This window comes from Nocardia testacea NBRC 100365 (assembly GCF_000308775.1).
Taxonomy (GTDB): Bacteria; Actinomycetota; Actinomycetes; order Mycobacteriales; family Mycobacteriaceae; genus Nocardia; species Nocardia testacea.
The window spans coordinates 1-115,343 of the sequence record NZ_BAGJ01000274.1; the positions used below are offsets into that span (position 1 = coordinate 1).

Annotated in this window: 105 protein-coding genes and 5 pseudogenes (1 of these 110 running past the window's edge); 50 read left to right on the forward strand and 60 right to left on the reverse strand. The window is 66.7% G+C overall.

All coding sequences use genetic code 11. The features are described 5' to 3' along the window. Positions 1-40: 40 nt before the first annotated feature. From ON38_RS33005 to ON38_RS35755, 3 genes and pseudogenes are all read left to right on the forward strand, one after another. Positions 41-510 (forward strand): annotated as a pseudogene (locus ON38_RS33005) (transposase); the annotation flags it as partial. Positions 511-1,343: 833 nt separating this feature from the next. Next, positions 1,344-1,538 carry a hypothetical protein gene (locus ON38_RS38335; protein ID WP_085995545.1) on the forward strand — a complete coding sequence of 65 codons (195 nt, stop codon included), beginning with the start codon at positions 1,344-1,346 and terminating at the stop codon, positions 1,536-1,538. Then, positions 1,465-2,013, forward strand: a complete 549-nt coding sequence (locus ON38_RS35755) for an MmyB family transcriptional regulator (RefSeq protein WP_039829276.1) — start codon at positions 1,465-1,467, stop codon at positions 2,011-2,013. The genes ON38_RS38335 and ON38_RS35755 overlap by 74 nt, the downstream gene beginning before the upstream one ends. 230 nt (positions 2,014-2,243) lie before the next feature. Here the strand turns inward: ON38_RS35755 and ON38_RS33020 are convergent. After that, positions 2,244-3,409, reverse strand: a protein-coding gene (locus ON38_RS33020; RefSeq protein ID WP_373281267.1) for an IS3 family transposase whose coding sequence is annotated in 2 segments (ribosomal slippage) — positions 2,244-3,122 and positions 3,125-3,409 — 1,164 coding nt in all. Because the reading frame shifts where the segments join, the coding sequence is not laid out codon by codon here. Positions 3,410-3,550: 141 nt separating this feature from the next. Here ON38_RS33020 and ON38_RS38410 point away from each other — a divergent pair. The 5 genes and pseudogenes from ON38_RS38410 to ON38_RS33045 form a co-directional block, all read left to right on the forward strand. Continuing rightward, positions 3,551-3,819, forward strand: a pseudogene (locus ON38_RS38410) (helix-turn-helix domain-containing protein); the annotation flags it as partial. Between the two features lie 221 nt (positions 3,820-4,040). Then, complete coding sequence (locus ON38_RS34540) at positions 4,041-4,403, forward strand: peptidase inhibitor family I36 protein (protein WP_218000889.1); 363 nt, start codon at positions 4,041-4,043, stop codon at positions 4,401-4,403. Between the two features lie 642 nt (positions 4,404-5,045). Beyond that, positions 5,046-5,705 (forward strand): hypothetical protein, encoded by a 660-nt coding sequence (locus ON38_RS33035; protein ID WP_157182042.1) that lies wholly within the window; start codon positions 5,046-5,048, stop codon positions 5,703-5,705. A 101-nt stretch (positions 5,706-5,806) separates the two neighbouring features. Next, positions 5,807-6,109: an alpha/beta fold hydrolase gene (locus tag ON38_RS34545; RefSeq protein WP_051165594.1), complete on the forward strand. Its 303-nt coding sequence runs from the start codon at positions 5,807-5,809 to the stop codon at positions 6,107-6,109. A gap of 644 nt (positions 6,110-6,753) precedes the next feature. Next, positions 6,754-7,065: a hypothetical protein gene (locus tag ON38_RS33045; RefSeq protein ID WP_039829279.1), complete on the forward strand. Its 312-nt coding sequence runs from the start codon at positions 6,754-6,756 to the stop codon at positions 7,063-7,065. Between the two features lie 88 nt (positions 7,066-7,153). Here ON38_RS33045 and ON38_RS35480 read toward each other — a convergent pair whose 3' ends face one another. The 3 genes and pseudogenes from ON38_RS35480 to ON38_RS37275 all read right to left on the reverse strand — a co-directional run. Further along, positions 7,154-7,858 carry a hypothetical protein gene (locus tag ON38_RS35480; RefSeq protein WP_157182043.1) on the reverse strand — a complete coding sequence of 235 codons (705 nt, stop codon included), beginning with the start codon at positions 7,856-7,858 and terminating at the stop codon, positions 7,154-7,156. Beyond that, positions 7,855-8,283 (reverse strand): hypothetical protein, encoded by a 429-nt coding sequence (locus ON38_RS36755; protein ID WP_169333321.1) that lies wholly within the window; start codon positions 8,281-8,283, stop codon positions 7,855-7,857. The genes ON38_RS35480 and ON38_RS36755 overlap by 4 nt, the downstream gene beginning before the upstream one ends. A gap of 263 nt (positions 8,284-8,546) precedes the next feature. After that, positions 8,547-9,278, reverse strand: a pseudogene (locus tag ON38_RS37275) (IS5 family transposase); the annotation flags it as partial. A 618-nt stretch (positions 9,279-9,896) separates the two neighbouring features. Between ON38_RS37275 and ON38_RS33060 the strand changes: the two are divergent. The 3 genes and pseudogenes from ON38_RS33060 to ON38_RS33070 all read left to right on the forward strand — a co-directional run bounded on the left by ON38_RS33060 (position 9,897) and on the right by ON38_RS33070 (position 14,391). Then, complete coding sequence (locus ON38_RS33060; RefSeq protein WP_039829280.1) at positions 9,897-10,232, forward strand: hypothetical protein; 336 nt, start codon at positions 9,897-9,899, stop codon at positions 10,230-10,232. Positions 10,233-10,357: 125 nt separating this feature from the next. Next, positions 10,358-10,682 (forward strand): annotated as a pseudogene (locus tag ON38_RS36760) (leucine zipper domain-containing protein); the annotation flags it as partial. Between the two features lie 901 nt (positions 10,683-11,583). Then, positions 11,584-14,391, forward strand: coding sequence for an AfsR/SARP family transcriptional regulator (locus ON38_RS33070; protein ID WP_157182044.1), 2,808 nt, complete (start codon positions 11,584-11,586; stop codon positions 14,389-14,391). On the opposite strand, the gene ON38_RS33075 is transcribed toward ON38_RS33070, so the two are convergent. The 12 genes from ON38_RS33075 to ON38_RS33125 all read right to left on the reverse strand — a co-directional run bounded on the left by ON38_RS33075 (position 14,317) and on the right by ON38_RS33125 (position 25,440). Continuing rightward, positions 14,317-14,871 (reverse strand): phage tail protein, encoded by a 555-nt coding sequence (locus tag ON38_RS33075; RefSeq protein ID WP_039829282.1) that lies wholly within the window; start codon positions 14,869-14,871, stop codon positions 14,317-14,319. The genes ON38_RS33070 and ON38_RS33075 overlap by 75 nt on opposite strands. Beyond that, the gene (locus tag ON38_RS33080) at positions 14,868-16,805 is read right to left on the reverse strand and encodes a putative baseplate assembly protein (protein WP_083873315.1); all 1,938 of its coding nucleotides are present in this window, start codon (positions 16,803-16,805) and stop codon (positions 14,868-14,870) included. The genes ON38_RS33075 and ON38_RS33080 overlap by 4 nt, the downstream gene beginning before the upstream one ends. A gap of 5 nt (positions 16,806-16,810) precedes the next feature. Beyond that, positions 16,811-17,248: a GPW/gp25 family protein gene (locus ON38_RS33085; protein ID WP_039829286.1), complete on the reverse strand. Its 438-nt coding sequence runs from the start codon at positions 17,246-17,248 to the stop codon at positions 16,811-16,813. Positions 17,249-17,252: 4 nt separating this feature from the next. Next, positions 17,253-17,546, reverse strand: coding sequence for a PAAR domain-containing protein (locus tag ON38_RS33090; RefSeq protein ID WP_306306712.1), 294 nt, complete (start codon positions 17,544-17,546; stop codon positions 17,253-17,255). After that, positions 17,546-19,357, reverse strand: coding sequence for a VgrG-related protein (locus ON38_RS33095; protein ID WP_039829291.1), 1,812 nt, complete (start codon positions 19,355-19,357; stop codon positions 17,546-17,548). The genes ON38_RS33090 and ON38_RS33095 overlap by 1 nt, the downstream gene beginning before the upstream one ends. Positions 19,358-19,362: 5 nt before the next feature. Beyond that, positions 19,363-20,139 carry a CIS tube protein gene (locus tag ON38_RS33100; protein WP_039829293.1) on the reverse strand — a complete coding sequence of 259 codons (777 nt, stop codon included), beginning with the start codon at positions 20,137-20,139 and terminating at the stop codon, positions 19,363-19,365. Positions 20,140-20,141: 2 nt separating this feature from the next. Then, on the reverse strand, positions 20,142-20,606 hold the full coding sequence (locus tag ON38_RS33105; protein WP_245564511.1) for a phage tail protein: 465 nt from the start codon (positions 20,604-20,606) through the stop codon (positions 20,142-20,144). Then, positions 20,603-21,148, reverse strand: coding sequence for a hypothetical protein (locus ON38_RS33110; protein ID WP_039829294.1), 546 nt, complete (start codon positions 21,146-21,148; stop codon positions 20,603-20,605). The genes ON38_RS33105 and ON38_RS33110 overlap by 4 nt, the downstream gene beginning before the upstream one ends. A 1,677-nt stretch (positions 21,149-22,825) precedes the next feature. After that, positions 22,826-22,981: a DUF6760 family protein gene (locus tag ON38_RS36765; RefSeq protein ID WP_169333323.1), complete on the reverse strand. Its 156-nt coding sequence runs from the start codon at positions 22,979-22,981 to the stop codon at positions 22,826-22,828. Next, positions 22,978-23,421: a hypothetical protein gene (locus ON38_RS33115; protein WP_039829295.1), complete on the reverse strand. Its 444-nt coding sequence runs from the start codon at positions 23,419-23,421 to the stop codon at positions 22,978-22,980. The genes ON38_RS36765 and ON38_RS33115 overlap by 4 nt, the downstream gene beginning before the upstream one ends. Position 23,422: 1 nt before the next feature. Then, entirely contained in the window at positions 23,423-23,875 is a 453-nt protein-coding gene (locus ON38_RS33120; RefSeq protein ID WP_039829296.1) for a phage tail protein, read from the reverse strand. Positions 23,876-23,904: 29 nt separating this feature from the next. Beyond that, complete coding sequence (locus ON38_RS33125; RefSeq protein ID WP_039829297.1) at positions 23,905-25,440, reverse strand: phage tail sheath family protein; 1,536 nt, start codon at positions 25,438-25,440, stop codon at positions 23,905-23,907. 350 nt (positions 25,441-25,790) lie between these two features. Between ON38_RS33125 and ON38_RS33130 the strand changes: the two genes are divergently transcribed. From ON38_RS33130 to ON38_RS33140, 3 genes are all read left to right on the forward strand, one after another. Then, entirely contained in the window at positions 25,791-27,188 is a 1,398-nt protein-coding gene (locus ON38_RS33130; RefSeq protein WP_157182045.1) for a hypothetical protein, read from the forward strand. A gap of 555 nt (positions 27,189-27,743) precedes the next feature. Next, complete coding sequence (locus ON38_RS33135) at positions 27,744-28,445, forward strand: eCIS core domain-containing protein (RefSeq protein ID WP_039829299.1); 702 nt, start codon at positions 27,744-27,746, stop codon at positions 28,443-28,445. A 313-nt stretch (positions 28,446-28,758) separates the two neighbouring features. Beyond that, on the forward strand, positions 28,759-30,810 hold the full coding sequence (locus ON38_RS33140; RefSeq protein WP_039829301.1) for a COG1470 family protein: 2,052 nt from the start codon (positions 28,759-28,761) through the stop codon (positions 30,808-30,810). Between the two features lie 16 nt (positions 30,811-30,826). On the opposite strand, the gene ON38_RS33145 is transcribed toward ON38_RS33140, so the two are convergent. From ON38_RS33145 to ON38_RS33155, 3 genes are all read right to left on the reverse strand, one after another. Beyond that, positions 30,827-32,854 carry an ATP-binding protein gene (locus ON38_RS33145; protein WP_039829303.1) on the reverse strand — a complete coding sequence of 676 codons (2,028 nt, stop codon included), beginning with the start codon at positions 32,852-32,854 and terminating at the stop codon, positions 30,827-30,829. Then, entirely contained in the window at positions 32,851-33,585 is a 735-nt protein-coding gene (locus tag ON38_RS33150; RefSeq protein WP_245564513.1) for a Pvc16 family protein, read from the reverse strand. Before ON38_RS33150 ends, ON38_RS33145 begins: the two co-directional genes overlap by 4 nt. Before the next feature lie 83 nt (positions 33,586-33,668). Then, a complete protein-coding gene (locus ON38_RS33155; RefSeq protein WP_039829305.1) occupies positions 33,669-34,295 on the reverse strand; it encodes a response regulator transcription factor in 627 nt (208 codons plus the stop codon). A gap of 231 nt (positions 34,296-34,526) precedes the next feature. On the opposite strand from ON38_RS33155, the gene ON38_RS33160 reads away from it, so the two are divergent. Both ON38_RS33160 and ON38_RS33165 read left to right on the forward strand, forming a co-directional pair. Continuing rightward, on the forward strand, positions 34,527-34,688 hold the full coding sequence (locus tag ON38_RS33160; protein WP_157182046.1) for a hypothetical protein: 162 nt from the start codon (positions 34,527-34,529) through the stop codon (positions 34,686-34,688). 227 nt (positions 34,689-34,915) lie between these two features. After that, positions 34,916-35,425 carry a hypothetical protein gene (locus ON38_RS33165; protein ID WP_039829308.1) on the forward strand — a complete coding sequence of 170 codons (510 nt, stop codon included), beginning with the start codon at positions 34,916-34,918 and terminating at the stop codon, positions 35,423-35,425. Between the two features lie 838 nt (positions 35,426-36,263). Here ON38_RS33165 and ON38_RS33170 read toward each other — a convergent pair. Then, the gene (locus ON38_RS33170) at positions 36,264-37,031 is read right to left on the reverse strand and encodes a 2-phosphosulfolactate phosphatase (protein ID WP_039829309.1); all 768 of its coding nucleotides are present in this window, start codon (positions 37,029-37,031) and stop codon (positions 36,264-36,266) included. Between the two features lie 230 nt (positions 37,032-37,261). Between ON38_RS33170 and ON38_RS37280 the strand changes: the two genes are divergently transcribed. From ON38_RS37280 to ON38_RS38000, 3 genes and pseudogenes are all read left to right on the forward strand, one after another. Beyond that, on the forward strand, positions 37,262-37,873 hold the full coding sequence (locus ON38_RS37280; protein ID WP_051165599.1) for a helix-turn-helix transcriptional regulator: 612 nt from the start codon (positions 37,262-37,264) through the stop codon (positions 37,871-37,873). Between the two features lie 725 nt (positions 37,874-38,598). Next, positions 38,599-39,024 (forward strand): annotated as a pseudogene (locus tag ON38_RS38345) (alpha/beta fold hydrolase); the annotation flags it as partial. 125 nt (positions 39,025-39,149) lie between these two features. Further along, positions 39,150-39,506 carry an alpha/beta fold hydrolase gene (locus tag ON38_RS38000; RefSeq protein ID WP_281004659.1) on the forward strand — a complete coding sequence of 119 codons (357 nt, stop codon included), beginning with the start codon at positions 39,150-39,152 and terminating at the stop codon, positions 39,504-39,506. On the opposite strand, the gene ON38_RS36570 is transcribed toward ON38_RS38000, so the two are convergent. Then, a complete protein-coding gene (locus tag ON38_RS36570) occupies positions 39,453-40,064 on the reverse strand; it encodes a hypothetical protein (RefSeq protein WP_157182048.1) in 612 nt (203 codons plus the stop codon). The two genes, ON38_RS38000 and ON38_RS36570, sit on opposite strands and share 54 nt — an antisense overlap. Before the next feature lie 26 nt (positions 40,065-40,090). On the opposite strand from ON38_RS36570, the gene ON38_RS33190 reads away from it, so the two are divergent. Together ON38_RS33190 and ON38_RS33195 are read left to right on the forward strand one after the other, a co-directional pair. After that, positions 40,091-40,648 carry a hypothetical protein gene (locus ON38_RS33190; protein ID WP_157182049.1) on the forward strand — a complete coding sequence of 186 codons (558 nt, stop codon included), beginning with the start codon at positions 40,091-40,093 and terminating at the stop codon, positions 40,646-40,648. A gap of 701 nt (positions 40,649-41,349) precedes the next feature. After that, positions 41,350-41,691, forward strand: coding sequence for a hypothetical protein (locus ON38_RS33195; protein WP_157182050.1), 342 nt, complete (start codon positions 41,350-41,352; stop codon positions 41,689-41,691). Here ON38_RS33195 and ON38_RS33200 read toward each other — a convergent pair. From ON38_RS33200 to ON38_RS33235, 8 genes are read right to left on the reverse strand one after another with little or no spacing between them, the layout of a single operon-like run. After that, complete coding sequence (locus tag ON38_RS33200) at positions 41,669-42,625, reverse strand: ABC transporter substrate-binding protein (RefSeq protein WP_039829315.1); 957 nt, start codon at positions 42,623-42,625, stop codon at positions 41,669-41,671. The genes ON38_RS33195 and ON38_RS33200 overlap by 23 nt on opposite strands. 24 nt (positions 42,626-42,649) lie before the next feature. Beyond that, positions 42,650-43,357 carry a class II aldolase/adducin family protein gene (locus ON38_RS33205; protein ID WP_039829316.1) on the reverse strand — a complete coding sequence of 236 codons (708 nt, stop codon included), beginning with the start codon at positions 43,355-43,357 and terminating at the stop codon, positions 42,650-42,652. Between the two features lie 10 nt (positions 43,358-43,367). Beyond that, a complete protein-coding gene (locus ON38_RS33210; protein ID WP_039829317.1) occupies positions 43,368-44,525 on the reverse strand; it encodes an LLM class flavin-dependent oxidoreductase in 1,158 nt (385 codons plus the stop codon). Then, entirely contained in the window at positions 44,522-45,568 is a 1,047-nt protein-coding gene (locus tag ON38_RS33215) for an LLM class flavin-dependent oxidoreductase (RefSeq protein WP_039829318.1), read from the reverse strand. Before ON38_RS33215 ends, ON38_RS33210 begins: the two co-directional genes overlap by 4 nt. Beyond that, complete coding sequence (locus ON38_RS33220) at positions 45,565-46,614, reverse strand: ABC transporter substrate-binding protein (RefSeq protein WP_039829319.1); 1,050 nt, start codon at positions 46,612-46,614, stop codon at positions 45,565-45,567. Before ON38_RS33220 ends, ON38_RS33215 begins: the two co-directional genes overlap by 4 nt. An 11-nt stretch (positions 46,615-46,625) precedes the next feature. Further along, positions 46,626-47,423: an ABC transporter ATP-binding protein gene (locus ON38_RS33225; protein WP_039829440.1), complete on the reverse strand. Its 798-nt coding sequence runs from the start codon at positions 47,421-47,423 to the stop codon at positions 46,626-46,628. Then, the gene (locus ON38_RS33230; RefSeq protein WP_039829320.1) at positions 47,420-48,283 is read right to left on the reverse strand and encodes an ABC transporter permease; all 864 of its coding nucleotides are present in this window, start codon (positions 48,281-48,283) and stop codon (positions 47,420-47,422) included. Before ON38_RS33230 ends, ON38_RS33225 begins: the two co-directional genes overlap by 4 nt. A gap of 1 nt (position 48,284) precedes the next feature. Beyond that, complete coding sequence (locus tag ON38_RS33235; RefSeq protein ID WP_039829321.1) at positions 48,285-49,346, reverse strand: NrtA/SsuA/CpmA family ABC transporter substrate-binding protein; 1,062 nt, start codon at positions 49,344-49,346, stop codon at positions 48,285-48,287. 264 nt (positions 49,347-49,610) lie between these two features. Between ON38_RS33235 and ON38_RS33240 the strand changes: the two genes are divergently transcribed. The 9 genes from ON38_RS33240 (at position 49,611) to ON38_RS33280 (ending at position 61,512) form a co-directional block, all read left to right on the forward strand. Then, positions 49,611-50,366 carry an IclR family transcriptional regulator gene (locus ON38_RS33240; RefSeq protein ID WP_039829322.1) on the forward strand — a complete coding sequence of 252 codons (756 nt, stop codon included), beginning with the start codon at positions 49,611-49,613 and terminating at the stop codon, positions 50,364-50,366. A gap of 198 nt (positions 50,367-50,564) precedes the next feature. Beyond that, positions 50,565-50,909, forward strand: coding sequence for an L-rhamnose mutarotase (locus tag ON38_RS33245; protein ID WP_085995548.1), 345 nt, complete (start codon positions 50,565-50,567; stop codon positions 50,907-50,909). A gap of 56 nt (positions 50,910-50,965) precedes the next feature. Continuing rightward, positions 50,966-52,330 (forward strand): MFS transporter, encoded by a 1,365-nt coding sequence (locus ON38_RS33250; RefSeq protein WP_039829323.1) that lies wholly within the window; start codon positions 50,966-50,968, stop codon positions 52,328-52,330. A 1-nt stretch (position 52,331) separates the two neighbouring features. Next, positions 52,332-53,513, forward strand: a complete 1,182-nt coding sequence (gene rhaI, locus ON38_RS33255) for an L-rhamnose isomerase (protein ID WP_051165624.1) — start codon at positions 52,332-52,334, stop codon at positions 53,511-53,513. Between the two features lie 34 nt (positions 53,514-53,547). Continuing rightward, the gene (locus tag ON38_RS33260; RefSeq protein WP_039829326.1) at positions 53,548-55,584 is read left to right on the forward strand and encodes a bifunctional rhamnulose-1-phosphate aldolase/short-chain dehydrogenase; all 2,037 of its coding nucleotides are present in this window, start codon (positions 53,548-53,550) and stop codon (positions 55,582-55,584) included. Next, complete coding sequence (locus ON38_RS33265) at positions 55,581-57,032, forward strand: rhamnulokinase (protein ID WP_039829327.1); 1,452 nt, start codon at positions 55,581-55,583, stop codon at positions 57,030-57,032. Before ON38_RS33260 ends, ON38_RS33265 begins: the two co-directional genes overlap by 4 nt. Beyond that, positions 57,032-58,279, forward strand: coding sequence for an alpha-hydroxy acid oxidase (locus ON38_RS33270; RefSeq protein ID WP_174372480.1), 1,248 nt, complete (start codon positions 57,032-57,034; stop codon positions 58,277-58,279). The genes ON38_RS33265 and ON38_RS33270 overlap by 1 nt, the downstream gene beginning before the upstream one ends. 55 nt (positions 58,280-58,334) lie before the next feature. Beyond that, positions 58,335-59,324 carry a LacI family DNA-binding transcriptional regulator gene (locus tag ON38_RS33275; protein ID WP_039829443.1) on the forward strand — a complete coding sequence of 330 codons (990 nt, stop codon included), beginning with the start codon at positions 58,335-58,337 and terminating at the stop codon, positions 59,322-59,324. Positions 59,325-59,493: 169 nt separating this feature from the next. Beyond that, complete coding sequence (locus ON38_RS33280; protein WP_218000892.1) at positions 59,494-61,512, forward strand: polyprenyl synthetase family protein; 2,019 nt, start codon at positions 59,494-59,496, stop codon at positions 61,510-61,512. A 70-nt stretch (positions 61,513-61,582) separates the two neighbouring features. Here the strand turns inward: ON38_RS33280 and ON38_RS33285 are convergent, their stop codons facing one another. The 5 genes from ON38_RS33285 to ON38_RS33305 all read right to left on the reverse strand — a co-directional run bounded on the left by ON38_RS33285 (position 61,583) and on the right by ON38_RS33305 (position 65,902). Next, the gene (locus tag ON38_RS33285) at positions 61,583-62,416 is read right to left on the reverse strand and encodes a hypothetical protein (RefSeq protein ID WP_039829328.1); all 834 of its coding nucleotides are present in this window, start codon (positions 62,414-62,416) and stop codon (positions 61,583-61,585) included. Continuing rightward, positions 62,413-63,018, reverse strand: coding sequence for an ABC transporter ATP-binding protein (locus tag ON38_RS33290; RefSeq protein ID WP_039829329.1), 606 nt, complete (start codon positions 63,016-63,018; stop codon positions 62,413-62,415). Before ON38_RS33290 ends, ON38_RS33285 begins: the two co-directional genes overlap by 4 nt. Before the next feature lie 238 nt (positions 63,019-63,256). Beyond that, on the reverse strand, positions 63,257-64,297 hold the full coding sequence (locus ON38_RS33295) for a terpene synthase family protein (RefSeq protein WP_039829446.1): 1,041 nt from the start codon (positions 64,295-64,297) through the stop codon (positions 63,257-63,259). Continuing rightward, positions 64,294-65,685: a cytochrome P450 gene (locus ON38_RS33300; protein WP_051165601.1), complete on the reverse strand. Its 1,392-nt coding sequence runs from the start codon at positions 65,683-65,685 to the stop codon at positions 64,294-64,296. Before ON38_RS33300 ends, ON38_RS33295 begins: the two co-directional genes overlap by 4 nt. Then, a complete protein-coding gene (locus ON38_RS33305; protein ID WP_039829330.1) occupies positions 65,678-65,902 on the reverse strand; it encodes a hypothetical protein in 225 nt (74 codons plus the stop codon). The genes ON38_RS33300 and ON38_RS33305 overlap by 8 nt, the downstream gene beginning before the upstream one ends. Before the next feature lie 370 nt (positions 65,903-66,272). Between ON38_RS33305 and ON38_RS33310 the strand changes: the two genes are divergently transcribed. The 4 genes from ON38_RS33310 to ON38_RS33325 are packed head-to-tail and all read left to right on the forward strand — an operon-like array spanning position 66,273 to position 68,814. After that, positions 66,273-66,605 carry a WXG100 family type VII secretion target gene (locus ON38_RS33310; protein WP_039829332.1) on the forward strand — a complete coding sequence of 111 codons (333 nt, stop codon included), beginning with the start codon at positions 66,273-66,275 and terminating at the stop codon, positions 66,603-66,605. Next, complete coding sequence (locus ON38_RS33315; protein ID WP_039829333.1) at positions 66,595-66,882, forward strand: WXG100 family type VII secretion target; 288 nt, start codon at positions 66,595-66,597, stop codon at positions 66,880-66,882. Before ON38_RS33310 ends, ON38_RS33315 begins: the two co-directional genes overlap by 11 nt. Positions 66,883-66,895: 13 nt before the next feature. Next, on the forward strand, positions 66,896-68,191 hold the full coding sequence (locus ON38_RS33320) for a putative toxin (RefSeq protein WP_083873317.1): 1,296 nt from the start codon (positions 66,896-66,898) through the stop codon (positions 68,189-68,191). Continuing rightward, positions 68,188-68,814: a HEAT repeat domain-containing protein gene (locus ON38_RS33325; protein WP_039829336.1), complete on the forward strand. Its 627-nt coding sequence runs from the start codon at positions 68,188-68,190 to the stop codon at positions 68,812-68,814. Before ON38_RS33320 ends, ON38_RS33325 begins: the two co-directional genes overlap by 4 nt. Positions 68,815-68,835: 21 nt before the next feature. Here ON38_RS33325 and ON38_RS33330 read toward each other — a convergent pair whose 3' ends face one another. The 3 genes from ON38_RS33330 to ON38_RS33340 all read right to left on the reverse strand — a co-directional run bounded on the left by ON38_RS33330 (position 68,836) and on the right by ON38_RS33340 (position 71,253). After that, positions 68,836-69,246 (reverse strand): hypothetical protein, encoded by a 411-nt coding sequence (locus ON38_RS33330; RefSeq protein WP_051165602.1) that lies wholly within the window; start codon positions 69,244-69,246, stop codon positions 68,836-68,838. 159 nt (positions 69,247-69,405) lie between these two features. After that, positions 69,406-70,101, reverse strand: coding sequence for a YwaF family protein (locus tag ON38_RS33335; protein WP_245564517.1), 696 nt, complete (start codon positions 70,099-70,101; stop codon positions 69,406-69,408). A gap of 615 nt (positions 70,102-70,716) precedes the next feature. Then, positions 70,717-71,253, reverse strand: coding sequence for an acyl-CoA-like ligand-binding transcription factor (locus ON38_RS33340; RefSeq protein WP_218000893.1), 537 nt, complete (start codon positions 71,251-71,253; stop codon positions 70,717-70,719). Between ON38_RS33340 and ON38_RS33345 the strand changes: the two genes are divergently transcribed. Continuing rightward, complete coding sequence (locus ON38_RS33345; RefSeq protein ID WP_039829338.1) at positions 71,230-72,165, forward strand: zinc-binding dehydrogenase; 936 nt, start codon at positions 71,230-71,232, stop codon at positions 72,163-72,165. The two genes, ON38_RS33340 and ON38_RS33345, sit on opposite strands and share 24 nt — an antisense overlap. Before the next feature lie 22 nt (positions 72,166-72,187). On the opposite strand, the gene ON38_RS33350 is transcribed toward ON38_RS33345, so the two are convergent. Then, positions 72,188-72,412, reverse strand: coding sequence for a hypothetical protein (locus ON38_RS33350; RefSeq protein ID WP_039829340.1), 225 nt, complete (start codon positions 72,410-72,412; stop codon positions 72,188-72,190). A gap of 157 nt (positions 72,413-72,569) precedes the next feature. On the opposite strand from ON38_RS33350, the gene ON38_RS33355 reads away from it, so the two are divergent. Continuing rightward, a complete protein-coding gene (locus ON38_RS33355; protein ID WP_039829342.1) occupies positions 72,570-73,526 on the forward strand; it encodes a DUF3048 domain-containing protein in 957 nt (318 codons plus the stop codon). A 341-nt stretch (positions 73,527-73,867) separates the two neighbouring features. On the opposite strand, the gene ON38_RS33360 is transcribed toward ON38_RS33355, so the two are convergent. Genes ON38_RS33360 through ON38_RS33385 form a run of 6 tightly spaced genes read right to left on the reverse strand, consistent with a single transcriptional unit; the run spans position 73,868 to position 82,919 of the window. Continuing rightward, positions 73,868-75,514, reverse strand: coding sequence for a (2,3-dihydroxybenzoyl)adenylate synthase (locus ON38_RS33360; protein WP_039829344.1), 1,647 nt, complete (start codon positions 75,512-75,514; stop codon positions 73,868-73,870). Then, entirely contained in the window at positions 75,511-77,607 is a 2,097-nt protein-coding gene (locus ON38_RS33365; protein WP_039829346.1) for an acetate--CoA ligase family protein, read from the reverse strand. Before ON38_RS33365 ends, ON38_RS33360 begins: the two co-directional genes overlap by 4 nt. Then, on the reverse strand, positions 77,604-79,289 hold the full coding sequence (locus ON38_RS33370) for an FAD-dependent monooxygenase (protein WP_051165626.1): 1,686 nt from the start codon (positions 79,287-79,289) through the stop codon (positions 77,604-77,606). The genes ON38_RS33365 and ON38_RS33370 overlap by 4 nt, the downstream gene beginning before the upstream one ends. Next, entirely contained in the window at positions 79,279-81,051 is a 1,773-nt protein-coding gene (locus ON38_RS33375; RefSeq protein ID WP_039829347.1) for an FAD-dependent oxidoreductase, read from the reverse strand. Before ON38_RS33375 ends, ON38_RS33370 begins: the two co-directional genes overlap by 11 nt. Before the next feature lie 34 nt (positions 81,052-81,085). Next, a complete protein-coding gene (locus ON38_RS33380; protein WP_039829348.1) occupies positions 81,086-81,928 on the reverse strand; it encodes an alpha/beta fold hydrolase in 843 nt (280 codons plus the stop codon). 22 nt (positions 81,929-81,950) lie between these two features. Further along, a complete protein-coding gene (locus tag ON38_RS33385) occupies positions 81,951-82,919 on the reverse strand; it encodes a VOC family protein (RefSeq protein WP_039829349.1) in 969 nt (322 codons plus the stop codon). A gap of 133 nt (positions 82,920-83,052) precedes the next feature. On the opposite strand from ON38_RS33385, the gene ON38_RS33390 reads away from it, so the two are divergent. Both ON38_RS33390 and ON38_RS33395 read left to right on the forward strand, forming a co-directional pair. After that, positions 83,053-84,246 carry a PucR family transcriptional regulator gene (locus ON38_RS33390; RefSeq protein ID WP_039829351.1) on the forward strand — a complete coding sequence of 398 codons (1,194 nt, stop codon included), beginning with the start codon at positions 83,053-83,055 and terminating at the stop codon, positions 84,244-84,246. Positions 84,247-84,420: 174 nt separating this feature from the next. Next, positions 84,421-85,272 (forward strand): class I SAM-dependent methyltransferase, encoded by an 852-nt coding sequence (locus tag ON38_RS33395; RefSeq protein ID WP_039829352.1) that lies wholly within the window; start codon positions 84,421-84,423, stop codon positions 85,270-85,272. 30 nt (positions 85,273-85,302) lie between these two features. Here ON38_RS33395 and ON38_RS33400 read toward each other — a convergent pair whose 3' ends face one another. The 6 genes from ON38_RS33400 to ON38_RS33425 form a co-directional block, all read right to left on the reverse strand. Further along, complete coding sequence (locus ON38_RS33400) at positions 85,303-86,340, reverse strand: sugar kinase (RefSeq protein ID WP_039829353.1); 1,038 nt, start codon at positions 86,338-86,340, stop codon at positions 85,303-85,305. Continuing rightward, on the reverse strand, positions 86,337-86,966 hold the full coding sequence (locus ON38_RS33405) for a bifunctional 4-hydroxy-2-oxoglutarate aldolase/2-dehydro-3-deoxy-phosphogluconate aldolase (protein WP_039829355.1): 630 nt from the start codon (positions 86,964-86,966) through the stop codon (positions 86,337-86,339). The genes ON38_RS33400 and ON38_RS33405 overlap by 4 nt, the downstream gene beginning before the upstream one ends. Before the next feature lie 134 nt (positions 86,967-87,100). Next, positions 87,101-88,141 carry a C-terminal binding protein gene (locus ON38_RS33410; RefSeq protein WP_039829358.1) on the reverse strand — a complete coding sequence of 347 codons (1,041 nt, stop codon included), beginning with the start codon at positions 88,139-88,141 and terminating at the stop codon, positions 87,101-87,103. Then, entirely contained in the window at positions 88,128-89,918 is a 1,791-nt protein-coding gene (locus ON38_RS33415) for an IlvD/Edd family dehydratase (protein ID WP_039829359.1), read from the reverse strand. The genes ON38_RS33410 and ON38_RS33415 overlap by 14 nt, the downstream gene beginning before the upstream one ends. A gap of 202 nt (positions 89,919-90,120) precedes the next feature. After that, entirely contained in the window at positions 90,121-90,678 is a 558-nt protein-coding gene (locus ON38_RS34555) for an STAS domain-containing protein (protein WP_051165603.1), read from the reverse strand. Positions 90,679-91,039: 361 nt separating this feature from the next. Then, on the reverse strand, positions 91,040-92,176 hold the full coding sequence (locus ON38_RS33425) for an epoxide hydrolase family protein (protein ID WP_039829360.1): 1,137 nt from the start codon (positions 92,174-92,176) through the stop codon (positions 91,040-91,042). 86 nt (positions 92,177-92,262) lie between these two features. On the opposite strand from ON38_RS33425, the gene ON38_RS33430 reads away from it, so the two are divergent. Further along, entirely contained in the window at positions 92,263-92,907 is a 645-nt protein-coding gene (locus tag ON38_RS33430; protein ID WP_039829361.1) for a TetR/AcrR family transcriptional regulator, read from the forward strand. A gap of 113 nt (positions 92,908-93,020) precedes the next feature. Here ON38_RS33430 and ON38_RS36575 read toward each other — a convergent pair whose 3' ends face one another. Next, a complete protein-coding gene (locus ON38_RS36575) occupies positions 93,021-93,236 on the reverse strand; it encodes a hypothetical protein (RefSeq protein ID WP_157182051.1) in 216 nt (71 codons plus the stop codon). A gap of 475 nt (positions 93,237-93,711) precedes the next feature. Between ON38_RS36575 and ON38_RS33440 the strand changes: the two genes are divergently transcribed. From ON38_RS33440 to ON38_RS33465, 6 genes are all read left to right on the forward strand, one after another. After that, positions 93,712-94,332: a GNAT family N-acetyltransferase gene (locus ON38_RS33440; RefSeq protein WP_051165604.1), complete on the forward strand. Its 621-nt coding sequence runs from the start codon at positions 93,712-93,714 to the stop codon at positions 94,330-94,332. Between the two features lie 107 nt (positions 94,333-94,439). Beyond that, positions 94,440-95,618: a cytochrome P450 gene (locus ON38_RS33445; protein ID WP_218000894.1), complete on the forward strand. Its 1,179-nt coding sequence runs from the start codon at positions 94,440-94,442 to the stop codon at positions 95,616-95,618. 345 nt (positions 95,619-95,963) lie between these two features. After that, positions 95,964-97,361 carry an FAD-binding oxidoreductase gene (locus tag ON38_RS33450; protein WP_218000895.1) on the forward strand — a complete coding sequence of 466 codons (1,398 nt, stop codon included), beginning with the start codon at positions 95,964-95,966 and terminating at the stop codon, positions 97,359-97,361. A 1,016-nt stretch (positions 97,362-98,377) separates the two neighbouring features. Beyond that, positions 98,378-99,502 carry a cytochrome P450 family protein gene (locus ON38_RS33455; protein WP_085995550.1) on the forward strand — a complete coding sequence of 375 codons (1,125 nt, stop codon included), beginning with the start codon at positions 98,378-98,380 and terminating at the stop codon, positions 99,500-99,502. Positions 99,503-99,860: 358 nt separating this feature from the next. Further along, positions 99,861-101,039 carry a radical SAM family protein gene (locus ON38_RS33460; protein ID WP_157182052.1) on the forward strand — a complete coding sequence of 393 codons (1,179 nt, stop codon included), beginning with the start codon at positions 99,861-99,863 and terminating at the stop codon, positions 101,037-101,039. A 19-nt stretch (positions 101,040-101,058) separates the two neighbouring features. Then, entirely contained in the window at positions 101,059-102,285 is a 1,227-nt protein-coding gene (locus ON38_RS33465) for a cytochrome P450 (protein ID WP_083873307.1), read from the forward strand. Between the two features lie 108 nt (positions 102,286-102,393). Here ON38_RS33465 and ON38_RS33470 read toward each other — a convergent pair whose 3' ends face one another. Beyond that, positions 102,394-102,840 (reverse strand): nitroreductase family deazaflavin-dependent oxidoreductase, encoded by a 447-nt coding sequence (locus tag ON38_RS33470; protein ID WP_039829367.1) that lies wholly within the window; start codon positions 102,838-102,840, stop codon positions 102,394-102,396. Between the two features lie 235 nt (positions 102,841-103,075). Here ON38_RS33470 and ON38_RS33475 point away from each other — a divergent pair, with 235 nt between their 5' ends. Together ON38_RS33475 and ON38_RS33480 are read left to right on the forward strand one after the other, a co-directional pair. Then, positions 103,076-104,416, forward strand: a complete 1,341-nt coding sequence (locus ON38_RS33475) for a family 1 glycosylhydrolase (RefSeq protein WP_039829368.1) — start codon at positions 103,076-103,078, stop codon at positions 104,414-104,416. Between the two features lie 742 nt (positions 104,417-105,158). Beyond that, positions 105,159-106,418, forward strand: coding sequence for a cytochrome P450 family protein (locus tag ON38_RS33480; protein ID WP_039829461.1), 1,260 nt, complete (start codon positions 105,159-105,161; stop codon positions 106,416-106,418). Between the two features lie 187 nt (positions 106,419-106,605). On the opposite strand, the gene ON38_RS33485 is transcribed toward ON38_RS33480, so the two are convergent. Together ON38_RS33485 and ON38_RS38350 are read right to left on the reverse strand one after the other, a co-directional pair. After that, positions 106,606-107,184 carry a dihydrofolate reductase family protein gene (locus ON38_RS33485; protein ID WP_039829369.1) on the reverse strand — a complete coding sequence of 193 codons (579 nt, stop codon included), beginning with the start codon at positions 107,182-107,184 and terminating at the stop codon, positions 106,606-106,608. Positions 107,185-108,466: 1,282 nt separating this feature from the next. Next, entirely contained in the window at positions 108,467-108,715 is a 249-nt protein-coding gene (locus tag ON38_RS38350; protein ID WP_373281269.1) for a TraR/DksA family transcriptional regulator, read from the reverse strand. Between ON38_RS38350 and ON38_RS33490 the strand changes: the two genes are divergently transcribed. Continuing rightward, positions 108,629-108,877 (forward strand): hypothetical protein, encoded by a 249-nt coding sequence (locus ON38_RS33490; RefSeq protein ID WP_157101556.1) that lies wholly within the window; start codon positions 108,629-108,631, stop codon positions 108,875-108,877. The two genes, ON38_RS38350 and ON38_RS33490, sit on opposite strands and share 87 nt — an antisense overlap. 201 nt (positions 108,878-109,078) lie before the next feature. Here ON38_RS33490 and ON38_RS33495 read toward each other — a convergent pair whose 3' ends face one another. The 3 genes from ON38_RS33495 to ON38_RS33505 form a co-directional block, all read right to left on the reverse strand. Next, the gene (locus ON38_RS33495; RefSeq protein ID WP_083873308.1) at positions 109,079-109,708 is read right to left on the reverse strand and encodes a CBS domain-containing protein; all 630 of its coding nucleotides are present in this window, start codon (positions 109,706-109,708) and stop codon (positions 109,079-109,081) included. Between the two features lie 329 nt (positions 109,709-110,037). Next, complete coding sequence (locus tag ON38_RS33500) at positions 110,038-111,564, reverse strand: PucR family transcriptional regulator (RefSeq protein WP_039829371.1); 1,527 nt, start codon at positions 111,562-111,564, stop codon at positions 110,038-110,040. Between the two features lie 277 nt (positions 111,565-111,841). Further along, positions 111,842-112,228, reverse strand: coding sequence for a DUF488 domain-containing protein (locus ON38_RS33505; protein ID WP_039829372.1), 387 nt, complete (start codon positions 112,226-112,228; stop codon positions 111,842-111,844). 226 nt (positions 112,229-112,454) lie between these two features. On the opposite strand from ON38_RS33505, the gene ON38_RS33510 reads away from it, so the two are divergent. Both ON38_RS33510 and ON38_RS33515 read left to right on the forward strand, forming a co-directional pair. Beyond that, positions 112,455-112,862 carry a VOC family protein gene (locus ON38_RS33510; protein WP_039829373.1) on the forward strand — a complete coding sequence of 136 codons (408 nt, stop codon included), beginning with the start codon at positions 112,455-112,457 and terminating at the stop codon, positions 112,860-112,862. A 167-nt stretch (positions 112,863-113,029) separates the two neighbouring features. Further along, a complete protein-coding gene (locus ON38_RS33515; RefSeq protein WP_039829374.1) occupies positions 113,030-113,554 on the forward strand; it encodes a DUF488 domain-containing protein in 525 nt (174 codons plus the stop codon). Here ON38_RS33515 and ON38_RS33520 read toward each other — a convergent pair. The 3 genes from ON38_RS33520 to ON38_RS33530 all read right to left on the reverse strand — a co-directional run. Further along, on the reverse strand, positions 113,529-113,864 hold the full coding sequence (locus tag ON38_RS33520) for an MGMT family protein (RefSeq protein WP_051165609.1): 336 nt from the start codon (positions 113,862-113,864) through the stop codon (positions 113,529-113,531). The genes ON38_RS33515 and ON38_RS33520 overlap by 26 nt on opposite strands. 19 nt (positions 113,865-113,883) lie before the next feature. Then, positions 113,884-114,663 (reverse strand): uracil-DNA glycosylase, encoded by a 780-nt coding sequence (locus ON38_RS33525; RefSeq protein ID WP_039829376.1) that lies wholly within the window; start codon positions 114,661-114,663, stop codon positions 113,884-113,886. Positions 114,664-114,750: 87 nt separating this feature from the next. Next, a protein-coding gene (locus ON38_RS33530; protein ID WP_039829378.1) for an aconitate hydratase crosses the window boundary here: on the reverse strand, positions 114,751-115,343 show its final stretch. It continues 2,224 nt past the right edge of the window; the window shows 593 of its 2,817 coding nt (coding positions 2,225-2,817); its start codon lies beyond the right edge, outside the window — the gene reads right to left on this strand; it ends in the stop codon at positions 114,751-114,753.

Below are 115,343 nucleotides of genomic sequence, written 5' to 3' on the forward strand. Positions count from 1 at the left end.
CCCCAGCTCAGTTCAGAATGAGTCGGTGTGTCGGTTCAATTTGTGGTGCAACGTATTTGACTACTTCTGTGTAGTTGATGAGGTGGTGACCGATGCGTTGTGGGAGCGGTTGGAGGCGTTGATTCCGTTGCCGCAGCGCCGTTTCCGTCATCCAGCTCGGCGTCGGAGCAGTGACCGTGCGGGGTTGGAGGGAATTTTGTTCGTGGCTCGAACCGGTATCGGTTCGAACCAGTTGCCGACCGCGTTGTTCGGGGCCTCGGGTGCGACGTGCTGGCGACGGTTGGCCGAATGGCAGGAAGCCAGGGTGTGGCAGCAGCTACACGATCAGGTACTGGTCGAACTGCGCTCGGCGGGGAAGCGGGACCTGTCCACCGCGTTGGTCGATGCCTCGCATCTGCGGGCTCTGAAAGGGGGGACCATGTCGGTCCCAGCCCGGTCGACAGGGCGATACCCGGCTCCAAGCACCACCTGATCACCGACGCCACCGGAACACCCCTCGCGGTGAGGCTGAATGTTGATGCAGGTCGAGTGGGAGGTTTCGTGTCGGGTTGGCGGGTGCTTCGGGTGCCGCGGGACGTGGTGCGGTGCGGGGTTCGTCGGACTCGCCGGGGCGATTCACCTCGATCGTGCCCGGGATCTCGAGGACGTCGGCCGATGCGGCCATTCCCTCGCTCGGGCGATCGGCGTTGCCCCTCCAGTCTTGCGTGTCGAGGATGGTCGGCTCAGGTTCGCGGGAATGCCAGCCGGCCCATCCCGCTGCTGCGGCCCGCTCCGCGACGAACTTACTCCACTGCCACACGATGCATCTTCCCCCTGCGCTCGGTTGTCGAGACGCACGGTCCCGACCGCTAATAGTGTTGCGTAACAGAAGTTTTGCGACCGGCAGACGGCCGAGAGGCCCTTTCATCACACGCGTGTGCGGATGCGGGTGGGTTCAGGAACCACCCCGCTGCTGATGACTTCGGCACGTATCGAGTTCCGTCCGTGCCGTCCCCTCCAGATCCGTTTCCCGCCGAACACACCACGTTCGAACAGAATGTTCCATATCCGTTCATCCGGCAGCGGGGCCCGCCCGGGCGCGCCGAGCGGCCGACGCTGTCTCGCCGAAACGCACCCGCGACCCCTCCTCGATCGGCGCGTCGTCGGTGGCGGCAACATCGACTCTCCGGTGGTCGTGCCTCGTCGAACGACCGAATCCAAGTCTTGCGGAACGGATCGCGCATGGTCAAACATGTGCGATGTCCCATTTTGTCCCACTTCGACCGTGAGGAAGGAGCGTTCGCGTGACCGACGCCCATCGCACGATCGCACGCTATCTCCGAGAACGCCGTGAGGCCGCAGGGATGACGCGTGCCGCGCTTGCGAAAGCGGCCGCCCTGTCCCCCGGATTGATCCAGAAGATCGAACAAGGCTCTCGCACAACCACTCTCGACGCACTCTCCGCACTCTTTCGAGGCACTGTCCGTGCCACCGACCCTGTGCGATCACATCATCAGCCTCACACTTCCGACCCGCCTCAATGCCTCGCTCAGCGGTGAGTCCCAGACCGTGCTCGGCTCGGATCTCGCTGTCCTGAAGAGCATTCCGCACCCTGCCTGCTTCCAATCGCAACCGACATTCGACGTCCTCGCCGCCAACGACGCATGGGCCCACTGGTTCCCGGGCTGCGATCCGGGCACCAACATCCTCGAATGGATGATGCTGCACCCGGCGGCACGAGCCCTGCTTCCCCAATGGCGTCGCCAGACCCACCTGATGGTCTACGCGTTTCGCATTATGGGTCCCGGCCTGGTCCCACCCGAACGAATAGCCGAGATCGTGCGCACGTGCGAGCAGGCGCCGGAATGGCATGAGCTGTGGGCCACCGAAGTGGCACCCGAAGACATTCCCCGGCCCACCGTTCTGGTGAACGATCCCGACACCGGGGAAACTCGCGAGATGTACGCGGGAAATCTCAAGTTCGACTTCCCACGCCGACACTGGTGGATGTATTCGCTGATACCCGTCACCTGAGACAGATCTGCGCGGTAATTGCTGACCCTTGCCGCTGAGACGTGTCGTCGGAGGTTCTGCTGTGTCCGTTCCGAGTACATGGTCGAGGAAATGATCCACGAGTTCGAGTGCGGCTTCTGCGGTGCGGCAACCCTGGAGCATGGCGGCGGAGTCGGGGCTGTCGAAGTCGTCGGTCGGGCGGATCGATGTTGCGGGTCGTGAGGGGCTGCTGCACGATCAGGTGACAGTGGTTATGCGGCCTGAACGACCGCTGGGGTCATGATCGTCTCGTACTCGATCGGGGTCAATCGGCCGAGCCGGGTTTGGCGGCGTCGGCGGTGGTAGGTCCGTTCGATCCAGGTCACGATCGCGATTCGTAGTTGTTCGCGGGTGGCCCATCGCTGCCGGTCGAGCACGTTGCGTTGCAGGAGGCTGAAGAAGCTTTCCATCGCAGCGTTGTCGCCGGCCGCGCCGACCCGGCCCATCGACCCGGCCATCCGGTGCCGGTTCAACGCGTGAACGAAACGCCTGGAACGAAATTGCGACCCTCGGTCGGTGTGGACGATGCAGCCGGCGACCGCACCGCGGCGGGCGACAGCGTTGTTCAACGCGATGACCGCGAGGCGGGACTTCATTCTCGAGTCGATCGAATAGCCCACGTTCCGGTTGGAGAATACGTCCTTGATCGCGCAAATATAGAGTTTGCCTTCACCGGTTCGGTGTTCGCTGATATCGGCCAGTAACAGCTGATTCCGATCCTTCGCGGTGAACACGCGACGGACGAGATCATCATGGACCGGTGGTCCGGGGCGGCCGGATTTGCCGCGGCGGCGGTTGCCGAACCTGCTCCACCAGCGATCTTGCGAGCAGATCCGCCAGGCAGTCCGTTCTGCCATCGACTCACCCGCGACGCCGGCCTCGTCGGCGAGGAACCGATATCCGAATTCCGGGTCGTCGTGGTGGGCGTCGAACAACGCATTCGCCCGATACGCCTCGGTCAGTTCGGCGTCGGTGACCGGACGGTTCAACCAGCGGTAATAGGGCTGTCGAGCAAGTTGCAGTACCCGGCACGTCACCGTGACGGGAATCCCGTCGGCGGCGAGCTCGCTCACGAGCGGGTAGAGCCTTTTCCCGGAAGATGAGCCTGCGACAGATACGCTGCCGCCCGGCGCAGCACTTCGTTCTCCTGCTCGAGCAGACGATTGCGGCGCCGCAATTCCCGCAGTTCAGCGGACTCGCTGCTGCTGGTTCCCGGTTTCGTTCCGTCATCGACGTCGGCTTGACGCATCCATTTCGACAACGTCACCGGGTGCACCCCGAAATCGGCCGCGATTTGGTCCAGCGTCACGCCGTCCTCGCGGTTGCGGGCGACCCGGACAACATCGTCGCGGAACTCCTGGGGGTAGGGCTTGGGCACAGTGACATCCTTCCAGGCTCGCCTGCCGGCAAGCCAGATCGATGTCACCTATCCATGCAGCAGCCCCGTCCAACAGTCGATCTTGGGCTCACTCGGTCACTGCATCACCGCGTGGTTGATCATGTCGGCGTGGAGGGTTCGGTGCGGGACTACAGGTTGTCACCTGCTGGCCAGGACGAGTTGTGGAGACGTGGCGGGCAGGTGAGTCGCTCAGCTCGATGTCGCGGTCAGTCGGGATTCCGCTCCAGCATGTGCGTCGGTTCCTGGCCCAGACCGGAGGAGTCCGAAAGCGACCCCGAGTTCCGCAGAGCCGGCATCTGACGCCGGCCGAGCGTGAGGAGATCTCGCGGGGCCTGGCCATGGGCTGCTCGGCGCGCATGATCGCGGTGTCGCTGGGGCGCTCGCCGTCGCGCTCTCGGGTTCGATGTCGAACGAGAATTCCGCCCAACCTTTCGGGGCCGGGACGGGTCTGTACAGGAGAGGCTACCGATCGACGGGGCGCGACCACTCGTTCGCGCGACGTATCCGCCGTGTTCGTGGTAGGACCGTCGCCTGCGGGGCGACCCCGGACGCAGCATCGGCGGGCTCGGAAAGCCCTGTATCACAGGGAATGAACGAAACAGGAGAGACGATGATATTACGCAAGTTCGCCGCGGCGGCGCTGCTGGTCCTGGGTACAGCCGGATTATCGGGTATGGCCGCCCCTGCTCACGCGGCCACTGGATACGATCGATGCCCGAGCGGGCATTTCTGCCTTTTCAGTGCGTCGAATGGAGGTGGGCGGATCGCGTACTTCCGCCTCGGTTCCACCGATTTGCGCCTGCAGAACATCGACGGCCAAGCGTATTCACTCTGGAATCGCACCGGGCAATACTGGCGGGGATTCACCGACTACAACTATCGCGGCGGTGTCATCTTCCAGGTGCTACCCGGTCAACAGTCCAATGTTCCCGCCGATGTCGCCACCCAGGTGCATTCGGTGAAGGCAGCCTGACTCGCACGACACCGATTCCGGTCGTCGGCCACAAATGCCGGAGTACCGCGCCCGCAACGGTGCTCGACAGCGGGCGGATCGATTCCGCAGTGGAAAAGTGATCCTTCGGCCAGAAACAATATTCCGTCGCTGACGTATCAAGATTATGCGGTCGTCGCAACACTCGTCGCGCTAGTGTTGCGACGACGCGGCCTAGGGAAAACTAATAGTCACCTCCGAAAAGCATCCGAACGGCAGTTTCGCAGATCGGCGATTTGCTGTGGGTATTCTGGCGCCTTCCTCGGAGCAGACTATCCGTGCAGATCCAGCCTATCGCGCATCCGCCGCAAAGCATCCCATGGCGGCTTTCACACTCACCTCGACCGCACCCTTACGAAGGCGACAAGGCCTTCGACATGCCGTGGTCGGGTTCATCGAGTCACGGAGCCGTGACCGCGGACAGCGGAGCGATCGAGTCGCGCTATGAGCGGGAGAAGTCTCAGTAGGGCGTGGCAAGCCCTCCGCGCCAGGTTGACGAAGGGCGTGGAGGACGTCGGAAAATTAAGGGCGTGTCCGCCCTCCGCCGGCGCGGACCATTGCCGGAGCGTAGCGAGGGCAGCCACAGATGCCGACGACGCGAGCGCTGGACCGCTGAAGCATGCCATGAACGACACCGCTACATTCGAACCTCGCTGTGAGGTCCCCATCAAACCCACTGGTTTGGGCCCCGAGGTGGACGCCCTGATAACGAAATCACCTACGCTCACGGCCGCGATTCGCGATCTTCAGCACGAAGGGTGGTCGATTCGCTACGGCTTCGCCAACGGTAGCTACACAGATCTCGGGTTCGACAGCACTCGAAACACCAAGAGCAAAGAGATCGTCCTCGATGGCAGGAAGGCAGCCGACGCACCTCGTGCGACGGGGACTCTCGCGCATGAAGTCGGCCACGCCCGCTACGGACTCGAGCCGCACGTATCGAGGGCTCGAAGAACGAAGGAGCAATGGTTGCGATTGAATGTGGACGCGCGTCTCAGAGGCGAAGGTGAGGCCGTGCTCGTCAATGCGCAGGTCAGGCGGGAGATATTGGACAACGGTGGTCCGGACAGCGGTATAAGCGGTCGATATTCCAGAGAATACATCGAGATCTACGACAGATACGCGCGCGGCGAGCTGTCTCGAGCACAGGCGCGTAGCGAGATCGCAACGCTCTACGGGAGCGAACGCAGAAGTACTGACGGCAAGCACTACGGCGACTATCTGATGGAGGCCTGGAACGACCACTGGGATCGCTGGGAAAAGCTGCGTACAGGAGGGTCCTGAGACGTACCGTTCAACTCCCGGGGCGCGACGGAGTGAACCGTGGATAGGGCTCCCGGACCGGCTGTGGGCTCAAACTCACCCTCGGCTACGCCGGCTTCATCATGGTCGTCGGTGTGCTGCTGCTCGGGGCCGTCTTGGTCTTCTACCTGTACTACCTGCCCGCCGGTTGGATCCAGATCCAGACCGGTGATTTTATGATCGACCGCTCACTTCTGCTCGCTGCCTTCGTTCCTTTCATGGCCGTCGTGCTGGTCGAGGCGATTATCGACGCCGCGGGAGGCCGGTCCCACCTATACGGCCATTCCTCCGGCGCGGTACTCGCGCTCGAGGCGGCGGCGCGGTTCCCCCGAAAGATCGACAGAGTCGTCGTCTACGACGCGTCCTATGTACACGACGAAGCGTAGCGGGAGTCCTATGCCGCACTGTCCCGAGAGATGAGTGCGCTGCTGGAGAAGGGCGCTGACGGCCCGGCGATCAAGCGATTCCTGCGCGGTATCGGTATGCCAGGCCTATTCCTTCACCTGCTCCCGATGGTTCCCGGTTGGCGGACCACGCGCGCGCTCGCGCCCACGCTCGCGTACGACATCGCATTGACCGCGGACCTGCCACAATCGAGCGCTTCACCGAAATCGGTGTGCCGGTGCGGATCGTCGTCGGCGAACGAAGCGCAGCGGGGTTGCGCGAGTTGGCGCATGAATTGGCCGCGGCCGTCCCAGGGGCGGACTGCCGCGCACTCGCCGGCCAGAACCACATGGTCAGCGCCCGAGCGTTGAATGCGATGGGAGAGCGCGCCGCGCTGCCGCTCGGCGCGGAGTGCGGCGCCGGCAGGGCCGGGCGGGACGGCCCGCTGGCCGAGACATGTAGGCGCGGTCACATTTGTCCGGGCGGACCAACCTTTTCGCACTCGAACCGGTCGATACCAGATGTGTACACCCGGCGCCGCACACAACGGTGACTGACCCGGAGACGTCGGCGACCGTGATCGGTGGGAGATGCGATCCGTGCACCCCGGTAGCCATCGAATACGACATCTGAAGGAAGTAACGCAGTGAAGACCGTGATCAAACTCGTCGCCGGAACGTTGCTGGGTGTCGGCGTCCTCATCGGGGGCATCGTGACCCTCACTCAGGACGAAGTGCTGTGCGGGGCCACAGTGATGAATGCGGGGGATCACTGTGAGGAGACCTCGGGTAGTGGGTCGTCCACCACCCGCGATCTCGACGAGCAGAAGTCCGACAACAAGACCGGCGGCTGGATCATGATCGGTCTGGGTTCGGTGATCCTGCTGGTTTTCGGACTGGGGCTGCTCGGCGTAGTGACCTCGAATCCGCCGCCGGGAGCCGACCGAGTGCCCAGCTGATATCGAGACCGCCGGTCCGCCCGGTTCCGCGGCCAGCCGTCTGCGCGGCATTCGAGGGGTCTGTCGCGCGCGGTGGCCCGGCGGACAATCAGGGCCGCACCGCGAACCGGGTGAAGCTACCGCGGCGGCCTTCTCCCGGTCGGCTCCCCGGCCGACAGCGACGCCGTCGCCGTCGTGCGGCTCGGCCTAGTCGCAATGCCGCGCAGTTTGGGGTTGTGCCCGGTTGTCGACCGGGCACGATATGGATGTTGACCTGGGTTTTGTAGGTGTTGCGGTCGATGTTGCCCTTGGCGCGGTGTTTGGAGATCGCGCGTTTGACCACGCGGGGGCTGGTGTGTGCTCGGCGGTCGGGCAGGCGCTTGTTCAGGACAGCGCGGCCGATAGCGCCGATGAGATCGACGGTGGTGGCAGCGATGATGCCGGCGGCGTGGATGACCTGGTCGCGGGCGGTACACAGGGCGACGCTGAAACTGCCCCGGTCGGGAGAGAAATCGCCGGTGGCCAGGGCGGTGTCGGCGATGGCGGTGCGTAGCGCCTGGTAGGTGACCATTTGGTGCGTGACGCATGGCGGCGTGCGGCAACCGATCGGGAGCGGCGGCTCGATGCCGACGGTGCCGAGCGGATCGCTCTGCTCGCTGACCACATCGGGTTGCATTTCGAGGATGTCGTCGTTCTGCGGCAGGCGTTGATCGGGGCGCTGGATACGCTGCCCCCGCGTGAACGTGAGGCAATGCGTTACTGCTGGGTTCGCTGGCGGCGCACAATGAAGCTCATTCTTACCGGCCGATTTCACTGGGCGCCGCCGGCTCCCGAGGCACCTTCTACACCGCGTACAGACCGCGGGCATAGCCAGTTATCAGCATCCGGTCCCGGTGTACCGACGGTCCGGCCTACAGCCCAGGCACACGACGACAGGGTCACGCTGTCCTTGAACAGCTTGCCGTTTTCGTCGAGGTCAGACTCAACAAATGCTCCATCGCCCCGGACACGCCCACCCAGATCGTGCTCCCGCTCCTCTGGAGCGAGGATCGCTCCGAGCGCCGTGCGGACCCGCTCCACCTCGAATATCCCGGCGTAGACGGTGTAACGCCAGACCTTGTTACGCCCCGGGGACCGCTGCTGCCCGGCCCACGGTAGTTGCTGCCTTTGGGAGGCTTTCACTGTCTCCTTGCCATATCCGGGACGCTCGATCCCGGACGGTGGGCTGAAGTACTCCATGGACCGCCAGTACTGGAGGATCTGAGCTTGCCTACAAGCTTCCTCGTTGCCGCGAACCATGACACCCACCCCTGTCGTCGACGAAATCCACTCCAGCCTATTGGGCGAGAAGTCTTGGGGGAGTGGCTTTTATAGAATTCACCTATGGCGCTCGCCGTCCGGCACTTTCCGATGGACGCCATCCTGAGCGAGTCGGGACCGACGAATAAGGGGGTGTCTTGCGTGGGGAGTTTCTTGTAGCAGGTGAGGGCGGCAGCGAGTGGGAGAAATGCTGCGAAGAGGCGGCCGTGGCGTTCGTAGCGGATCGTCAATCGCCGATAGCCGGTCAACCACGCAATGGTGCGCTTGATCTTCCCCCGGTGCCGACCCAACCGCGAGGGTCCTCGATCCCGCGACGGGCGATACGGGGCACGATCCCACGGCTGCGTAGCCAGTGGCGGTGGACATCGAAGGCGTAACCCTTGTTGGCAACTTGGCAGGCTTCCCGCAGCACGGGCCGCGCCGCGACCGCACCCGCGGGGTCCGTTCGCCATCGGTTGCACATCACCGAGTCGTGGGTGTTGGCGGCGGAAACAACTGTGATCAGCGGGATTCCGTACACGTCGGAGACGACGTGGATCTTCGACCCCTTATTTCCGCGGTCGACAGGACTGCGCCGGTCAGAGATCCCCTTTTTCGCCCGTATGGACGCTGCGTCCAGGATCGCCGCACTCCAGTCGAGCTCGCCGGCTACTCCGAGCCGGTCGAGTATCCCTCGGTGCAGCGCGTCGAATACTCCGGTGTCGGCCCACACCATGAACCGTCGATGCGCGGTCGGGACGCTCACCCCGAACGACGGCGGCAGACGCCGCCACGCACACCCGGCTGGTCAACACGAACACGACCGCGGTGAACACAGCTCTTTCGTCCACCGGTGAGGTCCCGCCGGCTTGCGGGTCCGGGAATGAACGCGGGTAGCAACGGTTTCGCGGTGTCTCACAACGCGTCCGGGACAAGTGGCTGAGCAAGCCTGTCGACCACCGGACACATCATGCCGGACAACGAATAACAGCCACGTAAGACACCCAGGAAGTACCGACGGTGGCAGAACGCGTCCCCCAGGTGCTCGGGGCTGCTGCAAGCCGTCGTGTGGCTTGTTCGCTTGATGTTCGGGAGAAGGACTCCGACGGAATGGATGGCGGGTCGAGCTCAGGTCAAACCGCCATAGAGTAGAGCTACTAAGATATGCGCATCAATCTACCTCGAGCGGTGGCGCCATGGCGATATAGGGCGAGCGCGTCCTCCAGGTCGACACCGGCCGGGGCCGGGATGGGGGTATCGGCGGCTACGGCAGCCGCTTCGGCATAGCCACCGGCAACGGTGACAGCCTGACCTGGCTGATCGACATATTGACTCGTGTCCAACGCGGCGGCGACGACACCGACGCGTTCCCTCGGGGTGAACAGGATTGGTCGGAAGACGTATTCGACCGTGTAAGTGAGGACTTCCGGTCGTTCGGGTGGGCCGATGTCTGGGAGGCCGGGAATCCGCTGTCAGAGCCTTTCCATCGGTGGGGAGTTGCCGTGTTGACGGATACCCTTCGGCAACTTCGCAACTCGTTCGAAAGGCGAGCAATGATCTCGAACAATGTCGTCAAAACCGTAGTCGCCTCGACGCTGCCGCTGATCGCCGCCACGGTCGTCGCCGGCGGCGCTTCCGCCGACGCCGGGCCGATGGCCGATGTGCAGGCCACGCCGATCGCCGGTATTCCGCTGGAGGAGCCTCAGGACGTCACGACCAACCCGGGCGCCCAGTACCCCGATCCCGTGTTGAACGGCGCCGCTCTGGGCGCCGGTATCGGCTCGGCGGTCGGTTCGGCCACGGGTTCCGGTGGGCCGATCCTCGGTGGGCTGATCGGGGCCTTGGTCGGTGCGGTGAATCCCGACGTGGTCCCGCAGGTTCTTCCCTGAACTGACTGGGTGTGATGTCCAGGGAGGTTGGTCCGGCTCACTACGGTGAGTTCGGCTGACAGGTGGAGGCCTCCGGTTGTGAAGTGGAGCTGTCCAGGAACCGCTTCATCGACCCGGAGGCCTTCGTGTCCCACGCCAACGCAACACTCACCCTGATCACCCGGTTGCGGCTGGTAACTGATCGTCGAACAGGCATGTACCTTGTCCGCGGCAGCGAAAATGTTCATGGTCTGCCCACGCACGGCCCGGAAATGGACCGATCGTTACCGGGCCGAAGGCGCAGCAGGGATGACCGACCGCAGCTCACGCCCTCATACCGGCCCGAACAAAACCACTCCCCAGCTCGTCCGCGCCATCGTCGGTCTGCGCTGGCGTCACCGGCTGGGACCGGTGCAGATCGCCGGCGGCCTCGGCATGGCCGCCTCGACCGTCCATGCCGTACTGGTGCGGTCCTGGCCCGGTCGGGCGAAGCCGCGGTGGGGCGTCACGCCGTGGTGACAGCAACGGTCTCGGAGACCGCGTCGAATGGGGATTCTCCACATGCCGGTCACTGGTTGTCCGCGCCGTACCAGACGTGTCGTCTGGTGAGTGCCTGGGCGTAGTGGTCGATTCGCCCTCCGGACCATATCTCCCTCTTTTTACCTGCTGCTATGCGGTGTGAGCATCAATTTCTCGAACCGTATGTGCAGGTCAGCGGCGTGGAGGTTCCAAGTCGGTTTGAGCTGAGACAGTCCCGAGAACCAACTCGTCATGTGTCGTTTCGTGGCGGCCGACCGCGCATCGCGGCGCTGCCGGAGGGCAGCGAAGGAAGCTCGTTGGTCAACCGTTCAGGATTGTCGCCGGCCGCAAGGGCAGTGCGGCGGCGGTGTCCGCCGACCGCATAATCCCCCAATGAGTAACAACCTCGTACGTCACGCCCTGGGAATCGACCGTCGGCACTCGGGGACGTTCGCCGCCCTTCCACCTCGGTCGCGCGCCAACTCGGGGCTGGAGATCGACTGCTCTTGCTAATGAACCTTGTGGACCGGAAGTTGCGGGGTCATGCTGGAGGTATGGTGTCCGTCCGAGCGCGCCCGTCCCCACCGGGGGCACACCGCGAACAGAGGGGGCGAGAAGGCATGCGAGGGCAGCCGTTCACCCGCGGTGCCCCTGCAATTCCGGCGGATATTCCACGCCCACCATCGCGGTCGAGCCATCTCATGCCTGTTCCGGATCGCGAAGTACAGCCTCACGCCTAGGGGGTAGTGAGGTGCCAACGTCGGCGATATTGAGGGCAAAGCTTCGCCCACCGGCGCCTCATGGATTGTGGCGGGAGCGACTGCTGCGGGAGTGCTGGGACGCGACGGCGTCGGTGACGATCATCGTCGGTCCGGCCGGATCAGGTAAGTCAACCCTGTTGTCCCAGGTGGCGGCGTCTTCGAATCGCCCGGTCGGCTGGTATCGGGCAACCGAAGACGATTCCACCGAGGGCGCCCTCGGCAATTACCTGTCCGCGGCGGTGCGGGGTATGGGCTGCCGGCTTGCATCGGGCCTGGGATCGGTGGACGAGATTCTGATCGAATTGGACAAATGCGATAGCGCCGATGGATTGCTGATCATCGACGATGTGCACGAGATCGCCGGCAGCGAGGCCGAAAGAGCGTTGGCGCGTTTCGTCGCCTTCCGGCCACCTGGCCTCCGTATACTTTTGGGTTCGCGGCGAACGCCCGAAATCAACTTGCCTCGTCTTGTAGTTTCGGGCGACGCTCGGGAAATTGATCCCGACCAATTGCGGTTCCGGTCCTGGGAAGTCGAGGAGCTGTTCGCGACCGTCTACGGTGCACCACTCGCGCCTGAATCGGCGGCCAGGTTGACACGCCGAATCGGGGGATGGGCGGCAGGACTGCAACTATTCCACCTCGCGACCACCGGGCTCACGGACTCCGACCGGCAGCGTGCCGTCCGAGAACTCACGGTGCATTCCAGACTTCTGCGCGCATATCTCGCTCGGAACGTCCTCTCGGAACTGCCACCCGACCAGCGATGGTTCATGATCCACACGTCGACTCTGGGTCTTATGACGCCCACACTCTGCGACGCCCTGCTGGGAATTACCGGGAGCGGTCGGATTCTGCAGCAGCTGACAGACAATCAACTGTTCACCGAGTGCGACGAGGTGGGTCGGACGTTCCGTTACCACGAGGTGCTTCGCACCCATCTCGAGCTCGCCCTGCTCGAGCTGAAGGGCGAGACGGAAACCTGCTCGTGGTATCTGCGGGCCGCGCGCCTTCTGGAGGGAGCCGGCGAGCATCGCCAAGCGGCACACGCGTACGCCAAGGCGTCGGACTGGGGGGCGGTGTCACGACTCATCCGGGAGGCGACTGCAAGCGAAGTGCCGATCGGCGACGACGATCCCTTGCTCAGCTGCGGCGAGTGGCGAACCGATCCCTGGCTGGCGCTCGCGCTGGCGCGCCTTCGCGTCCGAGAGGGAGCCGTCGGCCGAGCCGACGAGGCGTATCGGGCGGCCCGGGCCCTGCTCGACGATCCGGAGTTCGTCGGGCGATGTGAGTCCGAGCGTCTATCACTGGCCGCATGGCTGCCTGGGGCACCTGCCGGCGCACGGTCAGCAAACCACTGGCTTACGCCCCTGCGTGCCGCCCTGTGGTCCGCCCCGGCAGATCTATTCGCCGCGGATCCCTCGTCGGGCTCCCCGCGGGATCGCTTCGTGAATGGCATGTGCGCGCTTGCCGCGGGCGAAATCGATTGGGCCGGGGAGGCGTTGAGGGCGGTACAATTCACGGCCGACCCGATACCGTCGATGGCGGCACGTCTTGCCATCGTGGTCATCGACGCATTTCGCGGCACAACACCGGATCCATCGGTCGTGCACGATCTCGCCTCGACGTGTTATCGCGAGGGATTGCCATGGCTCGAACGTGTGTGTCGCGGAATGCAGGAGTTGCTGCTTGTCCGGGAGCTTCCCGCAGAATGGCGCGTCGATGTCTGCGCGGAGATGGTGCGTGAGTGCGAGGAGGTCGGCGACCATTGGGGAGCCGCATTGATGACATTCGGACTCGCGCTGACCGCGCGATGTCGACACGATCCGGATGCGGCCCAGCGATTCGGGGACGCGGCCGTCCGCTTCGGGCAACTCGGTGCCCCGGTACTGGCGGTATGGTGTCGCATCCTGAGACTCGACGACGCCGCACCCGAAAACGCCGGTCTAGCAGAGCAGGCCGCTGTGGCGGCGCGGGGACTCGGGCTGCACCGCGCCGAAGCGATCGCCCTGTCCTACGCGGCAGCGGAGGACAGGTCCCACGGTCGGGGACACCTTCCCTCGCTCGGCTCTCTCGTAGCGGGGACTTCGGGTACGAACGGGAAAGTCCGGGGCACCGGGCTACCCCCGGTGGGAATCTTCTGCTTCGGCGGCTACCGGCTCGAGGCGTTCGGCCGGGTCGTCGAGCTCGAGGGTCTGCGGCCGCAGGCGCGCACGTTGCTACGACTGTTGTCGATGTCACCGAACCGTGACTGCCACCGCGAGTCGCTCGAGGATGCGCTGTGGCCTGGTGTCCCACACGACGCCGCATGCCACCGTTTGCAGGTCGCCGTTTCGAGCGTTCGAGGCCTGCTGCGCGCCCACGGGATGGCACTGCTGCGACGCGACGAGTGCTATCGGCTCTGTGTTTCCGCGGACGGTTTCTCCGATGTGCTGGAGTTCGAGCGCGCGCTTGCCGACGCCGCCTCGCTCCGCAAACGAACGGATGTGCGGGCCCGGGTGGCCGCGCGGGCGCACGCACTCACCCTCTACACCGGGGACCTCCTGCCGGAGGACGGCCCCGCCGAGTTCGTCACCACCGAGCGGCAGCGACTGCGCCACAGCGCTGCGGTCGCGGCCGCCGCCCTGGCCGAGGACTACCTGGTACTCGGCGACGCAGCCGAGGCATACGAGGCGGCGAGACGAGCCGTGGACCTCGATCCCTACCAGGACGCGCCCTGGCAACTGATGATGGAGATTCACGAGAAGGCAGGCGACTCGAGCGCCGCCGTACAGGTGCAGGGCGAATACCGCCGGATCCGGGCTGAGCTCGGTCTCCCGGAGAACACCTCAACCGTCGTCCGCGGTGGCGGTCACCACCTCGACATGGTGGGGAATGTGCGCCGGTTTGACGGCATCGACTAGCGCATCGAGTCTGCGCTCGTCGATCGCCGAACGATCGGTTACCACCAGCCGAACGGTCAGCAGCGGATGAGGCTTACCCGGAGGCGGGGTCCCGGGTGTCGTGGACGCGACGATGCCCCCGGATTCCTCGATCTCTGGTTCGACGTCGAACACCGCGGCGACTGCCTCGCGTACGCTGCGCGCGGTGCCGCGGGCCGCGAGCGTACGCACCCCCGCCCGTATGAGGTCGCGCCGACGTGCCTCGGTCTCCCGACCGACGAAGGTGAGTCCGATCCACCCCGCGAGCCAGCCGAGCATGTCTTCCGGGGCAGTGGACGGATCGAGGTAAGCATCGAACGAATCGAGCGTCGTGAACACGGGCGCGAGCAATTCGTCGAACGCGGCACACAGTTGCTGGGTGTACCAATCCTGCTGATACACCGCGGGTACCGTCTCGCCGAGCGGTCGTGCCGACGGGAGTCCGTCGATTGTGCCTCTCATGCCGGCCTCACTACCTGGTGATCGTAGGAGTACACGAGCGCGTTGGCAGCAACGGGCACGACGGTCACACGCTCCCGTTTCCGGGTGGCCGGATTCGCGGTGTACAGGCGAACCATCATTTCGCTCGACATGTCGATGCCGGGAACGGTACTGATCGCTGCGCCGATTTCGCTTTCCTGCACGGGGCGCCCGATCGGCCATCCGCGACCGTGTGGGCCTCCGTGAAGCGGATGGAGCACCCGGTACAGGGCTGTGAGGATGCCGGATTCGACGTGGGCGCGTACGAATCCGGGCAGTGGATGCATTCCCACCACCACGGTGACCGCTTGGTAGGCGGGGGGCTCGATCACGAGCCGGGTGCCGACGAGGCGACGTTCGTCGAGGAACCGTCGAATCCGTTCGACGGTCTCGGTCGGCGGTGTGAGATCCGCGAGTTCGACTCTGCCCAGTTCGTCGGAGGTTACGTGCGGCACGAGAAGTACCCGGACCACCCCCTCGGAAGCATTCTGTGCCGGCAGGCAGTGCACGCGGGCGATCTCCGGAGCGACATCGCGTGTCAGATCCTCGAAGTCCTGGGCGGTGACCGCGCGACCGCGCGAATGCAGGATCAGTGGTCCGCGGGTCTTGACGTCCTCGAGTGTCTCCGCGGGCGCTCCGCCGATCACCGGACTGCGATTTTCGACGCGCGAGATGTACGGCACGCTGGTCTTCAACACACGGATGCGACCGGTCGCGACATTGCCTTGCGCGCCGCCGCCGGTTCGATACGCCGCCATTCGCAGTGGCGCGGACTTGGGTGGAATCGCACCGTACTGACGAAGCGTGCCGGCCGACTCACGCACGGCCGGCCCGAACGTCACCTCGCCGGAGACCGCGTCGACATGAAAGACCTGGTCCACTTCCGTCGCCTCGGCGAAGTGGTCCACATGCCGCCATATCGACTCGCCATCGCCATCGACCGCGACGACGCCGCAACCCGCCCAGGGCAGAACCGGCACGTGCTGGAGACGAAAGTGTTGGGCGGCCGTGCCGTCGGAGTTGCCGAGCGGCTCGTCGCGGATGACTCGGGCATGCACGATCGAGGCGGTCCCGCCGATCGTGCTCGCGGCCACTCTCCGTATCCGAGGAGGTTCGGAATAGGTTCTTTGGCTGGGCTCCGGTTCCCGCAGCCGGCAGCGAACCCATCCCTTCCGGACCCCGGCCAGTACGGATTCGTCGTGATCATCCGGCAGGTGCAGGACGACATCGCCCGGCTTGTTCAGGCCTCCCGTTTCATCGCGGTCGACCGGACATTGTTTCCAGCCGCTCGGCGTCTTCGCCTCCCACACCAGAGGGGGGCGCCGCGGGTCGACACCTATGCCCGAGACCTCGCAGTCGATGCGCAGCAACACCGCACACGAGGGCACGGCGTTGGACAGGCCGATCATCAAGCAATCTCCCGGACGGGGTGCCGGTGAGAAACACGTGAAGCCGGAACCGCGCATCTCGTTGGTCCGCTCGGTCGGATCTTCGCCGACGAGTTCGACCCCGACCCACGGTGCGGTACACGGAACGATGTCGAGCTGCTCGACCGTCGTGAACACCACAGGCTCGGTGACGTCCGTGCGATCTGTGCCGACTTCGGTCTCCGCACGCACGACCACGACCTGGGATTGCGGGGCCGACAGCCAGAAGGTCACGGTTCCCTGCGCGACTCCGGGCGGTCGCCGCTCCACCCCGATCAGTTCGAGGAACTTGACGTAGTGGCGATCGGGAACGCGATTCAATCGGTAGATGAGCTGGTCGACCATCATCGCGAACGTTTCGATCAGGGTGATGCCGGGATCGGAGATGTTGTGATCGGTCCAGTCGGGGCATCGGGACCGAACGAGTCGGCGCGCATCGTCGACGAGCTGCTGGAAGCGCCGGTCATCGAGGTCGGGGGCGGGCAACACGACGCTCACCCCGCCTGTTGTCGTTGTGTGGTGAGAAATGACTCTTCGGGCTCGTCGACGATCAGGTAGAACGGAAACACCAGATTGCGTACATCGCTGCGCTCGTGGATCGAATAGGCCACGTCGATGTAGCACGTCCCGGGTGCGGCCGGGTCGAATCGGACCCCGACGTCGAGCACGTCGATTCGCGGCTCCCACTGGGAGAGGGCTTCGTGCACGTCGGCGGCGATCGCCGCCGCGGTAGCTTCGTTCGCCGGGGAGAAGATGTGTTCGTGCACCCGGCAGCCGAACTCCGGGCGCATGGGCCGCTCGCCGGGAGCGGTCCGGAGGATCAGCTCGATCGCCTGCTCGATGTCGCGGGATCCGGTGGCCAGTGCGATGCCGCCGACGGCGTCGACCTGGACCGGGTAGTTCCACCCGCTGCCGATGAAGTCGATGGGCATGAGCTCAACCTCCGATCAGTACTGTTACCGCGCCGGAAACGATCGGTGCACCGCAGGCGGACAGGTCACCCACCCGCGCGGCAGGCATTCCGCCGATGAGGACGGTCGCCGACCCCGGTCCGGCGATCATCGTCGGCGGATGGACGGCGGGGGGTGGAAAGCTGCAGATATGTGGGGTCCCCACGGTCGCCGCCGGCTGTCCGGCGATGAGCACGGTGGGTACCCCGGGTGGCCCGATCACACCCGGATGGCCTGTTGGGTCACCGACCCGCGCCGCAGGGGGCATGCGTCCTCCCATCAATTGATCTTGACCGGCGTACCCGAGATGACGGCCGGTCCACCGGCCTTGAATTCGGCCGTGGTCTTGGCGGATATCTTCACGCTCGGGCCGTCTGCCGCCACGCCGCCGGCGTCGACGGCGATCGAGCCGCTGCCACCGGAGATCGTGACCGACCGCTTACCGTTCAGCACGATATCGGCGGCGGTGAGCGCGAGCTCGGCGTCGGCCGCGTCGATCACCACCCCGCGCTTGCCCTCGACGAGAACTGTCCCGTCGCTGTCAATTTCGACCTTGGTACCGATCTTGTCGAGGACGAGACGAAGCTTGCCGTCCCCGGTCTCGACGGAAACGCCTTCGATCCGTCCGTTCTCGTCGAGCAGGTCGAGGCGATGGCCGTTGCGTGAGACGAACGACCGCCGATTGACGGCGCCGGATCCGCTGTCGATCAACGCTGGGCCCTTCCCACCAACCGTGTCGACTCCGTTGTACAGGCCACCGAGAACGTAGGGTCTGCGCGGATCGTGCTGCTCGAAGGCGACGAGCACTTCGTCGCCGACCTCCGGGACGACGAGCGCCCCGCGTTCCTTACCGGCGCCCGGCTGCAGGACACGGGCCCAGTCGCTGACGTAATCCGCCGACAACCACGGGAAGGTCAAGCGGACCCTGCCCTGGTGTGAGGGATCCCGGGCGTCGCTGACCTGCGCAACGACGACGCCCTGCCCGGACGCGCCGCCGGTGCCGGACGCGAGTCCGTACAGGCTACGCTCCTGCCGCCCGGTCACCGACAACGAGGTGGTGTACCCGCCCGCGCCGGGCTCGTACCGATGCCGTGCCGCGGTCACCAGGTACTTCCCGTCGAATGGTTCGCCCATGTTCGCCAGGCAGATCGGGGTATCGGCGCGCAGCTTCGGGTTTCCCCGTACCACGGCGTCGACCTGGGCGAAGGAACCTCCGATGACCTCGGCGATGGCCGTGGCCGCCGAGTCGGCCTCGGGTTGGGTCCGATACGCGACGTCGGTGGCGACGTAGGTGGGGTCGCCGAAGGCCGCCGCGACCGTGGCAGGCGTAATGGTCGGCAGATCGGCGCTTTTCGTGTCCGCACCGGCCTCCGCGACGATCGCCTTCTTCTGTGACACGTCCCAGCCGCGGACCTGCACCTTGGCGACCTGATCGGCGGCTGTCACCACCGACCGGATACGGAGCAGGTCTTTCCCGAAGGTGAGAACGAGTGGATCCTGGCTGGAGGTGCCCAGCCCGTGCGGGGCGTCCGCGGCGGGCTTACGCGGACCGAAGTCGAGCTTGTTGTCCCGAACCGCGACCTCGAAGCCGACGCGCTTGGCGAGAGCATCGAGAAACTCCCAGTCGCTTTGTCCGCACTGAGCCAGATGATCGAAGACGGTGCCGGTCGATGTCACCTCGCCGACCTCCAGCCCTGCGCGATGTGCGACGGCCACGGCCGCGTCCGAGGCCGTCGTCTGGGTGTAGGCCGTCGTGTGTTTACCGCGAAAGAGCCGGTGAGCGCAGTCATACCCCCGGATCGTCGTAAATGTCCCCGTCCCGTCGAAATCGAGTTCGACCGCGGTGACTTCGCCGGACACCAGGGGCTCGGGCGTATCGACGGCATCGGTCGTGACCGCGACCTGCACTTTCGAACCGATTTCGACCTTCGATTGCGCAAGCAGTGTTCGGTCGGTGTCGCGGAACCGGAGGCTGAACGTGTCCGGCACGCGCAGGCTCGTATCCACGATCGCGGACACGAGCAGCGCTGAGAGGTTGTTCGCCAGCGGACCGCCGTCGACTTGTACGAGGAGTCCCGAGGTGGATGTCATCGTGATCAACCGATCCCGTTCAGCAAGTCCGACACGCCGGGCAGGACCACCGACTGCCCGGCGGCCACTCGCATCGGGTCGTCGATGCCGTTATAGGCGGCCAGTGGTCGCCACAGCGTGGGATCTCCGTACTCGCGATACGCAAGTAGAGGCAATGTGTCACCCTCGACGAGCTCGTGGACCCGCATCGGCGTGATCGCCCCCGAGGAAGGATTCTGGGGGCGGGGTTCCCCTGGCATCTCCTCCATGTTCACGGTGCAGACGGCGCGAATCGGCTTCCCTGTGGGCGAGAACAAAGTGTATTTCGCGTTCACCTGGGTCACGAAGGCGTTGAAACTCGACGTACCGCCCCACGTGAGTACCACCAGCGGCGGCATCGGTTTGGGATCCCTCTCGTCCACCGGCACACAGCAGGAGAAGAGTTGCTCGACCGACTTGACGACGTCGGTGTCCTTCTCGAGGGTGGCGTCGAAAAACATCTCCAAGGTGAGCTTGCACGGATCCGGCCCGGAGAACTCGGGAGGGCCGGCCTTTTTCGTCCCTTTCGCGGGGTTCCGGTCCCACTTCGCGGACTTCGAGATGGTGATCTCTTTCGGATTGAACTGAAACCCGATTTTCCCGATGGGGCTTCCCCGTTTGCTGCCGCCGGCCGCCTTCTCCGCCGTGTACATGGTGAGCACCGCATGGTCTTTCACCTTCGGCGGCATCACGTCCTTGCCCGCAGAGCCACCGCCGGCCTTGGTTGTGCCTCCGGTACTGGCGAGTGCGATGACGTTCGTCATGGTCACTTCTTCCGCGATCCGGGCAAGATACCGTGATGGGCGATTTCGAGGGTCTCGGTCGCTACCTTGGCAGTGTCGACATTGAGACTGGGCCCCGTCCATCGGACCGGAACCACTCCCTGCAGAGACCATCCCGCGACGATCGTCCCGTCGGCCGAGCAGGCATAGATCCCGGCCGTGGTCGGTTCGAGACTATCGAGGGCCTTTCCCAGCCAGTCGGTCAGTTGCCGGCTCTGTGGACCGACCGGCCGGGTCAATTTGACGTTGGTGTACTTCATCCGGCTGGGAAGTTGCCACACCATCGTGTTGTTGCCCCCCTCCTCACGTTGTTCCATGACGATCTCGACGCCGAGCCCCTCGCAGCTGTTGAAGACGCCCAGATCCTCACCATCTACTTCCACCATGAAGCACACGCTCACCGCGGGATCGTTGTTCGGCTGTGTCACCGGTTCGTCCTCCTTGCTCACAGTCTCGGATCGGAGAGCAGACCAGCACGCTCGCGGTCGAGCCAGAGTTCGGTCTTGATGCGCGTCACGATCGGTTCGTACAGACGGCGAGCGAGCTCATCGATGTTCGGGCTCGCAAGTCCGGCGGGTGGCCCCGTCGATGACGCTGGTGGCGCAGTCCCGGGTATGGGCGGCGCTCCGAAATCGGAGACGGACTCGGTGGGCCGGGGTCCCTCGGCCTGCCGTTGCGCCACCGGCGGCGGGTCCTCGAGTTCGTCGTGATCGTTCTCGCGGGCCACATTTGCGAACATCTCGCGCAGCGAGACCTGTCGATCGTGGTCGAACGCAACCGTTTTTTTCGGTGGTTGCCGAACGGACGCTCCGATGCCCGGGAGCCGTTGCAGATCGTAGCGAGGAGCCGGTGCCGTTGGCGCCACGTGCGCCGCTTCGGGGGTTTCGCCGAGGTTCGGCAAGGGACCCACGTGCTCGGTGTGCGACATCGGTGCGCCGATTCCCGCGGGGACGGTCGTGACGCGAAGCACGGGGAGCGGCGTTTCGTGCATCGGTGTTCGGACTCCTGGCCGTGGCCGTTGTGCCGGGGGCTCGGACACAGGTTCCGATGCGTTGGGAGCTCGGTTCGCGGTGTCTCCCGTGATGCTCACGCGCTGCGCGGAAATCCGTTTCGACGGGTCCGACAGGTCATGGTCGCGGTCTTGTCGACCGGTACGGGCGACACCTGGTTCCACCTTCGGAATTTCGGTCGGCACCATGCCTGGCAACGTGATCTCAGAGGGTGAAACCACTGTGATTCCGTCGGATCGGGTAGGTGATCGACCAGGGCCGGGCCTCGGCAACCGATTCGGGGAACGCCGCTGAACGGGCACACCCGAGGCCTCCCCTACGGTTCGAATCGGCCGCGGTGAAAGCTGTTCTACCGGTGTCGTGTTCGACGGCACCGGCTCGAACGATGCGGCCCGATGCCGGGCAGGAACAGGGGGCTCTGACGATGTGGTCGGGGCGCTGAGGTTCGGTGTGTCCGAGGGCGCTCGGCCAGGCCGTTCGGTGACCACCGGGCGATGCGGGGGATTCATCGGCGTTGGTGCTGTAGTAGCCACAACCTCGAGGGCCGGAACGCCGCCGATGGGCTCGGTGTACCGACAGGAATCGTTCTGCACCGGAGACTGCCCGGGAGGGCCGGACGTAGCAGTGACGACTGTGTTCGCCTCGGTAGCAGTGAGTCGTTGCTGCACAATCGGCTCCGGAGTCACGACGTCGCGGGGTGGCGCGACGCTGGTGGCGGACAGCGCTTCGGCGGCTTCGGCAGTGGCCGGGTCGAGCGGCGAAAGCGGCACGGGCGAAGCCGCTCTCTCGGATTCGATATCCCGGCCGATGTGATCCGAGGGAGCGGAATATCGATCGAGCACCGCGGGAGCGGGTGCCGTGGGCTTGTTGCGGGGGTGTGGGGTGTCTGTCGCAGATCGTTGCACGGGAGTGTGGGGTGGTTGTCCGGCTGCGGCGGGGTGCCGGGAGGGCGGGGGAGCCGGCGCCGTGGGCTCCGTGCGAGGCTGTGGTGTATCCGTCTGCACACGTGGTGTATCCGTCTGCGCCCGTTGCACGGGCATGATCGGGATCGGAAACTGCACGACCTGGGCTCCGACGGCAGATCTGCCGTGGGTGCGGGGCCGACCCTCGTTGCTCCGGCCGAGTTGCTGCTCCCTGTCGGCCGGGGAGCTCCATGGCTCCCCAGGACGAACACCTCCACTCCCGGGTCCGTCGGCGATCGGGAGGAGCAGCGGTTCTTCGAGAATGGGCGCGGTGGTCATCTCCGGCCGTAAGGCATCTGCTTCGGCTTGTCGGGGCGGTCGCGTCGAATCGGCCTGGTGCCCCGCGGCACCGATTGTTGCGCGTCGAATCGGACCGAACGTCCGGTGTCGCGGATGCGGTGCGCGCTCAGGCGGTTGCGCGACGCGACGGGCGACAGCGCGCGCTGCGATCGCAAAGATCGGCAGTGACGCCTCTGTGCCGACCACCGGCTGGACCGGCAGGACCAGGCCGGGGTTCCGTGAGGTGGTCAAAGCTGCGGTGAAGGCGCCGAGCGGGGCGGTCGGCTGCATCGCATCGATTGCTCGCTGCAGTGGAGGCAGTGCAGGCCATTCCGGCGAGAAAGAGTCATCATGACCCCTTTCCGACGGCCTGCTCGGTTCGGTCGACCGCTGCCACGGCCACCTGATGTCCATTGTTCACCTCCTCCCGGATTCCGAGGCGAGATTTCGGACCAGCCGCAGGTACCGCTGCCGGTCGGCGTGTTCGAGATCCAGCAGCTGGTCGAGTGACCAGTGCAAGTGGTAGGCGACGTACGCGACCTCCTCATACAGGCGTTCGGTCCCGTACGTCATGATTCCCCCAGGCGGCCCCCGGCGATGTCGACGGCGAAACTGCTACCGCAGTCCGGGCAGGTGACTCCGGCACGGGTATGTCCGTCCTGATTGACCCGCCGATACAGGTCCTGGAGAAATGCCAAATCGGAGGCGAACATGTTCTCCACGATCCCGGCATGCACGTCGTCGATGCCGCCGAGCCGGGAGACCACCCTGCTGATCAGCACTACCGTCAGGTAGGAGGGGTTCTCGCGCACCCGGTCGTCGCGTTGGGAGACCAGTTCGTCCCGGGCCGTGGCCAATCGCATCATGCCATCGCGGTGCACTGTGCCGGTCGCGTCGACGTAACCGCGCGGCAGCAGGAATCCGAACTCGGTGCGCAACGCGGTGCCGGCATCCGAAGCGTGGTCGGGTCGGTCCGGATCGCGTTCTGCCTCCAGCGTTCCGGAACCGTTCACCCTACGCACCGTCCACCTGGAGGCGCTCGAAGGTCAGTACCAGTTTCTCGGTCATGACACTGGTGTCGCCGGCCTTCATCGAGCTGACCTCGAGGCTTTTGGGCCACGCGTTTTCCATGGTGTACCGTTTGACCGGACTTCCCTCGTAGTCGTACACGACGATGGCGCCGCCCTTACGCACGTCCTTCATCTTTCCCAGTTGAGAATCTTTGATCCACTTGTCGAATCCGTGGTCCTCGGTGAGCGGTCGGGTCAGTGTGACCTCGCCGGACTTCCACCGCCCGGGAAGCTTCTTGACGAGGTACTTCCCGTCCTTGGCCTCGTTCGACTTGTACTCGATGACGTCCTGTTCCAGCTTCAGGCCGGTGACCTCGGTGATGGACTTGATTTGGATTCCGTCGAACTCCAGTCCGAAGGAGTGGCCGACCGAGCTGTCGAATTCCGGTAGCGCCATTTCCGTTCCTCACTTTTCCATCTCGTCGATCACTCGGCCACGAGGCTGGTGCCGCCCGCGAACTGGGACAGCCGGAAGATGACGAACTCGGCGGGCTTGACCGGCGCGACACCGATCTGGCAGACCACCTCGCCGGCATCGATGCCCTCGGACGGGTTGGTCTCCTCGTCGCACTTGACGTAGAACGCGTCGTCCGGGGTGAGACCGAAGAGTGCTCCCTTGCGCCACTCGTTGACGAGGAACGCGGCGATGGTCCGGCGCAATTTCGCCCACAGAGCTTGATCGTTCGGTTCGAACACGACCCAGTCGGTGCCGTTGAGGATCGATTCCTCGAGGTAGTTGAAGAGCCTGCGGATGTTGAGGTATCGCCACGCCGGGTCGGAGGAGAGTGTACGGGCACCCCACACTCGTATCCCACGGCCTGGGAAGGAGCGGATACAGTTGATACCGACGGGGTTCAGCAGGTCGTGTTCCTTACGGGTGATCTGCGTTTGGAGCGAGACGGCGCCGCGCACCACCTCATTCGCGGGGGCCTTGTGCACTCCTCTGGTGTCGTCGTTACGACCCCAAATTCCTGCGATGAACCCCGAAGGGGGCAGATAGTTCCCGCCATCAGTGCTGACCCACGGCCAGTACAGGGACGCGTACTTCGAGTCGTAATTGACCTTGTCGGTTCGCCATTCCTTGATCTGCTGAGCGTTGAGCCCAGGCGGCGGGTCGAGGATCGCCATCCGATCACCCATCAGTTCGCAATGCGCAATCATGGCGTTCTGCACGGACTCCACGGTGTCCAGGTCGATCGCGCCACGCTGGTAGGCCGTGAGCAAGTCCGGAACGCAGACAATGGTGATCTCGTCGATCGCTTCCAGGCCGGAGAACCCGCTGCGTTCTGCCACGTCTCCGACGTAGTCGTCGGAGGTGAGCTGCGCGGTCGGCAGCAGCGCGGGCTGCGCAGGGGCGGCGAGCGTGACCTTCTTTCCGGCGGCGAAGTCCTCGACTGCCTGCCCGGCGGGGATCTGCTCGAGCTTGATCGTCGCCGATTGACCGTTGACCATGGTGGCGGCATTGGTCTTTCCACGCCCGGTGGTGACGCCGCTGTACTCCTCGACGGTCTCGCCGCCCTTGCGGACGACGAGGTTGAACGCCCCGTCGGCGGATTCAGGATCGCCTGCTTGCACCTCGACCTCGATACTTCTTTCGGGCGCAGCGGGATCGAGTGCCAGCACACGGAAGTTACCCAGGATGCCCTGAGGTGCGGCCTCGACGGCCTTGGCCGCGGCCTTCGACCCGTTTCCGTCCGTGCCGTCGCCGATCCGGACAATGAACGCATTGCCGCCCCCGTTCTGGAAGTAGGCGAAGACGGAACGCGCGAGACAAGCACCGTCGACGAAACCGCCGAAGGTGCCGGTGAACTGGGTCCAGTTGCTGACCAGTGTGGGTTCGTTGAACGGTCCCTCCTCGGCGAGACCGACGAAGGCCGCGACGGCGGTCCCGACCCCCTCGATCGGCCGGGACCCCGAGTCGATCTCCTCCACGTAGACCCCGGGCGACTGGTAGGTCGGCATAGCGCCTCCTCGGACGGTGTTCGGTGAGATGTGTCGATGGTGCGCTGCTCTTACAGTTGGAGCCAGGATCGGATGCACGTATGGGTGGGCAACGCGCAGTGCGCGAAGAGGCAACTCATCGTCCGCACGACGGGACGGTCGACTCCACCACGCCGTCTGAACTCGCCGCGACCGTTCCTTCCGCGAAGTAGATCCGTGGACCGGGCGGCTCTGGTCGGACTACAAGATCAAAGCAGCCTGACAACTTCGACTTGGTCCCTGGACATGAGCCCTTTCGGGCAACGATCTCTGCCTGCAGGATGCGCACGGTTCGCTTGCGCCCGACTGCGTCCGACGGGTTTGCTCTTCCAATGGATATCGCACGCGAGCGTCGCGAAACAGCACGCGCGGCGGATACGTTGCCTCAGCGAACCGCCGCAGCGCCGGCGACCCTACTCGGACTGCAGCGTCTCGCGGGGAATCGTGCCGTCGATGCTCTGCTGACGGGCGCAATACAGGCACCGGGCACCGGGTTTGTGGTGCAGCGCAGGGAGGAGAACAACGCCCCGCTCGCAGAGATCCAGGGTCTGCCGATGTACGACCTGTTGCCTCGATTGGCCAAGCTCGCAGAGAAGGTTCTCAGTGATGAGGAGGCCGGCGGGTTGGTCGGCGGACCCAGGCTCGTGCTCGCCATGCAGACCGTGCGCGCCAAAATGCAGCGGGATCTGGAATTTCTTCTCAGAGAAAAGAAGCGGGTCGAGACACTTCCCCGGGATCAAATCGCGGACATTGTCAACTTTCTGTGGGGACCGAACGTCGGCACGAGTACCGCGCTCGTGAACACGGATTTGGACATGGATCCGATAATCGCGCCACCGGCCAGTGTCCGACTCCCGGGCGAGGCGGCGCGCGCTGGCGACGGCGGCATCACGGTGGACGACGAGTCCGGCCCGCAAGGCATCAGCGATTTCGAAGAAAACCTGCCCGAGAATCGTAGCCGCATCAGCGGCGTTGTACTGGACCCGGAAACCAAAGAAATCATCGGGTACCGGACGTTTCATGCCGACGGAATCTCCCGACTCGTCGATCGCGAGGGAAATTTTGTCGTGGATGCCGGGGCTGCGGTCGGCGTCGAATCCGAAGGGCTCGGTCCGCTGGACTACGTTCCGACACCGTCCGGCGTCGGCAAGGGCGCCGCTGGCGTCGGCGCGAAACTGTTTGTCAAAGGCGCGCTGAAGAAGGGAGCAGCCTCTGGCGGCAAGGTGACGCTAGGCGCCATACTGAAAATGAAGAATGTCGCCAAGTCTGTCGCCAAGAAAGCGATTTCGCCCAACGCGGAAGGGAAGGCTTTCATTCACGCAGTGCGTTCTGGGCAACGAGTCGGCCGCACATTGTCCGTCGAGGCGGCCGAGTCTCTCGCGAAGAAATTCGACAAGGGCATGCCGATCATCGCAGCCGAAATGAACAAACGCGGCATCATCGGGCCATTCGATTCTTTCTCGGTATTCACCAGAGGCCACGGCGGCGCGTACCAGGCCCACCACATCATTGAACAGTCCGTTCTCGAGTATCTTGGGCACGATGTCCAAAAGGCCCCGTCGATCATTCTGACAGCAGGTCAGCATTCTCCGATTTCTACCGCGCTGGCCAAGAAGATCCCCAAGGACGAATTGGAGCACATGACCAAGAAAGAGATTCTCAATTTATACCGGAAGGTATACAAGGACATGCCGGAGTGGCTCGCCGAAGTGGAGCGGTATCTCAAATAGGACAGGCTCAGCTCAACAAGGTCGTCACTGCGCAGCGCTGAAGCCAGCGACCACCGAAAGGTGCCGTTCGCGGTCTGTCGGGCCCCGCGGCTATTGATTCCGTAACCCGGTCCGCCCCCGGAAGGGGCGGGTCGCCAGGCCGCAGCGGCTCGGGTCTCGTCGATGGCCCGTCGCGCTGAGCGGCCGGAAGTCCATCTGTCGGCTGCTATTTCGGAAACGGCCGGGCAGAGCCGAGGAGTTCGGCGACGGCGCGGTTCCCGTCCAGCCGTTGCAGCGCGAGAAATCGAGCGAGACCCGAGGCAGGCATCGTTCCTCGGCTGAGTTGACGGTCCTGACGGATGTCCTGGTGGCGAGCCTCCCCGTAGAGCGGCTCACTCATGCGTCCATCGTCACATGTCTCGATCGTGGGCGACAGGGCCGAGCGGGTGCCCCTTCGGAGCGGAACCCACTGCCCGAAGGAGCAACGGATACTACGCGGGTGGGCGGTACCCGTGTCGTTGCTTCCACGATGACAACGGAGCACGCTCAACTGACGAGCGTCGAAAGGACAATCCGGTGCAGGAACATCGTTACGACAACGAAGAAGGCGCTCTGCGGCCCAAGTCGTCACGCATCGATGAAACGGATCGGCCGCCGCTCGCGGCCGCGGCCCTGCGGAACCGAGACAACCGGATCGCGGAGGCCGATATTGTCGAACTCCAGCGCAGCGTCGGGAATACGGCCGTCAGCTCGATGCTCGACGACGAACCTTCGCCTGTGCACGACGTCGTCGGGTCGGTCGGGCGTCCACTCGAACCCGACGTTCGGGCGGATATGGAATCGAGGATGGGTCACGACTTCGGCGACGTACGCATACACGACGACGCGGCCGCGGACCACTCTGCCAGAGCGGTCGATGCCCACGCGTACACCGTCGGTTCCGACATCACCTTTCAGCGCGACGCCTACGATCCGACGTCGGTCGATGGGCGGACGACGTTGGCGCACGAACTGACCCATGTGGTGCAGCAACGCAGCGGACCGGTGGACGGGACACCGACCGCGGGGGGAATCAGCATCTCCGACCCGGCCGACCGGTTCGAACGCGAGGCGGTTGCCAATGCGGAGCGGGTCGCCGGGCCGGCCGCGGACTCTCCGGCACCGGCTTCCGCGGCGGTTCAGCGTCAGGACGTCCCGGCCCGGGACGAGGAGGACGAGGTATCCCTGCAGGGTTTGTTCGTGCAGCGGGACGAGGATATCGAGGACGAAACCAGCTGACATGGCAACCTCACCGCCGGTGCCGAATCCGTCGATGGACGACGGCCACCTCTGCGACAACTGTGGCGCCGCGAACGCGGTCGACGCGGAGTTCTGCGCTCAATGCGGCCGGTTCATGGGGCTCAGCACCGGATCGAGCACTCTGGGCGGAAGAACGCTCGCCTCCGAAACTCCTGTCGTGGCGCAACCCCGTCCCGCGACGTCGGATGGCCGAGCGAGCACTTCTGCTGCCGCACCGCTGCCTCGTCCTCGGAACGACTCCACGAGACGCGGGGAGGCGCGGCCCCCGCGCGTCGAGGTCCCCACGCCGGAAGTGATCATCGATCCCGAACGCGGTGCGACATTCGAACTGCAGGTCCACAACACGTCCTCGGTCGTGGACCGCTTTCGGGCACGCCCGATCGACCCGCCGACCTGGCTGAAGTTGACCTACCCGGAAATCACGCTGTATCCCGACCAAGAGGAGACGGCGTCGATCACGATCGTCGTGGCATCGACGAGATTGCCTGCAGCCCAACGTATCATGCTGTCCGTTCAGGTGTATTCCGATGAAGATCCGACGGCGGCAACCGACTTCGCGATCGCGGTCACGGTACCTCCGGTCGGCGACCCGGCCGAACTGCGGGCCGAGCCGGCGCAGGTGCGGCTACGCGATGCGACGTCGGAAAGAATCGAACTGAAACTGGATAATCGCGGCAGCAACTTCCCGCAGCGTTTCGAGTTGACCGGATCGGACCCCGAAGACGTGGTCGGATTCGAATTCTCCGCCACGATTGTCGAAGTTCCGCCCGGTGAAACCCTCAGCGTGGACGTCACGCTCACCGTTCCGGCGCCGGAGGCCGGCAAGCCACTGACACGTCGGCTCACCATCTCCGGAGCAAACGACCAAGCCACCATCGAAACGCAGGTCACCGTCGAGCAGGAAACCTCCGCGGTGCAGCTGCGACTCGACCCCACTGTGATCAAGGCCCGCGATGTTCCACACGGCGAGGGCGGGCTGATCATCGACAACCGCAGGGGCGGCGCGGACCGGCGGATCCAACTCACCGGCCGTGACCCGGAGGGAGCGGTCCGCCTGTCGTTTCGCGAAAGCAACATCCTGGTGCGGGCAGGCACCGAAAGCAGAACTGGCTTTCGGGTCCAATCCACCAATCGACCGACGGAAGCCGAAGTGACCCGAGCGTTCACCGTCGTCGCGTCGGACGGCACCAACGAGAGTACTGCGGACGGCACCTTCGTGGAGACGACCACGCCGGCTCCGATCACCACCGCCGCGATCCGCCTCGAGCCAGAGCAGCTCAACACCCGAGACCAGACATACGGCCGGTTCCGCGCGCTCGTGGACAACACGCGAGGATCCCGCACCCTGAGCGTCCGATTGGGCGGCGCCGATCCGGAACGTGCCGTCGGATTCGATTTCGACCCCTGGATCCTCGACGTCCCAGCAGGCCGGGTGTCCCAGGTCGGGGTGACGGTGTCGGCGGCACTCCCCGCCAGCGGGGAGACGCTCTCCCGGGAAATCACGGTCATCGCCGGTAATGGGGACGGCTCCGTCCAGGCTCGCGCCGCCTTCACCCAGGCGGCATCCCCCGCCCCGATCACGCTCGCGAAGATCCGATTGGAGCCCGAACAGTTCACCCTGCACAACAGCGCTCGCGGGCAGCTTCGCGTCGTGGTCGAGAACAAGAGCCGAGCCCTTCCCCTTCACGTGCGGTTATCGGGACGGGACCCGGAACGCGCCGTCTGGTTCTCCTTCGATCCACCCCTACTCGACATCGCAGCGGGCCAGGTGGGATGGGCGAATGTCGCGATCAACGCCCCACGCCCCGGAACAGGGCGGCAGATTGTCCGCAACCTGCAGGTGGCCGCGGACGACGGCAACGCCATGGTCGAGGCGAAGGCAGAACTCACCCAGACGACATCGGACTTCCTACCGCTGGTACGGATCGTGTGTACGCTGCTCGGGGGGTTGCTCGCCGCTGTCGGGGCCTTCCGCCCTTGGGCGCAGGACGACAGTTGGCTGGTGCCGCTGTACAACGTGACGGATTTCCCCGGCGTCGGCGATTTTCAGAACTTCGTCGACGAAATACGGGATATCGAAGTCGCGGACTCGGGCACCCAGATGAGTCAACCCATCGCGCGTGCAATCGTATTGGCGCTGATCGTGATCATGATGCTGGGCGTCCTGCGCGCAAAAGGCACCCTCACCGTGGTCGCGGCATTGCTCATGGCCGTCGTTACCACCGGCTTCATGGTGTACGCGAGCGTCGTATTCTCTGCGGCCGTGGGGGGAAGCGGGGCGGTGCTCGTGTTCGCCGGCGCACTGCTCGGATGTATCGGCGGACTGTGCGTACGCAGAAAGTAACCGTGAACCCGAGTTCTCATGTGGCCGTGGCGGGCTGCGGCATGAGACGACCGAGCTTGCGATATTCCTGCCGGACGGCCGGGAGAACGTGGGCCATGCCGATCGGCTCGCCGCTCGCTGCGGCAAGGTAGGCGGCGGTGATCGCCGCCGAGCGAATATTGCCGCCGGACATCGTGAACGATCGAGCCAGGTGTTCCACGTCCAGGTCATCTCGGCGCGGCGCGGGCGAGTCGAAGCAGCGTAGCCACAGCGCTCGGCGCGCACCCTCGTCGGGTGTAGGGAAGTCCACAATGGCGTCGAGCCGACGGACAAACGCCTCGTCGAGGTTCGCGCGCAGGTTGGTGGCGAGCACGGCGAGGCCGTCGAAGCTCTCCATCCGCTGCAACAGGTACGCGCTTTCGATGTTCGCATAGCGATCGTGGGCGTCACGCACCTCGCTTCGCTTACCGAAGATCGCGTCCGCCTCGTCGAACAGCAGCACGGCGTTGACGCCACTGGCCTCGGCGAAGATCCGTTCGAGATTCTTCTCGGTCTCACCGACGTACTTGTCGACCACCGCAGAGAGATTCACGGCGTACAGGTCCAGGCCGAGAGCCCCGGCGATCACTTCCGCCGCCATCGTCTTGCCCGTCCCCGAGTCGCCGGCGAACAGCGCCGTCACCCCGCAGCCCCGGCCACCTCCCGGCCGCATCCGCCAGTCGGTCAGCACACGCTCCCGGTAGCGGGCTCGGGAGGTGAGCTCACGCAATTGATCGCTCACTCGCGGCGGGAGTACGAGGTCGGCCCAGGACACCGCGGGTTCGATCCGCGTGGTCAGTCGCTCGAGCCCGGCCGCGTTCTGCGACCGTGCGCCTTGGCGCAGATGATTGCCGGTGAGCTGGGTACCGGTCAGCGAGGCGGACGCCCGAGCGGCACCGATGGCTCGCACGATCTGTGCGGGTCCCAACACGAACTGGGTGGCGACCTCGGCCACGGCGCCGGCGCTTGTCGCATATTGCTGTGCCGCGTCGGCCCACAGACGCGCGCGCTCGTCCGTCGACAGCCGCCCGGACTCGATCTGCAGCGGCACGGCATCGGACCACCTCGGATCCCAGGCGACGGTCCCGGTGAGGATCGTCGGTGTCTTCAGCTCACACAATGCCCGCAGTACAGCACTGCGCTCGGTCAACACGTCAATCGGTGTCACGACCACCCCGGCGCCACATAGCAGTCCCTCGCGACCGAGTACACGCACCGCTGCTACGGGGTCACCGTGCCCGACCAGGCGGGCGGCATCCACACACAGTGCGGGGTGACCCGACCGTTCCAGCGCCGCCACGGCGACCGCCGCACCGGCAGAACCGACCGACTCCCGAATGTAGACGCATCGCTGACCGGCTCCTATCGACCGCGCGACCTGTACGGACTCCGCCGAATCGTATCGCAGTGCGTCCGTCATCAATCCCGCGAGCTCCGAATCCCGACCGTCGTCACCGAGCAGGTGTTGCGTCACCCGATCCGGAACCCTCAGCCCCCGGGTGAGGAATGGTCGCTCGCCGTCCTCGATCAGGACGAGCGCGTTGTCGACCAACGGGGCCCCGGGCGCGAGCCGCGTCCGGTGCGCGGCCACCACCGGGGACACGTCCAGCAATTCGAGGACGAGGCCGACCGTGGCCCGCCGGCGGGTGACGTCGTCGTTGAGGTAGCCGTACAGCCGCTCGAATCGGGAGTCCAGGTCTGGCAGCAAACAGATCAACAGGGCGTCGGCATCGAGGTCGGACAGTGCGGCGGCGCGGGCGAGCCGGCGCAGCCGGAGTTCGGCGCCGGAGGCCTCGGCGGTATCGGCATGCTGTTCCAGCGTCGTGCGCGACAACTGGTCCGGAGGCGGCGGCGTGGGCGACGCCGCGAGGAGGGCGACAACGGATTCATCGCTCAGGTAGAGGCCCCGAAAGGGGTCGTCGGGGGCGGGGTCGCGACCGCGTCGGTGCGCAACCACCGTGCGCACCCGCTCCTCGATCAGCGCACACCGATCGAGTAGATAACGCAGACTTGCGTCCGAGGTCACTGGGATCGCCTCGGCTTGCGCCGTGACCTGCGGAGGGTGAAGGTGGGCGTCGACGTATCATCGGTCAGTGTCTCGAGACCCACCGGACCGTCGTCGGGACCACCGTCGCCGAGATGCTCACGTCTGCGTTTACGCTCTACCGGAGCCGAATCGGCAACCCCCTCGGTGGCCAGACGCGGAGTGCGCAGAGCCGGGGGCGCCGCCGGAAGTGCCTGACCGGTCTGCGACGGAACGCTGACCACGACGTCCAGAGAAGGCTTCAACTCCCCCCCGAGTGCGGTCCATACGTCGGCGAAGGAGCGGTCCTCAGGCGGTGGTAACGCGACCGTGACCGGCACAGGCAGCGCGAGCGTGGCGAGCGAACCGGTCAACAACTCCTGCGGCAGAGCCTCATGGCGGAGCAGACACACCAAGAGACGCCCGAGCAGGCGGTGTTCGTCCTCGGGCCGTTGGGTCCAGGCGGTAACAAGATAGGACAGCTTGAAGTAACGTGGCAGGAGATGCCTGGCACGGACACGTCTGTCCTCGTACTCGTTGACGAGCCCACGCTGCCGCCGACGCAGGTCTTCTCTGATGTCGTACAGGTACACGTCGATCGTCGGCCCCGTGCGTCGGGCCGCCCAATCCTTGGTCGGGGCGTCGAAAACAACTTCGACTTCCGCCTCATCGACCGCTTCCTGCTCGATCAATTGTTTCAGCGCGTCATCGACCTCTGATATCACGGCGACCACCGTCCCATCTCAGAGGCAGCGAGCGAAGAACGCCAGGGCCTGATTTCGGGGCGGGTATGGGTACCCCTATGGGCACCGCCGCCTCAGATCAACCCTTCGCGAACCGCGTAGGCGACCGCATGCGACCTATTGCGAAGCTGCAGCCGAGTCGTGATGTCGTGCAGCACGTTCTTCACAGTGCGCTGGCTGTAGCAGAGCTGCTGCGCAATCTCCGAGGTGTCGTGTCCGTCGGCGACCAGGCGAAGAACCTGAACCTCCCGATCCGACAACCCCGAGAAATACAACCCACGCGGGGCGAGAACCTGTCGTTGCAAGGCGCCGACCTGCCCGAGTAACCGCCCGAGTAGGTCAGGTGGAACAACGCCTTCGCCGGCAATCACCTTCTGGATCGTGCGCACCAGCAGGTCGGGTGTCGCGTCACCGCGACGGAGCAGACCGCTGACACCGCCCTCCGCGGCCGCGACAAGTGTGGCATCGTCGATCACACGCAGCACAAGGAGCACGCGCGGCGAGAAACCTCGTTGGAGGGCATGCAGGGTTTGCATCGTTGCGTCATCGAGGACATCCGCAGCCAAGACGGCGACCTCCGCCGTCTCCGAGTTCGAGCCCTCGACAACGACAACCTCACTGCGCATCCGCAGCTGACTGATCACGCCGGCCTGCAGAATCGAGTCGTCGGCGTACACATACACAGGCACTCGGGGTTGCATTTTTACTCCCGACGGGAGGGGCTGATGGGCAACAACAACTGTCCGGATGACGCTCAACAATGGCTCAACAAGCGAATCCACGCGCTCAACACAGACGACTGGTCACGATGACCTCCCCTCCACCGACATCAATGACCCGGCGCCGGCACTGTGGGGATTCAAGGGTTTTCCGGTCTGATTCGCTGACCGGATGGACAGCGGGTAGGGGCCGTGGTGACGAGACTCGATGCCGTGGCGAAGAAGGAGGCCGAAGCGCCGGCCGAGCAGCGCACGATCGAGTCGTTGAACGCGCGCTACCGTTTGGCGATCAAAGCTCGCGGGCATTTCCCGACCGAGCAGACCGCTTGGGTTCAAGAGGACGACGCAACACCCGCCATAACGACGGGCTTGTGATCTCTTCGCAGTCTTTCTGCAATCCGCTGCCACTCTCGCCTGCTACCAAAAACTCACCCCGGCGGGGCCGGCTTCCGGGACCCGCACCCATCCAGCCGTAACCAAGTGGGACATTTCCTCACTGCGGTCGGTCTGCAGTTCTCTCCAGATCTGGTGTCCAGGCCGATCCCGGGGATCGGCCTGGTCCGGGCAACTCTTGGGGTACCGACCGGCAACAGGTCCGGGAAATGATCCAGGTCCCGGCGGCCCTCACCGACGAAGACGTCGCGCTACGGCTGACAATCGGCCACGAGAAGGCCCCGGATCCACCTGGCGGGATGGCAACGGCGGTCAGCGTCCTGTTCGCCGGAATCGATGAGCGTTTCGGACCAGCCCCGGAGGACGAGACCGAGGACCAGCGCGAGCGGAGGGTTGCTCAGGCGATGATGGATGAGACCCGTCGCCAGGCGATCGCGATCATCCAGGCATTTCGGGCACAGTTCGCAGCCTGCAGTGACGCCGACGTCATCGCGTGGAACAAGGCGATCACCGCATCCGGGCTCGGTGACACTCTCGACCTGGGCGCCGCCGAGCCCGAGCTACAGCGGATCAGCATCGTCTTTGCGCAGCGCGGCAACAGCATCCAGGACCTGCGGCTGAGCCTGGTAGGGTGGCGGCCGGGGCAACTATTGCGCAGCAACGCATTCGGCAATGACAGGAAGCGGGTCGCGGCCTGGTTGCGTACCAATCTCGGATGAGCCGGTGGCCGAGATCCGGCTGAGGTACCCAGGAGTTGGTCCACCTGAGTGGGAGTCGGTTATCGGTGGGTACAGGCAGCAGCCTCCCCACGGGAGTTCGATAGCCCGGGGTGGAGTGTGTGGTTCGCCGACCTCTGGGCGAATTGGGAGTGTCAGGCCTATCTTCGAGGAAGCTCCCACAGTGGCCTTCCATTGCTCTCCGGCGTCAGCACCGGAAGCTTTCTGCGCCAATAAGGCGCGTCTGCAATCCAGACTCTCCCGGTGACTGTGTCGAGGACTGCAACGGTCGTGGTGTTCTCGGTCCCACAGGCGGCGATCTGAAAGCGGCCGATGTGTGACTCATTGGATTGGGCGCCGTTCATTCGGTCTCCTCCTGTGCGCCTTCTGAAATATCACAGGTCCGCCTGGTCGATTACGGGAGGTTATCCTTCTTTCCGGGGCCGTTCGGGCTCTGCCCGATGGCGCCCCGGCGCGCCATGGTTGGTCATGGGAAATATTGTGGTCGGGGGTGTTGCGCCGCGCAGGTACTGCTGGGCACCCATTCGGGCAAATTCCGCTGCCGCTTTCACGGCGTGGTTCGGAACCGTGTGCCGGGCATGAAGAAAGGTATTCTCCGCCGATGGTTCCGGTTACCGGGTCGGTAAGTGCCCGGGCTCGCCAGTCCGCCGAGTTGGCCTGCTCGCCGTCGAACGGCGGTATCGCCTGCACAGTCGGACGATCCCGAAGGCACGGCCACCGGCTGGCTCAGCGATGCATCCGACTGGTTCTCCGACCGTTGCCGGAGGATCCGATCATGTCCGAGACAGACCGTGGAAACGACCGTGCGAACAGGCGAGTACTACGCCGTGACGTCGAACGCGCCGTCCACGAGTACAGGAACGAGGCAGGACACGTCGAGGTCGGCTGCGATGTCGACGTCGGCGCCGAATCCTTTGCTGGTCAGCTCGCGGCCGCCGACGCAGTCGTGTATGCGGTCGCTGAGGTGGTCGACACCGGCATCGAACAGGTCGACCGCTGCCCATGCCTCCGGGCTGAACCTGTCGCCGTAACCCAGCGCGGCAAGCCGAGAAAGAATGGCACCGGCGCCGAGATGATCCTCGAGGGCAGGGCGCAAAGAGCCGTCTTCGCTCCAGCGCTCGCCCGCGGCGATGACAGCAACCGAGCGCCGGGCCTCGAGGGCGGGCGCGAGCCACTCGGCGACAGCACTGGCGTTACGGAGGCAGCCGACGGCAATGGTCGAGCCGGTGGCTCGCAGTGCCTCGGCGATCGTCGATCCGTTGGGCGATGGCAGTACGAGCCGTGGGATCGGCTCGCAGGCGAGTAGACCGGCCGGTGAGAGCGAGGGCGCCGGAACCGAGCCCGACCTGGTCGCTTCGAGCCGTCCCACCGCGAGTACCGCGTCGTTCATTGCCGCGAACCTCGCGGCTTGCTCGCCCGTCCACCGGTAGGGGAAGACCCGCATGCCCCGCTCCACCGCGACGGCCACCGAGGTCGAGAAACTGAGGACGTCGACCACGACCGAAACATCAGCCCCGGCCGTCGTGGCCCCGACGGGACCCCAGTCGAGACGAACGTCGAAATCGCCCTGCCCGAACAGATCAGCCACAGCGGGCGAGCGTAGCCGACCGCTGGGAGCCATCGTCCACCCGCAATGATTGCGCTCTGCCGCCGAGGGTGCGGCACGGAGTCCGGCATCGGGCTGACGCTGTCCACTGCTCACCGCGGGGAGTACGGCTGGTGCCGCGAGCGGGTTGTCCGGCGGTCGGCGCGGTGGTTCATGAGAGTCACGATGACAGCCCCACGCGACAACGGACTGTCGTGTTTCCGCCCCGTCCCGTGTCCGCGACCGTCCTCGCGGACCGGTTCGGGGTGAGCCGGCGAACGATCGAGCGTGACCTACGTTCCCTGAACGATGCCGGCGTTCCCGTCTACGGATCCCCGGGCCGCACCGGCGGGTACGCGATCCTGCCGGAGTACTCGCTGCCGCCCGTGCCGCTCACTGTCGAGGAGGCGACGGCCTGTGTCGCAGCTCTGGGGCTGATGGATCGCTCGCCGCTTGCCCCGCACGCCCGAACTGCACTCGACAAGCTCCGCGCGGCGCTGCCCGCACCGGTCGAAGCCGCGGCCACGGCAGCGCCTGTCGTCATGACGGTAGTCACGCGGCAGGCACAGAGAACCGCCGCCTGGCTCGATGCCGTCCGTGACCACACCCTCGTGGAGATCCTTTACGAGAACGACCCGGCTCCCCGCCTCGTCGAGCCGTACACCACCCTCGAAGGAGGTGGTTCCTGGTATCTCGTCGGATGGTGCAGAACACGTGAAGGCGTAAGGGGTTTCCGCACCGATCGGGTCGCCGAGTTATCCGTGACAGCATCCACATTCGAACCCGACCACGTAGCTGCCGTCACGAACGACCTTGCCCGCTGGGCTGTCGCGCCGCTGACATGACCCATCAGTGTTAATACACCCCTGGCCCGTGGGCAACGGCTCTGCCGTGGCCCGTACAGGGAACAAGCGCCGAGCGGTGATTACACCGATGACGGTGTGTTTTCGATTCACCGGCAGTGCGACTTCCGGCCACGGAGTGCGCAGTTCGATCGTTCGGATCCGCGCCGGCACCTTCGCCTGCCAACCGCAAGTGCCCGAGTGGCAAGACGCTGATCGGCGCGCGGTCTGCGCCACGGATCCGACCTCGGGGTCACGATGCGCGAAATCCCGTCGGTTACCGCGCACTTCATGCTGGAAACAAGCCACTCCCCGAACCGCCCCGGGAAACGAGCCGCCACCGCAGCCGACACCGCGCCCGGCCGGTCGTCCGCCGCGGCCCGCTCGACTCCACTCAGAACTCGATGCACCGTCTGCCGAATCTCGGTAACGCTGCGGCGCAGTGGGTTTGGTTCATACGATGGCGTTCCGGCCGGCTACCCGGCCCTCTGCGACACCTGCAGGCCAAGCCGAAGTCATCCGCTCGACAGTCCTCCACGTCGAAGACCGCTACGTGGGGGCAACGAGCAATTCTGGGGGCTGTGACAGGCTTGTTCTGGTTGAACGCGGTCAACCCCCGTAGGGGCTCTATGTGCTCTCACCTGCCTCTTCATTATCTCACGGGCACCGTTTTCACCTACAACGGATAGCGGCTTTCGTTCTGCCCGGCGACCGCTATGGTGCCCGACATGCTTTCTGGTGAGGAGAAGTTCATTCGTTCCGGGCAAGTTCGGTTGTGGACCGAGCGTTTCGGCCGCCCCGGTGACCCCACCGTCTTATTGGTCATGGGTACTTCTACGCAGGGCATCGGCTGGCCCGACGAGTTTGTCGAAGCTCTCGTGAACAGCGGTCGGCAGGTGATCCGGTTCGATCATCGTGACACCGGCCGTTCCGACTCCGTCGATTTCACAACACACCCGTACGCGCTCGCCGACATGGCCGCTGACACAGCAGCTGTTCTGGACGGTCACGGCGTCACGACCGCGCACATCGTGGGGACGTCGCTGGGCGCGGCAATCGGGCAGTGGCTCGCCGTGCATCAGGCGGCCCGTGTCCGCACGCTGACGGTCATGGCTTCCTCTCCCATGGGAAACAACCCCGGCCCGGCATGGGCGCGGGCAATGGCAGGTCAACCGGCCGCGGCCGACGAACTCCCGCCCCCGACGGCACGGTTCTTCAACCACCTGATGGCCTTCGCGAAGGCGCCCGTACCACTGTCCAGCAGTGCATGGATGCCGATGTGCAGACCTGGCGCGCGCTCAACGGCGATGCCCTGCCCTTCGACGAGGCCGCCGCGCGGCGGTTCGTCGAACACTGCTACACCCGGGCCGACAACCTGGCTGCCGCCGAGAATCACGATCTCGCCGCTCGGCGCTGGGACGACGACCGGCGAGCGTCCCTGTCCCGCATCACCGCCGCCACCTTGGTCTTGCACGGCAGCAATGACCCGCTGTTCCCCAAAGCCCATGGTGAGGCCCTTGCGGCGCAGATCCCGGCGGCGCACCTGGAGATCGTGCCCGGAATGGGCCACCACCCGTTCTTCTCACCGGGGCTCACCGAGCGGATCGCCGACTCGATCATCGGCCACACGACCTGACTCCAAGCCGTCTATATGCGGGCCATCGTCCGACAAGCCGTCGCGAACAGCTCGCCGCTGCGCATACCGATCACATCCTGAGAGCACCCGGGGACATCGGGCCGCCAGGACTTCGAGCCGGCGTAGATCGGGATGCTCGGCAGAAAGCCGATCGACCGATACCGAACCCGCTGGGGCCTGTCGAAAATCGTTCTCGTCGAGACAGGCCGGCGTGGCCGGGCCCAGCAGTTCTTCCAGGCAAAGGACACGACCAAGCATTCCGGGATCCACAAGGTCCTCGACGAACAAGCCCGCGACGGCGCTGCGAACCGACGCTGCCGCGGACGCACTGGGCACCGTCACGATCGCCCGCCCCTGCAACACGATAAAGCCGGCCCAGCCCTGCGGGCAGATCATCGCTCGCGGAGAGATCGCCACATCCACGGGCTCGGTCGAGGAGAACGAAACCGGTACCCCGGCCGGCCCTCCCAATAAAGCGTGGGCTCCGGTCGGCGCAAGCGCTGCCGTCAGCAGAGCTGTCCTGCCGGTCGCCATGTCGTGGTCACGGTTTGCGGTCACTGCATCAACGCTGTCAGGCTTCCGCGGTGACGACAGAGTACAAAGCGACATACAACACCCTGGCTGTTCGATTGATCTCGCTTGGCATGATCTCGACCGATACCGCGCACAAGGTGCTCCGCGACATCGACGGGCTGGACGACGAAGGGCTAGACGACGAGCTGGACGGCGAAGATTTGGCCGATGCACTGGAATGTTTCGGGGTGGCGATCGGGGTGCACAGCGACAAAGTCGACGATCTGGAGGGCAGTTACCAGTACCTGTTGCGCGACGCGGCAGCTTGCACCGGTGGCGCCGTCGTCGTCGACGATGTCGAACTGCACAGCGATCCCGACGGCGGGGAGACTCTTCGATTCGTATGCAACGGCTCTGTTGTGGAGTGGTCACTGCAACACGATTTCGATGGCTATCTCGACTTCATGGGTATCCTGGGCAACATTCATGATCTCAATCCGCCCGGTGCGGATGATCACAGGACGTTCCGGTCGGTCGAGCTCGATGAGCCGGGGATCAACTACTACGTGTTGGCCACCGATGAGCAGGCGCTGGCGCTGGTGAATGAGTTCGGTCTGCGCCTCGACTGAGGCCTGAACACGACTTTCCCGGCGGATCGGCATCCCTCCCGACTCCTGCCCCACCGCCAGGCCCCAGATGACGAGCCGCCGCCCTTTCGACCAGAACCCGCAGCCCGCTATAGCAGTTTCCGGGAATGGCGATCATGGTCGGCTGGTGCACGGTCCGGCCGGTCGCTGCGGCGCCTCGCGGTGTACTGCGCCCACGTACGGGCGGACAGAGCGGCCCAGCGGCCGGCGTGGCGGGTGAGATTCCGAGGAGTTCGGCGAGGACGGGTGTGGGCAGGTCCGCTCGCCGACCGTATCGGCTGGACCTGCGGCCCTGATTGTGTAGCGGAAACCCTGTGACCAGCGATAAGCCTGTACCAGGGGGATCGGTGAACGGTTCGATCCCGGAAGGAGGTGAAAGCGATGGGTTCCTTCGGACTCGATTTCGGTGTCGGCCTCGATGTGTTCCTGAAGTGGCTCGCGGTCACTTTCGGACTGGACTTCGGCATCAGCTGACCGCCGGCCCCGCTCACTGCCGAGACGGCCGCTCGTCCCTGTGCCTACCGTCCCGGTGAAGGAGGCAGTGGGCGGCGCGCCTCCCAGTGCGCGCTGCCCACCGGCTCCGCCCCGAACTCCGGGTGCCGTGGCGTCGCGGTTGGTTCGTGGCGCGCGGTGTCCCGGCCCCTTACTGCGGCTACACGGTCTGATGCGGAAGGAACAAGACCATGACCAGCCGGCCGCCGTACCCGGATGAAGACCCACCCCGGCGAGACCTCCCAGGCCCCGGCCCCTACCCGCCCGAATATCACCTGCACGTGCCCTACGGCGGCGATTTCCGGGCAGGCTATCTCCGGCCGCCGAAGAAGAAGCCGAAATGGCCGTGGATCCTCGCCGCGATCGTGGCGGTGCTGCTGCTGCTCCTCGGCGCCTGTATCGCTTTCACCGGCGACGGCAACCAGGAGCAGCAGGTCAGGGAGCCGGTCGGCCTCACCTACGAGGTGAGCAGCGACGGCCCGCACGGCCGGGTTGAGACCTATCTCCGGCTCACCGGGCCTCGGCCGCTGTGATCGGACGAGGTGTCGTGACGGCCTCGCCGATCCACGGCAGGACCGCGTCGCGGACGTCGACCGTTCGGGGCAGCAGACCGTTGGCGTGCAACAGGTTTGCGCAACGTTGCTGCTCATCGAGAAATTCATCGGTGACCGGGCCGATCCCGAAGGGGCGTCCGCGCAAGGCCGCCTCCCAGCGATCGAGATCGGCGGTGCCACCGCGCCGTTCCGCGTCCTCGACGAAGAAACGCGCTGCCGCGCGCGGGTTGGCGACGATCCACGCATCCGATTCCTGCAGGGCCGTGACGATCGCTTCGAGTTCCGGGCGATGATTCTCGGCGAACTCGCGCCGGACGAACCACAACGAGGGGTGGCTGAAGAGGCCGTCGGTATCGATGAGCGTATGTACCTGCGTGGTGGCCTCGACCTCCGCCAGCGCCGGGTAGGCACCGACCCACGCATCGATATCGCCGCGCAACAGGGCAGCGCCACCGTCGTTCACGTCGATATCGACCGGGACGATATCGGACCAGCGCAGGCCCGCTCGGTCGAGAGCGAGCAGAGCGAGGGTGGTCTGCCACGAACCGTGCGCGATCCCGATCCGCTTACCGCGCAGATCGGCGATGGTGCGGATACCGGAGTTCGCCGGGCTCACCAACCGCCCGTTCTCGACGCGCGGACCGGAGATCCCGACGTACACCAGGTCGCGTCCCTGCCCCAGGCCGGTGATCGGCGGGGTGAACCCGGTGCCGATGAAGTCGTATCCGCCTTCGGCGAACAACCAGTCCGAGTGCAGTGTCGGCAGTCCCGTCCGGGGATCGGCCCGTGGTGGGGCCGGTAGCTCGCGTAGGTCCACCCATTCGACATCCCGGAGGTGTGGTTCGAGCAGGCCGTTGTGGCGCAGCACGAACAAGGAGTTGTTGTTCGGGAAGTAGCCGATACGAATGGTCATAGGAGGGCTCCTTTCGGCGATATGTCAGACGAGACCGCGGCGGCGGGCCTCGTCGAGCAGTCCACTGCGACCCCACTGGGCCACGAGGTTCGTCGGGTCGAAGTCCACGGTTCCGCCGACGAGTTCACCGAGCGCCTGGTACTGGGCGCCCTCTTCGAGGAGCACCACGAATTTGGCGAGGTCGAGCAGGCCCGAGCGGCCGATCACGTTGACCCCGCCGTTGGCCTCGAAGATCGCGACGAGGTCCGGGTCGTCGACGAGACGGTCGAGAATGAAGTCGCCGGGGGCCTGGCTGCGGTCGATATGGGCGGGGATATCGCGCGAGAGGGTCAGCCGTTGCGAGGCCGCGTATTTGATGCGCAGGGTTCGGTGTGTCTGCGCCCATCCGCCCAGCCAGGGGGTGTGGATATGCACGATCGAGGTGATCTCGGGGTGCTCGCGGAACACCTTGGCGTAACCGGTGACGAAACCGGCGGGACCGTCGCCGGCCAGCACCTCGCCGTCGAAGGACGCGAGGATCGGCTTCGCGCTCCGGTCCTCCGCCCACGGTCCGGGCTCGTTGAGCGCGACGGCCAGTTCTTCGCCGGGGACCCGCTCGACGAAGTTCACGGTGCCGTTGGCGGAGACGGTCCCGGTCTCACGGAACACGCGGAAAGCGGTGTCGGCAGCGCGGCGAGCATCGTCCACGAAAGCCGCGACCGCGGGGGTGACGCGCGATTCGGTGCTGGTCATGAGGAATCTCCTATCGGGTGGAAAGAGTGCGAACGGGGGTGGGCGTGGTGCGCCGGAGGAGGGGCAGTACTTCCTCGCCCACGCGGTAGGCCTCTTCGAGGTGGGGATTGCCGGCGAGGATGAAGGCGTCCACGCCGATATCGATCAATTGGTCCAGGCGTTCGGCGATCTGCTCGTAGCTACCCACCAGTCCGAACGCCGGTCCGCCGCGGATGAGGCCGAATCCGCACCACACGTTGGGTTGAACTTCGAGATCGCGGTATCCGGTGATGTGCTGCGGAACCCAGCCCTTGATCCGGGCGGCGCCGACGGAGTCGCCTTGGGCGGCACGGTCGGCCGCCGCACGGTCGACCGACGCCCACCCCTTCTCGATCTCCGTCCACGCGGCCTCTTCGGTATGCCGCGCGACGATGTCGATGCGGACCGCGAACTTCGGTGTGCGTCCGGTTTTTTCGGAAAGCGCGCGGACCGCGTCGAACTTCGCCCGCAGGTCGTCGAACGGTTCGAGCCAGGACAGGTAGTAGTCGGCGTGCCGGCCCGCGGCATCCACGGCGGCACCGGACGACCCGGAGAAGTACACCTCGGGGAAGGGCAAGCCCGCCAGTAACGGCGGCAGCGCCGCGCCCTCGGTCCGGAAGAACCGCCCCGCGTAGTCGAACGGTGTACCGTCCCACACGCCACGCAGCACGTCGAGGAACTCCGAGGTGCGCGCATAGCGGTCGTCATGGGCCACCTTGTCGCCCCACCACAACTGCGGCGCACCACCGCCGCCGCTGATGATGTTGTAGACCAGGCGTCCCCCGGTGGCACGCTGCAGGCTCGCCGACATCCGGGCGGCCTGCACCGGGTGCAGGAACCCGGGCTGGAACGCCACCATGAAGCGGTAGGTATCGCTTTCCCGGGCGAGTGCGGACGCGGTGGCCCACGGGTCCTCGGTGATCGGGAAGGAGGGCAGCAGCCCACCGACGAACCCCGCGGACTCCGATGCCTTCACCACCGCGGCCATATGGTCGATATAGCTGTATCCGTCCAGCCTGCCGCCCCGGATCGCGGGGGCGATATTGCCCGGCCCGTGGCCGCCGGCATGCCCCCGGTTGTAGCGGCGTGGCGTGCGCAACGACGCGTGGTCGCCCTCCATGCCGATGCGCCAGTAGAAGTCCGTGCTCACGCGTGGTTCTCCTGTCCTGCGAGAGTGCGGCCGGCCGGGTCGGCGAGGTGTAGCAGGTGCTCACCGGCTCGGTGCAGTTCCTCGATATGCGGATGCCCGGTCAGTTCGAATATCTCGATACCGCGCGTCCGGTGGTCCGAAAGCGCCTGCGCCACCTGTTCGTAACTCCCGACCAGGCCGATCGGCTGTGCGTAGCCGATGCGGTCGAAGCCCGACCAGCGGAAATCGTCGAGTGCGAGCGCGCGGACCTCGGCGTCGTCCGCCTTCGGATGGACCTCGCGCCACTGGCGCACGACCCGTGCCCACGCCTCGTCCTCGGTCTCCCGGGCGATGACGGGCAGGGCGAGTCCCGCCCGCACGGTGCGCCCGAACCTGCTCGCCGCAGCCCGCAGGGATGTCACCGCATCCTCCACGCCGTCCGCGGTCTCGGTGAATATGTGCACGTCACCGTGCTCGGCCGATAGTTCGATCGCCTCGGCCGAATCGCCGGACAGGTGGACGCGGGGGAAGGGCAGACCCGACAGAATGCCACGGAATCCGCCATCGATGACTTCGTAGTAGTCGCCGGCGAATTCGAACCCGGTACCCCCGAACCGTCCGGGCAGCACCTGCTCCTCGTTCCACACGCCCCGTGCGACGGCGAGGAATTCGGCTGCCCGCCGGTAACGATCGGCACCGGTGATCCGATCACCGCGGGCCGTGGCGTCGTCGGCGTCGGTCTCGACGCGCAATCGCCAGTCGAGCCGGCCGTTCGAAAGTCGTTGCAGGGTAGCCGACAACTTGGCCGCGTACACCGGTGTCCCGAACGCGGGATGGAATTCGACGCCGACGCGCAGATGCCGGGTCTGCCGGAGGGCGGAGCCGGCGACCACCCACGACTCCTCACCCTGCGGGTCGTAGGGGGCGACGACACCGTCGAGTCCGGACAGTTCGGCGGCGAGGACGACCTGGTCGAGGAAATCGAATCCGCCGCGGTGGGCGGAGACGGAGCCGACATGGCGGCCGTCCCCGCGCACCGGGAGCTCCCACAGGAACTCGGTCACGACGATGCCTCGCTTTCGGCGGCGAGCCGGGCACTCGCCTGCTGCAGGGGTTCCGGGGCCACCCACGAGGCGAGTTCGAAGTCCGTGGCGAGGAAGCCGTGGGTGTAGAGGAACTGCTTCTGCACGTCGAGCAGTTCGATCCGCTCCTCGGACAGCGTCGGGTGCAGGCCGCGGTGGAATGTGCCGCCGTACGCGGCGTGAACACCCACCGCGCCGGAGAAGGTCTCCCGGGCCAGTACGGCGCGGACCTCGTCGAGGTTGCCGGCGGCCCAGTTCGCGGCCCGTAGCGTCTGTACGAGGAACCCGACCACCAGTTCGGGGCGCGACTCCAGCAGATCCGCGTGCACGGTGATCGGGCGCGGGGTGCCGTTGTTGACGCGCGAGCGCTTCGATTCGGTGGCATCTAGATCCACCGCGATACGCAGGCCGTGTTCGCGGGCGATCTCCTGGGCGCGGGCGCCCTTGACGTAGATCGCGTCGACGTCTCCGGCGAGCAGCGCCTCCACGCCCCAGGTGGTGATCCGGCGACCCGTCGCGCTCTCGCCCCGCACCTGCGGGTCGCGCTCGACCGCGACCTCGACGGGCCGGACGTCGGCCCAGGTGAGGCCACCGAGTGCGAGCGCACTCGCGAATCCGTGCAGCGCCATCGCCCGGGGGAAACTGCGTGCCCGGTCCTGTGCCCAGGCCGGGACCGCGATCCGCAGCCCGGCGAGGTCACCCGGTCCGGATGCGGGTGAATCGGGTGCCACCAGGATCGCTTGTGCTTCGTCGATCCAGGTCAGGCCGATCAGTCTGGTGGGGGAGCCCTCGGCCCGCGCCGCGAGGGCGGGCACATTGCCGCCCTCGCGGATCAGGCCCGGCAGCCGGTGGTCGAAGTGTCGCGGCGCCAGTTCGGGACCGGCATCCTGCAACACTCCCAGACCGATTCCCGCCGCGGCGGCGGTCTCGCCCAGCCAGCCCAGACTGTGGGCCAGGCCGCTCGCGGTGGGCACGGGGCACCGGGTGTACCAGAGGGTGTCGAGGACGGGGTCGGCGGCAGCGGTCATCGCGTGCTCCTTCAGGGGGTTGCGGGGGAACGGGTGCGGCCGACACCCAGCTCGGCCAGGAATGCGGCGCGGTAGCGCAGGGACTCCGGATCGGTGCGGTCCCGGGGGCGGGCCAGGTCGATGTCGGTATCGACGGCGAACCGGCCCTCGTTGAGGATCAGTACCCGGTCGGCCAGCCGGACCGCTTCGTCGACGTCGTGGGTCACCAGGAGCACGGCCGGCCGGTGCCGCGCGACGAGGTCGCCGACCAGATCCTGCATCTGGAGCCGGGTCAGCGCGTCGAGCGCCGCGAACGGCTCGTCGAGCAGCAGCAGTTCCGGTTCGCGTACCAGGGCCCGGGCCAGCGCCACCCGCTGTGCCTCGCCACCCGACAGCGTCGAGGGCCACTGGCGCGCCTTGCCCTCGAGGTTGACCTCGGCCAGTGCGCGGGTGGCACGTTCCTTCGTCTCGGCGCTGCGGCGCTGACCGATGGTGACGTTGCCGAGAACCCGTTTCGACGGGATCAATCGCGGTTCTTGGTAGACGGTCGTCCGGCGTGCCGGTACGAGAATCTTTCCTCCGTCCGGTTTCTCGAGACCCGTCAGCAGCCGCAGCAGGGTGGTCTTCCCGGTTCCGGACGGACCGAGCAGGACGACGAACTCACCCCGGCGGATCTCCAGGTCGACCCCGTCGAGAACGGGAGTGACGCCGAACTTCTTGCGCAGGCCCGTGATCGACACCGCCACCGGTTCACCCGCTCTGCGGGCGGTGGCCGACGCGGGGCTCTGGGCACGGGTGGACAACGGAGGCAGGGGTGCTTCGGGGATCATCGGGTGGCCACCTGCCCACGCCACGGCATCGCGAACCGTTCGATGATCCGGACGATCCCGTCGAAGATCAGGCCCAGCACCGCGTACAGCACTACGCAGAGCACCATGTAGTCGGTGCGGTTGTACTCCTGGGCGAGGGTCACCAGGTAGCCGATCCCCTCCCTGGTCCCCACCTGTTCTGCCGCGATCAGGCCGGTGATCGCGATGGACAGGCATATCCGCAGTGCCATCAGCACACCGGGAAGCGCCGAGGGGAGGATCACCTCGAACACCAGGCGCGGGCCTCGCGATCCGAAGCTCCGCGCCGCTTCGACCATCTTGCGGTCGACATTGCGGACGCCGAGATAGGTATATGCGTACATCGGCCCGACCGTGGCGAACGCGATGAGCAGCACCTTGAACGTCTCGTCGATACCGAACCAGGCGATGAAAAGGGGAACCAGGGCGAGGAACGGAACCGCTCGGTTGATCTGCATGGTCGAGTCCACGAGTTCCTCGCCGAGGCTCGACAACCCGGACAGGACACCGAGGATCAACCCGGCCGCTACCCCGAACAACACACCGAGGGCGGCACGATTGAACGAGGCGATCGAGAAGTCGACGAGCTGTCCCGTCTCGTACAACTCCGCGAAAGCCGTCCACACCTTCGGCGGCCCGGCCAGGATCTCCTCGGGAATCACACCGGTCGCCGAACCGATCCACCACACCGCGACGAGCAGGGCGGGCACGAGAAAACGCAGCGGGATCGACACCCATCGGGGCCGGCGCCGGCCGCCCCGGTACCGCGGCACCTCGAGGTCGGGTTCCCCGAAACGCCGCCCGGCTCCGCCCTGCGCACGCGGCGTCGTCACGACGGCCATCTCATCTCCCTGTGGTCGGCGCGGGCCGGTTTCCGGCGGCGGCGAGCTTTTCCGCGAGCGGGTAGAAGACGTCCGCCGCGGTGACGGCACGGGTGATCACACCGTTCTCGTAGAACAGATCCGCCACGTCCTGCAGGTCGGCCGCGTCCTCGGCGGTCGGGTAGTGCGGCACCGACGCCCGGCGCCCGAGGTCGATCGCGCGCGCGAGCCGGTCCCCGGACAGCGCGCGCGGCCCGGCCTTCTCGAACACGTTCTCGAAGTCCTCGGGGTTGGCCCGCTGACGTTCGACCAACTGCTGCAACGTCTCGAGATACTTCGCGGCGACGTCGGGCCGCTTGTCGAGTACTTCGGTGCGGAACGCGACGATCGTATTGTCCGTCGAGCCGACGGTGGCCTCGGTCGCGATCTCGACGGCTCCGCGGGCCTTGGCTTCCGCGTACGGGTCGTTGAACGAGGCCCAGGCGTCGACCTGCCCGGTGGAGAAGGCGGAGGCGGCGTCCGATATCTGCAGGGGCACCCGCTCGACCCGGTCGGCCGGAATCCCGGCCTGCGCCAATGCCTTCAGCGTGATGTACTCACCCTTGCCCGCCGGATTGACGGCGACTCGCTTACCGACGAGGTCTTTCACCTCCTGGATCCCCGAGTCCGGTGAGGCGATGATCCCGGCCTGATCCTGATCCACCGGGTCGGCGACCGCGATGATCCGTACGCCGACATCCTTGGAGAGCGCGCCGACGACCGGACTGTAGGCGCCACCGGAGACATCGAGCTCGCCGGCGTTGAACAACTTGAGATTCGCGCTGAACGACGGCGGCGCCTTGACCCACTCGACCTTCGCGCCCAATGGAGCGAGCGCTTCGTCGAAAGTACCGTCTCGCTTGGCGACGGCGAGCGGACCGGAATTGCCTTCGTCGGTGACCCTGAGGACGAAGGTGGCGCCGCCGCCCGCCGCGGAATCGTCCGGGCCGGCTCCGCCGGAGCCACACGCGGCGGCAACCAGCGCGACGACGGGAAGGATCGCGAGAGCGGCGCGCACTCGAGGTGGTCGGCGGTGGGGACGCATATCGGCTCCTGGTCGGGCGAGGGCTGGTACTCGAGGAAGCTATGCGGCAGTCATGCGGGTGCCCACCCTTACCGTTCCGTTGACTGGAAAGCTTGACTCGGCGACCGGATATATGTTTGCCCTTCCCGGTGTCCAGAAATCGCGAAAATGCTCGGATAATAGCCACGACGGGGAGCCCGGTGGTTGCTGCGGTCGAAACAATTCTTTCCACAATCCGGAAAAACCGGTGCCCGATCCGCTCGTGTTCCGTGCTAGCTTCACCATGTGGAGCCCAGATCCCCGGCCACCGGCCAACTCCAGTCCGTCACCCGCGCTCTGGCCGTCCTCGCCTGCTTCCGTAACGGCGAGGACCTCGGTGTCTCCGAGATCGCCCGGCGGCTGGATCTGCCGGTGAGCACAACCCATCGCCTGCTCTCCGCACTCGTCGAGGCAGGCTTTCTCGACAAGATGGACTCGCCCAGCCGGTACCGCCTGGGGACCGCGCTCGCCGAATACGGTCAGATCGCCTATCGGCAGCACCGCATTCACCTCGCGGAACCACACCTGGAGGAGCTGGCGCGGATCACGGGCGCAAAAGCCTCCATCGCCGCGCGGCACGGTAACGATGCGGTACTGCTGGGAACCAGCAGCTGGCGCGAAGCGGACGGCCATGAACTGCAAGGTCTCCGGCTTCCCCTCCACGCCAGCGCGCTCGGCAAGGTGCTCCTGGCCTGGGCGCAGACCGGCGAGGACGAGTTGACCCGGCTGCCGTACGACCGTGGCACCGCACGGTCGATTTCCGGGCCGGTGGAACTCGGCAAGGAACTCGCTCATACGCGGGAACGCGGCTACGCGTTCAACGACGAGGAGCTCGTGCGCGGATTCCGGACCATCGGCGTACCGATAGGTGACGAGTCGGGGCAGGTGCGGTTCGCGCTCGGGCTGCGCGGGCCGGTCGAGCTGATGATCGACGAACGGGTTCCGTTCTTCGTCGACCTCGCGAAAGTCACCGCCCGGGAGATCGCGGGCGTCCTCCACTGAGGCCGGAACGTCCGGATCGCTCTCGCGGGTGCGCGGTGCCGGACCGTCCTCGAACTGCCGGCGATCATTCGAGTGCCGATGGCCGCACGGTTCTACCGCTTCGGCCGGTGCTCGGTGGGGGTTGACTGCGTCACCTTTCAGCCTTTACGGTGGCGCCGCTCACATATTAAAACGTTTCAACGACGAGGCGGAGCCCCGATGCCCGATACCATCGAACGAGTCTGTTTCCTGCTGACCTTGCGTCCGGAACGGACCGACGACTATCTGGCCGCCCACGCCACGGTGTGGCCGGACATGCTGGACGCGCTGCGAGCGGCGGGTTGGACGAACTATTCGCTGTTCCTCCGGCCGGAAGACGGCCTGGTCGTGGGCTACCTGGAGACGCCGGACTTCGCGCGGGCCCAGGCCGCGATGGCGGCCACCGAGGTCAATACGCGCTGGCAGGCGACGATGGCCGAGTACTTCCAGGCGCCCGCTGTCGCGCCAGGTGCGCGGCCGGACGAGACGATGCACCGCCTCACCGAGTACTTCCACCTGGACTGAGCCGACGGCTCGCCCCGACTTCCCCCTGAGAACCCTGCTAGACCCCGAGGAAGACCATGAAGGTAGGCGCACGAACCACCACCGGGTGGAAAGCGACGATATCCGTCGCGATGTCCAATTACATCGAGGCGGGTTCCATCATCGCCATCGCCACGAGCCTGACCTTCTGGCAGGACGCGTTCGGCATCAGCAATTTCGCCGTCGGACTGCTGGCCGCGTTGAGTGCCAACGCCTTCGGCGCGGCGATCGGCGCGGGTATCGGCGGGCCGCTGTGCGACCGCTTCGGACGTAAGGCGATCTACACCTACGACCTGCTGGTGTACATGGCGGGAGTGTTGCTCGCGACGTTCGCGATGAACTTCGGCATGCTGCTGGCCGCCTTCGTGATCACCGGTATCGCGGTGGGTGCGGGGGTGCCGGCCTCCTGGACCTATATCGCCGAGCAGGCGCCCACCACCGACCGTGCCCGCCACGTCGGTACCGCGCAGCTGGCCTGGTCGGTCGGGCCGCTGGTCGGGTTCGCGCTGGCCGCCGCGCTGGCGCCGATGGGGTTGCTCGGGTCGCGGTTGATCTTCCTGCACTTGTTCGTGGTGGCGGCGGTGGTCTGGTGGATCCGGCAGGGTCTGACCGAATCCAAGATCTGGCAGGACGAAGCGGGATCCGGTGCGGTGGCGCCGGTGCGGTCGGCCACCGGCGGACAGGGGTTGCGCGGGCTCTTCTCGCGCCGGATCAATATCACCGCGTTGCTCGTGCTGATGGGCATCTACGGTTTCTGGAACACCGTCGCCGGTCAGGCCGGTATCTTCATGCCGCGGGTCTACGACAGCGCGGGGGTGCACAGCGCCGTTGCGCAGAACCTGCTGCAGGTGCTGGTGTGGGGCTGCACCGTCACGGCGACCTACTTCGGGTTCATGGCCTACGCCGACCGGATCTCTCAGCGGCTGCTGTATGTGATCGGCGCGGCGCTCGGTGTGCTGGCCTGGTGCGTCCTGGTGTTCTTCACCGACGCCGGGATGCCGACGCTGCTGATCTTCGCGGTGCTGTGGGGCGTCTCCAGCAGTATCGGTGCGCAGGCCTTCTACAGCCTGTGGACCAGCGAACTCTTCGCCACTCCCTACCGCGCCAGCGCGCAGGGTTTCATGTTCTTCGTGGTGCGCTCGGCGACCGGCCTGCTGAGCTACTTCTTCCCGACCATGCTGGCCGCCACCGGGCTCACCGTGGTCGGTCTGCTGCTGATCGGCCTGCTCACCGTGGCCCTCGCGATCGGCGCGATCTTCGCCCCGCGCACGCAGGGCAAGACGTTGCGTGAAATCGAGGAGGAGCGCTACGGCAGCCCGGTCACCGGATCCGCGAGCGCCGGGGTGCTCCCCGAGACCGGAATCGGTCGCGGCCTCGAGGGTGCTCCGGTGGGAGGCCACTGAGATGTCGAACCCTGCGAAAGGAACATCGCCCGTGTCCCTCGACACCGTCCTGGAATCCCTCGCGATCGAACTGCCGTCCTGGGCCTTCGGCAATTCCGGTACCCGATTCAAGGTGTTCGGCACGCCGGGTACGGCCCGCACGGTCCAGGAGAAGATCGCCGACGCGGCCACCGTGCACCGGCTCACCGGTCTCGCGCCGGCCGTGGCACTGCACATCCCGTGGGACACGGTCGACGACTATGCCGCACTGGGCCGGTACGCCGCGGACCTCGGCGTGCGGCTGGGCACGATCAACTCCAACACCTTCCAGGACGACGACTACAAGTTCGGCAGTCTGACCCACACCGACAAGCGAATCCGCCAGAAGGCGATCGACCATCACCTGGCCTGCCTGGAGATCATGGAGCAGACCGGCTCCCGGGATCTGAAGATCTGGCTCGCCGACGGCACCAACTATCCGGGGCAGGGCGATATCCGGGGCCGTCAGGACCGGCTCGCGGAATCGCTGGCCACCATCTACCAGCACGTGGGCGAAGACCAGCGGCTGGTGCTCGAGTACAAATTCTTCGAACCGGCCATGTACATGACCGATGTGCCGGACTGGGGAACTGCCTACGCCCAGGTCAGCGCGTTGGGGGAGCGGGCGGTGGTCTGCCTGGACACCGGCCATCACGCGCCGGGCACCAATATCGAGTTCATCGTGGCGCAGCTGCTGCGGCTGCGGAAGCTGGGATCGTTCGATTTCAACTCCCGCTTCTACGCCGACGACGACCTCATCGTCGGCGCCGCCGATCCGTTCCAGTTGTTCCGCATCCTGTTCGAGGTGCTGCGCGGCGGCGGGCTGGCGCCGGAGAACGGGGTGGCGCTGATGCTCGACCAGTGCCACAACATCGAGGACAAGATCCCCGGCCAGCTCCGCTCGGTGCTCAATGTCGAAGAGATGACCGCGCGGGCCGCGCTGGTCGATCTCGACGCACTCACCGCCGCCCAGGAGTCCGGCGATGTACTCGGCGCCAACGCCGTGTTCATGGACGCCTTCTACACCGATATCCGGCCGCGACTGGCGGCGCGGCGCGCCGAGCGGGGTCTGCCGGCGGACCCGATGGCCGCCTACGCCCGCTCCGGACAGCAGCAGCGGCTCGCCGCCGAACGCACCGGGCCCGCCGCCTCCTGGGGCGCCTGACCACACCGACCACCAGAAAGAGGGAATTACTGTCATGACCCACCCCACGGTCGCGGAACTCGTCGCCCGGTCCAACCGGCTCGGCGCCGACCCGAAGAACACCAACTACGCGGGCGGCAACACCTCCGCCAAGGGCACCGACACCGACCCGGTGACCGGCGAGCCCGTCGAGCTGATGTGGGTCAAAGGTTCCGGCGGCGACCTCGGCACACTTACCGAGGCCGGCTTGGCGGTGCTGCGGCTGGACCGCCTGCGCGCCCTGACCGGCGTCTACCCGGGTGTGGACCGGGAAGACGAGATGGTCGCCGCGTTCGACTACACCCTGCACGGCCGCGGCGGCGCCGCCCCCTCCATCGACACCGCCATGCACGGCCTGGTGGAGGCCGCGCATGTGGATCATCTGCACCCCGACTCCGGGATCGCGCTGGCCACCGCCGTCGACGGCCCGGAGCTGACCGAGAAGATCTTCGGCGACCGGGTGGTGTGGGTGCCGTGGCGGCGCCCCGGTTTCCAGCTCGGCCTCGATATCGCCGAGATCCGCCGGCGCAACCCGCAGGCCGTCGGCACGATCCTCGGCGGGCACGGCATCACCGCATGGGGTGACACCTCCGACGAGGCCGAGGCGCATTCGCGGGAGATCATCGACACCATCGAGCGTTTCCTGGCGGCGAATGGAAAGGCGGAACCGTTCGGGCCGGTGCTGCCCGGATACGAGGCGCTGCCGGAGCCGCGGCGCCGGGCGAAGGCGGCGGCTCTGGCGCCGTTCCTGCGCGGGCTGGCCTCCACCGACCGCCGCCAGGTCGGGCATTTCACCGATACCGCGCCGGTGCTCGAATTCCTCTCCCGCGCCGAGCATCCGCGACTGGCCGCACTGGGTACCAGCTGCCCGGATCACTTCCTGCGCACCAAGGTGGCGCCGCTGGTGCTGGACCTGCCCGCCGACGCCTCGATCGAGCAGTGCAAGCAGCGGCTCGCCGAACTGCACGAGACCTACCGGGCGGAGTACCGCGCCTACTACGAGCGGCACGCCGACCAGGATTCGCCGGCCATGCGCGGTGCCGACCCGGCGATCGTGCTCGTCCCGGGCGTCGGCATGTTCAGCTACGGCGCGGACAAGCAGACCGCGCGGGTGGCCGGTGAGTTCTACCTGAACGCGATCAATGTGATGCGCGGCGCCGAGTCGGTGTCCCGGTACCGGCCGATCGACGAGTCGGAGAAATTCCGTATCGAGTACTGGGCACTCGAGGAAGCCAAGCTGGCACGGCGACCGGCGCCCAAGCCGCTCGCCACCCGGATCGCACTGGTCACCGGCGCGGCGTCCGGTATCGGTAAGGCCATCGCGCAGCGGCTGGCCGCCGAGGGCGCCTGCGTGGTGGTCGCGGATCGCGACACGGCGAAGGCCGTCGAGGTCGCGGCCGGGATCGGTTCGGCCGATGTGGCGATCGGTATCGGCGCCGATGTCACCGATGAGGCACAGGTGCGTGCGGCGGTGGACGCGGCGGTACTCGCGTTCGGCGGCTTGGACCTGGTGGTCAACAACGCCGGTCTCTCGCTGTCGAAATCGCTGCTGGAGACCACCGAGGCGGACTGGGACCTGCAGCACGACGTCATGGCCAAGGGCTCGTTCCTGGTGTCCAAGGCGGCGGCGCGGGCGCTGATCGATCAGCGCATGGGCGGCGACATCCTCTACATCTCGTCGAAGAACTCGGTCTTCGCCGGGCCGAACAATATCGCCTATTCCGCCGCCAAGGCCGATCAGGCGCATCAGGTGCGGCTGCTGGCCGCAGAACTCGGCGAGCACGGCGTCAAGGTGAACGGCATCAACCCCGACGGCGTGGTGCGCGGCTCCGGAATCTTCGCCGGCGGCTGGGGCGCGCAGCGCGCCGCCGTGTACGGCGTGGAAGAGTCCGAACTGGGCGCCTTCTACGCCCAGCGCACCCTGCTCAAGCGGGAGGTGCTGCCCGAACACATCGCCAATGCCGCGTTCGCGCTGTGCAGTCCGGAGTTCTCGCACACCACCGGGCTGCACGTACCGGTCGACGCCGGGGTCGCCGCGGCGTTCCTGCGATGAGCGCCACCGGCGCGGTCGCCGCCGTCGATCTCGGTGCCACCAGCGGCCGGGTCATGCTGGCGCGGGTCGGTCCCGGCCGCATCGCCATGCGGCAGGTCGCCCGGTTCGCCAACGACCCACTGCCGCTGTGGCACGGCGAGCGAGAGGCGCTGCACTGGGATCTCCTCGGTCTGTACCGGCATATCGGACGCGGCCTGGCCGAGGCCGCCCGGTTGGAGCCGGGTCTGTTGGGAGCCGGAATCGACTCGTGGGCAATCGATTACGGTCTGCTCCGGCACGGCGCGCCGCTCGGACTGCCCCACCACTACCGCGATACCCGTTCGGCCGCCGGTGTGGCGGCAGTGCATGCGGTGGTGGATCCGGACGAGCTGTACCGCCGGAACGGATTGCAGTTCCTGCCCTTCACCACGATCTACCAGCTCGCCGCCGATCGACTCCGGGGCGCACTCGAGTCCGCGGACCAGGCACTGCTCATCCCGGACCTGCTGGGCTACTGGCTGACCGGCGCCCGGGTCACCGAACGCACCAATGCCTCCACCACCGGACTGCTCGGGTTGGACGGCCGCTGGGACGACGAGGTACGGGCCCGGCTGGAGCTGCCGGACCTCTTCCCGGACGTGGTCGAGCCCGGCACGACGCTGGGCCCGGTACTACCCGGAGTAGCGGCGGCTTTCGGGCTGGACCGGGCATTGACGCTGAGCACCGTCGCCTCGCACGACACGGCGTCCGCCGTGGCCGCGGTACCGATGGCGCCGGACGCCGCCGCCTATATCTCCTGCGGCACCTGGGGGCTGGTCGGTGTGGAACTGCCCGCGCCGCTGATCTCGGCGGCCGGACGGGCGGCCAACTTCACCAATGAGGCCGGACTCGACGGGCGCACCCGCTACCTGCGCAATGTCATGGGTTTGTGGCTGCTCAGTGAGTCGGTCCGGCACTGGCAGCGCACCGACACCACAGTGGACCTCGCCCGGCTGCTCACCGCGGCCGCCGATGCCCCCGCTCCGGCGGCCGTATTCGACGTGGACGACCCGATATTCCTCACCCCCGGCGATATGCCCGCCCGGATCGCCGACTGGTACACGACCCGGGCACTGCCGGCGCCGGACAGCCCCGTCTCGACGGTGCGTGCCATTGTGGAGAGCCTCGCCGCCGCCTTCGCCGCCGGAGTGCGGACCGCCGAGGAGCTGACCGGCATCCCGGTACGCACGATCCACCTGGTCGGCGGCGGCGCCCGCAACCGGCTGCTGTGCCGGTTGCTGGCCGAGCACGCCCGTGTCCCGGTACTGGCCGGCCCCGTCGAGGCGACCTCGCTCGGAAATATCCTGGTGCAGGCCCGCACCCACGGCCTGCTGCACGGCGATGTGGACGCGCTGCGCGCCGAGGTGATCGCCGCGTTCCCGCCGCAGCGTTACGAGCCACGTACCGAACCCGTCAGGAAAGCAGGCTGATGAAACGACAGCTACCCAAACCCCGTGATCTCGCGCCGCTGATGCAGTTCAAAAAGCCGCGCATAGGCGTGCAGCGGCGGCTCGACGCCGCGCTCACCATCGAGGACCTCCGCCGTATCGCCAAGAGGCGCACCCCGCGCGCCGCCTTCGACTACACCGACGGCGCCGCGGAAGGCGAGATCTCCCTGGACCGCGCGCGGCAGGCGTTCCTTGATATCGAATTCCATCCGGCGATCCTGCGCGACGTCGCCAAGGTCAGCACCGGCCGGGAAGTCCTCGGTGGACCGGTATCGCTGCCGTTCGGTATCGCCCCCACCGGCTTCACCCGGATGATGCAGACCGAGGGCGAGTACGCGGGCGCCCGGGTGGCGGGCCGCGCCGGAATCCCGTTCTCGCTCTCCACCATGGGCACCGCCTCCATCGAGGATGTGGCCGCGGCGAACCCGCACGGCCGCAACTGGTTCCAGCTCTACATGTGGAAGGACCGCGACCGCTCCATGGCGCTGGTCGAGCGCGCCGCCGCCGCAGGCTTCGACACCCTGCTGGTTACGGTGGACGTCCCTGTGGCCGGCGCCTGCCTGCGCGACACCCGCAACGGCATGTCGATCCCTCCCGCGCTCACCCCGGCCACCGTGCTCGACGCATTGCCCCGGCCGCGCTGGTGGATCGACTTCCTCACCACCGAACCGCTGGCCTTCGCCTCGCTGGACCGCTGGTCGGGCACTGTGGCAGAGCTGCTCGACTCCATGTTCGACCCGACGGTGAACTTCGAGGACCTGGCCTGGATCCGCGACCAGTGGCCCGGCAAGGTGGTCGTCAAGGGCATCCAGACCCTCGCCGACGCCCGGGCAGTGGTGGACACCGGTGTCGACGGCCTCGTGCTCTCCAACCACGGCGGCCGCCAGCTGGACCGGGCACCTGTACCGTTCCACCTGCTACCCGAGGTCGCCCGGGAACTCGGGCGTGATACCGAGATCGTTCTGGACACCGGCATCATGTCCGGCGCCGATATCGTGGCCGCGATAGCGCTCGGCGCCCGCTTCACCCTCATCGGCCGCGCCTACCTCTACGGCCTGATGGCCGGCGGCGAAGCCGGGGTGAACCGGGCGGTGGAGATCCTCACCGAACAGATCGAGCGCACCATGCGGTTGCTCGGCGTCACCTGCCTGGAGGAACTGACACCACAGCATGTGACCCAGCTGACCAGGCTTGCTCCGCGCCCGGTCCCCGGCCAAGATCGAGGGTGAGCAGGCTATAGCGATGCCTGCGCGGACAGAGGAGGTGCCGGCGCCGGTGGTGAGCATGCGGGAGGTCGCCGCCGCGGCGTCGGTATCGGTCGGCACCGTCTCCAATGTGCTCAACGCGCCCGACAAGGTCGCACCCGCCACCGTCGAGCGGGTTCTCGCCGCCATCGATCGGCTGGGTTTCGTCCGTAACGACGCGGCGCGTCAGCTCAAGGCGGGTCGCTCCCGCTGCGTCGGCCTGGTGGTGCTCGATATCGGCAACCCCTTCTTCTCCGATGTGGCCCGCGCCGCGCAGCAGCGCGCCGCCGAACACGACCTCGTCGTGCTGCTCGGCTCCAGCGACGACGACCCGCACCGCGAACGCCGCTACCTCGAAACCTTCGATGAACAGCGAGTTTTCGGGCTCCTCATCTCACCGTCCGGGGAGGATCAGCACCGGCTCGTCGCCTTGCACAACCGCGGGGTGCCGGTGGTGCTGGTGGACCGTGACGGGCACGGCACACCGTTCTCCTCGGTCGCCGTGGACGATATCGCCGGTGGGGAGCTGGCCGTGCGGCACCTCTGTGCCGGCGGCCGCCGGCGTATTGCCGTGATCGGCGGTCCGGCCTCGCTGACGCAGGTGGCGGATCGCCGGGCGGGCGCCCGGCGCGCCGCGGCCGAACACCCGGGTGTCACGCTCACCGTCGTCGACACCCCGGCCATGACGGTTCTCGCCGGTCGCGCCGCCGGCGAGCGTATCGCCGCCCGGCCCCCCGGCGACCGGCCCGACGCCGTGTTCTGCGTCAACGACCTGCTCGCGATCGGTGTGCTGCAGGCCCTCACGCTGCACGGCGTCGAGGTGCCCGGTGATATCGCGCTGGTCGGTTACGACGATATCGATTTCGCCCAGTCCGCGGTCGTCCCGCTCACCTCCATTCGTCAACCTCGGGCCGATATCGGATCCGTCGCCGTCGATCTGCTGGTCGCCGCCGCCGAGGATGGGGGAACGCGACCGGAGCACGTCGGTTTCCGCCCATATCTGGTCGAGCGCGCCTCCACCGCCGGCTGAGCCGGCTCGAAGGCGGTCGCCCGGCGGTTCGGCCTCTTCGGCGCGGCGCGCACCCCCGCCGCGTGTCGGTCGCCGAAGTTGTTCGATACCAACATCTTTGCGCGCGGGTGGTGACAGACTGACCGGCGGTGTTCGTAGATGACCGATCCGCCAAGTCAGGAGCGCGCTCGTGCCACGTGAAATCGATTCGGCTGTCTTCCCACATCTCGAGGCGGACCTGAACCGCGTCCGCGACCTTCTCGGACCTGTTCGGTTGGAGAACAGACCGGAACTGACCGCACTCACAGACGAAGGGCCGGGCACCTCGCGCCGTCTGGTCCGCCCGACTCTGACCCTGCTGTCGTACTACCTGTTCACCGATCCCGATACGCCGGCCGCCGACCGGGCGGTGCGGGCCGCGGCCGCCGTGGAGATGATGCATCTGGGGTCGCTCTACCACGACGACGTCGTCGATCACGCGGACCAGCGCCGCGGTCGTCCCAGTGCCAACGCGGTGTGGGGATCGCATATGGCCGTATTGGGTGGGGACGCGGTGACATTCTCGGGCCTGCGCATGCTGGCCGAACTCGGCTCCCGCGAGGTTCTCGCGGCGACGATCGCGGGCGAGCAGATGTGCGCGGGCATGGTGATCGAGGCCGCCGACCTCTACGTGCCCTCCCGCAGCGAACAGTCCTACCTGGACACGATCGACGGTAAGACGGCGGCGGTGCTGTCGCTGGCATGCCGGGTGGGGGCGATGCAGGCCGGCCGCTCCGCGGACGAAGAAGAGGCGCTGGCGCTGTTCGGCCGGCATTTCGGACTGGCCTACCAGCTCTATGACGACATCCTCGATCTGACCTCGACCGCCGCGGAAATGGGCAAGCCCGTCAACGCTGACCTGCCCGAGGGTATCTACACACTTCCGGTGATCCGCGCGGCCGCCCGCGACCCGGAGCTGGCCCGCCTGCTGCGCGGCAGAATGACCGGGGAGCAGGCCGCACGGGCCCGGGAACTGGTCGTCGCCTCCGGCGCCGTCGACCAAGCCCGGGCGGTGGCAGAGGAATTCGTCGACAAGGCCGCCGGTCGGCTCGCCGACCTGCCCGTCGCCACGGACGCCCGCCGGGCGATGACCGCCTACATCCGGTCGATCCTCGACCGGCGTCCCGCTCGCCTCGCGGTCTCCCGACCACCGACCCGGACCCCGGACGCTCCGGTCGACGACCTCCCACCGCGGGTCGCGGAATGGTTGACGGGCTGGTTGGTCGATACCGGCCTCGCTACCTCCGCGGCCGAGGCCGACTACCACCGGTGGACCGGAGCGATCCGGAGCCGGGCACGAATTCTGGCCCCGGCGGCGGACGCGCACCGCGAACAGACCGCCTACGGCATGGCCGTGCTGGCCCTCATGTGGGACGACCTCTTCGAGGATCCGAAGCTGACCGATCCGGACGATGTGACCGCGCTCCGGCGTGGCATGGTGGCGACACTGCGCCAGGACCCGGCGGCGCCGTGGCGGTCGGGCGCGATTCCGACGGCGTGGGCGAGCTTGTGGCCGCGCCTGCGCGAGGGCCGCACCGCCCGCTGGCAGGAGCGGTTTCTCGACGGTGTCGAGGAGTGGTTCGAAGCCGCCGAACGCGAGGCGCACCATCGTATCGACGGCCATATTCCCGCCACGGCCGACTACCTGCCACTGCGGATGTCGACCAGTGGGCTGGAAACCGCCATCGCGGTCATGGAGATGTACCACGACCGGGAACTGCCCGGAAAAGTGCGCAACCACCCCGTCATCCGCCGTCTCGAGGAACTCGGCTTCTGGGTGACCTTCGTGGAGAACGATCTGGTGGGATTGGCCCAGGACGAGGCCGACCGGGTCCCCTACAACCTGGTCAGGGCGGTCCGGCACGAGACGGGCTGCACCCGCGGCGAAGCCGTCGAGCAGGTGCGGCGCCAGGTCGCCGAGCATCGCGCCCAGTTCGAGTCGGCGCTCCGCTACGTTCCCACCCTCTTCCGCGTGCTTCCCGGCCTGTCGGGCAAGGGGAAGGAATACGCGGAGATGTACGGAAGTATGGCCCGAATGGGGCTCTGGGGACGTGAGAGCGATAGGTACACGCCGACCTCGAATTCCGCGGCGTCCGCGGCGCCGGACCTGGAACGCCTGCGCCGGGAGGTCTACCTCCGGGCCGCCGAACCCGCTCCTGCCGTGCTGTAGCTCCCGCGGCCGGCGCTGCACAGGCTTCGTCCCGGGCTGTCCGCCGGTGCGGACAGCCCGGGACGTGCGTTCAGTGTTTCGCCGGCTGTCCGGACTTCGCCGGCCCGGCGGCGCGGAATCCGAGGAGGGGGATCCACCTCCTCGGCCCCAGGGCCGAGCGGGTGCGCAGATGGAAAGCGACCAGTCCGGCGAGGGCGCTCGCGGTGAACCAGACGAGTTGCACGGCGAAGCCCGCGACGAGTGTGGTGTCGGCGAAACCGGCTGCGGTCGAGGCCTGCATCGCACCGTAGGAGGGCAGTAAGCGTATGAATTCGCTGTCCGCGCCGCTGCTGGCAATGGGGTTCTGTACAGCCATGTCGAAACAGCTGATCATCGCTATGGCGAACATACCCTCCACTTCACGGCGCAGCAGCGCGCCGAGAGCGACACCCAGCGCCCCGTAGGTCATCGCCGCGCAGAACAGCGCCGCGGCGAGCTGAACCGGCCGTTGCGGCGACCAGTAGCAGCAGATGACCGCGGTGGCATAGACGCAGACCCCCAGCGACGCCACCACCAGGCAGGCGATTTTCGCGAGAGCCGATGCCACCCGGGGGAATCCGGCCATCGACAGCCGCCGGTCGAAGGCTCCGCTGCTGAAGGTCGCCGCGAACATCATGAATCCGATGATCAGCGAGACCGCGGTGAGGGCGCCGCTGATCTGGGCGAGCTCATTGCCATCGGCGCGCAGCACGAGACCGGTGCCCCGCAGCCGGAACGGTACCTCGATATCGGTGACGGCCACCCGTACCAGAGTGATCAGAACGGGAACGAAGACGGCCACCAACACCATGGCGAACCGGTTACGCGCGTGCTCGACGAGGCCGTAGCGCGTGGCGATCAGGAACAGCCGCACACCCTCGCTCATCCGGCTGTCTCCTGGGTGCTCCGGAGAACGCCCTCGTGCAACCGCCACACCTGATCCAGCTTGTCGGTGTCGTGAGCCAGATGCGAGACGACCAGGACCGATCGGCCGGTGTCCCGGAATTCCGCGACCAGATCCCAGAAACGCAGATACGTCTCCCAGTCGAAACCCTGATACGGCTCGTCGAGCAACAGGACCTGCGGATCGTGCATCACCGCGAGGGTGAGGTTGAGCTTCTGCCGGGTGCCGCCGCTCAGTGTGCCGACTCGCTCCCCGGCATACTCGGAGAAACGCAGGATCTCCATGGTCTGCTCGGCCCGCCGCAGGTCCGGGACGGCGTAGGCCGCGGCGAAGAAGTCCAGGTGCTGGCGAACTGTGAACGCGTCGTTCAGAACCACCTGCTGGGGGCAGTAACCGAACCGTCCACGGTGCCGGACCACCCCGCGGTCCGGTCGCAACTCTCCGGAGAGCACCTTCAACAATGTCGACTTGCCGACGCCGTTCTCCCCGACGATTCCGACCAGCGTCCCGGCGGGCAACACGATGTCGATACCGCGCAACACCGACCGCCTGCCGTACGAATGGTGGACGCCTTCCACTTCCATCAACGCCCCTCTTCTTCCGCCGATATGGTGGCCGGTTCGCCGCCCGCATGCTATCAACGAACCGGCAGGAAGAAGGTGAAATCGTCCTCGGCGCAAGGCATATGCGACCGGAACCGATTGCCGCAGGCGCGGCTTCCCGCCACGACCGCTCGTCGGGCCCGAATAACGGCATTCTCGGTTTCTCGGATTCGGCGCGGTGGTGGGTTCGAGGAAACCCGCGGCCGCCGGCGATATCGCGTCATACCCGCCACCACCAGTCGATGGACGATATCCCGGGAGGAGAGGGTGAGGAATCGGTGGGGGAGTCGGTGATGGTGAAGCAGTCGGCCACGGTCCGACCGTCGACTGCGTAACGTTCCACCTCGAGTGCCCAATCGAGATTGCCCCGGACCACGTGCCGCAGGCCCTGGAGATAGCGGCGGGTGTCTGTGCTCAGCCCCCGGGTCTGTGCGCCTGCGACGAGGAACCGGCACATGATCCGGTCACGCAACCGCACCGCTCGTGCGATCGCCTCGTCCGGCCCGCAGGCATGGCGCGCTGCCATCACCGTCAGCAGATTGTGCTGGTTGGTCTCGTTCGACGCCACTGTCTTGGGATGGGAGTGCAAGTCGTTGTCCAGGGCCGCGAGCACACGTGCCATCTCGGTGAGTGCCCGCACCCGGGGCAGCTCCAACTCCGCCTCCGGAGGTTCGTATTCGTTCACCAGTTCCGTACTGACGGTGACGACCTCGCCCGCCGCGTTGTTGATCCGGATGGCGAGGTACTCGTCCACGCTCGGTGCCGTGGTCGTACCCATCTCGGCGCAGACCCCGAACAGCCAGGCACGGTGGGCCTGAACCCATCGACGATGCCGGACCGGTGTCACACATTCGGCGAACCGTGCCGAGATATCGACCAGGCCGCTCACCAGCGGATCGGTCTCCAGTAACGCCGATCCCGGCGCTTCCAGCACCCGTACGATCCCGGTGGCATAGGACACGAACCCAGCGAGGTCCTTCGACAGGGAGCCTCGGTCGAAGCGATCGTCGAACGCGAATCCCCAGTAGGCCCAATCCGCTGCGATCTGCAATCGATCCGCGCGGCCGTGCGGTGCCATCCTCGCCATGAACTCGGCCGACTTGGTCGCGATCAGTGTGCGTCCCCGGTGTCGGTCACCGAAGAAGTCGACGGCCCGCAACCACTCGATCGACCGGTTCTCGATCGTCTCGACCGCGGGATGGATATCGGATTCGATAGGGCAGAAGATCCCCGGCAGAGCAGGCTGTTCGATAATCGTCATCGGTGGCCCTCCGTCGCCGGCGGAATACCGCCACACTTGGCGGAATCGACGCGGATCCGCAGCTCGCGGGGGTGCAGTGCCATTGCCACCGCGGGGCGGGTGCGGGTGCCGACTCGATGGCGAATCCGCCACCGGCCGGTGATCGTGGCCAGGGCAAGGGTCAGTTCTGTGACAGCGAAGGCCTCGCCCGGGCATCGCCGCGGGCCGGCGCCGAAGGCCACGAAGGCGTGCCGCCGAATCGACGGTCGCGGGGTGTCCCATCGGTCGGGGTCGAAGCGATCCGGGTTCGGATAGAGATCACTGCGACGGTGCAGAAGGTAGGGGCTGTACACCACAGAGGTTCCGGCTGGAAGGTCGTAACCGCCCAGTCGAGTATCGGTGGTGACTGTTCTGGTGAACAGCCAGCCGGGTGGGTAGAGCCGTAGTGCTTCGGTGATGATATGTCCCGTCAGCGGCAGGTCGGGCAGGTCTCGATAGCGGGCCGGAGCTCCGTCGAGGACTCGGGCCGTCTCCTGATGCAGCCGTTCCTCGATCTCGGGATGGGCCACGAGCAGATGCAACGCCCACGCGAGCGCGCTCGCGGTGGTCTCCGATCCGGCGATGAAGAAAGCCATGAGCTGATCGCAGATCTGGCGGTCGGTCATACCGCCGCCGATATCGTCGGATGCGGCTGATTCGGTGGGGAGCCGGGCCGCGAGCATCGCCGAAACCAGATCCCCATGGTCGGTGCCGTCGATCCGCCGCTCGGCGACAATACGCGCCATCAACTCGCGAAGCCGTGCGTGCGCTCGCCCGTACCGGCGATTGCCCGGCGTCGGTATCCGATTCAGCAGCGGCGGCGCCAGCATCTGCCGGTACAACCCGTTGACGATATCGGTGACATCGGCCAACGCTCGATCGCGGACGTGCGGTGTCAGTGCGCCGGAAAACATTGTCGCCATCACAGTCTGTGTGGTCAGGCGTAAGGCCGCGGCCCGCATATCCACGACTTCACCGTCGTTCCAGGCGGCGGTCATGGCATCGGCCTCGGCGGTCATCGCCCGGCCGTAGTTCGCCAGTCGTGCCCGGCCGAATGTCGGCCGGATCAACGATCGCTGCCGACGATGCATCGGGTGCGGACAGGTGATCACGTTCTCACCCACCACTTTCCGGGCTGTATCGAACAGCGGCCCGCCCTTGTCGAAAGTTCGATCATCACGAAGGACGCGGTCGGTGAGGTCCGGGTCGCACACCACGACAGCGGACCCGGGACCGATCCGTATTCGCACGAGTTCACTGCCGTCACGCGCCAGCGACGACAGAAATGCCAGCGGATCTCTCAGCAACGTCACAATATGGCCGACCGGCCAGACCGCGCCAGAAGCCGGTGGGACCCGGGACTCAGCCATTGCACGCCGCCGGCATCGGGAACCGGCCCCGTGCACGACCGATTCGCCATGCGTTACCGAAGCCGTGCAGGAGGGTTCCGGGTACCGTTTCGGCCGGCCGGCCGTGCGGAGTGATCACCGTGTTCGCGGCAGCTCGCAGCATGCCTTTCGCCGAGCCGCGTGCGCTGAGCAGATCGTCGCGCAGGTACCCGTAGGCAAGGGGCAGTACTTCCGTCATCGCAGATACCGTTTCTCTTCGTGCCGGTCGGCTCGGAGAAGCTCCTGCCTCGACCGACGAATCGAGAATCACCGGATAGGTAGATCGGACACATCGGCAGCTCGTTGCCGGCCACGGTTGCCGAGCAGGCCGCGACGGGCATCGCGCGCCCCCGCCCGCCCACCTCTGCCCGTATACGGTGAAGCCTCCGCGCAAGCCGTCCCGGACCCCGAACCCGCCGATACGGCCACGCCGGGGCGGTTGAACCGATGCCGTCCCGCAGCGCTCGGGCCGCTACCGTCCGCGTAATGTTGACCGTCACGGATATCGGGGAATACGCTCGACCGCAACCGTATTCGTCGATTGTGGCGGTTTGGGCGAGGGAGTTCGGATGCCGGATGAAGCAGCGATCCAAGCGACTCCGGCGGAGTTGGCGGCCGCTGCCACCGCGGTCCGGACTCTGCTGGATGGATTGGCCGGTGGATTCGGATCGCTGGATGCCGACGTCTCCACGCTGATCGGGTCGTGGAAAGGCGTGCAGGGCGATAGTTTCGCCGCGGGGTTCGCCGAGGTGCGACAGGGGCTGTCGGAGCTTCTCGACGCGATGCGTGACACGACGGTCGCGCTCGATGACAACTCCGAGGCCTACCTCGAGCAAGAGGGCGCCAACGCCGCCGCGATCGAATCCGTTGCTTCGTCATTGTATTTGCCCGATGTCTCATAGCGTGGACCTGGAGTTGCTGGACTCGGTGATCGCGCGAATGCGGAACTTCGAGGGATTTTTCGAGGATCAGATCCGCGCTTTCGATACCGCGATCGGGACGCTGCAGCAGGGTTGGGAGGGCGACGCGGCGGTCGCGCAGGCGGATGCGCGTCGACGGTTGATGGCCGCGGCCGCCGATATCCGTGATGGTGTGGGGGATATGCGGCGTGCGGCGGAGGCGGCGCACACGAATTACACCGCCGCGATCGAGGCGAACGTGGCGATGTGGCGGAGCTGAAAATCTCGTGACGATGCTGGATGTGGACCCGGAGCTGTTCTACGACCTGTCCGGGCAGTACAGCCGGGCCAGCCGCGCGACCTCGGCGGCGTTGCGCACGCTGGATCAGGAACTGCGCGGCGCGGTGAAGATGAGCGGCAGCGACGACGATGGAGTGCTGTGGGCGCGCGGCTACTTCGTGGCAGGCGTCGAAGCTGTGGTCACCGCCGGCAAAGCGACCGATGTGCTGGCGCGAATGGCGGCCCTGGTGCGGCAGACCGGGGTCAATCACGACCAGTCCGAGGACGCGGAAGCCTACAACACCCCCGGCGGCCCGCTACCGGCCTCGGACCCGGGCGCGGTGACCTTCACTGCCCGGCCGCTGAAGAACCCGGCCGAGGGGACCCGGCCCGAGCCGGCCGGGTGGGCGGTACTGATGGGGTCCACGAAATGGATCAACGGCAATACCGAGCTGATGCAGAAGGCGGCGACGAGCTGGCAGACCGCCGCCGGTATCTACAGCACCCAGGACACCGACCTGCGTACCAAGATGCGCAACCTCAGCGGATCGTCGACCCCGGAGTTACCCGACCTGCAGAACACCCACACCTCCGTACTGGACGGGGTCGAGATCTTGGGGGATGCGATGCGGCAGCAGGCCGGCGCCACCGGTGGCTACGCCGAGGTCCTCAAAGCCGCCCAGGAGGGTGCGGAGTACGAACTCCAGTTGCAGGTGGTGGCGCAGGCGATCAATACGGTGAACGCCGCCACGATCGGCCGGCCGATCCAGAAGGCGATTCTGGAGGCTGCCGAGCTGGAACTCGATCACAGTCGCCGCAAGATCCAGGAGATGCTCAACGGTCTGGCCGACGCCCGCCGGGTTTCGGTGATGACCTTCACCGCGGTCTCGAACACGGTGACCTCGGTGATGACGACGAAATTCCAGCCGGTCCTGGACAAACAGTTGAAGCGGCCACCGGAACGCACCCGCGCCGACCAGGCGCGCCGCAACAAGCTGGAGGGCGCCAAAGCCGAAGCGCGCGCCGGGATCGACCCCACGAAGAAGAAGGAATCGATTCCTTCGGCCTCGGGCACGGCGAAGAATCGCGTACCGGACGACCTCGACGCCACCAACAAACGGTTGACCGAGGTCAAGAACGTGCAGAACCAGGCCCTGACTCTGCAGATCCAGGACGACCTGGCCTATTGCCAGGCCAACGGCTACGAGTTCGTGCTCATCACCGACAACGCCACTACCCTGTCCCCTGACCTGCAGAACCTGATCAACCAAGGCAAGATCAAACACGTCAGAATGGACTTCCAGAGTTGACCCCCACCGACGACGCCGCCGCGACCCGCCTGCTCGCCGACTACCGCGCGGCCGGGGGATACGGCTCCACCATCCCCGAGATATTCGAACGCGGCACCGACTCACCCACCGTCGTCACCGTGCTCGCCGAATGGCTGACCGAACTCGAAACACGCTGGCCGGGACCCGAAACCGAGGGACGCAACCTGGCGCGAAAGACCCTGTCGAACACCCTCGGCAACAAAGCAGCTCGCAAATCCGACGCCGCGGTGCCGGCGCTCATCTCCCAGTTCGACGCGAAGAAGGAGATCAATCCGCATACCCGGTGGGCGGCGGGCAATGCGATCTATTCCATCCCGGCCGGCGCACAGTACTTCGATCAGCTCGCGGCCATCGCCGCGAACCGTTCCTTCGGGATGGAACGGCAGATGGTCGTCGACTGGCTCGGCAAGAGCCGGCACCCCGGAGCTGTGGCGGTCGCGGTGGCTCAACTCGACGACGACACCGTCCAAGGCCACGCCCTGGAAGCATTGGCCCGGCTACGCGCGCAAGGCGTCCGCCGGCAGATCGAACCCTTCCTGACATCGAAGAACAAATGGCATCGGCGTCTCGCCGAACGAATCGCCCGCTACGACGAAAGCTGAATCTCCGGGTGTCGGCAGGGCTCACCACACCGCGCGTTGTGCGGTGAATCCTTCCAACGGCGCGGCGGCCACTTCACCGCCGGTAATCGTGTAGGGCTCGAGGATGCCGATCGCGGGACCGTCCACGTGCTCCAGATGGACCTCTATCCCGCTCGAACTCGTCTCCGGCAGTGTCACATCCACCACCAGCGCCGCCGCCCGGATCTCGCTGCGCATCCCGCGCAATGCCCGCAGGTTCATCTCCCTGGCCTGCCGCGCGGTCCCCGCTCCTGCCTCGACCAGCCGGGTCCCCCCATCGAGGCCGACTGCCATGGCGAAGGGATAGAACTCACCGCGCTCCGCCAGCTTCGTCTCGGCCAGAACGATGACCGAGTCGAGCAACCCGTCCAGATCTGCCTGCGCCGCCTCCGATGTGGTGTCCCGCCAGGACATACGCGTTCCCTCCCATAACGTGCCGGCCCCGGGTCATGCTACGGCAGTACCCCGACGTCGGTGCCGGCTCACCGCCCCGGTCCACCGTTCCTGTCGCTTGGACCGGCGGCGCTGCCTGCCCCGGGATACGCTGAGCTGCCCTGTGCCCGAGAGAGCGAACTACTGCCGCCGGTTCCGAACCCAGGGCCAGGTCATCAACGCCCACACCGCGAGCAGCAGCGCGGCCACCGTGCCCAGGTACCACGGCCACGGTCCCAGAACGTCGAGCAGCGACGGTGTCGCGGGTTTCCGGTTGACGAACCCGTAGTTGGTGCCGGCCACCGAATTGAAGACGAAGGTCACCGCGACCCACACCACTGTCGCCGTCACCGCAAACCGGTAGCTGCCCCAATCCGGCCGCATACCCACACCCCAGGTCAGGTAGATCGCGGCCCACACGACCAGCAGGTGGATCGCCCAGAACGCCAGGAACTCCGGACCCGGGAAGTCCTCGGCCTCCAAGGCAGGCGATATGAGCGCCTGTGTGCTCAGGGTGAGACACCAGTAATAGGTCAGCGCGTACGCCCACCGTCGCCGCGTCACGAGTGCGCACCCGGCGGCGAGGGTCGCCAGATCGGTCAACCGTAGCGGCACCGAACGATCGATCGCGGGCGGGAACATCATGGCCGAATAGATCACCAGATACAGCCCCAGCGTCACCCAGCCGAACACCGGGCCGAAGTGGCCGGAGCCGTCCCCGCTCCGCTCCCGCCGGCCGATCGCGATGACCGCGACCGCTCCCACCGCGAACACCGCCAGCACAACCCGGTGCGACACTCCGTACGCCGAGAATTCGCCGGCCAGTGGTTGCCCCACGCCGACCAACCTAGCGTGAGCGCGCAACGGGTCCGCGCACCCGGAAGGCGCACGGTGTGTCAGCCCGTCGCCCGGTTCACGTAGTCCGTGGCCAGGCCGGCGACCTGCCATTTCGATGAAATAACAACATTTCGCAATTTTCCGGGCTAGATTCCTCGTGCGCCGGACAATCGGATAGGAAGTCGGAGGAATACCGTGGAATTTTTGGGCTCTGTCGCCGGGATCTTGCAGATGGTTATCGGCACCATTCTGGCCAACACCGGATCGGGTGGTTCCGGCTCCGGCTGGTGAGCCTCGACGGAGTAGCCGTCGAAGCATGAACGCGGCCCCGGCGACTCGATCGCCGGGGCCGCCCGCGTCCATCGCTACGGCCGGCCCTCCGCGGATCTCCACTGCCACCCGGCCTCGCGGAGCCGCCGGGGAGAATTCGCATTCCCCGCCCTTGCGCCGCGGGTCCGGACCGGCCGAGTTCTCCGACGCGCCGCGCGGTAGGGGAGTGGCGGCGGCCGTGCCGTGCGTAGGGCCTTTATCGTCACCGGCGCATCGTGAAGCGAGCGCCGGAAAGGTGGGGATTCGAGCCGACGATCCTCGACGCGCTGCGGTGTGCGGTGAGGCCTACGCCTCCAGGCGCATGCCGTCGTCCATGGTGGCGAACGCACGCCGCACGCAGTGGGGCAACTCGCCCGGGGCGCAGGCGGGGAGCCAATCGTCGAGTGCGCAGCGCCAGGTGGCCACGCAGAACTCGATGAGCAGTCGCAGTTCGAGGCGGCGCGGATCGCCGAGCCGGTGCGCGATCTCCTCCTGGATCTCTGCGCAATGCCGTAGGGAATGCCCGTCGAGCGAGGGCGACTGCTCGATCAGCCTGAGCGTGGCCGGGAAGCGCCGGTACCAGTCGTCGTCCATGCGATCGAGGGTGGCCAATATCGTGTCCCGGAAGACCTCGACCAGCGGCCCGGACTTCTCGGCCTCGTCCAGCACATCGAGGTATGTGCTCCAGAGCTGTTTGACGGCGGTGAGCGCGACGTCTTCCTTCGAACGGAAGTTGCGGAAGAAGGTCCGTCTCGACACTTCCACCGCATCGAGCAGCGCGTCGAGCGGTGTCGTATCGAAATCGAAGGAGATCCGACTGTGCGTGCACTCGTTGTCGACCACACCGCGCCGGCCCACCTCTCACTCGCGGAGGTGGCCGATCCGGTACCGGCACCCGGCGAGGCGCTGGTCCGAGTCGAAGCGGTTTCGCTCAATGCCGGCGAGGTCAAGGGCGCCACCGATCCGAATACGCCGGAGGGCACCGTAATCGGGTGGGACGCGGCCGGCGTGGTGGTCCGGCCCGCGGCGGACGGATCGGGCCCGGCCGCGGGAACGCCGGTGGTCACTCTGGGTGAGGGCGGTGGCTGGGCCGAGCTGCGTGCTGTTCCGGCCCGTATGCTCGGTGTCGTGCCGGATGGCGCCGACCTCGGTGCGGTCAGCACGATTCCGGTCGCCGCCCTGACCGCAGTACATGTGTTGCGCCGCATGGGGCAGCTCCTCGGTCGGCGGGTGATGATCACCGGCGCTTCCGGTGGTGTCGGTCGCTTCGCGGTGCAGCTCGCCGCCCGCGCGGGCGCGGAGGTCGTGGCGATCAGCGGGAGTCCCACCCAGGAGGACGGCCTGCGGGCGTTGGGCGCGCACGAGGTGTACTCCGACCCGGCCGAGGTGGACCGCCCCGTATTCGCGGTACTGGACAACGTCGGCGGCGGGCAGCTGGTGGCCGCCTTCGCCGCTGTGCAGGCCGGTGGCGTGCTGGTGAATGTGGGCCGGTCATCCGAGGCCGACGCCGTCTTCCCGCCCGATGCCTTGCTGGCGACCCAGGGGCGGCACGACCGGTCGATCCGCACATTCTTCCTGATCGCCGACCCCACCACCGACTTCTCCGAAGATCTGACCTGGCTGGCCACCGAGGTGACCGCCGGTCGCCTCGACCCCGGAATCAGCCGGCGGGGCCCGTGGACCCGCTACGACGAGGCTGCCCAGGCCCTGCTCGGCCGCCGCCTGCACGGAAAGGCGGTACTGAACATCGACTGAGCCCGCCTTTCCGGAAGCCGATCTACATGTCGTGCTCCCGGCTGCCGCGCGTGTCGACGTCCGCGGCGTCCGACAGCACCTCCCGCTCCGCGATCTCCTCGTCGGCGAGCTCGAGGCCGTGAGCTCGGACCAACCCGTCGATGTAACCCGCCTTCGTGACACCGATGATCGGCGTGGTCCCCTTGGCGATGGCCCAGGCGGTGTCGGTGTCGGCGGCGGACGCGTCTCGGTCCTCGCCGAGCGCCACTATCGCCTACCCGGACCTGGACAACGGTTCGACGTGATCCATGCCGGGCTGCTTCCGCGAGTGTCCGCCGGGGGCGTAAGCCTCCAGCGGCCGCACTCGATCAGTCCTGCATGGTCGAGTGCGGCGTAGGATCAGGGGCGTTACGAGGGTTGACCCTATGCAGCAGCGATGGTGGGTGTGGATTGCCGCGTTCCTGACAACACTGGGGATGTGCGCGGTGTTCGCGTGCAGTAGCGGCACCCGGCCCGAGCGCGCTCCACCCGGCCCGGACACATCCTCCCGGGTAGGGGTTTCCGTGCTGGCCGCGAAGATAGACAACAGTCCGCAGGCACGACCACCGGTAGGGCTGGGTGCCGCCGATTTGGTCTACGTCGAGCCGGTCGAGGGTGGTTTGAGCCGGTTGGCCGCGGTGTTCTCGACCGACAAACCCCCGGTGATCGGGCCTGTCCGAAGTGCGCGGGAAACGGATCTGACGCTACTGGACCAGTTCGGCAACCCGACGTTGGCGTCCTCTGGTGCTGCGCCCGAGCTGGTTGCCTCCGTCGATCGCTCGTCATTGCAGAACGCCTCGGCCGATCGGCAACCCGGGGCGTACTACCGCGACTACAGTCGCGAGGCTCCGCACAATCTGTTCGTCCGCCCGGACCAGTTGCCCGTGGGCGGCGGCTGGCCGCCGGCTTCGCAACTGCACTTCGGCCCTGCACCTGCCGGTGGCCGGCCCACGCAACATCAGGAAGCGCGGTATCCGGGCACGGTGATCGGTTTCGACTGGTCACCCGGACAACAGCGGTGGCTGGTGTCCATGGACGGTGCCGCCTTCACCGCTGCCGATACCGGACAGCTCATGGCGAGTACGGTCGTGCTGCAGAGTGTGCAGGTGCAGGACTCGGCCATCAGCGATATCGCGGGCAGCGTCTCGCCCCTGGCCCAGACGACCGGTAGCGGTCGGGCACTCGTACTTCGCGACGGTCGAGCGTTCCCGGCCGAGTGGTCCCGGCCCTCCCCACAGACAGGCACAACCTATACAACCCCCACCGGCACAGCCATCCCCTTCGCGCCGGGACAGGTCTGGACAGTCCTGATTCCGGCACAGCTCTGGTCACCGGGTGCGTGAGGCGAGTTCGGACCGCTACGGTGTCGCGGCGATTCATGCCCGGGCAGGGCCGGCGTGGCCCGGTAGGAGTTGATCCGCGAGTGGTCGCGGCGCCGATCTGTGGATCCCGACCATCGAGGTATTCAGACCATGGGGCGTGGCTGTTGCTCGCTGTGATCCGGTCCGGGTTCGACCACCCGCCGGCAACGAGGACGGCGGGGTTCGATGGCCGTAGCCTCGCGTATGAGCCCCGGCGCCGTGGGGACGCTTCGAAACCGGAGACGTCGGAGATAAATCACTCGAGAGGGCACCGGATCGGCCGGAGCGGTCCCGGCGCCATAGCCCCGCGAAATGGCACAGCCTCAGAGACGGGTGCGGATATCGTCCCGCAGAGCCTTCTTGTCGATCTTGCCGACCTTCGTGGTGGGCATGATGTCGAGCAGGATCAACTTCTCGGGCAGTTTGAACCGGGCAACCCCGGCCAGGTTCATCACCGCGACCACATCGTCCAAATCGACGGCGTATCCGGCCTTGACGGTGAGATAGAGGCACGTCCGCTCACCCAGGACCGGGTCGGGCATGGCCACCGCGGCCGCCACTTCCACGCCGGGAACCCGATAGGCGAAGTTCTCGACCTCCTCGGCGGAGATCTTTTCGCCGCCGCGATTGATCATGTCCTTGTCCCGCCCGGCGACGACGAGATTCCCGTCCGGCCGGCGGACCACGATATCGCCGCTGCCGTACCATCCGTCCGCGGTGAAGGCGCGGGCATTGTGTTCGGGGGCGCGGAAGTAGCCGCGCGGGGTGTAGGGCCCACGGGTCAGCAGCGAACCCGGAGTGCCGTCGGGGACCGGAGCACCGGATTCGTCGACGATCAGGATCTCGTCGGCCGGGCAGACCGGCCGGCCCTGGGTGGTGACGATCACTTCCGGTTCGTCGTCGAGCCTGGTCATATTGATCAGGCCCTCGGCCATTCCGAAAACCTGCTGCAGGCGTGCGCCCAGTACCGGTTCGACGCGTGCGGCCAGTTCGTCCGGCATCCGGGTACCGCCCACCTGGAGTACCCGCAGCGTGGAGGTGTCGATCTCCGGATGTGCGCGCCGGTACTCGATCCAGCTCTGGGCGACCGCGGGCACTACCGCGGCCACCGTGACGCCTTCGGCGGCCACTGCCCGTAGTGCGCGTTCGGGTGCGGGGGAGGGCAGCATCACCACCTGCCCGCCCGCTATCAGTGCTCCCAGGATGCCGGGGCAGGCGAGTGAGAAGTTGTGACTGCCGGGCAGTGCGCCGAGATACACGGTCTCGCTGTCGAATTCGGCGATCTCGGCGCAGTGCGCGATATTGCAGAGGTAGTCGTCGTGGGTGCGGACGATGAGTTTCGGCAGTCCGGTCGTTCCACCGGACAGCAACATACAGGCGATATCGGACCCGCCTGGCTCGGGACCGGCATCGATGGGCCGGGTCGGTGGATCGGCCGGGAAGAGCGGATACTCGGGGACATCGGCGGGGTCGCCGTGCTCCGTGAGGTCACCGTGGACGAGTACCGCGCGTATGCCGGCTACCGCCCGGCCCACCTGCTGCGCGACCGACCGCAGATCGGTGCCGCGATCGGCGTCGGCGATCACCAGGGCCACCGCCCCTGCGGTTTCGGCGATATGGGTCAGTTCGTGCCGGCGATGGGCGGGCAGCGCCATCACCGGCACCAATCCGGTCCGGAGGCAGCCCAGCGTCAATGCGACGAACTCCCAGCAGTTCGGGAGCGCGACGACGAGTCGGTCACCCGGGACCAGACCGAGGTCGAGGAGTGCGGCGGCCATCGATCCGGCTCGGTCCCATAGTTCTCGATAGGTCAGCCGGGTCCCGCCGTCGATCACCGCGACCCTGTGCGGGTCGCGGCGGACCGGCTCGGCGATCCGGGAAGCGAGGGAAGAGCCCTGCCAATAGCCTTTTTCGCGGTATTCCGTGGCGGTCGCCTCGGGCCAGGGCACGGTGCCGTCGAGTGTGGTCATCTCTGTTCGTCCTCCGGATTCGCTGGGCGGACATCCGATCCCGTGATCACCGCGTCGAGCGCGATGAGACCGTCCGGGGTCAGGCGTAGCGGATTGATCTCGAGTTCGCCGATCTCGGGGTGGGCGGCCAGATGGTCACCGACCGCGACGACAGCCCGGGCGAATTCGTCGCGATCCAGGACCGGCCCGCCGCGCCGGCCGTTCAGCAGCGGCGCGCACCGGAGATCGTCGAGCAGTGCCGTGGCCGCGGTGGGGTGCAGCGGGAGGCCGCGGACGGCGATATCGCCGAGGGCCTCCGCGGCGGTGCCGCCGAGCCCGGCCACCACGACGAGGCCGAACACCGGATCGCGCCGGACCCCGAGAAACAGGTCGACACCGGTCTCGGCCATCGTCTCGACCAGGTAGGCGCGGGCGCCCACGGCGTCCAGTGCTGTCAGAGCGGTATCCAGTTCGGCGGCTGTCCGGATACCGAGATGTACGCCGCCGATATCGGTTTTGTGGAGCACCCCGGCATCGAGGAGCTTCACCGCCACCGGCGGCGTCAGATCCCGCAGCGCCCGATGGGCGGCGTCGTGGCCGTGGCAGACGCGCCGCGGCGGCGTACGCAGACCCAGAGCTTCGAGCAGATCCTTGGCCGCGGCCTCGTCGGCGGGCAGTGCGATCTCCGGTGTGGGTCCGAGGCCGGGCCGTGTGTGTTCCTGGTCCCGGAGGTACCGCGCGCGAGCGTCGGTGACCAGGGCGCCGAGTCCGGTGGCGAGGGCGGTCGGCCCGGGCAGCACCGGAATATTGTGGGCGTCGGCGGCCGCCGCGAAATCGGCGCGGGTGACGGCCGGTCCGCCGATGCCCAGGACCACCGGCAGCTCCCGGTGGGTACCGCGATCGCTTACCGCCCCGACCGGATCCACCGCATCGGGTTCGGCCAGGGTGTACACGGCCAGCGCGTGCACCTCTGGATCCCGCGCGGTCACGGCCAGCACGTCACCGAAACCCGGTCCGGGGCGGCCGGTATCCACCGGGTTGCCCTGAAAGGTCAGGGGTGGGAGCAATCCGGCGAGTTCCGCGCGCGTAGCGTCCGCCAGGGCGGGTACTCGGACGCCACCGGCCTGCAGACCGTCGAGCACTACGAGACCCGGGCCCGCCTGGGCGGTGACCACGCCGACACCCGGATCGGGGTGGGCGGGTAGCCGCACTCTGCTCAGCACCGCGAGTGCGTCGACGAGCTGCTGTTCGGAGTCCACGACCACCGCCCCGGCCTGAGCGAGCAGCGCGCGGGTCGTGCGCCAGGAGGTGGCCAGCGCGCCGGTGTGTGATCCGGCGAACGCCGAGACGTCACTACGTCCGACGACCAGCGCGACGACCGGTTTCCCGGCTGTCACCAACCGGACCGCGTCGAGCAGCGCGGGACCGTCGTCGACCGTTTCCAGATACAGCGCCACCGCCGAGATCGCCGGATCATCGCGGAGATACTGCAGCACATCGACTTCGGTGACGTCCACGCGATTACCCAGGCCCACCCCCAGGCCGACTCCGACCGAGTGCTCGGACAGCAGGAACGACAGGGCGTGATTCATCCCGCCGCTCGCGGCGACCACCGCGACCCGGCCGGGGCGGATATGTTCGACGGCGGGAACGAAACTCACGGTGGCGGCGCCGGGCCGGAAGAATCCGGAGGTATTCGGCCCGAGGATCCGGATACCTGTTTCCGCGACGATCGCGGCGAGTTCTTGTTGCCGCGCCGCCCCGTCCGGGCCTGTCTCGGCGAATCCGCCGGAACAGATCAGCGCGGCACCCACACCGCATTCGGCGGCCGCGCGGACCGCGGCCGGGGTCGCGGCCGCCGGGATACAGAGCACAGCGAGGTCCACGGGACGACCATGGGCGCGGCACGCCTCTTCCAGATTCGGCACGAACCCTTCGGCCGTCGGATTCACGCCGAAAACCGCGGCCGGGGCGGCGCCGCGTCGTAGGGCGGCCGTCATCGCGGTGCCGAGTTTGCCCGGTGTGGTGGACGCGCCGACCACCGCGATCGAATCCGGCCGGAAGAGCCGATCCAACCCGTTCGTGCGGATGGCGGGTTCGGTGGTGGTCGTCATCGGGTCGTGCCTTCCTCGGAATCGGTGTGCCGGGCGCCCGGTTCGAAGAGCACGGCATCGGCCCGGCCCGCGAGCACGAGGGTCGCCGCGCAGTCGGGTTCGCCGACCGCGCGTCGTTCGCGGACCGACTCGGGCCGGTCCGCCACGATCACCGGAAGCCCGTGATGTAGCCGCAGCCGTTCCGCGCACAGCACCCGCGACAGGGCGGTGCCGCTGTGGACGACGACGGCCGAGGGGGCGTGCTCGGCTACCGCGGTCAACGCGGCCAGGTCGCTGCCGCGCAGGGAACTACCCGGGATGTCCGGGGCCGTGAACAGCCGAGCGGCGCCGGGCGCCGCGTCGTCGGTGGCGACGAGAGTGGTTTTGGCGTCCCCGAATTCCAGTGCGCCGGGCGTGCGAGCGATCGAGCGGAGCAGGCGCGTCGTGAATTCCCGGTCGCCGATCCGCAGTGGTGTGTCCAGTGGCGGGGCGCCGTGGGCGGCGATCCAGGCCCGCTCGGTGGCCGCGACGAAGGCGGGGTCGCGTAGCCGTATCTTCTCCGCCGAGATCGCCCGGCTGAAGAAGTGGAATGCGAACTGCCACGGTTCGAAGCAGCGGTGGTATTCGCCGAAATGATCCCACCAGGACAGGCTGGGCACCGACGAGTGGTGGATCTTGTCCACCTGTGGCCGGCGGATCCGCTGGAAGCGGTCCAGTGCCGCCGCGATATCGCCGGGATGTGCCGCCAGTGAAGCGGCGAGGACGGCGGCGTCCTCCATGGCCATTTTCGTCCCCGAGCCGACCGAGAAATGGGCGGTGTGTACCGCATCGCCGAGCAACGCGACCGGTGTGCCGCACGGGCCGGCCGCGGTCCAGTGTTCGGTGCGGCGGGTACGGAAGTTCGCCCAGCGCGAGTTGTTGGCGACGAGTGGATGCCCGTCGATATCGTCGGCGAACAGGTCCTCGAGATACCGGCGGGTCCGGTCGTCGGAGGGGCCCGGGGGCCGGGAGGTGTCGAATTCGTCCAGTCCGGCCCGGCGCCGGGTCGCCTCGTCGGTTTCGACGATGAAGGTGCTCAGACCGGTTCCGATGGGATAGGCGTGGACCGCGAAATTCCCGTGCTCGGATTCTCTGTGCAGGAAGGTGAGTCCGTCGAACCGGAACGTCGTCCCGAACCAGATGAACGCCACCGCCGATTCGGTCACGGTGTGGCCGAGTGTGGCGGCGAAACGTTCCCGGGTGGTGGAATTGGCGCCGTCTGCGGCCACGATCAGGTCGTAGTCGCCGGTGCGATCCAGCTCTCCCACCTCGACGGTGGTTTCGTAATGCACGCTCACCCCGAGTGCGACGGCCCGGCGGCGGAGTGCTTCCAGCAGGGTGCGGCGATGGACGGCGGCCATACCGTTCCCGGCGGCGGCCGGCGCGGTGCCCTTGGACCGGACTGTGATGGTGTCCCAGTGCCTGCCGTGGGCGGCGAGCGTATCCCGCAGGACCGGATCGACGGTATCGATGGTGTCCAGTGTCGCGTCGGAGAACACGACGCCGAATCCGAACACATCGGTGGCCCGGTTGCGTTCGAACACATCGATCCGGGAGCCGGGGACTGCCTGCGCGAGCGCGATCGCGGTGAACAACCCGCCCGGCCCGCCGCCCACGCATGCCACGCGAAGTGGACGGCGGGTGGCACGGTTCTCAGCCGGCATCGGTGTCACCCTCGGCCCGGCCCAGAATCGCGGCGACCACCGATTGCAGCCGGCGCACCGGATCCTGCCGGGCGTCGACCGCCCGCCAGGCCACCATGTGGTCCGGGCGGACGAGGATCGCGCCGTCCTCGTCCACCTCGGCAATGGCCCGGTAATCGCCGTAGCTGTCCTCGTAGTCGCAGCCGCGCCCGATCGTGCGCACCCGGATCGGCAGCCCGAACCGGGACTCCACCGCTGCCGCGGACGCCCGCCAGACCTCGCCTCCGATACCGGTGAGCAGGGTGAATTCGCCCTTACCGCACAGGTCGAAAGTCGACACCCGGCGCTGATCCCGGGTGAGCCAGACATGCGGGAGATGCCGGCCCGGCCGGGTGCTCGCGAAGTAGTACCGCTCCTCGTCGCGCGGGGCCGGTGTCTCCGGACTGCCGTCGGCGACGACCGCGGCCGACCGGTAGTGCTGGTTCAGTTCCACACCGTGGGTGTTGAAACACATGATCGTGTCGGCGATCGCGGCGTCGAACGCACGACGCCGGTCGGCGGCCTCGGGTTCGCGCAACTGCTCCAGCGCCTTGCCCATGGTCTCCGCGTCCGGTGAGGGCGGCAGTTGCAGGGCCATGAACAGGGGCGGCATCAACTCGTTGCTCGCGGTCGCGCGGCGCACGATCTGCTCGGCCACCGGAAGCCGTTCGTCCCGGTAGGTTTCCAGCAGTGCAGGGGAGGCCTGACCGCGCAGGACCAGCGCGAGTTTCCAGCACAGGTTGTAGCTGTCCTGGATGGAGGTATTGGAGCCGAGCCCGTTCATCGGGGAGTGCCGGTGCACCGCGTCGCCGACGCAGAAGACCCGGCCGGACATGTTCTCGGTCGCGTACATCGAGTTCACGGCCCATGTCGACATGGATTCGATCTCGACCGTGACGCTGTCGTCGCCGATGAGCTGATGGGCGATCCCGATACCGAGTTCGTCGGTCAGTTCGATCGGGCCCGCGGCGGGATCGTAGCCCCAGACCGCGACCCACCGGTCCCACGGCCGCACCATCCGCAGGACACCGATTCCGTTGCCGCCGTGCCCGACTCCGGGCTGCATGAACCAGTACATATCGCCGGGACGGTGGCGCACATAGTCGCTCAGATCGGCGCGGAACACGATATTGATCGAGGTATCCGCCCCCGCCTCGCCGACGAGCGGCAGGCCCAGCTGTTCGGCGACGATCGAACGGCCGCCGTCGGCACCGATCAGGTACCGCGCCCGGATCGTGTATTCGGGCCCGGTCACCCGATCCCGGACCGTTGCGGTGACTCCGTCGTCGTCCTGGGTGAAGCGGAGCAGTTCGCTGTTGAACCGCACCTTCGATCCCCGGCTCGCGGCGGCGTTCACCAGTACCGGCTCGAGCTGGTCCTGCGGGAAATCACAGACCGAACAGGGGCTGGCCAGATCGTGTTCGGCGCGGAAATGCGGATGGGTGTACCAGGTCCGCAACCGGCCCAGTTCGGCACCGGCGAGGCTGGTGGCGTACACGTGCTCGCCCATCAGGTGCTGGGGAGTGGCGCGGCGGAGCACTTCGTGTTCCAGGCCGAGGTCACGGAAGACCTCGACCGCGCGCTGGTTGGTGATGTGGGCTCGCGGGGTGTTCGCCACGCCACCGTGCTTGTTCAGCAGGACGGTGCGGATCCCGTAGGTGGACAGCAGCGCCGCGGCGGCCGAACCGGACGGGCCCGCACCCACGATCAGTACTTCGGTTTCGACGACATTGTCAGTGTTCATGGCTCGGTTTTCTTCCGGGGGAACGGGTTCCGGCTCAGCGGTCTTCGGTGAGGAACTGGCGCAACATCGCCACATAGCGGGTCTGCTGTTCGATCTGGACCCAGTGCCCGCAGTGGTCGAAGATGTGCAACTGCGCATTGGGCAGCTGCTGCTGCAGGTAGATGCTGGATTCGGGGAGGACGAAACGGTCCTGGAGACCGTGGACGATCAGGAAGGGGTGGTGCATCCGGCGCAGCGCGGCCGGCGGTACGGCCATCTGGGAGGGCGGTGACGAGAACGCGCTGCGGAAGGACCGCCGCACCTCGGGACGCAGGAGATCGCGGTGGCGTTGCGCGACGATCTCGGAGAACGAATCACCGAGGATCTTCTCGTCGCGGACGAACCACCGCATCAGCGCCTCGAACGCCTCGAGCGAAGGGTCGTCGTAGAAGTTCACCATGCGGATCACCTCCGGAGTCGGCGTCGCGGCGCCCCCGGCGCTGCCCATGAGCGAGACCCGGTCGAAACGCTCGGGTGCCGTCATCACCAGATGCATGGCGACCGAGCCGCCCATGGAATTGCCCACCAGGTGGGCTTTTTCGATACCGAGTTCGTCCATGACCGCCAGCACCTGCCGGACCCGCAAGCGGATCCAGGCGGTCAGACTGCCCGGTAGATCCTCCGGATGGTCGGTGGCGCCGTACCCCACCAGATCCGGTGCGATCACCCGGTAGTCGCCGGCCAGCAATGGAATGAAACTGCCCCAGTTGGTGCGCGCGGTGGCACCCGGGCCGCCACCGTGCAGCAGGATCACGGCGGGCGCGTCCGGTTCGCCGGAGTCGAGCACATGGCTCGAATAGCCGTCGGTGGATACGGTTTTCTCGCTGATCACGGACATGGGAATCGGTACTCCTCGCGGGTCAGGCTTCGGTGGTGGTGTTCATGACGTGGTTGTCCGCATGCGGTACGTAGTCCGTCGGGCCCCACATGGTGAGCGCGGTGGCGGTCTCGTCGCTGGTCCACTCGATCGGCTCCCAATCCGGGTCGAGGATCAGATAGCTGTTGCTGAACAGCTCGACCCGGTGCCCGCTACCGGGGTCGCGGACATACAGGAAGAAGGCCTGACTCACGCCGTGCTTACCGGGGCCCTGATCCGGGGTGATCCCGTGCTCGGCCAGGATGTCGGCGGCGCGCAGCAGATCCTGGGCGTTGTCCAGCCAATAGGCCACGTGGTGCATGCGGGCCGGGGTCGGGGCGTGCGGGTCGGCCATGACCGCGATGTCGTGGACCAGCGGGGTCACGCTCATCCAGCCGCCGATCACCCGGTCGGGCCCGGCGGTGACGTATTCACGCAGCTTGAACCCGAGTTTGTCGGCCAGCCAGCCGTGCACCCCGCGGGGTTCGTGGGAGGTCCACAGGTTGACGTGATCGATCCGCCGCGGCGCGATCCCGCGGTTCCAGGAGCGGTAGACCTGGTTCTTCAACACCGACCGCTCACCTTCCGGCGCGAGCGGTTTCTCGACATCGAAATACATCGAGAACCGGTGGCCGGTCGGCATACTGAAACGAATGGCGTCGCCGATTCCCGGCTGAGTACCTTCCGACTCCCGGACGGTCTCCACCCCGGACGCGGCGAACAATCTCTCGAATTCGGCGACATCCTCCGGACGTTTCACCCGCCAGCCGACATGGTCCATATACGCGCGGTCGCCGGGGCGTAGTACCAGACTGTGGTGTTCGAATTCCATATTCGCCCGCAGATAATATGCTCCGCCGGATTCCTCGGTGATTTCCAGGCCGAGTACCTCGTGGAAGAACCAGAGCGATTTATCGATATCCGGGGTCACCAGGGACACATAGCCGAGCTTCGCAATTTCGGGGTTTGGCACGGGAACCTCTCCATTTGCCGATCTGTGAACTGGGTCTCACCGTATGAGCCCGGGACCGTTGCCCGCATCGTGCGCGGTGTCGTAGATTCGCCCCGAAGTTCCGACACCGTGTCGGACGGAGGAGAGGGTCGGCATGAGTCTCGACACCACCCTGCAGGACCTGGCCGACAGACTGCACAAACCCCTGGTAGTCCTGGATATCGACCTGCGTGTGATGGCGGTGAGTGTGCACGATACCGACCTCGATCGCATGCGCCTTTCCCTCCTGTTCGCCGGCAAGGCGCTCGCCCTGACCGACGAGATGACCAAGCGCTACCGGCTCACCACCGCGACCGGCCCGGTGTATGTCCCGGGCCATGACGACGAGGTTGCCCGTATCGTCGTTCCGCTGCGCAGCCGGAAAAGATTGTTCGGATACCTGTACGGCTGGATGGATGATCCCGGAGCCGGCGGAATTTCCGAGAAAGAACAGCGCGAACTGAGCGAAGCCGCGCCCGAACTGGGCCAGCAACTATCCCTCAGGCTCGCCGAACTGCACCACGGTATGGAACAATCACGCCATCTGCTGACCGGTTTGCTCGGTGATTCTTCCGCAGATAGGTCCCGCTGCGCGTTCCGGCTGCTGGACGAGGGCCGTATCGATCACGGCGAACAGTATTCGGTACTGGTCTACCGCACGCCGGACAAACAATCGGTATCGGCGACCGGAATGGCGGTCGAGGCCACCCTGGATTTCGTCACCCGATCGACCACGGTCAAGATCGCCGGCGCCGTGGTGGGATCCGAAGGAATTCTCGTATTCCCGCGCCGAGTGGATCCGGGGCGGCTGGCGGCGATCATGGCAAGGCCGGGACTGGAACCGGTCCGGGCCGGCATCGGCAATACGGTGGATTCGCTGGATCGTGCCGCCGAGTCCTACCGCAGGGCCCGGCTGGCCTGGCGGGCCGCCCGCTCCGACCCGGCACGGTACGGCCGCGCGGCCTACTGGGACGGCCTCGGGGTGGACCGGTTGCTACTGCGCCTGCCACTGGACGAATTGACGACGGAGGACCTTCCGGCCGGGGTCGGGCGGCTTCTCGCCGCACCGGCCGCGGGTGAACTGGCCGACACTCTGGAGTCCTATCTGACCGCGGGCGGTGACGTTCAGGAAACCGCTCGCCGGCTGGGTATCCACCGCAGCACTCTTTACAGCCGGCTGCATCGGATCCGTGAGGTCACCGGTTGCGATATCGCCGACGGGATGACCCGCATGGACCTGCATACCGGGTTGCGCGTGGCGCGGTTGTCCGGCCTGCGGCCGGCGCCCGCAGCGGGCGAGAACCCGTGAAGGGGCTCGCCTCTGCCGGCAGGAATCGCGCACGGAAGAGTCGCGCCGCGCGGGCGTAGCCGGTGTGACCGTGCCCGACGGTCTCGGTCGGCACCGCCGCGACGAGTCGACCGGCGGACATCCACCAGCGGCCCGCGTCCCGACTCTCGGGTGAGTGCACCTATCTTCTGGAAGATGGATGACAACGGCCCCAGCCGGACTGCGCTCCTCACCGCGTATGCCCGCGCCTATCACCAGATCGCCGACCGGCCCCTGATCTTCACCGACCCGTTGGCGGCGCGTCTGCTCGGCGTGACCGCGGAGGAATTGACCGAACCGGGCACGGCCGACTCCCTCGCGGTCGCGGACCGGTCCCGCCGCCTGTTCTTCGCCGCGCGCGCCCGCTTCGCCGAGGACGCCGTGGCCGCGGCCGTCGCCACCGGTGTGCGGCAGGTTGTGATCCTCGGCGCGGGCCTGGATACTTTCGCCTATCGCAATACGCTCCCGGACCTGCGTGTCTTCGAGGTCGATCACCCCGCTACCCAGGCGTGGAAACGCGAACGTCTCACCGCGGCCGGAATCGACCGTCCTGAGACGCTGACCTTCGTCTCGGTCGATTTCGAAACCCAAACACTGGCAACGAGGCTGGAATCCAGCGGATTCGAACGGACGGACCCGGCCGTATTCGTGTGGCTCGGCGTCGTCTTCTATCTGACGCCGACCGCCGCCCATGCCACTCTCGAATACATCGCCGGCCAAGCTCGGCGGGTCGAGGTGATCTTCGACTACCTGGAACCCGCCGTCAGCGACGAGGACCGTGCGTATCAGCAGATACGTGCCGATCGGCTGGCCGCCGCCGGCGAACCGGTGTTCAGCTACTTCACACCCGACGACCTCGCCGCACAGTTGCGCGCCCTCGGCTTCACCGACTTCGACGACCGCTCCGGTCCCGACCTCGTCGCCGGATACCTCGACGGACCCGCGACATTCGGAGGGGAACCGCCGCGGGCGCTGCGCGCTAATCGCATACTGCGCGCGAGCCGCTGAGATTCGCGAGCCCGCCGTTCGGTTTCGCGGTCAGCGTCTGACGTGGGCGGATCCGTTCGCGATGAGTGCCTCGACCTCGGCGAGCGAGGCCATGGACGCATCCCCCGGCGTTGTCATGACCAGGGCGCCGTGGGCCGTGCCATAGGCAAGGGCACGTTCGAGGGAGATCCCGGTGAGCAGACCGTAAATCAGCCCGGCGGCGAAGCCGTCGCCGGAGCCGATGCGGTCGAGGACATGCAGGTCGCGCATCCGAGGACCGGTGACGAAGCCGGTTTCGGCGGACCAGGCGGCCGAGGACCAGTCGTTGGTATCGGCCGCGGAGACCGTGCGCAGTGTCGTGGCCACGACCGAGACGTTGGGGGCCCGGTCCGCAGCCTCCGCCAGCGCGTCCGGTATCTCGTCGGCACCGATGCGCGCCCCACCCGGGCGCGTGCCGGCCAGCCCCAGGGCACCCACGACGACGTCGGCATGCCGGGCCAGTCGCAGATCGACTTCGCGGGCCCTGTCCGGGCCGCCCCTGTCCGCCCAGATGCTGGCGCGGTAGTTGGGGTCGTAGGACACGGTGACGCCGTGACGGCGGGCCGCCATCATGGCCTCTTCGGCGACATCGACAGTGGTTTCGGAGAGGCCGGCGAAGATGCCGCCGGTGTGGAACCAACGCGGGCCCGCTCCGAAGACGACGTCCCAGTCGAAATCGCCCTTGCGCAGCCGGCAGGCAGCGGTGTGGGCGCGGTCGCTGACGCCGAGCGCGCCACGGATGCCGTAGCCGCGTTCGACGAAGTTCAGCCCGTTGCGGGCGGTGCGGCCGATGCCGTCGGCCCGCACCCAGCGGATCAGCGAGGTGTCGACTCCGCCCTGCAGTATCAGGTCCTCGACCAGCCGGCCGACGGCGTTGTCGGCGAGGGCGGTGACGATCGCGGTGCGCAGTCCGAAGCAGCGGCGCAGGCCCCGCACGACGTTGTACTCACCGCCGCCCTCCCAGACCTGGAAGGTGCGGGCGGTGCGGATGCGGCCCTCGCCGGGGTCGAAGCGCAGCATCACCTCGCCCAGGGCCACAATGTCGGTCACTGCGTGCTCCGATCGACGGCCGCGGCGGTCAGCCGACGGATTTCCTCGTAGTCGCCCCGCTCCAGGTGCGCGGCCGTGGCCATCCAGCTGCCTCCGACGGCGAGAACCGCCCGGTCCGCGAGGTAAGAGGCCAAGTGGCGCTCTTCGATCCCGCCGGTCGGAATGAAGCGGGCCTGCGGGAAGGGGGCCGCGAGCGCCCGCAGCATTCGCAATCCGCCGAGCGGTTCGGCGGGAAAGAGTTTGACGGTATGGCAGCCCGCCCGCAGGGCACGCATCAGCTCGGTGGCGGTGGCTATGCCCGGCACCGCGGGCATCCCCAGCTCCTGGCACCGTGCCACGACCTCGTCGTCGTAGCCGGGGGAGACGACGAAACGGGCTCCGGCGGCCATTGCCCGTTCCACTTGACCCCGGGTGACCACGGTGCCCGCGCCGACTGTCAGGCCGCCATGCGCCACCATGGTCTCGAGCACCTGTTCGGCGCCCTGGGTGCGGAAGGTGACCTCGGCGCATCGGGCGCCGCCCGCCGCGAGCGCTTCGGCCAGGGCGTGGGTCGTGGCCGGGTCGGGCACGGTCAATACCGGCAGGATCCGAGAACCCCGCAGCACGGAGTCGATTCCGGCCGTCATCGGCCGAGCTGTCCGCGGTCGACCGGCCGAACCGCACCTGGGACGTACGCGGCGTCACGCGACGAAGAACCATCCACTCCTACGACGACCGGACCGCTCATAGCGCCTCCACACTCGTTTCGGTACCGCCCCGATCAGGTTTTTGGACTCCGAGCGTCTTTCCGGCCGCGAACGGCACCAGGCGATAGCTCGTTGACCGGGAACCGTGCCGGTTTCCCGGTCAGAACTCGTACGGCCTCTTCCGCGGCGATGGTCCGTACCGTTCTGACAGCTTCTTCGGAGTAGTAGGCAGCGTGCGGCGTCACGATCACGTTGGGCAGTTCGAAGAGGGGATTGGTCGGCCGCCATTCGCGCTGTTTCGCGGGTTCCTCCTCGAGGTCGTCGAGCGCCGCGCCGGCGATCCATCCTTCGGTGAGTGCCTGATGGAGCGCCGCGTCTTCCACGATCGGTCCGCGCGCGGTGTTGACGAGGACGGCGGTCGGCTTCATCCTGCGGAGCGTCGCACGGTCGAAGGTGTGGTGTGTCTGCGGGGTGAGCGGTGTCTGGACCACCACGTAATCGGCGTTTTCCACGAGATCGTCGAAAGACGTCGGCCGGACCCCGGCTGCTCGGATCTCGGACTGGTCGGCGAACGGGTCATATGCCCAGACCTCTGCACCGAACGCCTCGGCGCGTTCGGCGATGAGCCGTGCGATCGAGCCGAAAGACAGCAGGCCCAGCACCCGGCCCCGCAATTTGTGGATGGGTTCTCCGGTCTTCCAATGCCATTCGCCCTGCCGAGTCGCCCGGTCGTACCGGCAGATCTTGCGGGCGGACGCGAGCCAGAGCGCCACGGCATGGTCGGCGACCTCTTCGGCACACCATTCATTCGGTGCGTTGGTGACCTGGACGCCGTGCCGGGTCGCGGCCTCGACATCGACGATATCCACGCCGGTGCCGTAGCGGGCGACCACCCGGCAGCGGGTCATCGCATCGATGGCGCGCGACCCCACCCGCGCGTACTGCGTCAGGACGCCGCCGGCCTCTCGCCCTGCCTCGATCACCTCGTCCTCGCTCTTGCACTGTGCGGCGACGAGCCGGAGTCCGGCGCCTTCGATGATTTCGCGTTCGATATCCACATCGCCGAAGTCGTAGTCGGCGATCAGGACCGTTTCGCGGGAGTCAGTGCGAGTCACGAGGAATCCCCTTGGTATGGACGAGGTCCTGGTACGACAGGGCGAGCTCCAGACAGCCTCCGCTGTCCAGTTGGCCGACCGTGGCGCGGTAGATCTCCTGCCAGGGTGTCTGGTGCTCCAGTGCCGGTGGTGTGTAGTCGGCCCACCGCGCGGCGATCTCCTCCTCCGTCAGGAGGACCTCGACCCGCGCTTTGTCCAAGTCGATCCGGACCCGATCACCGGTTCGCAGGATGGCGAGGTTCCCGCCGACCGCGGCCTCGGGGCTGGCGTTGAGGATGGACGGTGCGTCCGATGTGCCGCTCTGCCGGCCGTCTCCGAGCGTGGGCAGCGCGGTGATGCCTCGTTGGACCAGCGAGGCGGGAAGCTCCATGTTCACGACCTCGGCCGAGCCCGGGTATCCGACGGGCCCGGTATAGCGGATGACAAGGAGGCAGTCCTGGTCGATGCCCAGCTCCGGGTCTTCGATGCGAGCGTGGTAGTCCTCGGGTCCGTCGAAGACGATGGCGCGAAAGTCCGACGCCGACGGATTGTCGGCGTGTGGCAGGCCGCGGGCCCGGAGGTTGTCGGTGATGACCGATGTTTTCATGATGGCGGAGTCGAACAGGTTCCCGGTCAGGACGAGCAGTCCGCCGTTCGCGGTGACGGGGTCGTGGATGGGGCGGATGACCGCCGGGTCGGCCGGCGAAGCATCCTCCAGGTTCTCCGCCACGGTTCGACCCGAGACGGTTACGGCGTCGCCGTGCAGGTGCCCCGCGTCCAGCAGTGACCGCATGACCGCGGGGACACCGCCGGCGCGGTGGAAATCCTCGCCGAGGAACTCCCCGGCGGGAGCGAGGTTCACCAGCACCGGAATGCCGCGTCCGACGCGCTGCCAGTCCCGGTTGGACAGGTCCACCCCGACATGGCGTGCGATGGCGTTGATGTGGATGGGCGCATTGGTCGACGCCGCGATGGCCGATGCGACAACGATCGCGTTCTCGAAAGCCCGGAGGGTCATGATCTTGCGGGGAGTCAGGTCCTCTCGGACCATGCTCACGGCCCGGCGGCCGGTGGCGTAGGCCATCTGGGCCCGCTCGGTGTAGGGGGCCGGTATTGCCGCGCAGCCCGGCAAGGACATTCCGAGGGCCTCGGCCAAACTGTTCATCGACAGCGCGGTGCCCATGGTGTTGCAGTGCCCGATGCTGGGGGCGGCGGCGCTCACCCGCGCCATGTATTCCTCGTAGTCGATCTGCCCGCCGGCCAGGAGCCGCTTCGACTGCCAGATCACCAATCCGGATCCGGTCCGCATGCCGTTATGATAGCCGTTGAGCATAGGTCCTCCGGATAGGACGATGGCCGGGATGTTCACTGTCGCCGCCGCGGTCAGGCAGGCGGGCGTGGTCTTGTCGCAGCCCGTCGTCAGAACCACTCCGTCGAGTGGATATCCGTAGAGCACCTCGACCAGTCCGAGGTAGGCGAGATTCCGGTCCAGCGCCGCAGTGGGGCGCTTTCCGGTCTCCTGCAACGGATGGACGGGGAACTCGAACGGAATGCCGCCACCATCGCGGATCCCGGCCTTGACCCGGTCGGCGAGGTCGAGATGGTGCCGATTGCAGGGCACCAGATCGCTACCTGTCTGAGCGATTCCGATGATCGGCCGGCCCGACTGGAGTTCTGCCCGGGTGAGGCCGAAGTTCAGGAACCGCTCGAGGTAGAGAGCCGTCATCTCCCGGTTTCCCGAGTTGTCCCACCATGCCTGGCTGCGTAGCTCCCCTGGGGTGTGCTTCGTCTGCGACATATCGTAAGAGGATGTCCTATGGGGGGCGTTTCTTGTGGCAGGCCGGACGGGCGGCGAGTTGGAGTGGTGCCACGGACGGACAACCGTGGTGCTCATCGTCCGGGGCGTCTGCGGTCACCGGCCGGCGGGGCCGGCGGAGCCGGTCGATGCGTCGGCCGCGTACGCGCGGTCACCGCCTGTTCCCGTACAACGCCCGGTGCAGTCAACCTCGGTAGCTTCCCGGCACCGGCCCGGGCGCCACGGCGCCCGGGAACTCGTCACCACCGACCACGGAATCGCCGGCGGCCCTGGCGTGCACTCGTCTTTGCTGCCCGCTCCGTGCCACATCCGGAACGATCTCCGGGGCCCGGGCGGGGCGCCGCCCGGGCCTGGGTGTCGTCTGCCGGCGCAGCTGGATCGCTGTCAGCGCGCTGACCACGGTGGAGCGCACCGGTAGGTGTGCGGTGCGCGAGTCGCCCGCCGCCAGGCGAGCGATCTCCGGATCCGGGCTCACCAGACACACTTCGACGCCCTCGCTCCGATAGTGGCGTGCGTCCTCGGCTGTAGTGGCCAGAGTGCGCAGCGACAGGAACTCCAGCCGGGATGCGTCGACGACCAAGGCGCCCCCCTCGCCCGCGGCCACCTCGGCGGCCTGGCCTACTTGTTCGCGCCACAGCGGCAGAGTGAAAGCATCGGCGTGGCCGCGCGCGGCCAGGATGACGTGCCCGCCGCGGAACCGCATCCGGAACACCAGCCGATCACCGGGCGACCTGCCCGGCAACGCCGGAGAATCGGAAGGAACCCGGACAGAACTGACAGTCGGTTTCATAGGGCACTCACATCGGGTCGATACGTGCAACGTCAGGGGGCCCACCCCGGAATCTCGAGGCGACTTCCGTACCCGCCCTCGGACGGTAGGCGATCACCATCGCGTCGCCAACAGCTCGATGGAAATATTCGCTCGGCCGAAACCCGTCCGTTGCACCGGGCGGCCTTCGATCACGCGGCGGTATCGAGAACTCGACACACTCGGGTAACCGGCGTCTGCCCGGAAACGACGACGACTCGTGTTGTCGATCGGCGGTCCGACCGCCGGCCCGCGCTCCGGAATCGATGCGCGGGGCCGCTGCGGTGGTGACAGCTCAGTCGAGTCCGGCGAAGAACTTCCGGATATCGGCGACGAGTACCGCGGGCGCCTCATGTGCCGCGTAGTGTCCGGCCGCGTCGTTGGCGCCGCCCTGCGCCGCGCCGACATCGTAGGAGTTCCAGCTGACTATATTGCTGTGATCGCGTTCGGCGAAGCGGCGGATCGACTGGAAGTCGCCCTTGAACATCGCCAGCGCGGTCGGTGTGGTGGTCGGGCCGGTCGGCTGCTGCGTGTAGTGGGCGTCTTCGTAGTAGAACCGGATGGCCGAACCGCCGGTGCCGGTCAGCCAGTACAACGCCACATTGCCGATGACGAAGTCCTCGTCCAGGCTCTCGCCGAACAACTGCGCATTCCAGCCGAGTAGGCCCAGTGGGGAGTCGCTGAGCGCGAAGGCAAGGGTCTGCGGCTGCTGGCTGTGCAGGGTGTTGAACGCCATCTTGTTCTCGTGGAACCACTGCAGATGCGCCAGCGCGGCCAGGTCCGCCTCCGACATTCCCTCGAACTGCGCGGGATCATCGCTCGGGAACGAAAACAGCTGGGTCACATGAACGCCCACGACGCTGTCGGGGGCGAGCCTGCCGATCTCGGGGGAGATCATCGAGCCGCCGTCGTTGCCGATGGCGCCGTAGCGCGCGTAACCCAGTCGGCTCATCAGTTCTACCCAGGCCCTGGCGGTGCGCTGGCAACCCCATCCGGTGCTGCGGGTCGGCCCGGAGAACCCGAATCCCGGCAGTGAGGGAATGACCAGGTGGAAGGCGGGGTCGTCCGCCGATTCCGGCTCGGTGAGCGGTGCGATCACATCGAGGTATTCCAGTATCGAGCCGGGCCAGCCGTGGCTGAGGATCACCGGGAGGGCATCCGCCCGCGAGGACTCGATGTGCAGGAAGTGGATGTCTTCGCCGTCGATCTCGGTGACGAATTGGGGGTAGGCATTCAGCTTCGCCTCGAGTGCGCGCCAGTCGAATCGATCCAGCCAGTATTCGGCCAGCCCGCGCACCCGATCGTTCGGAACGCCGTAGGCATCGCCCACGCCGGGCAACTCGTTCGGCCAGATCGCGCGACGCAGCCGGTCGGCCAGGTCGTCGAGCCGGGTCTGGGGGATATCGATGTGGAAGGGGCGAAGGGCGGTCACGGGGTCCTCCTAGTGAAACGGAATGCTTCGTTCTGATTCGAAGCTATCAGAACGGACTATTCCGTTTCAAGTGGTAGTCTGAAGCCATGCCGAAGACATCCGAATCCGCGACCCGCAAGGGGCTACCCGGGCGTAAGGCGCAGGCCGCGCACAACGACGGGGTCATTCTGGAGGCCGCCCGCGCGGTCTTCCTCGCCGACGCCTCCGCGCCGATCGCCGCCGTCGCCGAACGTGCGGGCGTGGGAATCAGCGCGCTGTATCGCCGCTATCCGAGCAAGGAGGTGCTGCTGCGCACCCTCTGCCACGAGGGACTGCGCAGCTATAACGCCGAAGCCGATGCGGCACTGGAGGCTTCGGATGGATGGGACGGGCTCGTCGGGTTCCTGCAGCGAATCGTGGACACCGATGTGCACTCGTTGACCGTGCACCTGGCAGGCACCTTCACCCCGGACGAGTCGATACTCCCCGAGGTCGAACATTCGGGCGAGGTCACTGCGGAACTGGTACGGCGCGCGCACGCCGGCGGCCGCCTTCGCCCGGACGTCACCGCATACGACATCGGTCTCGTCCTCGAATCGTGCGCGGCGATCACTGTGCCCGATCCGTTGCGAACCGCGCAGCTACGCCGGCGAGTCCTCGCGATGCTGGTCGCCGGGCTGTCCGCCGACGGTGATCTGCCCGGTCCACCTCCGGCGCCGAACGAATTCGCCTGGCGCTGGCAGCGCCGCTGATCCGACCCCGGGCGGGCCGGATCGCCGGCCCCTCGCCCGCGAGGGGCGACGGCCACGGATGGACGGTGGCGGGTCGACTCGCTGTCGAGCGGCACCGAATGCCTGGGCGGTCATCACATGAGGGCGTAGAGCACCAGCGCGATCACGATGCTCCCGAACACTCCGGCGGCGATCTCTACGACGAGGTAGCGCGTCGAGTAGCCCTGCATCCACTGTGCCCAGACGGGGGCGCACACCCGCAATGCCGCGAAGAGCACGGCCAAAAGCATCGCCCCGACCAGTCCGTTCAATGGGAGCAGCGGATGTAACCAGGCATATCCGATTGTCATGATGTATGCCTCGATTTGGTTACCCGTGAAGTGAAGCGTGAACGAGCGTGGCCGCGCTCGCCCGCCTCCTTCGGCGGCACCGGCACTGCCCTCTGCGTGAATTCTGGCCACCCAGGGGTTTCCGTACACGAGCATCATGGCCGCGGTATGGACGAATCCCGCGATCAAGCCCCACGCAAGAACCTTTACTGCAATCATGTTCCTCGCTCACGGCAATACGACCGGGACCGTCTCGGGGCCCGGGCGACGTCCTCTACAGCTGTCCGCGACGCGCAGGCGCGCGACCCGCGACCGGGTTTCGTCGCGAGACCGGGGCATCCGGCACGGCAGGCGACAGTACATCGGGACGGCCGAAAGCCCACGAGATACATTCCCAGGACTGGCATCCACAGTTCGTCGTCACCGCGCCTGCAGTTCGAAGGTGGTGATGGTGCCGGCGGGCCGATATCCTGGGCGTATTGTGGGGAGGCCGACCATGGACCGTCCGCTGCAAGTACCGCATCTGCGAGCCACCGCGGACCTGGAACTCCGTCCGTGGTCGTTGTCCGCGGCAGACCTCGAGCTCGTTCGGGAAGCGTCTGCCGACGACCTGATTCCTATCGGCACGGTCTCGGCGACCTTCTCGGATGAGGACGCGACGCGGTTCGTCGAACGCCAATGGCGACGAGCGGCCGATGGCACCGGATACCCGATGGTGATCGTCCGGCGACAGGACAACAGATCCGTAGGAAGTATCGGCCTGTGGTTGAGGGATGTCGACGAGGGCCGCGCGTCGCTCGGCTACTGGGTGGTCCGCTCCGCCCGCGGCCACGGCGTCGCCGCGCATGCGCTGGCGGGTTTGGCCACCTGGGCGCTGGAAGAGTTGCATATCCCCCGGCTCCAGCTGTATGTGGAGCCGTGGAACCGCGCGTCGATCCGCACCGCGGAGCGAGCCGGGTTCGAATGTGAAGGGCTTCTCAGATCGTGGCAGCGGGTCGGTGACCGACGCCGCGATATGTTCATGTACGCGCGTCTGGCGACGGGGCCCCGCGCCGAGGCGGATCGGGCGCGCACCGGTGGGACATCGATGTCGACCTCCGAGGGGGCCCGCTTGTAAACTATTCGCGACTGTGCTTGATATGCGTTTGTACGCACGGCCAGTGAAGAGATCCGGCTCGAAAACATCCGATGAATCGCTCACCCTCTCGATGAGAGGACCGGCCGATGAGATTTGCGGAGATGCGCCGGTTCCGGCGGGATCCTTTGGGTTTCCTCGAGAATCTGCGCCGTACCAGCCCGGCGGAGGTGTTCCGGCTGCCGTGGGGCGGGTGGTGTGTCGGCGATACGGATCTGGCTCTGACGGTGTTGCGGGACCACACATTCAATGCGGGGATGTCCGAGTTCTTCGGCTCGATGCTGCCTTCGCGGTCCGCCCAGGTCGAGTTCGGCCGCGCGGCGCGCGCGATCCTGCGGACGCATACGCCCGAGTACCGCGAGTTCCTGGCGGCGGCGGTGAGCGAGATGCCGCCCGTCACCCGCTGGCCCGCGGCCGGGGTCGAGCTGGTGTACCGGTGCACCGCGAACGTCTTGCTGCACCCCGATGGTTCTCCCGAGTTGCGGCGGTTACTGGAGCGAAACGCACGGGTGGGCGCGCTGCGCCCGGCCCGAATGGCGGAGCGGGCGCGAGCGCAGCTGCTGCGCGCCGAGCTGTCCACCGTGTTGAACGCGCAGATACGGGACCGGCGCCGCGTCATCGGCCGCACTGCGGAGGCCGAACCACGAGATCTGCTCGATGCCGTGATCGGTGCCTGCCCCGACGACGTCCCCGATACCACGGTGGCGCAGCTGTACGGGCTGATGTTCCGATCCATCGTGGGACCGCTGGGCTACTCGCTCGCGTGGTCGGTGCTGCTGGGCAGTCTCCACTCTCCCGGCGCACCATGGCCTTGGCCGGTCGAGCAGGTGGTACGTGAGGCCTTGCGGCACCGGCCGGTCTCCTGGATGGTCAGCCGTCCCGTTCCCGGTCCCGCCGAGTTCGGCGGGCTCGCCCTCCGGACCGGCGACCTGCTGTCCGTCAGCCCCTACCTGATCCAGCACGACGAAGAACACTGGACCAGGCCGGATAGTTTCCAACCGGACCGCTGGAGGCGACCGAGCGAGCACGGCCCCTTCGTGCCCTTCAGTGCCGGCCCCTTCACCTGCGCCGGTGCCGCGGTCGCCCACGATCTGGTCACCGAGGCGGCGACCACTCTCACCGAGGGCACCGCGTTGCGCGTCATCGGCGGCGGTGACACCCGCCCGATCGTGACGAACGCCGCGACCCCCAGGCCCTTCACCTTGCGGCGGACACCCGCAAGCCCTGTCCGCGCCCGAGCGAACTCCAGGAAGGAGGTGACATCATGATCAAGGCTCTGCGGTTCATCTTCACCAACAAGCCAACCCGTACCTGGAACCCCGCGGAATACGGATGATCCGGTGAATACGGATGATTCTCGTACCGGCTGGATGGCTCGAAGACCGCGCGTAAGGTATGCGGGCCACCCAGTCAGCGACGGTCGTGATCCAACGCCCGCATGGCGGTGATACGACTCAGCAGGCGGGCCCGACCGACAGGGGCTGGACGTGACCGGACTTTCTCGCCGTGACCTGCTCAGGACGTCGGCGGCCGCCGGCGTCGGAGCGATCATCGTTCCGGGCCTCCCGGCCGCGGATCCGCCGGATGTCGCCTCCCCGAGCGACCCGGGAGTTGTGCCCACGGGCCACCCGGGCGAAGGCCCGGGATGCCCACCCGCGACGCTGACCGGCCACATCGTCCGCCCCGGCGACGCGTCGTACACCGAAGCGCGACTCGGCTGGGACCAGCTCTTTTCCCACTATCCGCTGGTCATCGCCTTCGCCCGGGAAACCCAGGACGTGCTGAACGCCCTCACGTGGGCGCGGCAGCACAATGTCGCGCTGCGGGTCCGCAGCGGCCGCCACGCCCTCGAAGGCTGGTCGAATGTCGACAACGGCCTCGTGATCGATGTCAGTGGGTTGAAGTCGGTCCGGATCGACCCCGGCGCTCGGATCGCGACGGTCGGCGCCGGGCTGAACCAGCTGGAAACGGTGACGACGCTCGCGGAGCACGACCTCGCGGTCACCACCGGAAGCGAGGGCAGCGTGAGCGTATGCGGCGCGACGCTCGGCGGTGGCCTGGGACCACTCGACCGCTGGATCGGCATGGCCTGTGACAGCCTGACGGCCGCCGAAGTCGTCATCGCCTCGGGTCCCGATTGCGCCGAGGTGATCGAAGCGGACCTGCAGCACCATTCGGACCTGCTCTGGGCACTGCGCGGGGCGGGAAACGGCAACTTCGGGATCGTCACACAACTCACCTACCAGGTGCATCCACTCGTACGGATCGCCTACGTGCAGGCGACGTGGGATGGCTCGGGGGACCTACGCGGGGTCTTCGACGAATGGCAGCGGACGGTACCGTCGGCCGACAACCGTCTGGGGTCCGAGCTCGAGATCCACAAATCGCAGATCCTGCTGTCCGGGTGGCTCGCGGAGGGGACGGCGGCACAGGCCGCAGAGATGCTGGCTCCGATCCTGTCGGTCGGCACGCCCGATGTCACGGTGCAGGTCGGTAACTGGGGCGACATCTTCGCGGGAGCTCAGCTCCCGCTCGCGCAAGAGCCCGCGAACTGTAAGTTCTTCTCCCAGTTCGTCGAAGAGCCGTTCCCGGAAAAGGCGATCGACATCATCGGCGACTTCATGCGAAACGCTCCCACGGAGGACAGCAACTACTTCGTCGATGCCTTCGGCGGGGTGATCCGGCGGGAGCCACCCGGCGGCACGGCGTTCGCGCATCGCGACGCGCTCTTCTACGGCGAGATCGGTGCCGCCTGGGGGTCTCGTTCGGCACGGCCGGGCGTCGACGACCCGCTGACCTCCCAAGCCCAGGCCTGGACCGCCGAGTTCGGCCAGGCGCTGCGGCCCTATACGGACGGCGCCTATGTGAACGTGCCGAACGTCGGAATGCAGGAGTGGGAGATCGCCTACTGGGGGAGCCGGCATTTCGAGCGGCTGCGGCGGATCAAGGCGAAGTACGACCCCCACAACATCTTCCGGTACGAGCAGAGTATCCCGCCCGCGTCACAGTGATCGACAGTTCGCCGTCGCACCCCGTCCCGACCGAGCTGTTCCTCTGCCAGGGGACATCGCCGACGCCCGGGTGAGTATCTTCCCGGTCGTGCAGCAGGGGCACGGCACTGTCGAAATCCGGGAGCCAGGTGTCTTCTTCGAGTGCAGATGCGGAGGAGAACTGGGAATGTACTAATTGGGGAATGGGCAGAAGGTCCCACATATCGCCGACACCCGATAGTCGAAGAGTTTCGGGCGAGCGCGTTCAATCCGCGGTATCAACCCCGGCCATTCACACCCACGTGCCGATCGTCCTCGTGTGAGGGCTGTGCTGCCACCGAATTGGACGCCGGCCACTATGTCATCGTCACCCACAATTTGTATTCGGCCGGATATGCGCAACTGCGCACGAATCGGCATCGTCGAAGACAAAGGCGACTGCGCCATCCCGATCGCGGACGATGAGGTCGTCCGATCGCCCGGTCTGTTGCGTCGGTTCCGCAGTCCGAGGCTCGGTCGAGTCGGCCGGAACCCGCGCCGCTGTTTCGGCGGAAATGTGACATATAAAATCTGGTTCGAAGACTTACCGTTTCGCTTATCGGGACCAAGCCGGCCCATGAGGGCTCGGGTCGGCGCATGTGCCCCCGGTAGCTGTTGGGCCACGTAATCCGTTGTGGAGAGACGTGATTGGCGTCACTCTGCAGAGTACGTTCCTGGCCTGCGCATATACGTGTCCTGCGGAACTGGCCGATGGGTCCGGTGCGCCGCACAGTGGCCGATCACATCGACCCCCCGCTTGCGACTGTTCCAGCACACCAATACTGTTCTGACACAGAAGATGTCCCAAAAAGGACGACTTCTCGGATCTGTCGCTGTTGTATTCATTGGAGTTGCCGGCATTGACCAAGTCCCTACCGTCGACCGAAACCGGCACAGCCGGGTGCCCCTACTCTCAACCCGGCCCGACGGACACTTCCGCTCGCGAGCTCCTGTACACCGAGGAGTACGCCGCCGACCCGCATCGTGTTTTCGCCCGGATGCGCCGTCGCCACAAGACCCTCGCACCGGTGGAGCTGGCCCCGGGTATTCCCGCCACCTTGGTGATCGGCTATCACACCGCCATTCGGATCTACAACGATCCCGACCATTTCCCGGCCGACGCGCGGTCGTGGGAGAAGACCGTTCCGGCGGACCATCCGCTCATGCCCATGATGGCGTGGCGGCCCAATGTCATGCGCAGCACCGGGTCCGAACATGCCCGGTACCGGCAGGCGATCACGGCCGCTCTGGATGGGGTCGATCTGTTCTCCATGCATCAGGACGTCGAGGCGGTCGCCGCCCCGCTGATCGACGCGTTCTGTATGAACGGTGAAGCCGAAGTCATCGGCCAGTATGCCTTCCCGCTGACCTTCCAAGTGCTCAACTCCATGCTGGGTTGCCCGCCGGATATCGGGCAGGAAATCGCCGGCGGTATGGCCGCCATGTTCGAGGGCGGCGCCGCCGCCACCGACGCGGACGCCCGAATCAACGAAGCCCTCTTGGAACTGGTCACCCTCAAGCGCGCCGAACCGGGCCGCGACATCACCTCTCGTCTGCTGGCTCATTCGGCGCGACTCGAGGACGCGGAGATGGTGCACCAGTTGGCCGTGCTCTATGGGGCGGGGATCGAGCCGCTGACCAACCTGACGGTCAACACCCTGCTCCTCATGATCACCGACCCCCGGTTCACCGGCACCGCGTCACCGGGCGCGGCGCCGACGACCCGGGACGCGCTCAACGAGCTGCTGTACACCGATCCGCCGATGGCGAACTACTGCCTCAGCTATCCGCGGCAGCCGATCATGCTCGACGGCGTCTGGTTGCCGGCTCATCAGCCGGTTATCGTCGGTATGTCGGCGTGTAACAACGACCCGGCGATCCACTCGGGTCAGTACACCGACAACAATGCCCATCTCGCCTGGGGGTCCGGCCCGCACGCCTGCCCGGCCAGGTCGATCGGTTACATGGTTGCCCAGAACGCGATCGATCAGTTGCTCGACGCGCTCCCCGAAATGCGGCTCGCCTGCCCGGTCGAGCAATTGCACTGGCGGCCGGGGCCTTTCCACCGCGCTCTCACCGCGATGCCGGTGATGTTTCCGCCCTCTCCGCCACTCGGTCGGTGACGACGCTGCCCGTGGGTCACACTGCTCGGTGTGGCTCACGGACCACACCGTACGTCGTAGAGGGGTCGCAGGGGTGCGAGCGATACCCAGGCGCCGTATGGAGAGTAGATTCTTCGCTCTGAATACCATTGCGCCGTAACATGTTCTGACGCAACGCCGCTCATCGCAAATGCATCAGGGATGAGGCGTATGGGTCGCGCCATAGCCGAGTTCTATCCTAGAATTATTTGTAGCGCTAACGAGTTCAGTACCAGTTAAGACCACTCAGTATTCGCGTTCTCACTACACCCTATGCCGACCCGCTGGTTCGGCAGCGCATCGGCGGCACTGCCAGCTCACGGGCATGCCCGATAAGCCGATGGCATCTAGCAGCGCGCAGGAACTGCCGCATCGCACCGAGGAGGATGTCGTGGCTCAGCCCGTTTTTCTGGACGTCAGGCCAAGCAAGGAACGCATTTTAACCCGAGCATTCGAACTCGCGCAAGAGGATCCGGCATTGGCCGAACGTTTGATGCGCGTGAACGAAGTGGCCCGGGGCATTCGAACGGTGGAGGTGTGGGTTACCGACGCCTGCAACCTGCGGTGCAAGGGGTGCTGGTTCTTCGAGCACGATATGGACAAGCAGAGCATCGAGATTCGCGATCTGGACTCGATCCGGGCCTTCGCCGAAGACCTGCGCGATTCGAAGAAGATCACCAGCACGCTGCTGATCGGCGGTGAGCCGGCGCTGGTCCTGGATCGAGTCCGCGTGTTCGCCGAGACGATTCGCAATGTCACCGTGGTGACCAACGGGACGAGACCGATTCCCTACGACGGACTGGAGGATCTCGCCATCGCGGTGTCCCTGTGGGGCGGCGGACCGGTCGACGACGAGTTGCGTGGCCATCGGCCCAACGGCCGGCGGATCAGCGGGTTGTTCGGTACGGCGCTGCGCACCTATACCGGCGACCCCCGGGCCACCTGGGTCTACACGCTCAGCGAGGCCGGGATGCCGTACCTCGAACGCACCGTCGAGGCCATCGCCGCGAACGGCAACCAGATCAACTTCGGTTACTACAGCGACAACGGCACCGATCCCACTGCGCGACTGCGCAATGAAGAACGGGCGATCGAGGAGATGACTCGCATGCGCGAGACCTATCCCGACACCGTCATCGGAGACCCCTACTACTTCCGCACCTTGGTCACCGGGCGCACACACTGGGGTACCTTCGGTGCGGAGACCTGCCCCAGCATCAGCAACGATCATCCGGCCCACGCCCGGCGCCTGACCGAGGGGCATCCGATCGTGGGCCGCTTCAACGCCTACCGAACCGATCACAGCGTGCAGTACTGCGCCACCACCGGAGACTGCGACAACTGCCGGGACAGTCAGGCGGTCTGGAGCTGGTTGCTGGTGAATATGCATCGCTTCCTGGGCGACCTCGAGCACCTGGACACCTGGGTCACGCTGGCCGAGAACTTCTACCGGCAGTACTACTGGTCCAGCTACCACCCCGCTCGGCAGGCACCCGCCGAATCGGCTGTCGGCGCATAGGACCGGTCGGCACCCGGCCATGGCAACCATGTCCCTGGAGAAGGCGCGGCTCTTCTCGGATGTCCTTCGTGGTGACCCCGGTGCCCGGATCCTCTGGGCCCGGCCCGGGGCCGATCGGCACCGGGAGTACGAGAAGGTCCGCGCCCGCGGCCCGCTCGTCGCCAGCCGTCGCGGCCTGCTCTTCACCGCCTCTCACCCCCTGTGCCATCAGGTGCTCACCAGCGGCGACTTCGGGCCGACGCCCATCGGTGCGTCGGCCCGCCGCCGCAACGCGACCGGTGACACCACACTCGTCCATCCGGTCGACGATTCCTTCCTGAAACTGGAACCACCGCGGCACACGGAGCTGCGATCCCTGGTCGCCCCCGTATTCCACCGACGCGAACTCGCCGACCTCGGCCCCCGGATCGAAAAGATCGTGGGACACCGCCTGAACGAACTTCCCTGCGACCGGGTCACCGACCTGATCACGAACTATGCCGAAGCCGTCCCCATGGCGATGATCTCTCATCTCCTCGGCCTACCGGATACGGAGGCCCCACGTTTCGCCGCCTGGGGGCACCTGCTCGCCTCGCTGCTGGACGGTGCCAGAACGGCCCAGGAGCGGCAGCGTTCCCGAGCGCTCGTCACGGAGATGACCGCCTACTTCAAGGATCGCCTGGACCACGCCGACCCACAGGGCAGCGGACTCATCGCCGGGTTGGCGCAGCAATGCCCGGCCCGGCTGAACCTGCGCGAGGCCATCGCCACCTGCAGCATGCTGCTGGTCGGCGGCTTCGGCACCACCACACATCTGCTCGGGAACACCCTGCACACGCTGCTGCGGCAGCCCCATCTCCGGCCGGCCGACGGCGACTACACGGCGGTGATCGAAGAATCCCTGCGCTACGACGCCCCCGTCCAGTACGTGGTCCGGGTCGCCAAGTCCGATACCCGACTCACCGGCCGGGCCATCACCGCGGGAACGCCGATCGTGCTGCTGCTCGCGGCCGCGAACCGCGATCCGGAGATCTTCACCGATCCACACGTCTTCGATCCACACCGCCGGGAGCCGCATCGCCATCTCACCTTCGGCGCCGGCATCCATTTCTGTATCGGCGCGGCGCTGGCCCGCGCGGAAGCCGCTACCGCCGTCCAGCGGTTTTTCGAAAGGTATCCGAACCCCCGTCTCGAGGGAAAACCCTCCCTCCTGGAATCCCGCGCCCTCCACGGCCTGCGCCGACTGCCCGTCGTTCTCGAGACCTGACGGCGAGGGAGTGCCGCCGGGCGGGGCCCGCGGCCGTTGTCGCGGACGGCGCGCGGCACGCACGGCCGGTAAGCGCGTCACCGCCGGCGGGGACGGTACCGCGTTCGGTCAGATGTCGTCGATCCGGAAGAGCACGCACCGGCCGGCCAGCGCGGCGAACTCGTCCGGATCGTCGCTGGTCACCACCCCGGACTTGATCATGATCGGCACACCGGTGGGCACCAGCCGCGGAAACTCCCGCAGCACCGGTTCGCTTTCGCTCGCCGGGATCTCCACCAGGCGCACGACGCGCCGCCGCCGTCGGATCGTCAACTCCGCGGTGTCCGCGGCCTGTACGTTCTTCACCCAATCCGCACCGGGAATGCCGCCGAGAACGTATTCGTCGCCGTGGTATTCGAACGGTGTCACCGGTGTGGTCCTGGGTTTTCCCGTTTTCCGGCCCGGCACGGTGAGCAGCGCCATCGGCAGCGATACGCCTATTCGGCCGACGGCGGCCATCGCCCGGTTCATCGGTTTGAGCCAACGGGGGAGCCGGACGCCGGCCTCGTCTGTCACGATGCACTCCTCGGGAAATCGGTGTCGATGGCCCAGCGGGCCGGCCCGAGATCATATCGCGGCACGATCGGACACGGATCGCCGGATCGACCGGCTCCGGAGCCGGTGCCGGTTCCAGCCAGGCGATCCCGTTCCGGGACAGGAGTGCTCGTCCCGGTGAGGAACAGAACCTGTATCCACTGCGAGATCGGCGTTTCTGGGCCGAGCCGGTGCTCTCCGGCATTACCCTGAGGCGATGCGCCCACGGCTCAGTCGGTCCTGTGTTGCCTCGCTCATCGTTCTCGTCTCGACCGTCCTGTTCTGTTCGCACTCCGCCGCGGCACCGCAATCCGCCGCCGGGCTGCCACGATTGGACGGCGGGTTCCTCTGGGGTGTGGCATCGTCGGGGTTCCAGTCCGAAGGCCATGCCCTCGACAGCAACTGGACTCGCTATATCGCAGGGAACCCCGCCTATGACCGCCTCGGGAATTCGGTGGATTTCTACGGCCGCTACGAATCCGATATCCGCCTCGCCGCGGACCTGGGCGTCCGGGTGTTCCGGATCGGGGTCGAATGGTCACGCCTGCAACCGGCGCCGGGGGTCTGGGACGAGCAGGCCTTCCGCTTCTACGATTCGGTGATCGCGAGCATTGCCCGGGCCGGAATGCGACCTATGCTCACCCTCGACCACTGGGTGTATCCGGGGTGGATCGCCGACCGGGGCGGCTGGCGCAGCCCGACCATCGTCGAGGACTGGCTGGCGAATATGCGCGCCGTCGTCGACCGTTACGCCGCCCACGACCCCCTGTGGGTCACCGTGAACGAACCCGTCGCCTATATCGCCCACGAGACGGGCCGCGGCAACGCCGACGCCACTCAGATGCTGGACCGGATAGCGCAGGCGCACAACAGTATCTACGACCATATCCACCACGTCCGGCCCAACGCTCAGGTGACCAGTAACGTCGGCTACGTCGCCGGCGCGGAGGACCGGATCAACGGCGCCCTCGTCGACCGGATCGCCGCCCGCCTCGACTACATCGGAATCGACTACTACTGGGGCTACGACCCGGCCCGGACGATACTCGAATACCTCGGCGGCGCAGTCGGGTCCGCGGTCCCGCCCGGACCACCGATCTGGGAGCTCCCGATCCGTCCGGAAGGGATCTACTTCGCCCTCCGGCACTATGCCGACCGCTTCCCCGGCAAACCCCTCTACATCGTCGAAAACGGTATGGCCACCGACAACGGACATCCACGCGCCGACGGCTTCACCCGCAGTGCCCATCTCCAGGACACCGTCTACTGGATCCAGCGCGCCGAGGCCGACGGTATCGATGTGATGGGCTACAACTACTGGAGCCTCACCGACAACTACGAATGGGGAAGCTACCGCCCCCGGTTCGGCCTCTTCACCGTCGACACCACCACCGACCCTGGTCTCACCCGGCGCCCGACCGACGCCGTGGCCACCTACACCCGGACCATCGCCGAAGGTGGCGTGCCCGGCGACTATCGACCCACCCACGGCCTGGCGCCCTGCTTTCTCGTCGATCCCCCGGACAGCTGCCTACGCCCCGTGGCCGCCGCTCCCTGATGGCTTACGGCCCGCACACCGTCTCGGCGGCGGAGCCACGTGCGACATCGCCGGAACAATGGAGCCGGGGTGGCTGATCCGTGCGGTCCTCGCGAAAAGTGTGACGTCACAGTGACAGTTGCGGTCCGGCCCTACCCGCTGTGCCATCCACATCGTCCGCGCGCGGCGACTCCCACGGGCCGCGGACCGATGAACTCGCCGCTCCATGGAAGGCGCAGGACAACTGGCGGATCTACCGAGCATGTTCCGTGCGCTCGGCACCGCAGGGCGGGGGTCAGGGGTGGCGACGCGGCCACCACCGCGGTTGAGATCATCAGGACTCCGAGAACGAGACAGGCGGGACCGCTGTCGCTGCCTACGGTCGAATTCTCCGAGGGGATTCCGGGTGACCCGGCGATCGGCGCGGGCGACGTTCCGGGCGTTGCCGTCCGATCCCGTCGACGCCGGGCCGAGGCGGTTCGGCAATGGCTCCAATGGGCGGAGGCTACGAGATCGCCGCTGCGCTGCGCGGCTCGGTAGTGGGGACCCGATGCGGCGACTACGAGTCGGCCGGCATATGTGTGGAATCACGCGCGGGCGAAATCGAATCCGTGCATTGCAGATCGAATACGAAGTGATCAATTCCGGGCGGTCGGTACGGATCGGGCGCCTTCCTCGAGTAGTCTCCCCTCGAGCGTTCCGGTGGCGTCCGCAGGGCTGCTTCCCGGGCGCCGCATCCGCCCGCGCATATGGAGTGACACAGTTGTTTTCGCCGCCGCACGACGCTCGATCCGCCGCACTTCCGCTCATCCACGGATCACCGCAGAGCAACGACGGACCCCGGGTTCCGTTCTACGCCGAAGAGATCGCCCAGGCCCCGCACGAGGCGTATCGCGAAATGCGCCGCCGATACGGCGCCTTGGTACCGGTGGAGTTGGCTCCCGGCGTCCCGGCGACCTTGGTTGTCGGTTATCACACCGCGGTGCGCATCCTCAACGACCCTGAGCACTTCCCGGCGGATTCGCGTGTCTGGCAGCGAGATATCCCGCGTGAGTGCCCCGTCCTTCCCCTCCTGGAATGGCGCCCGTCGGCTGTCCGGAATTCCGGCGCCGTGCACGCTCGTTACCGGCAGGCAACCGTCGCCGGAGTAAGTGGAGTCGATCTGTACTCGCTGCACAGCCGGGTGGAAAAGATCGCCGTCCCGCTCATCAACGCGTTCTGCACCACCGGCTCGGCCGAACTCATCGAGCAGTACGCGTTCCCGCTGACCTTCGCGCTCATCAACGACATACTGGGCTGTCCGGCCGAGATCAGTCGACGCGCGGCGGCGGGAATGGCCACAATGATCGAGGGATCGACAGCGGCCGCCGCCGAAGGCAACGCCATGCTGGAACAGGCCATGGCCGATCTGGTGAGCCTGAAGAAGACCGAACCCGGTCCGGACGTCGTCACCCGGATGGTGCACGACCCGGCGAACCTCGACGACGAGGAGATGCTGCACAACGTATACAGCTTCTACGGAGCGGGAATCGAACCGCTGCAGAACCTGATCATCAACTCGCTCCGGCTGATCCTCACCGACGAGCGTTTCGCGGGTGGAATTCTCGGCGGGAGTCTGTCGACCCGGGACGCCGTGGACGAGGTGCTCTTCACCGACCCGCCGGTGGCGAACTACGCGGTCTCCTTCCCTCGCCAGCCGGTGCTTATCGACGGCGTCTGGCTACCTGCCCATCAGCCGGTGATGATCAGCCTCGCCGCGTGCAACAACGATCCGGCCATCGATACCGGGGCCTACACCGACAACCGCGCCCACCTCGCATGGAGCATCGGAGCGCATATGTGCCCGGCGAAAGAGGTGGCCTACCTGGTAGCGCAGGAGGCGATCGACCAGCTGCTCGACGCGCTGCCCGAGCTGCGCCTCGCTGTACCGGCCGGGGAACTCACCTGGCGCCCCGGCGCTTTCCAGCGTGCGCTGACCGCGCTGCCGGTGGAGTTTCCCGAATCCGCGCCGCTGACGATCTAGCCCTACGCGCTCCCGGCGTCGGCCGGCGTGCCGCCGACGTCGGTAAGCGCGGGTGAAGTGGCCGATACTCCACTCCGGCATCCACGGCCGCCGCGAAGAGGGCCCGCACCGCTGCGCGGTCACCGGTCAATTGCGAGATCCTCGCATGACCCACCGACCCGAAGCGCGGGATCAGCCGACAGTGGGGTCAGGCGTGCAGGGTGGGGCGGTAGATGAGCTCTTGGATGTGGCGGTCGAGCGTCCGGCTCTCGAGCAGCTCGAGATCGAAGTCGGCGGCGCCCTGGAAAACCGGTTCCACCCCGGTCTTTCCGGAGATCACCGGAAAGATCGTCACCTGCACGCGGTCGACGAGACCGGCGGCCAGCAACGCCCGGTTCATCGAAAGGCTGCCGTGTGAACACAGCGGCACCTCGGACTCCTTCTTGAGCCTTGCCACGACGTCGACGGCATCTCCGGCGACCACAGTCGCGTCCGGCCAGTCGACGGGTCCGGCGAGTGTCGTCGACACCACCGTGGTCGGCATGCTGCGCATCCGCGAATTCACCGGGTCGAGCTCGGACTCGTCGATCGGACCGATCATCTCCACGAACGTGCGAAAGGTATTTGCGCCCAGAATGAGTCGCTGGGTCTCGTTGAGCACGGCGAACCGGTGATCGAGGAATTCGGGGCCATGTTTGCCCCAATAGCCGCCCCAATCGCCCGTTTCGTCGTAGGAGGCGAATCCGTCGAGGGTGGTGAAGATATCGAAGGTGTACGTGGTGGCCATGACGCTCCTTTGGGTGTTCCCGATCGGTTTGTGGAGGTAGACGGGAGGTTGCGGCGGAACTCATCGGAGTTCGGCTTCCGGTGCCTATTTCGAGGTGACCAACGCACTTCGAAGTGCCTACTTCCCGTTGGAGAGTTACCGCTCGATAGTGGAGTGACAAAGAGCCGAACACAACATACGAGGAGTCGAGAGAATGAGTACGACCACTTACCGCGCCGCCGTCGTCCGGAGCTGAGAGGCGGCTTGAAGATGTCAGTGGGGTGGCCTGGTAATACGACATCAGGTGTCAGTAGTAGGCGACACCGGATGTCAGTAGCTGGCGGCGTCCAGTTCGGATGCTGACCGGCGGAAACGGGAGAGTTCCCGTTGGGCCTGCCTGGGGCTTTCGGTGTCAGGTGATCGTTCTTCGATAGATTTGCCGGGAACTACTTCAGGCGCGGCCGCCTCTAGGCGGGTACGAAGCCCAGTTGCTCGTAGAAGACTCGTGCGCCGCTGGGTTGCGCCCGGATGGTCGATTCCGAAGGTCAGCACCTCGATGTTTCCCGGACCTGTGTAAATCTGGGTGTCGCTTGTGTCATGAGCGCTGAGCAAACGTTTCTTTCCGCGCTCGGTTCCCCGGCTGTTAGTGGCCAGTTAGTTCTCCCCACTGGCGGCCAATTATCGGGGAGCTATCTGGCCGTGGGGCAATAACTTCCAGCTACGCTCGGATCTGTTCTGGTGCGACGAGTCGTGGCGCGCGGCACCAGCAATGGATTGGGGCGACGCACTGTCGCGACGGGGACTACCGCCCGATGCGTGCGGGCGGATGCCCGTACGCCGCCCTCTGGACCGCCGCAGTCGGCCAGCTGCGCGGTTTGCTGGGTGAGTGCCCGTACGGCCTATTGGCCGTCAACGGGGACCAACATGGCCGCAGCATCTGGCCGTCTGCGGGGAGAAACTCGTGGCCGCTGACACCCGGCGCACAGCACCTTTCCCGCGCGGATTCGCTGGCCTATCACGATGCATGCGCCCAACTGGATCCGGTGATCCTCGGGCGGGTGGTCGGTATCGATGCCCTGCACCCCGTTGCCGGGTGGGCCGGCTGGTGGTGTCGGTAGAGCGGTGCCGTGCCCTACCGCACCGCAACGGCCCAACAAGGCATACGGTTCGGAAACGGCAGCGGCCCTGTGTAATGCTCTGCGGACTGGCGAGCCGGGGACCGTCGCCGACGCGGTGCTCATCCTGTGCGTGGGCGAGACCGAGTTCGGTGGTGCCGTCGAGACCTGGGTCGTCGACGGTTATGTCAACGGCAGGCGAGGGTTGCCCGACCCGCAGACAGGTCATGGTGCCGTGTTCGGGAGGCGGTGCGGGGTAGCTGTCCGGGTGTTGGGCGGGAACCGTTGAAGGCAGGCAGATGCCGTCGGCAGTTCAGGCACCACTGTGTGGTGGGAATTGTTTGGAGTAGGTGAATCGGGATTTCGGTGTGGCAGCGGCGGCAGCGCCCGTAGCGGCCTGTGGTGATGAGGGTGAGGGTTTCGTCGATGTCGGCCAATGCTTGTCGTGCGGCTGCGGCCAGTTTGAGGGTGACTTCATGCCTGGCCAGATCAGCCGCGTCGGCGGGGATGGCTGCGCGGTCGATTTCGGCATCGAGTTCGGCCAGTTGCTGTACCCGGAAGCGGCGTTGTCGATCGAGTCTGGCTCGCAGGGCGGGTAAGTGGTCGGAAAGGCGTGCGTGTGAGGTGGGGTGTGCGAGGGGCATCTGGGTCTCCGGGCGGAAGGTCGGAACTGTGGTTCGAGGTGCCGTCACGGGAATATGGCGTTCGTCCACGTTTGGCGGCGTGGACTCGAATCCGCCGACGCGGCGGTGTGCCGCTCACGCCGGTAGGTCGGATTCATTTGTTGGGGTGGAGCGGTGTCAGTGCACCGCGGCGGCCGCGGCGGTTGGTGTGGTCTCAGCGACCGGTGCGGTCACGATGGTCGCTGCCGGGGTGGTCGCGATGGTCGCGGTGTGGATGCCGGGCACTGTGTGGGTGAGGGCGACGGCGATGCGCCGTTCGGATTCATCGGCGAATCGGCCGGATATACTGGCGTGGCCTTCGTCGACGGTGACATGCCAGCGCCGCGCGCCGACATATCGATCGAGGAGGTACTGTGCCCCGCCGGCGAGCGCATCGTCGGGGGTAAGCATGATCCGCAGCGCGTCGCCGCGGCTGAACATGCCGATCACACGGCCGTTGGCATCGACCACCGGCAGACTACGCAGTCCGTGCGTTACCAGCATGTTCATGACCTCGGCCAGTACCGCAGTGTCGGGGACCGAGACCGCGGGGGCGGTCATCACCGCGTCGACGGGGTCGTTGAGTTCGCCGGCCCGCAAGAGGTCACCGCTGGTGACTACCCCGACGAGCCGATCGTCGCGGTCGAGAACGGGCAACGCCGCGTAGCCAAGTTCGGCGAGGGTCAATGCCGCCTCGCGTGCCGTGTTGTTGTATCGCACGGCGACGACCGGTCGTTGCATCAGCTCACACACCTGCATGTTCATCATTGCGTTCAACTCCGCTTCATTTGGTTACCGGATCGGCTCCGAAGCCGGATACACACACCGGGCCGTCCCGATGTCTCCGAGTGCTCGGTGGCCCGTTTCGTACCGAATCAACGCAGCAGGCCGGAGTCGCGCATCGGGCACGTACCCGGATTCGGCGGCATGATGGCCGACTGGGGTCGATAGTCAGTCACCGCTGGTGCTCACAGTTTCACTGCTCCTACCTGCGTCTTCTGCTCAACTCCATAATGGGGGTGCAGGTGCGGCGAGTGATTGCTCTGTTCCGACAATCGCGGTGTCGAGATTTTTGGGGATAGCACAGCGCGGGTGGGTCAGGCGTTGTTGCCGGTGACGGCGAGTTCGATCATGGTGGCGAGTCGTTTGCGGGGGTCGTCCAGGCCGAGATCGGTCACTTCTGCCATTTTGCGTAGCCGGTTCCGTACGGTGTTCTCGTGCACGCCCAGCTGCGCGCCCGCTGCTACCGGGTCGCCTTGGGCCTGCAACCAGGCACACAGCGTCGTCACATACTGGGTGGAGTTCGCTTGGTCGTGGCGCCGTAACTGCGACACCGGCCCGCGCACGGGGGTGCGGCCGGACAGCCCGGCGGTGCGCAATCGTTGCAGCAGGATCTCGTCCCACGATTCGTCATAGGCGAGGGGCTCGGCATCTGCGGGGTGGGCGGCGCACAGCGCCAGGCATTCGTCGGCCTCTCGGCGTGCCAACGCCAGTTCCGTGGCCTGGGCGACCCCGCTGATACCCGCCAGCACCGTCATCCGCGGGGGCAGTGCCGCCTGCCGCTCGGATATCCAGCGGCGTGCGGTCGCCGCCTGATCAGCGGGCAGCACGGTGTAGACGGTGTCGCCGACCAAGGCGCTGCGGCTCGACCGCGACCAGCCGAATCCGGTTGTTGCTCGTTCGAAGATCACCAGCAGCGAGGTGTGCTGTTCCTCGGCGATCCCGGCCCGCAGCGCGATCACCCGCAAACTCTGCGGCGCCAACCCCAGCCTGCCGGCCACCGTCGCCGCGTCCGCGGCGCCCTCCAGCAGGCGGATCACCGATTCGGATTCCACCTGACGTTCCAGGTCCGCGCTGGCCCGCGACCGCAACAGATGCAGAGCCACCGTGTGCGCACCCTCGATCAAGGCCTGGTGCCGAGCCCCGGCCAACGGCGCCGGGCACGACACCCACACCGAGCCCAGCAGTTGCCTGCCCACGCGCACCGCGACGACCATCCGCCCGGTCATTCCACGCTCTTCCTGAGCGGGAACGAACAGCGGTTCATCCGAGGCCGCCAGGTGCGTGAAGACACCGCCCGCGCCGAATATCGCACGCAACCACGGCGGCATCTGCCGACCCAGGATCGTTTCGACGCGTGCGGGGTCGAGGTGCTGCTGCGGCCGGGAGTAGGCCAGCACGCGAGACAGGCGGTCCTCGATCGTCACCGCGCCGTCGACCGCGGTGGACAGGTTGTCGGCCAGAGCGAACAGATCGGTGGGGCCGCGACCGGCCTCGGTTTCGCGGCCTTCTTGGACCAGCCCGTAGACCACCGCGGCCACTTCGCTCCAGGCCACCGCAGGGTCGATCACCATTACCGCCACCCCCTCGATCTGCGGCTCGTCGCCGAGCTCGCCGGCCCCGCGAACAAGCGCGACAGCAGCCCGCGCCGACACCGCCCAGCCCACCACCTCCGAGACCGAGCGCGCCCCGACACCCAGAAGCACATCGCCCACCTCCGCGGGGCCCTGATCGCCCCCGTGGATCACCACGCTGCGCAATTCCGTGGCTCGGGGCACTGAATCCAACCGTAGGCGGACCCCGTAGCCACCCAGGATGTTTGCCAACCGGTCCAACGTCACCATGAGCTGCTCCGGGGTCGGACCGACAACGCAGCGCTGTTCAGCGGTAGATGCGACCGGTAGAGGGTCGTGGCCGGAGCGCGCGGGCCGCCGTCTGTCGGTCGGCGCATCGAGATCGGCACCAGGGCGAGCCGGCGTCGGAGACCTCGCAGACTCGACCCGCTTCGATCGGAAGAAGTGTCCACCGCCGCGTGTTCGGTGGTATGGAACCCTGCTGCAGGCGCGGGCCAGGAGTGTAGGTGCGGTACTGCGTCCACGGCCCGGCAGTGCTGGCGTCCGGTCACTGTTCAGCGGATTTGTTCGGATGTGCGATGAGGTCGGCGAGTACGGCTGCTTCACTGATGCCGGTGTTCTTTGTGGCGGTGAGCAGCGTGAGATCGTTGTGGTCGGCCAGTTCGCGCAGATGCGAGAGTGCCGCAGCGCGGCCGGGTTGGGTCAGTTCGTCGCGGTAGCGGCGGACGAAGGCATCGAAGAGCCGTGGGTCGTGGCCGTACCAGGTGCGCAGCTCGGTAGATGGGGCGATCTGTTTACACCATTCATCCAGGTGAGCTCTGGATTTGCTGACGCCGCGCGGCCAGAGCCGGTCCACCAGTACGCGGATGCCGTCATCCGGGGTCGGGTCGTCATAGATTCTGCGGATCTGCACAGTGCATCGAGTCGTCACCATCGACTCCCGATCTCATCGCTTGCTCGCATTTCGGAGTCTCAGCGGGGATGCCGACCGCCAAGGCGATGGTCCCCGCGCCCGATCCGGGCCCTCACCACATACCGGACGGTACGCCTACCTGCGATTTCGGGCGGTGAGATCGCTGCCCTGATATCGAAGTGAAATGGTGCACACCACAACAGCCGGTAGCGTGGTGCAAGGGGGTGAAGCTTCCGAAAGGAAACAGATGAGCAGCGTACGGGCCGCATCGTGTTTGGTGGAAGTATCCGATCTGGATCGTTCGATACGCTTCTACTGCGACGTATTCGAATGCAGTATCTCGATTCACGAGCCGGACGCCGCTCTGCTGCTCACACCCGCCGGCTTCCAGCTGTATCTACGGGTGAGTGAAACGCCTCGCCGACGCAATATCGGTGACCTGGGCGTGGTGTATCTCATCTGGGCTACCGACAGCAAAACAGAACTGGACCGAATCGAACATCGACTGCGCGCCTATTACCCCAGCACCTACACCCACACTGCGAACGAGATCAGTTTCATCGACAGTGTCGACCCGGACGGCGGCCGAGTGCTGATCGCCTACCCGAGTCCCGAAAAGCTTCCTCGCGAGGTGATCGCGGATCGCTTCCGCTGACTGCCCGCCTGTTCCGAGGAAACGGTTTCCGATCCCACCGGACAGGGCCTACGAGGAATTCATCCAGGTCCGCGACATCCCGCTGCGAGCGGGACCGTGTACTGACAGTCTGCTTTGATGCGGCGAGACGTTGTTCGGCAGAGGTGTACCACCGCGTGGGAAGTGCTATGTCGCCCGTCTACGCCATCGGCCATTCCACCCGTCCCGTCGCGGAGTTCATCGGGACGCTGAACTATGTCGGCATCGGCCTGGTGGCAGACATCCGAACCGTGCCCAAGTCCCGCCACAACCCGCAGTTCCACATCGACCGGCTCGGGGAATCGCTGGCCGCGGCCGGTATCGGTTACCGGCCGGTGCCGGGGCTGGGTGGACTACGGAAGCCGACGCGAGATTCGATCAACACGGGGTGGCGCAACGTGTCCTTCCGCGGGTACGCCGACTATATGCAGACGCGCTCGTTCGAGGAGGCGATCGAGGAACTCATCGCGCTGGCCGCAGAACATGTCACCGTCATCATGTGCGCTGAGGCCGTCTTCTGGCGGTGTCATCGCCGGCTGGTCGCCGACGCACTTCTCGTACGTGGCATCGATGTCCAGCACATCATGGGCGCGTCGACGCTCATACCGGCAGAGATGACGAGTTTCGCGTCGGTGCGCGGCACACGAGTCACCTATCCGTCGACGCCGCTGTGATCGGGGGCCCCTGCCACTGGGCGCGGGCCATATCCACGCGGTTGCCGCGCATCGGGGTGGCTTCGGCGCGCAGCAGGTCGAGAGCACGACCGGCGTGGCAGGATGCGGGCGTGCCGTCGGCGTATACGACCCGATGCCAGTGGGTTTCTTCGGCGCAGGTGGTCATGACATGTCCGACTTGCCGGGCGCTACCGCCGACCCGGTCGCCGATCGCGCCATAGGACATCACCCGGCCGGCCGGAATCTGGTCGATCACGTCCAAGACCCGCCGCGTGAACGGCGATATCGACTTGTCACCCGGTTGCGTCATGGGTCCTCTGAACTGCCGGTCATCGAGGCCGACCGCTGGAATGGTTGAGGGTTGCGGTGGTGAGAGCGCGCTGCAGGAGGTCGTGGAGCATGGCGGGGGTGAGGGTGCGGGTGGATATGTTGCGCCGGCTGGGGTGGTAGCAGCCGAAGAGGTGTAGCCCGCGCTGTGTGGACGGGTCGTCGATGAGAATGTGTCGGCCGTGGCCGAAGGTGGGCCGGGGTGCGGGCAGGTGCCAGCCGATGTCGGTGAGGATCGGCAGTAGTGTGCGCCAGGCGAATCCGCCCAGGGCGACGATAACGGACAGGGTGGGTTGCAGGAGTTGGAGTTCGCGGGTCAGCCAGGGCCGGCAGGTGTTGCGTTCGGTGGTGGTGGGCTGGTTGTCCGGTGGGGCGCAGTGCACGGGGACGGTGATGCGAACCCCGTGCAGGCTCTGGCCGTCACCGCGGTGGGTGGCGGTGGGCCGGGAGGCGACGCCGAGTGCGTGCAAGGTGGCGTAGAGGAGGTCACCGGAGGGGTCGCCGGTGAAGATGCGGCCGGTGCGGTTGCCGCCGTGTGCCGCCGGGGCGAGGCCGACGAGGGCAACCGCCGCATCGCTGGGCCCGAACCCGGGGACAGGCTTGGACCAGTAGTCCCAGTCGCGGTAGGCGCTGCGCTTGACGGTGCCGACGTGTTCACGCCAGGTGACCAGGCGTGGACAGGCCCGGCATCGGATCAGTGCGTCCTGCACCTCGTCGATTGTCTCGGCGCGGTCGGCTCGGATCGCCGGATACTCGACGGTGGCGGGATCGGGACCCGGCATCGGTCGAGTGTCGGGGCCATGGAGTTGTGGCATACCGGGCTCCTGTGGTGTCGTGGCTGTCCTGTGAACCACGCTGACCGTGGTGTTTCAGTCTGTGAGTAGTTGGCGTAGCACGTAGGGCAGGATTCCGCCGTGCCGGTAGTAGGCGGCTTCGGCGGGGGTGTCGATCCGCACGGTGGCGGTGAATTCCGTCGGGTGCCCCGTGTCGTCGACGGCGCGAACGCTCACCTGCCGCGGAAAGTCCTCGGCGGTGTTCGCGTGCGTCAGCCCGGTGATCGAGTAGGTTTCCTCACCGGTCAGGCCGAGTGATTGCACCGATTCGCCTTCGGGGAACTGCAGCGGCAGCACTCCCATACCGATCAGGTTCGTTCGATGGATACGCTCGAACGAGCGTGCCAGCACCGCCCGCACGCCGAGCAGCAGTGTGCCCTTGGCTGCCCAGTCTCGCGAGGACCCGGAGCCGTATTCGGCCCCGGCGAGGATCAACAGCGGCACCTGTTCGGCGGTGTAGACGGTGGCGGCGTCGAAGATGCTCATCTGCCGGCCGTCCGGTAGGTGTCGGGTCACCCCGCCCTCCGTGCCTGGGGCGAGGTGGTTGCGTAATCGGATGTTGGCGAAGGTGCCGCGGATCATCACCTCGTGGTTGCCGCGGCGCGAGCCGTAGGAGTTGAAGTCTTTCG

What these genes read in the sequence shown, in the direction of transcription:
- ON38_RS33415 (WP_039829359.1), bottom strand. Translation starts at nt 89,918, where the DNA reads ATGTCGCAGACGAAGCACACCCCAGGGGAGCTACGCAGCCAGGCATGG.
- ON38_RS33085 (WP_039829286.1), bottom strand. Translation starts at nt 17,248, where the DNA reads ATGCCCATCGACTTCATCGGCAGCGGGTGGAACTACCCGGTCCAGGTC.
- ON38_RS33260 (WP_039829326.1), top strand. Translation starts at nt 53,548, where the DNA reads ATGACCCACCCCACGGTCGCGGAACTCGTCGCCCGGTCCAACCGGCTC.
- ON38_RS34545 (WP_051165594.1), top strand. Translation starts at nt 5,807, where the DNA reads ATGGTCGTCGGTGTGCTGCTGCTCGGGGCCGTCTTGGTCTTCTACCTG.
- ON38_RS33380 (WP_039829348.1), bottom strand. Translation starts at nt 81,928, where the DNA reads ATGTCCGTGATCAGCGAGAAAACCGTATCCACCGACGGCTATTCGAGC.
- ON38_RS33510 (WP_039829373.1), top strand. Translation starts at nt 112,455, where the DNA reads ATGAGCAGCGTACGGGCCGCATCGTGTTTGGTGGAAGTATCCGATCTG.
- ON38_RS33285 (WP_039829328.1), bottom strand. Translation starts at nt 62,416, where the DNA reads ATGAGCGAGGGTGTGCGGCTGTTCCTGATCGCCACGCGCTACGGCCTC.
- ON38_RS33265 (WP_039829327.1), top strand. Translation starts at nt 55,581, where the DNA reads ATGAGCGCCACCGGCGCGGTCGCCGCCGTCGATCTCGGTGCCACCAGC.
- ON38_RS33315 (WP_039829333.1), top strand. Translation starts at nt 66,595, where the DNA reads ATGTCTCATAGCGTGGACCTGGAGTTGCTGGACTCGGTGATCGCGCGA.
- ON38_RS33205 (WP_039829316.1), bottom strand. Translation starts at nt 43,357, where the DNA reads ATGACCAGCACCGAATCGCGCGTCACCCCCGCGGTCGCGGCTTTCGTG.
- ON38_RS33060 (WP_039829280.1), top strand. Translation starts at nt 9,897, where the DNA reads ATGATCTCGAACAATGTCGTCAAAACCGTAGTCGCCTCGACGCTGCCG.
- ON38_RS33375 (WP_039829347.1), bottom strand. Translation starts at nt 81,051, where the DNA reads ATGAACACTGACAATGTCGTCGAAACCGAAGTACTGATCGTGGGTGCG.
- ON38_RS33290 (WP_039829329.1), bottom strand. Translation starts at nt 63,018, where the DNA reads ATGGAAGTGGAAGGCGTCCACCATTCGTACGGCAGGCGGTCGGTGTTG.
- ON38_RS33235 (WP_039829321.1), bottom strand. Translation starts at nt 49,346, where the DNA reads ATGCGTCCCCACCGCCGACCACCTCGAGTGCGCGCCGCTCTCGCGATC.
- ON38_RS36755 (WP_169333321.1), bottom strand. Translation starts at nt 8,283, where the DNA reads ATGGAGTACTTCAGCCCACCGTCCGGGATCGAGCGTCCCGGATATGGC.
- ON38_RS33125 (WP_039829297.1), bottom strand. Translation starts at nt 25,440, where the DNA reads ATGCCGACCTACCAGTCGCCCGGGGTCTACGTGGAGGAGATCGACTCG.
- ON38_RS33245 (WP_085995548.1), top strand. Translation starts at nt 50,565, where the DNA reads ATGCCCGATACCATCGAACGAGTCTGTTTCCTGCTGACCTTGCGTCCG.
- ON38_RS36575 (WP_157182051.1), bottom strand. Translation starts at nt 93,236, where the DNA reads ATGACAATCGGATATGCCTGGTTACATCCGCTGCTCCCATTGAACGGA.
- ON38_RS33220 (WP_039829319.1), bottom strand. Translation starts at nt 46,614, where the DNA reads ATGACCGCTGCCGCCGACCCCGTCCTCGACACCCTCTGGTACACCCGG.
- ON38_RS33390 (WP_039829351.1), top strand. Translation starts at nt 83,053, where the DNA reads ATGAGTCTCGACACCACCCTGCAGGACCTGGCCGACAGACTGCACAAA.
- ON38_RS33120 (WP_039829296.1), bottom strand. Translation starts at nt 23,875, where the DNA reads ATGGCGCTACCGGAATTCGACAGCTCGGTCGGCCACTCCTTCGGACTG.
- ON38_RS33515 (WP_039829374.1), top strand. Translation starts at nt 113,030, where the DNA reads ATGTCGCCCGTCTACGCCATCGGCCATTCCACCCGTCCCGTCGCGGAG.
- ON38_RS33090 (WP_306306712.1), bottom strand. Translation starts at nt 17,546, where the DNA reads ATGGGAGGACGCATGCCCCCTGCGGCGCGGGTCGGTGACCCAACAGGC.
- ON38_RS33485 (WP_039829369.1), bottom strand. Translation starts at nt 107,184, where the DNA reads ATGGCCACCACGTACACCTTCGATATCTTCACCACCCTCGACGGATTC.
- ON38_RS33110 (WP_039829294.1), bottom strand. Translation starts at nt 21,148, where the DNA reads ATGCACGAAACGCCGCTCCCCGTGCTTCGCGTCACGACCGTCCCCGCG.
- ON38_RS33465 (WP_083873307.1), top strand. Translation starts at nt 101,059, where the DNA reads ATGGCAACCATGTCCCTGGAGAAGGCGCGGCTCTTCTCGGATGTCCTT.
- ON38_RS33075 (WP_039829282.1), bottom strand. Translation starts at nt 14,871, where the DNA reads ATGAGAGGCACAATCGACGGACTCCCGTCGGCACGACCGCTCGGCGAG.
- ON38_RS33355 (WP_039829342.1), top strand. Translation starts at nt 72,570, where the DNA reads ATGCAGCAGCGATGGTGGGTGTGGATTGCCGCGTTCCTGACAACACTG.
- ON38_RS33100 (WP_039829293.1), bottom strand. Translation starts at nt 20,139, where the DNA reads ATGACGAACGTCATCGCACTCGCCAGTACCGGAGGCACAACCAAGGCC.
- ON38_RS33405 (WP_039829355.1), bottom strand. Translation starts at nt 86,966, where the DNA reads ATGACGGCCGGAATCGACTCCGTGCTGCGGGGTTCTCGGATCCTGCCG.
- ON38_RS33295 (WP_039829446.1), bottom strand. Translation starts at nt 64,297, where the DNA reads ATGACGATTATCGAACAGCCTGCTCTGCCGGGGATCTTCTGCCCTATC.
- ON38_RS33230 (WP_039829320.1), bottom strand. Translation starts at nt 48,283, where the DNA reads ATGGCCGTCGTGACGACGCCGCGTGCGCAGGGCGGAGCCGGGCGGCGT.
- ON38_RS33455 (WP_085995550.1), top strand. Translation starts at nt 98,378, where the DNA reads ATGCGCCGTCGCCACAAGACCCTCGCACCGGTGGAGCTGGCCCCGGGT.
- ON38_RS33440 (WP_051165604.1), top strand. Translation starts at nt 93,712, where the DNA reads ATGGACCGTCCGCTGCAAGTACCGCATCTGCGAGCCACCGCGGACCTG.
- ON38_RS33300 (WP_051165601.1), bottom strand. Translation starts at nt 65,685, where the DNA reads ATGGCTGAGTCCCGGGTCCCACCGGCTTCTGGCGCGGTCTGGCCGGTC.
- ON38_RS33225 (WP_039829440.1), bottom strand. Translation starts at nt 47,423, where the DNA reads ATGATCCCCGAAGCACCCCTGCCTCCGTTGTCCACCCGTGCCCAGAGC.
- rhaI (WP_051165624.1), top strand. Translation starts at nt 52,332, where the DNA reads ATGTCGAACCCTGCGAAAGGAACATCGCCCGTGTCCCTCGACACCGTC.
- ON38_RS36765 (WP_169333323.1), bottom strand. Translation starts at nt 22,981, where the DNA reads ATGACGTACGGGACCGAACGCCTGTATGAGGAGGTCGCGTACGTCGCC.
- ON38_RS33200 (WP_039829315.1), bottom strand. Translation starts at nt 42,625, where the DNA reads ATGACCATTCGTATCGGCTACTTCCCGAACAACAACTCCTTGTTCGTG.
- ON38_RS33310 (WP_039829332.1), top strand. Translation starts at nt 66,273, where the DNA reads ATGCCGGATGAAGCAGCGATCCAAGCGACTCCGGCGGAGTTGGCGGCC.
- ON38_RS33505 (WP_039829372.1), bottom strand. Translation starts at nt 112,228, where the DNA reads ATGGTGACGACTCGATGCACTGTGCAGATCCGCAGAATCTATGACGAC.
- ON38_RS33130 (WP_157182045.1), top strand. Translation starts at nt 25,791, where the DNA reads ATGGATATCGCACGCGAGCGTCGCGAAACAGCACGCGCGGCGGATACG.
- ON38_RS33395 (WP_039829352.1), top strand. Translation starts at nt 84,421, where the DNA reads ATGGATGACAACGGCCCCAGCCGGACTGCGCTCCTCACCGCGTATGCC.
- ON38_RS33035 (WP_157182042.1), top strand. Translation starts at nt 5,046, where the DNA reads ATGAACGACACCGCTACATTCGAACCTCGCTGTGAGGTCCCCATCAAA.
- ON38_RS33525 (WP_039829376.1), bottom strand. Translation starts at nt 114,663, where the DNA reads ATGCCGGGTCCCGATCCCGCCACCGTCGAGTATCCGGCGATCCGAGCC.
- ON38_RS33270 (WP_174372480.1), top strand. Translation starts at nt 57,032, where the DNA reads ATGAAACGACAGCTACCCAAACCCCGTGATCTCGCGCCGCTGATGCAG.
- ON38_RS33445 (WP_218000894.1), top strand. Translation starts at nt 94,440, where the DNA reads ATGAGATTTGCGGAGATGCGCCGGTTCCGGCGGGATCCTTTGGGTTTC.
- ON38_RS33320 (WP_083873317.1), top strand. Translation starts at nt 66,896, where the DNA reads ATGCTGGATGTGGACCCGGAGCTGTTCTACGACCTGTCCGGGCAGTAC.
- ON38_RS33305 (WP_039829330.1), bottom strand. Translation starts at nt 65,902, where the DNA reads ATGACGGAAGTACTGCCCCTTGCCTACGGGTACCTGCGCGACGATCTG.
- ON38_RS33430 (WP_039829361.1), top strand. Translation starts at nt 92,263, where the DNA reads ATGCCGAAGACATCCGAATCCGCGACCCGCAAGGGGCTACCCGGGCGT.
- ON38_RS38335 (WP_085995545.1), top strand. Translation starts at nt 1,344, where the DNA reads ATGACGCGTGCCGCGCTTGCGAAAGCGGCCGCCCTGTCCCCCGGATTG.
- ON38_RS33330 (WP_051165602.1), bottom strand. Translation starts at nt 69,246, where the DNA reads ATGTCCTGGCGGGACACCACATCGGAGGCGGCGCAGGCAGATCTGGAC.
- ON38_RS33365 (WP_039829346.1), bottom strand. Translation starts at nt 77,607, where the DNA reads ATGACGACCACCACCGAACCCGCCATCCGCACGAACGGGTTGGATCGG.
- ON38_RS33165 (WP_039829308.1), top strand. Translation starts at nt 34,916, where the DNA reads ATGATCCAGGTCCCGGCGGCCCTCACCGACGAAGACGTCGCGCTACGG.
- ON38_RS33250 (WP_039829323.1), top strand. Translation starts at nt 50,966, where the DNA reads ATGAAGGTAGGCGCACGAACCACCACCGGGTGGAAAGCGACGATATCC.
- ON38_RS33155 (WP_039829305.1), bottom strand. Translation starts at nt 34,295, where the DNA reads ATGCAACCCCGAGTGCCTGTGTATGTGTACGCCGACGACTCGATTCTG.
- ON38_RS33460 (WP_157182052.1), top strand. Translation starts at nt 99,861, where the DNA reads ATGGCATCTAGCAGCGCGCAGGAACTGCCGCATCGCACCGAGGAGGAT.
- ON38_RS33500 (WP_039829371.1), bottom strand. Translation starts at nt 111,564, where the DNA reads ATGGTGACGTTGGACCGGTTGGCAAACATCCTGGGTGGCTACGGGGTC.
- ON38_RS33520 (WP_051165609.1), bottom strand. Translation starts at nt 113,864, where the DNA reads ATGACGCAACCGGGTGACAAGTCGATATCGCCGTTCACGCGGCGGGTC.
- ON38_RS34540 (WP_218000889.1), top strand. Translation starts at nt 4,041, where the DNA reads ATGATATTACGCAAGTTCGCCGCGGCGGCGCTGCTGGTCCTGGGTACA.
- ON38_RS33275 (WP_039829443.1), top strand. Translation starts at nt 58,335, where the DNA reads ATGCGGGAGGTCGCCGCCGCGGCGTCGGTATCGGTCGGCACCGTCTCC.
- ON38_RS33475 (WP_039829368.1), top strand. Translation starts at nt 103,076, where the DNA reads ATGCGCCCACGGCTCAGTCGGTCCTGTGTTGCCTCGCTCATCGTTCTC.
- ON38_RS33495 (WP_083873308.1), bottom strand. Translation starts at nt 109,708, where the DNA reads ATGATGAACATGCAGGTGTGTGAGCTGATGCAACGACCGGTCGTCGCC.
- ON38_RS33370 (WP_051165626.1), bottom strand. Translation starts at nt 79,289, where the DNA reads ATGCCGGCTGAGAACCGTGCCACCCGCCGTCCACTTCGCGTGGCATGC.
- ON38_RS33195 (WP_157182050.1), top strand. Translation starts at nt 41,350, where the DNA reads ATGACCAGCCGGCCGCCGTACCCGGATGAAGACCCACCCCGGCGAGAC.
- ON38_RS33095 (WP_039829291.1), bottom strand. Translation starts at nt 19,357, where the DNA reads ATGACATCCACCTCGGGACTCCTCGTACAAGTCGACGGCGGTCCGCTG.
- ON38_RS33360 (WP_039829344.1), bottom strand. Translation starts at nt 75,514, where the DNA reads ATGACCACACTCGACGGCACCGTGCCCTGGCCCGAGGCGACCGCCACG.